The organism is Salegentibacter echinorum, assembly GCF_900129445.1.
Lineage (GTDB): Bacteria > Bacteroidota > Bacteroidia > Flavobacteriales > Flavobacteriaceae > Salegentibacter > Salegentibacter echinorum.
Map to the genome: position 1 here is coordinate 57672 of NZ_FQVT01000005.1, position 115343 is coordinate 173014.

General features: G+C 37.5%; 92 protein-coding genes, 1 tRNA gene and 1 pseudogene (2 of these 94 cut by a window edge). 38 read left to right on the plus strand and 56 right to left on the minus strand.

The genetic code is table 11. From position 1 onward, the window contains the following. From sov to BUA71_RS09915, 16 genes are all read right to left on the minus strand, one after another. A protein-coding gene (gene sov, locus BUA71_RS09840) for a T9SS outer membrane translocon Sov/SprA (protein WP_139277085.1) crosses the window boundary here: on the minus strand, positions 1 to 5080 show its 5' portion. Its footprint begins 2027 nt before the window's first position; 5080 of the gene's 7107 nt are visible here — the first part of the coding sequence; the start codon lies at positions 5078 to 5080; its stop codon lies off the left edge, out of view. A gap of 64 nt (positions 5081 to 5144) precedes the next feature. After that, entirely contained in the window at positions 5145 to 5726 is a 582-nt protein-coding gene (ruvA, locus tag BUA71_RS09845; protein ID WP_072879240.1) for a Holliday junction branch migration protein RuvA, read from the minus strand. Between the two features lie 321 nt (positions 5727 to 6047). Further along, positions 6048 to 8330: an NADP-dependent malic enzyme gene (locus BUA71_RS09850; protein WP_072879252.1), complete on the minus strand. Its 2283-nt coding sequence runs from the start codon at positions 8328 to 8330 to the stop codon at positions 6048 to 6050. A gap of 108 nt (positions 8331 to 8438) precedes the next feature. Next, entirely contained in the window at positions 8439 to 9059 is a 621-nt protein-coding gene (locus tag BUA71_RS09855) for a hypothetical protein (protein ID WP_072879254.1), read from the minus strand. Then, entirely contained in the window at positions 9043 to 9537 is a 495-nt protein-coding gene (locus BUA71_RS09860; protein ID WP_072879256.1) for an RNA polymerase sigma factor, read from the minus strand. Before BUA71_RS09860 ends, BUA71_RS09855 begins: the two co-directional genes overlap by 17 nt. Before the next feature lie 45 nt (positions 9538 to 9582). Next, entirely contained in the window at positions 9583 to 10509 is a 927-nt protein-coding gene (gene queG / locus BUA71_RS09865; protein ID WP_139277084.1) for a tRNA epoxyqueuosine(34) reductase QueG, read from the minus strand. 2 nt (positions 10510 to 10511) lie between these two features. Beyond that, a complete protein-coding gene (locus BUA71_RS09870; RefSeq protein WP_072879260.1) occupies positions 10512 to 11828 on the minus strand; it encodes a cytochrome P450 in 1317 nt (438 codons plus the stop codon). Positions 11829 to 11877: 49 nt separating this feature from the next. After that, positions 11878 to 12900 (minus strand): Holliday junction branch migration DNA helicase RuvB, encoded by a 1023-nt coding sequence (ruvB, locus tag BUA71_RS09875; protein WP_072879262.1) that lies wholly within the window; start codon positions 12898 to 12900, stop codon positions 11878 to 11880. A 151-nt stretch (positions 12901 to 13051) separates the two neighbouring features. After that, positions 13052 to 14878 (minus strand): cytochrome c oxidase subunit I, encoded by a 1827-nt coding sequence (locus BUA71_RS09880; RefSeq protein WP_072879264.1) that lies wholly within the window; start codon positions 14876 to 14878, stop codon positions 13052 to 13054. A 32-nt stretch (positions 14879 to 14910) separates the two neighbouring features. After that, on the minus strand, positions 14911 to 15972 hold the full coding sequence (locus BUA71_RS09885; RefSeq protein ID WP_072879266.1) for a cytochrome c oxidase subunit II: 1062 nt from the start codon (positions 15970 to 15972) through the stop codon (positions 14911 to 14913). A gap of 34 nt (positions 15973 to 16006) precedes the next feature. Continuing rightward, positions 16007 to 17368, minus strand: coding sequence for a quinol:cytochrome C oxidoreductase (locus BUA71_RS09890; RefSeq protein WP_072879268.1), 1362 nt, complete (start codon positions 17366 to 17368; stop codon positions 16007 to 16009). Positions 17369 to 17402: 34 nt separating this feature from the next. Next, on the minus strand, positions 17403 to 18095 hold the full coding sequence (locus BUA71_RS09895; protein ID WP_072879582.1) for a c-type cytochrome: 693 nt from the start codon (positions 18093 to 18095) through the stop codon (positions 17403 to 17405). Between the two features lie 8 nt (positions 18096 to 18103). Next, positions 18104 to 18628 (minus strand): DUF3341 domain-containing protein, encoded by a 525-nt coding sequence (locus BUA71_RS09900; RefSeq protein WP_072879270.1) that lies wholly within the window; start codon positions 18626 to 18628, stop codon positions 18104 to 18106. Between the two features lies 1 nt (position 18629). Next, complete coding sequence (nrfD, locus tag BUA71_RS09905; RefSeq protein WP_072879272.1) at positions 18630 to 20429, minus strand: NrfD/PsrC family molybdoenzyme membrane anchor subunit; 1800 nt, start codon at positions 20427 to 20429, stop codon at positions 18630 to 18632. 36 nt (positions 20430 to 20465) lie between these two features. After that, positions 20466 to 23531: a TAT-variant-translocated molybdopterin oxidoreductase gene (locus BUA71_RS09910; RefSeq protein WP_072879274.1), complete on the minus strand. Its 3066-nt coding sequence runs from the start codon at positions 23529 to 23531 to the stop codon at positions 20466 to 20468. A 53-nt stretch (positions 23532 to 23584) separates the two neighbouring features. Next, the gene (locus tag BUA71_RS09915) at positions 23585 to 24952 is read right to left on the minus strand and encodes a c-type cytochrome (RefSeq protein WP_072879276.1); all 1368 of its coding nucleotides are present in this window, start codon (positions 24950 to 24952) and stop codon (positions 23585 to 23587) included. Positions 24953 to 25171: 219 nt separating this feature from the next. Here BUA71_RS09915 and BUA71_RS09920 point away from each other — a divergent pair, with 219 nt between their 5' ends. Continuing rightward, a complete protein-coding gene (locus tag BUA71_RS09920) occupies positions 25172 to 25561 on the plus strand; it encodes an SPOR domain-containing protein (protein ID WP_072879278.1) in 390 nt (129 codons plus the stop codon). 555 nt (positions 25562 to 26116) lie between these two features. Here the strand turns inward: BUA71_RS09920 and infB are convergent. Genes infB through rimP form a run of 3 tightly spaced genes read right to left on the minus strand, consistent with a single transcriptional unit; the run spans position 26117 to position 30673 of the window. Continuing rightward, positions 26117 to 28912 (minus strand): translation initiation factor IF-2, encoded by a 2796-nt coding sequence (gene infB / locus BUA71_RS09925; protein WP_072879280.1) that lies wholly within the window; start codon positions 28910 to 28912, stop codon positions 26117 to 26119. A 54-nt stretch (positions 28913 to 28966) separates the two neighbouring features. Continuing rightward, positions 28967 to 30199, minus strand: a complete 1233-nt coding sequence (gene nusA, locus BUA71_RS09930; RefSeq protein ID WP_072879282.1) for a transcription termination factor NusA — start codon at positions 30197 to 30199, stop codon at positions 28967 to 28969. A gap of 12 nt (positions 30200 to 30211) precedes the next feature. After that, a complete protein-coding gene (gene rimP, locus BUA71_RS09935; RefSeq protein ID WP_072879285.1) occupies positions 30212 to 30673 on the minus strand; it encodes a ribosome assembly cofactor RimP in 462 nt (153 codons plus the stop codon). A gap of 160 nt (positions 30674 to 30833) precedes the next feature. Between rimP and BUA71_RS09940 the strand changes: the two genes are divergently transcribed. Further along, positions 30834 to 31664 carry a universal stress protein gene (locus BUA71_RS09940; RefSeq protein ID WP_072879287.1) on the plus strand — a complete coding sequence of 277 codons (831 nt, stop codon included), beginning with the start codon at positions 30834 to 30836 and terminating at the stop codon, positions 31662 to 31664. On the opposite strand, the gene BUA71_RS09945 is transcribed toward BUA71_RS09940, so the two are convergent. Further along, positions 31661 to 33178 carry a hypothetical protein gene (locus BUA71_RS09945; protein WP_072879288.1) on the minus strand — a complete coding sequence of 506 codons (1518 nt, stop codon included), beginning with the start codon at positions 33176 to 33178 and terminating at the stop codon, positions 31661 to 31663. The genes BUA71_RS09940 and BUA71_RS09945 overlap by 4 nt on opposite strands. Before the next feature lie 183 nt (positions 33179 to 33361). On the opposite strand from BUA71_RS09945, the gene BUA71_RS09950 reads away from it, so the two are divergent. The 9 genes from BUA71_RS09950 (at position 33362) to BUA71_RS09990 (ending at position 39091) form a co-directional block, all read left to right on the plus strand. Beyond that, positions 33362 to 33574, plus strand: a complete 213-nt coding sequence (locus tag BUA71_RS09950) for a hypothetical protein (protein WP_072879290.1) — start codon at positions 33362 to 33364, stop codon at positions 33572 to 33574. A gap of 124 nt (positions 33575 to 33698) precedes the next feature. Continuing rightward, positions 33699 to 34337, plus strand: a complete 639-nt coding sequence (locus BUA71_RS09955) for a metallophosphatase domain-containing protein (RefSeq protein WP_072879292.1) — start codon at positions 33699 to 33701, stop codon at positions 34335 to 34337. A 171-nt stretch (positions 34338 to 34508) separates the two neighbouring features. Then, positions 34509 to 34850 carry a hypothetical protein gene (locus BUA71_RS09960; RefSeq protein WP_072879294.1) on the plus strand — a complete coding sequence of 114 codons (342 nt, stop codon included), beginning with the start codon at positions 34509 to 34511 and terminating at the stop codon, positions 34848 to 34850. 190 nt (positions 34851 to 35040) lie between these two features. Continuing rightward, positions 35041 to 35292 (plus strand): DUF3098 domain-containing protein, encoded by a 252-nt coding sequence (locus BUA71_RS09965; RefSeq protein ID WP_072879296.1) that lies wholly within the window; start codon positions 35041 to 35043, stop codon positions 35290 to 35292. Between the two features lie 6 nt (positions 35293 to 35298). Next, on the plus strand, positions 35299 to 36093 hold the full coding sequence (locus BUA71_RS09970) for an undecaprenyl-diphosphate phosphatase (RefSeq protein WP_072879298.1): 795 nt from the start codon (positions 35299 to 35301) through the stop codon (positions 36091 to 36093). Positions 36094 to 36103: 10 nt separating this feature from the next. Continuing rightward, entirely contained in the window at positions 36104 to 36811 is a 708-nt protein-coding gene (gene truB, locus BUA71_RS09975; protein ID WP_072879300.1) for a tRNA pseudouridine(55) synthase TruB, read from the plus strand. A gap of 70 nt (positions 36812 to 36881) precedes the next feature. Then, the gene (locus BUA71_RS09980; RefSeq protein ID WP_245812566.1) at positions 36882 to 37622 is read left to right on the plus strand and encodes an energy transducer TonB family protein; all 741 of its coding nucleotides are present in this window, start codon (positions 36882 to 36884) and stop codon (positions 37620 to 37622) included. A gap of 3 nt (positions 37623 to 37625) precedes the next feature. Beyond that, on the plus strand, positions 37626 to 38207 hold the full coding sequence (locus BUA71_RS09985) for a DNA-3-methyladenine glycosylase I (RefSeq protein ID WP_072879303.1): 582 nt from the start codon (positions 37626 to 37628) through the stop codon (positions 38205 to 38207). Positions 38208 to 38395: 188 nt separating this feature from the next. Then, entirely contained in the window at positions 38396 to 39091 is a 696-nt protein-coding gene (locus tag BUA71_RS09990; protein WP_072879305.1) for a DUF2490 domain-containing protein, read from the plus strand. A gap of 16 nt (positions 39092 to 39107) precedes the next feature. Here BUA71_RS09990 and aat read toward each other — a convergent pair whose 3' ends face one another. The 3 genes from aat to BUA71_RS10005 form a co-directional block, all read right to left on the minus strand. Beyond that, positions 39108 to 39749, minus strand: coding sequence for a leucyl/phenylalanyl-tRNA--protein transferase (gene aat, locus BUA71_RS09995; RefSeq protein WP_072879306.1), 642 nt, complete (start codon positions 39747 to 39749; stop codon positions 39108 to 39110). A gap of 280 nt (positions 39750 to 40029) precedes the next feature. Continuing rightward, on the minus strand, positions 40030 to 40401 hold the full coding sequence (locus BUA71_RS10000; RefSeq protein ID WP_072879308.1) for a DUF3127 domain-containing protein: 372 nt from the start codon (positions 40399 to 40401) through the stop codon (positions 40030 to 40032). A gap of 10 nt (positions 40402 to 40411) precedes the next feature. Further along, the gene (locus BUA71_RS10005) at positions 40412 to 41281 is read right to left on the minus strand and encodes a flavin reductase family protein (protein WP_072879310.1); all 870 of its coding nucleotides are present in this window, start codon (positions 41279 to 41281) and stop codon (positions 40412 to 40414) included. A 168-nt stretch (positions 41282 to 41449) separates the two neighbouring features. On the opposite strand from BUA71_RS10005, the gene BUA71_RS10010 reads away from it, so the two are divergent. After that, positions 41450 to 42598 carry a sensor histidine kinase gene (locus tag BUA71_RS10010; protein ID WP_072879312.1) on the plus strand — a complete coding sequence of 383 codons (1149 nt, stop codon included), beginning with the start codon at positions 41450 to 41452 and terminating at the stop codon, positions 42596 to 42598. Here the strand turns inward: BUA71_RS10010 and BUA71_RS10015 are convergent. The 3 genes from BUA71_RS10015 to greA all read right to left on the minus strand — a co-directional run bounded on the left by BUA71_RS10015 (position 42595) and on the right by greA (position 43969). Then, positions 42595 to 42999 (minus strand): acyl-CoA thioesterase, encoded by a 405-nt coding sequence (locus BUA71_RS10015; RefSeq protein WP_072879314.1) that lies wholly within the window; start codon positions 42997 to 42999, stop codon positions 42595 to 42597. The genes BUA71_RS10010 and BUA71_RS10015 overlap by 4 nt on opposite strands. Position 43000: 1 nt before the next feature. Next, positions 43001 to 43390 (minus strand): HIT family protein, encoded by a 390-nt coding sequence (locus BUA71_RS10020; protein ID WP_072879316.1) that lies wholly within the window; start codon positions 43388 to 43390, stop codon positions 43001 to 43003. Positions 43391 to 43492: 102 nt separating this feature from the next. Further along, on the minus strand, positions 43493 to 43969 hold the full coding sequence (gene greA, locus BUA71_RS10025; RefSeq protein WP_072879318.1) for a transcription elongation factor GreA: 477 nt from the start codon (positions 43967 to 43969) through the stop codon (positions 43493 to 43495). 119 nt (positions 43970 to 44088) lie between these two features. Between greA and BUA71_RS10030 the strand changes: the two genes are divergently transcribed. Beyond that, entirely contained in the window at positions 44089 to 44520 is a 432-nt protein-coding gene (locus tag BUA71_RS10030; RefSeq protein WP_072879320.1) for a Rieske (2Fe-2S) protein, read from the plus strand. 75 nt (positions 44521 to 44595) lie between these two features. Then, positions 44596 to 44847 carry a hypothetical protein gene (locus tag BUA71_RS10035; RefSeq protein WP_072879322.1) on the plus strand — a complete coding sequence of 84 codons (252 nt, stop codon included), beginning with the start codon at positions 44596 to 44598 and terminating at the stop codon, positions 44845 to 44847. 518 nt (positions 44848 to 45365) lie between these two features. On the opposite strand, the gene BUA71_RS10045 is transcribed toward BUA71_RS10035, so the two are convergent. Further along, positions 45366 to 47747, minus strand: a complete 2382-nt coding sequence (locus tag BUA71_RS10045) for a TonB-dependent receptor (RefSeq protein WP_072879326.1) — start codon at positions 47745 to 47747, stop codon at positions 45366 to 45368. A gap of 589 nt (positions 47748 to 48336) precedes the next feature. On the opposite strand from BUA71_RS10045, the gene BUA71_RS10050 reads away from it, so the two are divergent. Further along, a complete protein-coding gene (locus BUA71_RS10050; RefSeq protein WP_072879328.1) occupies positions 48337 to 50763 on the plus strand; it encodes a hybrid sensor histidine kinase/response regulator in 2427 nt (808 codons plus the stop codon). A 360-nt stretch (positions 50764 to 51123) separates the two neighbouring features. On the opposite strand, the gene BUA71_RS10055 is transcribed toward BUA71_RS10050, so the two are convergent. The 9 genes from BUA71_RS10055 to BUA71_RS10095 form a co-directional block, all read right to left on the minus strand. Then, entirely contained in the window at positions 51124 to 52491 is a 1368-nt protein-coding gene (locus BUA71_RS10055; protein WP_072879330.1) for a sigma-54-dependent transcriptional regulator, read from the minus strand. Between the two features lie 640 nt (positions 52492 to 53131). Next, positions 53132 to 53458: a hypothetical protein gene (locus BUA71_RS10060; protein WP_072879332.1), complete on the minus strand. Its 327-nt coding sequence runs from the start codon at positions 53456 to 53458 to the stop codon at positions 53132 to 53134. Positions 53459 to 53896: 438 nt separating this feature from the next. After that, positions 53897 to 54298 carry an alternative ribosome rescue aminoacyl-tRNA hydrolase ArfB gene (arfB, locus tag BUA71_RS10065; RefSeq protein ID WP_072879334.1) on the minus strand — a complete coding sequence of 134 codons (402 nt, stop codon included), beginning with the start codon at positions 54296 to 54298 and terminating at the stop codon, positions 53897 to 53899. 334 nt (positions 54299 to 54632) lie between these two features. Continuing rightward, positions 54633 to 56189, minus strand: a complete 1557-nt coding sequence (locus BUA71_RS10070) for a DUF4301 family protein (RefSeq protein WP_072879337.1) — start codon at positions 56187 to 56189, stop codon at positions 54633 to 54635. Between the two features lie 2 nt (positions 56190 to 56191). Continuing rightward, positions 56192 to 56758, minus strand: a complete 567-nt coding sequence (locus BUA71_RS10075; protein ID WP_072879339.1) for an AAA family ATPase — start codon at positions 56756 to 56758, stop codon at positions 56192 to 56194. After that, on the minus strand, positions 56713 to 57351 hold the full coding sequence (gene pnuC, locus BUA71_RS10080) for a nicotinamide riboside transporter PnuC (RefSeq protein WP_072879341.1): 639 nt from the start codon (positions 57349 to 57351) through the stop codon (positions 56713 to 56715). Before pnuC ends, BUA71_RS10075 begins: the two co-directional genes overlap by 46 nt. Further along, positions 57335 to 57595 (minus strand): YkoF family thiamine/hydroxymethylpyrimidine-binding protein, encoded by a 261-nt coding sequence (locus BUA71_RS10085; RefSeq protein WP_072879584.1) that lies wholly within the window; start codon positions 57593 to 57595, stop codon positions 57335 to 57337. Before BUA71_RS10085 ends, pnuC begins: the two co-directional genes overlap by 17 nt. Positions 57596 to 57859: 264 nt before the next feature. Then, on the minus strand, positions 57860 to 58555 hold the full coding sequence (locus tag BUA71_RS10090; RefSeq protein WP_072879343.1) for a phosphoglycerol geranylgeranyltransferase: 696 nt from the start codon (positions 58553 to 58555) through the stop codon (positions 57860 to 57862). After that, positions 58555 to 59202 carry a 4'-phosphopantetheinyl transferase family protein gene (locus tag BUA71_RS10095; protein ID WP_072879345.1) on the minus strand — a complete coding sequence of 216 codons (648 nt, stop codon included), beginning with the start codon at positions 59200 to 59202 and terminating at the stop codon, positions 58555 to 58557. Before BUA71_RS10095 ends, BUA71_RS10090 begins: the two co-directional genes overlap by 1 nt. A 65-nt stretch (positions 59203 to 59267) precedes the next feature. On the opposite strand from BUA71_RS10095, the gene ahcY reads away from it, so the two are divergent. Further along, positions 59268 to 60584 carry an adenosylhomocysteinase gene (ahcY, locus tag BUA71_RS10100; RefSeq protein WP_072879347.1) on the plus strand — a complete coding sequence of 439 codons (1317 nt, stop codon included), beginning with the start codon at positions 59268 to 59270 and terminating at the stop codon, positions 60582 to 60584. 637 nt (positions 60585 to 61221) lie between these two features. Here ahcY and serS read toward each other — a convergent pair. The 6 genes from serS to BUA71_RS10130 form a co-directional block, all read right to left on the minus strand. Beyond that, complete coding sequence (gene serS / locus BUA71_RS10105) at positions 61222 to 62493, minus strand: serine--tRNA ligase (protein ID WP_072879349.1); 1272 nt, start codon at positions 62491 to 62493, stop codon at positions 61222 to 61224. Positions 62494 to 62572: 79 nt separating this feature from the next. Next, on the minus strand, positions 62573 to 63892 hold the full coding sequence (locus BUA71_RS10110; RefSeq protein ID WP_072879586.1) for an HTTM domain-containing protein: 1320 nt from the start codon (positions 63890 to 63892) through the stop codon (positions 62573 to 62575). Further along, the gene (locus BUA71_RS10115; RefSeq protein ID WP_072879351.1) at positions 63882 to 64820 is read right to left on the minus strand and encodes a bifunctional riboflavin kinase/FAD synthetase; all 939 of its coding nucleotides are present in this window, start codon (positions 64818 to 64820) and stop codon (positions 63882 to 63884) included. The genes BUA71_RS10110 and BUA71_RS10115 overlap by 11 nt, the downstream gene beginning before the upstream one ends. Positions 64821 to 64826: 6 nt before the next feature. Then, complete coding sequence (gene pth, locus BUA71_RS10120) at positions 64827 to 65456, minus strand: aminoacyl-tRNA hydrolase (protein ID WP_072879353.1); 630 nt, start codon at positions 65454 to 65456, stop codon at positions 64827 to 64829. Between the two features lie 531 nt (positions 65457 to 65987). Further along, a complete protein-coding gene (locus BUA71_RS10125; protein WP_072879354.1) occupies positions 65988 to 66638 on the minus strand; it encodes a 50S ribosomal protein L25/general stress protein Ctc in 651 nt (216 codons plus the stop codon). Positions 66639 to 66748: 110 nt separating this feature from the next. Beyond that, a complete protein-coding gene (locus tag BUA71_RS10130; RefSeq protein WP_072879355.1) occupies positions 66749 to 67690 on the minus strand; it encodes a ribose-phosphate pyrophosphokinase in 942 nt (313 codons plus the stop codon). Between the two features lie 470 nt (positions 67691 to 68160). Here BUA71_RS10130 and BUA71_RS10135 point away from each other — a divergent pair. Both BUA71_RS10135 and BUA71_RS10140 read left to right on the plus strand, forming a co-directional pair. Further along, positions 68161 to 68242: transfer RNA gene (locus BUA71_RS10135), tRNA-Leu, on the plus strand. Positions 68243 to 68480: 238 nt separating this feature from the next. Further along, complete coding sequence (locus BUA71_RS10140; RefSeq protein ID WP_072879356.1) at positions 68481 to 69701, plus strand: site-specific integrase; 1221 nt, start codon at positions 68481 to 68483, stop codon at positions 69699 to 69701. A gap of 535 nt (positions 69702 to 70236) precedes the next feature. Here BUA71_RS10140 and BUA71_RS17915 read toward each other — a convergent pair. From BUA71_RS17915 to BUA71_RS17925, 3 genes are all read right to left on the minus strand, one after another. Continuing rightward, entirely contained in the window at positions 70237 to 70638 is a 402-nt protein-coding gene (locus BUA71_RS17915) for a transposase (RefSeq protein ID WP_262506755.1), read from the minus strand. Position 70639: 1 nt separating this feature from the next. Beyond that, positions 70640 to 70933 (minus strand): transposase, encoded by a 294-nt coding sequence (locus BUA71_RS17920; RefSeq protein ID WP_262506761.1) that lies wholly within the window; start codon positions 70931 to 70933, stop codon positions 70640 to 70642. Between the two features lie 176 nt (positions 70934 to 71109). Beyond that, positions 71110 to 71259 carry a DUF4372 domain-containing protein gene (locus BUA71_RS17925; protein WP_394333532.1) on the minus strand — a complete coding sequence of 50 codons (150 nt, stop codon included), beginning with the start codon at positions 71257 to 71259 and terminating at the stop codon, positions 71110 to 71112. A gap of 306 nt (positions 71260 to 71565) precedes the next feature. On the opposite strand from BUA71_RS17925, the gene BUA71_RS10150 reads away from it, so the two are divergent. From BUA71_RS10150 to BUA71_RS10180, 7 genes and pseudogenes are all read left to right on the plus strand, one after another. Continuing rightward, the gene (locus BUA71_RS10150; protein ID WP_072879357.1) at positions 71566 to 71748 is read left to right on the plus strand and encodes a helix-turn-helix domain-containing protein; all 183 of its coding nucleotides are present in this window, start codon (positions 71566 to 71568) and stop codon (positions 71746 to 71748) included. Positions 71749 to 71779: 31 nt separating this feature from the next. Further along, positions 71780 to 72452 (plus strand): annotated as a pseudogene (locus BUA71_RS17820) (IS1595 family transposase); the annotation flags it as partial. Between the two features lie 329 nt (positions 72453 to 72781). Next, entirely contained in the window at positions 72782 to 75916 is a 3135-nt protein-coding gene (locus BUA71_RS10160; RefSeq protein ID WP_072879360.1) for a SusC/RagA family TonB-linked outer membrane protein, read from the plus strand. Between the two features lie 10 nt (positions 75917 to 75926). Then, positions 75927 to 77447, plus strand: a complete 1521-nt coding sequence (locus tag BUA71_RS10165; protein ID WP_175545950.1) for a RagB/SusD family nutrient uptake outer membrane protein — start codon at positions 75927 to 75929, stop codon at positions 77445 to 77447. Then, positions 77447 to 79846: a polysaccharide lyase 6 family protein gene (locus tag BUA71_RS10170; protein ID WP_083572075.1), complete on the plus strand. Its 2400-nt coding sequence runs from the start codon at positions 77447 to 77449 to the stop codon at positions 79844 to 79846. The genes BUA71_RS10165 and BUA71_RS10170 overlap by 1 nt, the downstream gene beginning before the upstream one ends. Before the next feature lie 16 nt (positions 79847 to 79862). Next, positions 79863 to 81329: an IPT/TIG domain-containing protein gene (locus BUA71_RS10175; RefSeq protein WP_072879362.1), complete on the plus strand. Its 1467-nt coding sequence runs from the start codon at positions 79863 to 79865 to the stop codon at positions 81327 to 81329. Between the two features lie 336 nt (positions 81330 to 81665). Then, complete coding sequence (locus BUA71_RS10180) at positions 81666 to 82475, plus strand: heparin lyase I family protein (protein ID WP_072879364.1); 810 nt, start codon at positions 81666 to 81668, stop codon at positions 82473 to 82475. Between the two features lie 625 nt (positions 82476 to 83100). Here BUA71_RS10180 and BUA71_RS10190 read toward each other — a convergent pair. From BUA71_RS10190 to BUA71_RS10220, 7 genes are all read right to left on the minus strand, one after another. Then, positions 83101 to 84288: an alginate lyase family protein gene (locus BUA71_RS10190; protein ID WP_072879368.1), complete on the minus strand. Its 1188-nt coding sequence runs from the start codon at positions 84286 to 84288 to the stop codon at positions 83101 to 83103. A 180-nt stretch (positions 84289 to 84468) separates the two neighbouring features. Next, positions 84469 to 86904: a glycoside hydrolase family 2 protein gene (locus tag BUA71_RS10195; RefSeq protein WP_072879370.1), complete on the minus strand. Its 2436-nt coding sequence runs from the start codon at positions 86902 to 86904 to the stop codon at positions 84469 to 84471. A 14-nt stretch (positions 86905 to 86918) separates the two neighbouring features. Further along, entirely contained in the window at positions 86919 to 88112 is a 1194-nt protein-coding gene (locus tag BUA71_RS10200; protein ID WP_072879372.1) for an AGE family epimerase/isomerase, read from the minus strand. Positions 88113 to 88328: 216 nt separating this feature from the next. Continuing rightward, on the minus strand, positions 88329 to 89855 hold the full coding sequence (locus BUA71_RS10205) for a RagB/SusD family nutrient uptake outer membrane protein (RefSeq protein ID WP_245812568.1): 1527 nt from the start codon (positions 89853 to 89855) through the stop codon (positions 88329 to 88331). A 14-nt stretch (positions 89856 to 89869) separates the two neighbouring features. Then, positions 89870 to 92872, minus strand: coding sequence for a SusC/RagA family TonB-linked outer membrane protein (locus tag BUA71_RS10210; RefSeq protein ID WP_072879376.1), 3003 nt, complete (start codon positions 92870 to 92872; stop codon positions 89870 to 89872). Positions 92873 to 93233: 361 nt separating this feature from the next. After that, positions 93234 to 97328, minus strand: coding sequence for a hybrid sensor histidine kinase/response regulator transcription factor (locus BUA71_RS10215; protein WP_072879378.1), 4095 nt, complete (start codon positions 97326 to 97328; stop codon positions 93234 to 93236). 65 nt (positions 97329 to 97393) lie between these two features. Next, positions 97394 to 99061, minus strand: coding sequence for a hypothetical protein (locus BUA71_RS10220; RefSeq protein ID WP_245812569.1), 1668 nt, complete (start codon positions 99059 to 99061; stop codon positions 97394 to 97396). A gap of 525 nt (positions 99062 to 99586) precedes the next feature. Between BUA71_RS10220 and BUA71_RS10225 the strand changes: the two genes are divergently transcribed. The 8 genes from BUA71_RS10225 to BUA71_RS10260 all read left to right on the plus strand — a co-directional run bounded on the left by BUA71_RS10225 (position 99587) and on the right by BUA71_RS10260 (position 107432). Then, positions 99587 to 100414 (plus strand): SDR family oxidoreductase, encoded by an 828-nt coding sequence (locus BUA71_RS10225; protein ID WP_072879380.1) that lies wholly within the window; start codon positions 99587 to 99589, stop codon positions 100412 to 100414. An 11-nt stretch (positions 100415 to 100425) separates the two neighbouring features. Next, a complete protein-coding gene (gene uxuA, locus BUA71_RS10230) occupies positions 100426 to 101619 on the plus strand; it encodes a mannonate dehydratase (RefSeq protein ID WP_072879382.1) in 1194 nt (397 codons plus the stop codon). A 24-nt stretch (positions 101620 to 101643) separates the two neighbouring features. Continuing rightward, entirely contained in the window at positions 101644 to 102483 is an 840-nt protein-coding gene (gene kduI / locus BUA71_RS10235) for a 5-dehydro-4-deoxy-D-glucuronate isomerase (protein ID WP_072879384.1), read from the plus strand. Between the two features lie 6 nt (positions 102484 to 102489). Next, entirely contained in the window at positions 102490 to 103284 is a 795-nt protein-coding gene (locus tag BUA71_RS10240) for a gluconate 5-dehydrogenase (protein WP_072879386.1), read from the plus strand. Positions 103285 to 103446: 162 nt separating this feature from the next. Beyond that, the gene (locus tag BUA71_RS10245; RefSeq protein ID WP_072879388.1) at positions 103447 to 104682 is read left to right on the plus strand and encodes a DUF4861 domain-containing protein; all 1236 of its coding nucleotides are present in this window, start codon (positions 103447 to 103449) and stop codon (positions 104680 to 104682) included. Then, positions 104679 to 105659: a TRAP transporter substrate-binding protein gene (locus BUA71_RS10250; protein ID WP_072879390.1), complete on the plus strand. Its 981-nt coding sequence runs from the start codon at positions 104679 to 104681 to the stop codon at positions 105657 to 105659. The genes BUA71_RS10245 and BUA71_RS10250 overlap by 4 nt, the downstream gene beginning before the upstream one ends. Beyond that, complete coding sequence (locus BUA71_RS10255; protein WP_072879393.1) at positions 105656 to 106144, plus strand: TRAP transporter small permease; 489 nt, start codon at positions 105656 to 105658, stop codon at positions 106142 to 106144. The genes BUA71_RS10250 and BUA71_RS10255 overlap by 4 nt, the downstream gene beginning before the upstream one ends. Continuing rightward, positions 106137 to 107432: a TRAP transporter large permease gene (locus BUA71_RS10260; protein ID WP_072879395.1), complete on the plus strand. Its 1296-nt coding sequence runs from the start codon at positions 106137 to 106139 to the stop codon at positions 107430 to 107432. The genes BUA71_RS10255 and BUA71_RS10260 overlap by 8 nt, the downstream gene beginning before the upstream one ends. Before the next feature lie 82 nt (positions 107433 to 107514). Here the strand turns inward: BUA71_RS10260 and BUA71_RS10265 are convergent, their stop codons facing one another. The 4 genes from BUA71_RS10265 to BUA71_RS10280 all read right to left on the minus strand — a co-directional run bounded on the left by BUA71_RS10265 (position 107515) and on the right by BUA71_RS10280 (position 111761). Further along, positions 107515 to 108504, minus strand: coding sequence for a Gfo/Idh/MocA family protein (locus BUA71_RS10265; protein ID WP_072879397.1), 990 nt, complete (start codon positions 108502 to 108504; stop codon positions 107515 to 107517). A 6-nt stretch (positions 108505 to 108510) separates the two neighbouring features. Further along, a complete protein-coding gene (gene uxaC / locus BUA71_RS10270; RefSeq protein ID WP_072879399.1) occupies positions 108511 to 109911 on the minus strand; it encodes a glucuronate isomerase in 1401 nt (466 codons plus the stop codon). Positions 109912 to 109950: 39 nt separating this feature from the next. Beyond that, entirely contained in the window at positions 109951 to 110619 is a 669-nt protein-coding gene (locus BUA71_RS10275; protein WP_072879401.1) for a bifunctional 4-hydroxy-2-oxoglutarate aldolase/2-dehydro-3-deoxy-phosphogluconate aldolase, read from the minus strand. A gap of 119 nt (positions 110620 to 110738) precedes the next feature. Continuing rightward, positions 110739 to 111761: a sugar kinase gene (locus BUA71_RS10280; RefSeq protein ID WP_072879403.1), complete on the minus strand. Its 1023-nt coding sequence runs from the start codon at positions 111759 to 111761 to the stop codon at positions 110739 to 110741. A gap of 307 nt (positions 111762 to 112068) precedes the next feature. Between BUA71_RS10280 and BUA71_RS10285 the strand changes: the two genes are divergently transcribed. From BUA71_RS10285 to BUA71_RS10300, 5 genes are all read left to right on the plus strand, one after another. Next, positions 112069 to 113001 carry a polysaccharide lyase gene (locus tag BUA71_RS10285; protein ID WP_072879405.1) on the plus strand — a complete coding sequence of 311 codons (933 nt, stop codon included), beginning with the start codon at positions 112069 to 112071 and terminating at the stop codon, positions 112999 to 113001. Positions 113002 to 113157: 156 nt separating this feature from the next. Then, positions 113158 to 113451, plus strand: a complete 294-nt coding sequence (locus tag BUA71_RS17715; protein WP_217653613.1) for a hypothetical protein — start codon at positions 113158 to 113160, stop codon at positions 113449 to 113451. A 15-nt stretch (positions 113452 to 113466) separates the two neighbouring features. Then, complete coding sequence (locus tag BUA71_RS17930; RefSeq protein ID WP_262506756.1) at positions 113467 to 113601, plus strand: hypothetical protein; 135 nt, start codon at positions 113467 to 113469, stop codon at positions 113599 to 113601. Positions 113602 to 114682: 1081 nt separating this feature from the next. After that, positions 114683 to 115015 (plus strand): single-stranded DNA-binding protein, encoded by a 333-nt coding sequence (locus BUA71_RS10295; RefSeq protein WP_072879407.1) that lies wholly within the window; start codon positions 114683 to 114685, stop codon positions 115013 to 115015. Positions 115016 to 115093: 78 nt separating this feature from the next. Continuing rightward, positions 115094 to 115343, plus strand: the 5' portion of a protein-coding gene (locus tag BUA71_RS10300) for a JAB domain-containing protein (RefSeq protein WP_072879409.1). 200 nt of this gene lie beyond the right edge of the window; the window shows 250 of its 450 coding nt (coding positions 1–250); the start codon lies at positions 115094 to 115096; the stop codon falls past the right edge of the window.

Here is a 115343-nt window from a genome sequence, read left to right on the forward strand (position 1 = left end):
AATCACTACTATCTAAAGCCGAAATATTCTTAAATGGCTCTACTTTTTTAGGCTCAAAATTAAATTCATAGGTAGCGCCCACCCGCACATTCTGGTCTAAAGCCTCTTCAATTTCAAAATCCCGATGATCTACCTGGTTATAGGAGGTGGTGAACACAAAATTCTCAATATCATAAGGCATGGGCTTTGCCTTACCGGTACGCTCTTTTCTAAGACCAATTAAGTTAAAGCTCTGCCGCTTGGTATAAGATTGGGATTGCCTTTTCACCCGCTCCTTTTCTGCAGGATCTACAATGTCTGCCAGCCTGGTATCCAATTCTAAATCTAAATATTCCTGGTCGTATTTTGGCGTAATTAGCTCCTCTCCCCTACTGTAATTAAATGGAATTTTTACACCCCATTTCTTCGGAAGTAATTGCCCGGCGTTAATATTGGTAACGACATCATACTGTTGGGAATTCTCCCTGCTTCTTTGATTTGGCCCCTGTTCTATGGTACCAAAACCAACCGTACTTTTTCTTCCGGTGGCTGCAACGGTAGCGAAATCGGCTAAATTGGTATCCATATTAATAATTGTAGCCCAACCACCTTCATTATCGAGGTCTGAAAGCCTTAACTCGTTAAACCAAACCTCTCCACAAATATCCTGAACCCCGTTAGTAGGCGTTCCATTTTTCACTCCTAACATTAGCATGCGCACGTTCCCGAAGCTTGGATTCCCTTTTATTCCAAGCCGCAATTGTCCCATTTCATAAGACTCCTCTTCATCTATGACCTCTAAATTCTCGGTAAAGAAGTTAAGATTTCCGGCATTAAGGGAAGGATCACCCAGCACGCTGGTTTTAACCCTTTGTAATAGTTCTAAAGGCAATTCCATTTTATTGACTTCCGGCCATATTTCTTCAGCCGTTTGCGCTCCAAAACTGGTTGGCGTCAACGGAATTTCCACCTGATAATAATTATCTGAAAAATCTGTTCCTATTCTTAGAAAAGCAACTAACTGCTCATCTTTTAGCGGCGATTTCCCCTGAAGTCCTTCAGCGTGAAGAAACATTTCCAAATTTTTGTATTGCCTCATATCAATTTGGAAATTCTTATAAACGGCCCTGGCATCTTGCGGCACTAAATCACAAACGCGCAATGACAGAGATTGTTCGTTCTGTCTTACATTGGTGTTATTTTCATAAAGCTCTTCTCTAAACACACCGGGAGGCAAAACATAAGGAATTGGCTCCCTGTTTTCATTTTCCTCAATATTTACGGCAGAAACTTCAAATAAAGTATTTTGGTTTTCAGGAATATTACCTTTATCCCGAAGGTTACGGGTATAACGACGATAATCGCCACGCACCAACTCCATAGTACCAAATCGCAGCAACGTCTCATCTTTAAAATCTGATAGAAACATTCGCATAAATCTAATAGACCTATAATCTGCAATACCGCCTTTAGCATCTGTAGGCTCGTAGATTGGCACTTTAAATTGCACCCATCGCACCGGGATCTCCTGCCCGTTTCGCATAGTTACCTGCGACTTTTTCTCATCGGTAATATATTGGTTATTGTTCACATCCATCCCGGGATAGAAAGGAATTTCATATTCAAAATAACTATCTATTGTGTTCATGGTATTGTCCCGGTTCACATCTTCAGCCGTAGGCAGGGTGGTGTTTCCTCTATTAGTATCTCCAACTTCGGTGGGAGAGTTGCCATCAATACCATTATAATTCCTATAACGACTAACAATGTCTCCTTCAGCGTCTAAAAAATATTGATAATTATCTGCGGCAGGATCAGGAAGACCAGCGAAATTTGGGAATTTCACAGCTTCTTCAGCATCAGAAAGTCCATCGTAACCAACATCTTGATTTATACGTTGCTGCCCTTCAGAATCAAAAGCATACACCAGGGATTGATCTGCCGGCACCTTTGCTAATTCGGTAGCAATAGTATTTTGAGCACCACCATCTTTAGGCAGGCCGTTTTCATATTGCTTGCGGCCGTCTTTTACCACATCTTCAGAAATATTCCCTAAATTAAAATTGATACTTCCTCCAGATTTTCCCGCATTTTCCTCATAAATATAAGGATCCATCACCCAAAACTCTATAAACTCCACATTACTTTGTTCGAAATTTGTAGTGTTTACTCCCCGCATCATTCCGCCAAAACTTTCCCCGGGATTAGGTAAAGAATTATTGCTCGCGGCAGGATTAAAATTATAAGGCCCACGTTCTTCGGGATAATAAGAAACATCCATCGTATAAATCACCTGAGCCTGACCTTGAGCAACGTCGGTATTTGGAAAAATTTCATTTAAGGAAACCCTCCTGGTGGCATAACTGGAAATATCATTTTCTGAAATTCCCGAAGGTCTATTTCTACTGTAAAAAATAGGATCTATAGTGTACCAGGACATTTTCGCCCGCTTATTTCCTACATTGATATTACCATTGGCCAACTCCCCACCGTAACCAAGTGGCACACTACTCAACTCCCAGCTAAGCGGAGAATTGATATCTATGGAAGTTTGCGCAGCTTCAAAATCGTCTATATACGTGGTTGCTTTTCCTTCAAAATCATTTACTGCCGGAGAACCGGGCTGCAAATAGGCAAATTCCCCGGTAACCGAGAAATTTGAAGGAACATCGGTATCTATATTGGGGAGTTTATTGACCAATCTTGTAAAAAACGGGACCTCGGTAGAATAATTAAGGTTAAAACCAAAGATGGAATTGTTAATGGGCTCGTAGCTATAATTGGCTTTTTGGGTGAGTGGTTTTTCCCTAAGATTTAAATAAGTAGCGCCTACTAAAAAGTTTTCATTAAATTGATGTTCTACATTTAAGCCTGTAAAACGCTTGGTTTGCTGCCCAAATAAAGCATTGTTTTCTGTATTTACCTGGATAGGAATATCAGATGCCAGCAAAGCTTCGTCTATAATTTGCACCCGCCCCAATTCATAGTTTACTACATAATCCACACCTTCCTGCAGGACTCTCCCCCCCGCCGTCACGGTAACCGAACCCGGCGGCAGGTTAAAACCAATGCGGATACCATCTACTTCCCCAGAAGTATATCTTCCTTTTAGCTGAAACTTATTTTTATCGGCATCTTCCTGTTCCGCTTGTGTTTTTGTAGTACGGTAAAGTGACCTAAACACATATTTTTCCTGATTGGCATTCCATGTTTCAGGATTATCATAATCTTCTACCCCGGCATTGGGATTATTATCCAACTCGTCGAACAAATGTTTTCCAAAAGGTTCTACGGAAGTAAAAATTATATTCCCATTTTCGGGATCAATGGTCAAACCGGGTACAAAATCGAAAAAACCGTCCCCACCGTTTATAGGATCGTTATTGGTATTTAAATTATCCAGGTTAAAAACACGAAGCAACGGAGTTTCGGCTACGTCTTCCGGAAGCGGCACAGCACCATCGTTAGTCGGTTTAATGTAATTTAAGGGCTGCGGATCTGTATATAGAATATTCATTCTAAAATCTTCCCGCTCTAATTGATAAGCGCCAAGATTATAGATGTTTTTCATCATAAGGTCCCACACCGGTTCCTCTACATTGGTGATGGTACTTTTTAGCATTTTCACCACCAGGTTTTTGTTTACCCTTAGATTGGTGTTGGGATCCTGTCCTGGATTGGGAGTTGGATTAGCATCCCCGGTGGCATTTACACCGTCATTCGCAAACTCTCCTACCTGGTAAACTTTTCCGTTTACGGTATATTGAAAGGCAACCGCCAAAATCTCGTCATTACTTAATCGCTGGTTTAATGAAATATAACCCAATTCTGAATTTAGGTTATATTCGTTGGGTTGCAGTTGCCGCGCATTTTCCAACTTCACATAATCCAGCCCTTCAGAAACCTGCACTCCGCCAAAACCATTTTCTACGGTGGCTACATCCCTAATCGCCGGGGTTAGTACAGATTGCGCACTACCGGTAATTCCAAAAGGGTTAAAATCGTTATTCGCATTATCTGGAAAAGCACCGGCAGGTTCATTAAAAAATCCGGCAGGAACATTTTTTAGCCCTATATTTCCTTCGGCATTTGCTTCCCCCAAATCCTGAATCCCCACAATATTCCTGGTATCGGTAAGGTTTTGCACATTATTCGTGCGATTAGTTACCCATACCTGCACCCGTTTTATTTGAATATTGGAGTTTATAAAAGGATAATCTTTTAGCGCTTCATCATAATGATCCCTAAAATAATGTGCCAGAAAGAAGTGACGGTCCTGATCGTAATCTAAAGCAAAACGTTCAAAATCTTCAACCGTAGAACCACCTTCCACATTCACCGTTCTTCGTTCTGATTTTTGTTCAGAAAAAACTCCGGTGATGCGGGTTTTCCCAAATTGCAATTCGGTTTTAAAACCAAACAAACTTTGAGCCCCCTGCATTAAGGCATTATTTAGCGGCATATTTACGTTCCCTACTTCAATTTTTCTAATTATATCATCTTCGGTGGGCGTGTATTCCAGTTTTAATTGATTCTGAAAATCGAAAGTAGATTCGGTATCATAGTTTGCGGTAATCTGAAGTCGTTTTCCAACCCTTCCCAGCAAACTCAAACTGATACGCTGATCGAAATCGAAAGTAAGGTTACTCCTGTTTTTTGGAGAATAAGCGGGATTATCCTGTTTGGTATAAAGTAAACCAAGGTCCATTTCTACAGATCCCTGCGGAACAATATTAATTTCTGTCCCTCCAAAAATGCTTTGAAAGAAGTCATTATTTACATAAAAATCTGGTAATAAATCCCGTTGAATTTCATCTGCGCCTTCTTTTCTACCTTCCAGCGCATCGGTTTTTAACTTAAAATAATCCCGCATAGATTCTTCCATGACGAGATCTTCATATTGTTTTGGCGTTAAAATTAGTGGAATAGTTAGATCTAAATCCCCAAGTTTCTCGCGATATATATAGCGGTTTAGAACAGGGTCGTATTCGTACTTAGAGGAAATTAATTGTGAATCTGGCAAAGAAATTTCTCCCAACTCATAGCCGGTTTGTGTAGTATCTTGCGGAGTCTCCTGTGCTGTAGAACTCAATGAAAGCATCAAAGAAAACAACAAGGTGAGCCTAACCGAAGTTGACAATTTCAGGTAATTTTGCCTCAAAGTCTTACAAGTTTTTAAGCGCCTGTTTTATAATAGATTCTACGGAAGGATTTACCGAATCTTTAACAATCTTATCTACCACCCGGGTCGCTTGCTTGCTGGCAAAACCCAAAGTCTCTAATGCAGATAACGCTTCTTCTTTAATTGTATTGTCTTGAGGAACAAAAATCTCATCTTCCCCATATACTTTTAAAATCTTATCCTTTAGATCTAAAATTACCCGCTGGGCTGTTTTGGCACCAATTCCTTTTACACTTTTTATCGTAGCAACATCTTCGTGTGCAATAGCTTCCTTTACCTGGTTGGGTTCTAAGGAAGAAAGCATGGTTCTCGCAGTGCTGGTTCCCACCCCTGAAACAGAAATTAATAATCTGAAAATTTCCCTCTCAGATTTCTGGAAAAAACCATACAAGGTATGCGCATCCTCCTTAATCTGTAAATGGGTATAAAGCGTAATATCCTCTGCATCTGGAAGTAATGAAAAAGTGTGAAGGGAAATATTTACCATATACCCAACTCCACCGCAAGAAATGACTACATAGGTAGGGTTTTTCTCAACTAATTGACCCTTTAGATGATGAATCATAAAATTGTAACTTAAGACTTCAAATGTAATGAAATATACTAAGCTAAGTCGTTAATATATCGGTTTGTAGCGTTCTCGTATATTTTTTTATAGAATTGAGGCAATTTAAGCGAATGTTTAAGCCCAAAATTAGTTTTGGGCTTAATACCAATTTAACGCTATAATGACGCATTAAAGCTCGTTCATTTTCTGCTCTATTTCCTTGCTCATAATTTCCATAGCTATGGCTATGCAAACCAATCGCAGCGTCATAGAACAAAAAAGCAACTTCGCTTTATTTGCGACTTTACAAAGTTAAATTGGTATAAACAAGCTCAAATCTTATTTAGCCCGCTTCTGCTTTTCCTGAGCATCTACTACCGTTACCGCGGTCATATTTACAATTTCTTCAACGCTCGCACCAAGTTGAAGAATATGTGCCGGTTTACGCATACCCATTAGAATAGGCCCGATAGAATCTACATCATTCAACTCTTTTATAAGCTTATACGTACTGTTTGCTGAATCCAGGTTTGGATAGATTAATGTATTTACTTTTCTCCCGGCTAGCTTAGAGAAAGGAAATTTACTTTGCAACATTTCTTTATTTAATGCAAAGTCACTTTGCAATTCTCCATCAACATTTAAATCTGGGCACATACGATGTAAATAAGAAACGGCATCTTTTACTTTGGTCGCGCGTGGATCGTCTGAAGAACCAAAATTGGCATAAGAAATCATTGCCACTACTGGTTCTATTCCAAATAATTTAACCGTTTTGGCTGTCATTTGAGCAATTTTAGCAAGATCTTTTGCAGGTGGATCTATATTTATTGAAGTATCGCTAATAAATAGCGGTCCCCGCGAAGTGTTCATAATATTAGTAGCTGCAACCCTATTAATTCCCCTTGCCATTCCAATAAGTTCTAACATAGGTTTTATTACAGTAGGATATGCACGGGAATAACCGGAAAGCAATCCGTCGGCATCCCCTTCATTTACCATCATGGCGGCAAAATAGTTGCGCTCCCGCATTAATTTTTCGGCATCATAAAGCGTTACTCCACTACGATTCCTGGTTTTCCAATATACCTGGGCATAAGCTTTTCTATGCTTTTCTTCTTCATCAGATTTGGGATCTATAATTTTCACATCTTCAGTGAAATCTATTTCGGCCATCAATTCTTTAATTACCTCGCGACGACCAAGTAAGATAGGGACAGCAATCCCCTCATCTGATGCTATTTGCGCCGCTTTGAGTACATCTAAATGATCTGCTTCGGCAAACACGATTCGCTTGGGATTAAGTTTTGCCCGGTTTAACAACAAACGGGTAATCTTATTATCACTACCCATACGCTCTAAGAGTTCATCCTCATATTTCTCCCAATCTGTGATTGGTTGTCTCGCTACGCCACTATCCATAGCAGCCTGCGCTACAGCCGGTGGCACTTTCGCAATTAACCGGGGATCAAAAGGCTTTGGAATTATATAATCTGCACCAAAATTAAGCCTGGTTTCCCCATAGGCAACATTTACCTGCTCTGGTACTGCTTCTTTTGCCAATGCAGCAAGCGCTTTTACCGCTGCCATTTTCATCTCTTCGTTAATTTTGGTAGCCCTAACATCTAAAGCACCACGAAAAATAAATGGGAACCCCAGTACATTATTCACCTGGTTAGGGTAATCACTTCTCCCGGTGGCCATAATAATATCTTTGCGGGTATCCATGGCGAGTTGATAATCGATCTCTGGGTTAGGATTGGCCATGGCAAATACTATTGGTCGTTTTGCCATACTCTTTAGCATTTTTGGCGAAACAATATCGGCAATAGAAAGCCCCACAAAAACATCGGCGTTTTTCATGGCTTCTTCAAGGGTGTCTATTTTTCGGGAAGTTGCAAATTCACTTTTCTGTTCAGAAAGATTAGGACGGTCTTTTCTAATCACACCCTTGCTATCTAGCATCACAATATTCTCTTCTTTTGCTCCAAAAGCTTTATACAGTTTTGTACAGGAAACTGCAGCTGCACCTGCCCCGCTTATCACAATTTTTGCTTTTTCAATCTTCTTTTTGGCAATTTCCAAAGCATTTAATAAAGCTGCTGCAGAAATTATGGCTGTGCCGTGTTGATCGTCATGCATCACCGGAATATCCAACTCTTCTTTAAGGCGTTGTTCAATTTCAAAAGCTTCCGGAGCTTTAATATCCTCAAGATTAATGCCTCCAAAAGTTGGAGCAATATTTTTTACCGTGTCTATAAACTTCTCGACATCTTTAGTATCTACTTCAATATCAAAAACATCTATATCGGCGAAAATTTTAAAGAGTAAACCTTTTCCTTCCATTACCGGTTTGGAAGCTTCTGGACCAATATCGCCCAGTCCCAGCACAGCAGTTCCGTTAGAAATTACCGCCACAAGGTTTCCCTTAGTGGTATATTTATAAGCATTTTCTTTATCCTTTTCAATCTCCAGGCAGGGATCTGCAACACCTGGGGAATAAGCCAGGGAAAGATCCCTTTGGGTGGCATATTTTTTTGTTGGTTTCACCTCAATTTTTCCCGGTTTTGGCTTTGCGTGGTAAACCAAGGCTTCTCTTCTCTTTCTCGGATTATTGCTCATATTCTATTTTTTTCGGCTTCTTTACAAAGGTAGGAAGCTTTACTTTTTTCCTGTATATAATTTCAAATTACTTTATAACCAATATACACAGCAAAAATTCAATTCCAATTATTTTCCAAAGCTATTTTTCATCAATTCTTCCATATCTTCAATAGTACTTTCCAATCTTTCAAGGAGTCTCGCATACATCATACGTGTACTAAGACGATAACTTAGAACACCAAGCAGCAACAAAACCAGGGTCATTCCCACAACAATAAGGATTTCTATCCCCAAAGCAAGTTCTTTAAAATTGGTCATGACTTTAGTTCCATCAAAAAATATCCAGTAAGCAGGAATGATAGCTATGGGCAGACCTATTCCCAAAAGCCAGGTAGTTTTGGTAGTGATATTTTTAATTTGATTCCGGTAGGTTATCAAATACTCGTAAGTATTGGTCTTAATATCGATAGCTTCCAGGTTTTTTAGTGTTTTTTTATTCAGAAAAAATAAAGCGGAAATTAGAACCACCACATATAACCCTAACAAAGCCTTTCCTATAAAAGCAAGAACTCCAAACATAATGAGCGCAACAGGAATCAAACTAAGATTATCCTTTTTTGACCTGTTTTTGATTTGCTGAATTACCAATTTAGATTTTCTTTTATACAGATTGGATATTACCGGCGCTGACAACTTTTCTTCAGCTTGAAATCCCTCTTTCCAAATATTTTCAATAGATCTTTCCATCAAGTAGTTCTTTTAGTTTTTTCTTAATTCGCGTAATTTTCACTCCAATATTATTTGCTGAAAGTCCCATTATTTCAGCAATTTCCCGATAAGAATTTTCTTCCAGATAAAGCAGGATTATTGCTCTATCCAGATCGGGTAATTGCTTTATGGCTTGATACAGCAATTGTAAAGATTCATTGGTAAAAGGATTTGCATCTGGCTGCAAGCTTCCTTCAACCTCGGGCAGTTCTACACTATTTTTTGAAACTTTTTTATCCGTTCTAAGCAGCGAAAGGCATACGTTTAGCGAAACACGGTAAACCCAGGTGGACCATTTGGAATTGCCTTTAAAATTATCCCTACCTTTCCATAATTGAAGGCAAATCTCCTGATAATAATCTTGAAAATCTTCTTCGGTGTCGGTATAGGCGCGGCAAATTTTAATGATGATGCCTGCATAGGGTAAAATAAACTGCGTATAGAAATCTTTACTCAAAGCTCCTTTTATCTGTTTAGTGACAGAAAAGTAAATTTATTACAGCTAATCTTTTAAAAAGTCGATATTTCGCCTTAAGCCCTGGAATTTAGTACGCTTTACGGCTGATTTTCTAAAGATTTCATTAAAAGTTTCGCGGGTAAGTTCCTCCCATCCCTTTCGGTCTTTCTCCAGTAATTCGGGATGTGGGTTAAATAAAGGTTCGTTATGTGGTTTGGAGAAGCGGTTCCAAGGACATACATCCTGGCAAATATCACAACCAAACATCCAGTCTTCAAACTGATTTTTATAAGAATTAGGCAATTCGTCTTTTAATTCTATGGTAAAGTAAGAAATACACCTGCTACCATCTACTTTATAAGGCTCTACAATGGCATCTGTAGGACAGGCATCGATGCAGGCGGTACAGCTTCCGCAGTGATCGGTCACCGGGGTGTCATATTCCAAATCTAGATCTACAATGAGTTCGGCAATAAAATAAAAGGAACCGGTTTGTTTAGAAAGCAGGTTAGAATGCTTCCCTATCCAGCCGAGCCCGCTTCTTGCTGCCCAGGCTTTATCCAAAACCGGAGCCGAATCTACAAAAGCGCGACCTTCTATATCCCCAATTTCATCTCGCATGGTATTAAGCAAGTCTTTCAGCTTGTCTTTTATCACAAAATGGTAGTCGCGACCGTAAGCATATTTACTTACTTGATAAGTATCTTCCCGTTGTTTTTCTTGCGGATAATAATTGAGCAACAATGATATTACACTCTTAGAACCGGGCACCAATTTGGTGGGATCTAAACGCTTATCGAAGTAATTCTCGAGATAATGCATTTCGCCCTGCCAGTTTTTATTTAAATAAGCTTCCAGCCTGGGTGCTTCCTCTTCCAAAAATTCTGCTTTAGAAATTCCACAAGACAAAAACCCGAGACGTTTCGCTTCGGTTTTAATAAGGTTGGTGTATTTGGCCTTGTTTTCGTACAAAATTAACGTGGTATAAACTTTAAAAAAGCGTTTTTAGGCTTCAGGGTAATGAGTGGTTTTAACTGAATAGCATCAGATTTTATTTCAATTTGAAACCTGCTAATCACTTCTGCAATAGTGAGGATCATTTCAAACATAGCAAAATTATTTCCTATACATTTCCTGGGACCGGCACCAAAAGGAAAATAATTGGACGAGTGATTTTCTTTTCCGGAGAACCTATTTGGATCAAATTTTTCTGGATCTTTCCAATAATCTTTATGACGATGAATTTCAAAGCAGGACATCAAGATACTCGAATTCTTCGGAAAACTAATGCCTTTAAATTCATCGGGTTCAACATTTACCCGGTCTATAAAATAGGCCGGCGGGTACAACCTCATAGATTCCTCAATCACTTGTTGGGAGAAGCTACAGGACATCACAAACTCCATAGGCTCCAAATCTTGTTTTTTGGCAGCATTAACTTCTTCCAAAATTCTTATTTGATATTCGGGATGTTGCGCCAATAACTGGCAGGTAAAAGTAAGTGCATTAGAAGTAGTTTCGTGGCCGGCAGTAAAGAGAATAAGAATTTCATCTATAAGCTGCTTTTGTTCCATAGGCTTGCCATCTTCATAGCGCGCTTCCAGGAGCATATCGAGCAAATCGTCGTGCTTTTTTCCGGTTTGTTTTCGCTCTGCTACCATATTTGCTAAAATATCCCTGGCCTCGCGGGTAAGTTTGAGATGCGTTTTTATGCTTCCGCCTAAATAAAACCACCAACGCTTAAAAGGCTGGCGCAATTCTTTAACCAACATCTTTTGTGCGGCTTCGGTTATATATTGCAGTCGGTTTATTTCCTTCTTGTTTGCCGCACTGCTAAACAAGGATTTAACCACCGTTTGAAATGCCAAGTCGTTAAATATTGGAAAAACATCTATTTTCTGGTTTGGCTGAATTCGATCTATCTCAATGTCTATGGCTTTTTGAATGGTATCCATTAAACCGGAAAGGTATGATTTATGAAAAGCCGGCTGAATAAGTTTTCGCTGTTTAGCCCAATGTGCCCCTTGCGCAGTTAACAGCCCGTGACCTACATATTTAGCCAAATGCCGGGTTTGAATTTCGGATTTCTGATAATTTTTTTGATTTTTCTGAAGTACATATTCGGCAAGTTCTGCATCCCGGGTAAAGATGATCTTTTTGCCAAAGCCAAGGTGCACTTGAAAAATATCACCGTATTTCATAAAATTCTCGTGATGAAACGGCAACGGATTTTTAAGGATCCTATTGGCATTTTTAAGAAAACCGAAGGTGGAAACTGTGGGGATGCTCATAATTCAAAATATTTTATTCCTTCCCATACTGGAGGTTAAGAGGAGCTTTTTAAAATAATCCCCCCTGGGTATTTCCTTTTACCCGCCCCAAATGCTTATAAGCCGCTTCCGTAACTTCACGACCACGCGGAGTTCTGTAAATAAAACCCTGCTGAATTAAAAAAGGCTCATACACTTCTTCAATAGTTTCAGCACTTTCACTTACCGCGGTAGATAGCGTGGTAATTCCTACGGGACCACCTTTAAATTTATCAATTATGGTTTCTAAAATTTTATTATCCATTTCATCTAAGCCGTGCGCATCTACATTGAGGGCTTTTAAACCATATTTAGCAATTTCGAGGTCTATTTTTCCATTTCCTTTTATTTGGGCAAAATCCCGAACCCGCCGTAATAACGCATTGGCAATCCTTGGCGTACCACGACTTCTACCCGCAATTTCTATGGCGGCATCTAAACCAATTGGCACCCTAAGAATATCTGAACTTCGCTGTACAATGTCTGAAAGTAATTCGGTAGTGTAATATTGCAACCTACTGGAAATACCAAAACGCGCTCGCATAGGAGCAGTTAGCAAACCTGAACGGGTTGTAGCACCGATAAGAGTAAATGGATTTAGATTAATTTGAACCGTTCTTGCATTAGGACCACTTTCTATCATAATGTCGATACGATAATCTTCCATAGCCGAATAAAGGTATTCTTCTACCACCGGGCTAAGCCTGTGAATTTCGTCTATAAACAAAATATCCCTTTCTTCCAGGTTGGTAAGTAAACCGGCAAGATCGCCGGGTTTATCTAACACCGGCCCGGAGGTTATCTTTATCCCAACCCCAAGTTCATTAGCTAGAATATGCGCCAGGGTAGTTTTCCCAAGCCCGGGAGGGCCGTGAAAAAGGGTATGGTCTAAGGCTTCTTCCCGTTGGTTGGCAGCTTGTACAAAAACCTTTAGATTTTCCAACACTTGATCCTGTCCCGCAAAATCATCAAAACTTAAGGGGCGTAATGCCCTTTCGATATCTACTTCTTCTGGCGTAAAATTCTCGCCGGTGGGATCGAGGTTTTCATTCATAAGTTTTGTTTTTTATATAACTAAAACACCTGTAAAGATAGGCAAAAGAAGGAAAATTAATGATGGATCATTAATAACGATAAAATATACACAAAATTACAAACAAAAAACCTCTTCGTGTTGGAAGAGGTTTTAGTTGTTCACTAGTATTTTAGTGATTCAATTCTTCTTCGTGTTCCTGGAGCGGTACGTTTTGCGGTACAAAATCCTGCCCTGGGACTACGTAATCGGTTCCTTTTTCATTCATCTTACTGTAATCGTAAGACCAACGATAAACAACCGGTACCGGACCAGGCCAGTTGCCGTGTATATGTGCTACCGGGGTAGTCCACTCTAAAGTCGTAGCCTTCCAGGGGTTTTGTGTTGCTTTTTTTCCGTAGAAAATAGACACAAAGAAATTATATAAAAATACAACCTGGATAGCCGCTGTAATTATTGCTGAAACTGTAATAATTACGTTAACGTCAGCTAAATCGTCAAAATAGGGAAATGCCGTGTTGGTGTAATAACGTCTTGGCAGACCGGCCAGTCCAACAAAGTGCATAGGGAAGAAAACCCCATAAGCACCTACCGCTGTTACCCAGAAGTGTATGTAACCCATATTTTTATTCATCATTCTACCAAACATCTTCGGGAACCAGTGGTAAACTCCCGCTATAGCCCCATAAAGCGCCGAAATTCCCATCACCAGGTGGAAGTGGGCGATAACGAAATAGGTATCGTGAACGTTAATATCTAAAGTGGAATCCCCAAGGATAATACCTGTTAAACCTCCAGTAATAAAAGTAGATACAAAACCTATGGAAAACAGCATCGCAGGGTTCATTTGCAGGTTTCCTTTCCATAAAGTTGTAATCCAGTTAAAAGCTTTTACCGCAGATGGAATCGCAATCAATAAAGTGGTAAAGGTAAATACGGAACCAAGGAAAGGATTCATCCCAGAAACGAACATATGGTGACCCCAAACAATGGTTGAAAGAAAAGCAATTGCTAAAAGAGAAGCAACCATCGCTCTATAACCAAAAATTGGCTTACGAGAGTTGGTAGCCATTATTTCTGAAACCAAGCCCATCGCAGGTAAAATCACAATATAAACTTCGGGGTGTCCCAGGAACCAGAACAGGTGTTCAAAAAGTACCGGTGAACCACCCTGATGATTTAATACTTCGCCCTGAAGATAAATATCACTTAAAAAGAAAGAAGTTCCAAAACTCCTATCCATAATTAGCAGTAGAGCTGCAGATAATAATACTGGGAAAGAAACCAAACCTACAATAGCAGTAACAAACAGCGCCCATACGGTGAGTGGTAATCTCATCATGGACATTCCTTTTGTTCTTAAGTTAATTACGGTAACGATATAATTTATTCCAGCTAATAACTGCGAAGCAATAAAGATTGCCATAGAAATCAACCAAAGCGTCATTCCCATGCCAGAGCCTCCAATTGCTTGTGGCAAGGCACTAAGCGGCGGGTAAATTGTCCATCCGGCATTGGCAGGCCCAGATTCTATAAAAAGAGAACTAAGCATTATTATTGTAGAAATAAAGAACAGCCAATAAGAAAGCATGTTCATAAAGCCCGAAGCCATATCCCTGGCCCCAATTTGCAACGGTATAAGCAGGTTACTAAAGGTACCACTTAAACCTGCGGTAAGTACAAAGAATACCATTATAGTACCGTGAATGGTTACTAAAGAGAGGTACATCGCAGGAGTCATAACTCCATCTGGTGCCCATTTATCTCCTAAGAGCAAATTAAAAATCGCGAAAGACTCTTCTGGCCAGGCGATTTGCATTCTAAATAAAACCGACATCATAATACCCACAATACCCATTAATATACCGGTAATGAGGTACTGCTTTGAGATCATTTTATGATCTGTACTAAAAATATATTTAGTAATAAACGTTTGCTTATGATGATGTCCATGATCTTCGTGATGATCTTGAGCTGCTGCTGTTGCTAATGCTGACATATCTTAAAAGTATATTCTTTATTGTTGTTAAATTATTTCTCCATAGTTTCAGCAAACGTCTCCTGTTCGCTTAACCATGCATTATACTCCTCTTCGGTCTCTACTACAATCTTCATTTGCATATTATAGTGAGCTTCTCCACAAATCTTATTACAAAGTAGGAAATAATCGAATTCATACGAATCTAATGGCGCTTCGCCCTTTGCCATAAGTGCTTCACTGTTCTCTTTACGTATATCGTTAATGGTACTAACCTTATCAACCATATAATCGCTATTTCGCATTTCTTCGGTAGTAATATCTGGGGTAAAGGCAAACTGAGTTACCATTCCCGGTACTACGTTCATCTGTGCCCTAAAGTGTGGAAAGTAAGCCGAGTGCAATACATCCTGTGATCTAAATTTAAACAAAACTTTTTGACCTACAGGCAAATGTAGTTCTGATGTAATTTTATCATCAGATGCATAAGGATCATTTTCGTTTACACCCACGGTATTAATACCCTCTATAAACCGAACATTCGCTTCCCCTAGTGTATTATCTCCTCCAGCATATCTCGCCTCCCAGCTAAATTGTTTGGCATACACTTCAATAATAATAGGATCATCTTCTTCACTAATGTTCATTATATCGCTCCAGGTAAACAGACCATAGATAATTAAACCCGCTAAAGTAATTACCGGAATAATTGTCCAGATAAACTCCAGTTTATCATTATCTGCAAAAAACAAAGCTTTTTTACCTTTTCTCCCTTGATATTTATAAACGAACCAGTGCAATAAGGCCTGGGTAATTACCTGAACCGTCATTATAATTCCAATGGAAATAAACATTAAAGTATCTATCTCGTTCCCGTGCTCTGAAGCCGCTTCTGGAAGATACAGTTTACTCCAGTGCCAAAAACTATAAGCCATCCCCAGGTAAAGGAAAACCATAAAAGCTAAGGTTATTTGAGCTTGTTGTCTATTGTCCTTATCATTCGCAATAGGCGAAGAATCTGCACCCGGACCCCTGGAAAGGTCAAAAATCTTAGACATTTGCCATCCAGTAACGGCAAGAAGGGCTAATATTATTATTACTAAAAATACAGTCATTTTATACTTTCTTCTTTAATAATCTAAATTAAAATTAATAATGATAGTTCTCACTTTCTTTAAGAAATGGATTTCCTTTTGGATAAAGCGACTCTTTACCAAGGCCGGCACCCACAACAAAAATAAATAATCCCAGGAAGAATAATAAACTTCCAATTTCTGGAATGCCAAAAAACCAATTTGGTCCTATCGTTGAAGGCATAACCAATAGATAGACATCGATATAATGACCTATTAGGATTATTATTCCTACGCCTACTACAAAATGTGGGATTCTCTTAAAGTCACTATTCATTAAAAGTAAAATAGGGAATACAAAATTAAGAACTAACATCCCAAAGAACAACAAATTGTATTCTTCAATTCTCATAATAAAATAAGTCACCTCTTCTGGAATATTGGCATACCAAATTAACATAAATTGGCTAAACCAAAGATAGGCCCAAAATATACTAAAAGCGAACATATATTTCGCAAGATCGTGTATATGACTATCGTTAATAAAAGTAACATATCCTGCCCTCTTCAAAAATACAGTAACTATAGCGATAACGGTAATTGCTGAAACAAACATAGTAGAGAAAACATACCATGGGAAAAGCGTACTATACCAATGAGGGTTCATACTCATAAACCAGTCCCAGGCCATCGTCATTTCAGTAAGAATAAAGAATATCAAAAAGAATACTGCTGCTTTAAAGCTTTTCTTGTAAGGTCTATAATCATTAACTGCTGCATTAGATTGTTCTACAGAATATTTTCTCGCAAAATATCTGTAAACATTCCAACCTATTAAATAAATAATTGCGCGAATTATAAAAAATGGTAAGTTTAAATATCCCGCTTTTAACTGCAAAATCTTATCTTTAGCTACCAATTCTTCATTTTGCCAGGGGAAAAAGTGAGTTCCGGCAAAAACCACAATTAATACCACGATTATAGAACCCGGTAATAAATATGCGGTTATACCTTCCATAACCCTAAACAACACCGGGGACCACCCCGCCTGGGCTGCAATTTGAATTGCGTAGAAGACTAAGGTACCCAACGCAATCATAAAAAAGAAAAACGCAGAAACATAAATCGCAGACCAGGGTTTGCTTTGCAATTGATGCAATAAATGCTCATAATGCGAATCTCCATGATCACCTTCTCCTGCTCCCGTGGCTTCAGCATTAGCCGTATTATGTGAAGCATCTTCGGTTGCCTGCATTTGCGCAGTTGATTCGTTAGAAACTGCTGCATGGGAACCATCGTGATGCTCTTCAGCAGCCATCATTTCTTTTACTTCCTCCACATTGTCTGGTGCAGCTAAAAAACCATACACAAGGCCAATAAGACCTACAACCATAAGAATGATTGCAGTTAATTTTATTTTACTAGATAACATATACATATTAACGCTTAGTTATTAATGCTTATTCTTCAACTTAATTATTAGTAGTACTCGTTTCGGGTTGAGTAGCCTGGTTTGATTCCATGTGCTGCTGTGCTCTCATCACTCCTGCCGAAGTTTTATTTGGCATCGCATCTTCATCAACTTCTTCAAAAGCCATTTCTTCTCCACCTTCCAGCTCGTTTTTCAATTTCATTACATAATGAGCTATTTGCCAACGTTCCTTCTCATCGGTTTGCACTGCATAAGATCCCATAGTGTTTAAACCATAGTACATAGCGTGGTAAACACTGCCCTGGGTTATAGCACGGCCAGCATCATCATAGGAAGGCACCCCCAATATCTTTTCACGTTCTACTAAAATTCCTTTACCTTCTCCATTATCACCGTGACAAACCGCACAATAAATAGTATAAAGCGCTTTACCTTCAATCAAGTTCTCTTCGGTGCGTGGTAAAGGGTTTTCTAAATTTGCTTTAGCATCTGCCCTTCCCTCTGGTGTATCTGGATAATCATAAGGCATCCATCCTCGTGGCACTGTACCTTCTACGGGAAGCTTGGCCTCCTGTTGGTTTACAAATATGTCATATTCCCCATAGGTTTCATACCCCACTGGCTTGTACATATCTGGAAAGTACTGATAGTTAGGTTTATCTTTACCCGCACAGGATACTAAAAAGCCTGCCAGAAGAATAACAACTAGTGATTTATAAAATAAACTTCTCATTAGGTCCATTAATTTTCAATTAATTTAATTTCGGTAGCACCGGTATCATATAGAAACTTTGTAAGATCTTCTACATTATGATTTGTAGCATCCAATTCTACTAAAAAACGATCGTCGGTAGTCCTTAAATCGGGATTTTCTGCTTTTCTAAAAGGCCATAATTTACTTCTCATATAAAAAGTAATTACCATTAAGTGAGCCGCAAAAAATACGGTTAATTCAAACATAATTGGTATAAATGCCGGCATATTTTGAATAAAACTGAAACTTGGTTTACCTCCAATATCCTGGGGCCAGTCTTCAATCATCATAAAGTTCATCATCCACGTTGCTACGGCAAGCCCTGCTAATCCATATAAGAAAGAACAAATTGCCAACCTTGTAGGCTCCAGTCCCATTAATTTGTCCAGGCCGTGTACTGGAAAAGGTGTATAGACCTCTCCAATATGGTAACGCTTATCACGAATTTGCTTTACTGCTTGCATTAGCAAATCGTCATCTGAGTAAATAGCATGTATAAATTTTGAAGCCATCTTAATTACTTTTTTTAAGTTTTGTTGCCTGCGATACCCAATCTTCCCTCTTATCGGCATCCGGGAAACGCTCTATCACTTCACTCAATAACTCGAAGTCGGTTTTAGTAAGTTTACTTACCTGGTTAAATCTATAAATCCCTACCTGGTGTAAACGTTGCTGTAATAATGGACCTACGCTCGTTAGTTTTGTAAGCTCATCTGCGGTCTCCGTCTCCGGATTATAAGTTCCTACTCTTTGCAGCATATCATCTAACCTATCTTTTTGAATTTCGGTTAAATTTAATGCATCGGCATTTACAGTATCTTCGTGTTCATTTTCTTCATCAAATTGTTCTGTAGTACTTTCATTGATGTTTGAAGCAGGCTCGGCTCCAGATACTTCTGGGTCTACGTGACTTACATCATCCCCGTGCTTAGCTCTTAATTTTTTATATTTCTCACCCGAGGATTTCAAAATTGTTTTCACCTCTGCCTGTGCAATTACCGGGAAGGTACGTGCATAAAGCAAGAACAATACAAAGAAAAATCCTATAGTTCCAATAAAAACACCAATGTCAACATAGGTTGGAGAGAACATAGCCCATCCAGATGGTGTTCTACCTTTACTAAGATCTACCACAATAATATTAAAACGCTCAAACCACATCCCAACATTAATAATTGCCGCTACCACAAAGGTCCACATAATATTTCTTCTAAGGGATTTCACCCAAAGAGTGAGCGGCACCACAAAGTTACAAATGATTAACGCCCAGAATGCCCACCAATAAGGTCCGGTTGCAGCTCCAAACGATAAATAAACATAATTCTCATAAGAGGTACCTGAATACCAGGCTATGAAATACTCTGTAATATATGCCACTGTTACAATTCCCCCTGTAAGCAGAATCACCTTATTCATATATTCAATATGAAGTACGGTAATATAATTTTCCAGGTGAACAACTTTTCTCATAATAATAAGAAGCGTTTGCACCATAGCAAAACCAGAGAAAATAGCACCTGCCACGAAGTAAGGAGGAAAAATGGTACTGTGCCATCCCGGCACTACCGATGTCGCAAAGTCAAAAGATACAATAGTGTGTACAGAAAGTACCAAAGGAGTTGCTAAACCAGCAAGCACCAAAGACACTTCTTCGAAACGCTGCCAGTCCTTTACTCTACCACTCCATCCAAAACTTAAAATTCCGTATATTTTCTTCTGAAAAGGGGTCTTCGCCCTATCTCTAATCATTGCGAAATCTGGCAACAATCCTGTCCACCAGAAAACAAGAGAAACAGAAAGGTAAGTAGAAATTGCGAAAACGTCCCAAAGCAAAGGCGAGTTAAAGTTCACCCATAAGGAGCCAAACTGGTTTGGAATAGGCAGTACCCAGTAAGCTAACCAGGGACGTCCCATGTGAATAATAGGGAATAATCCTGCTTGAAAAACTGCAAAAATCGTCATGGCTTCTGCCGAACGGTTAATAGCCATTCTCCATTTTTGACGGAACAATAACAATACAGCAGAAATAAGTGTACCGGCGTGACCAATACCTACCCACCAAACAAAGTTGGTAATGTCCCAGGCCCAGCCAATGGTTTTATTTAATCCCCAAACCCCAATTCCGGTAGAAACCGTGTATATAATACAACCTAAACCCCATAAAAATGCTACCAGGGCGATAGAAAAAACGATCCACCAGGATTTGTTGGCCCTTCCTTCTACTGGAGCAGCAACGTCATTGCTTACATCGTGATACGATTTATCCCCGATAACAAGAGGCTCTCTAATAGGCGCTTCGTAATGTGACGACATATTATTTATTTACTAATTAATTTTTAATTCTAATTTTTATGCTTCTGAAGTATTCTTTATCAAAACCTGATACACCACGTTAGGCTGCGTACCCAAGCTTTCCAGGAGATGGTAACTCCTATCATCTTCCTTCAGTTTTACTATTTCAGCATCTTTATTATTGATATCCCCAAATTTGATAGCTCCTTTATCACAAGCTGCAGAACAAGCTGTTTGGAATTCACCATCTTCCACTTCCCTGCCTTCACGTTTAGCATCGAGAATAGTTTTTTGAGTCATTTGAATACACATAGAACATTTCTCCATTACCCCTCTGGAACGCACAGTAACATCTGGGTTAATCACCATTCTACCAAGATCGTTGTTCATATTGTAATCGAACTCCTCGTTTTCAGCATAGTTAAACCAGTTGAAACGACGTACTTTATAAGGACAGTTGTTTGCACAATATCTTGTACCTACACAACGGTTATAAATCATTTGATTTTGTCCCTGGCGTCCGTGAGAAGTAGCAGCAACAGGACACACCGTCTCACAAGGTGCGTGATTACAGTGCTGGCACATTACCGGTTGGAAAGCTACCTCTGGATTTTCATCCTGCGGGTTCTCTATCACATCATAAGTATCGAAAGCAGGTAGTTCTTCCAGGGTTTTGGGATCTTCTTTAAAAGTATCACCAGACGAATAATATCTATCAATACGCAACCAGTGCATATCTCTAAACTTCCTTACTTCATCTTTCCCAACTACGGGTACATTATTTTCAGAATGACAGGCTATAACACAAGCACCACAAGCGGTACAAGCATTTAAGTCTATAGAAAGATTAAAGTGATGTCCAATATCCCTATCAAAAGCATTCCAAATATCTGCTTTATCGCTACTCACAGGAACTTCCTCATGGTTATATTCAACCTCTGGCATATGGTTCCAGTGCTCTTTAGGCTCATTGCGATATTCTTCTAAAGTAGTTTCTTTAATAATATCGTCACGTGCAGCCATTGTGCTTTGTAATTGCACACAAGCAAACTCGTGAGAACCTGAAGCTTTTTCAATACTTACATTTTGAAAGGTCTTAAAATCCTTGTACAGAGGGAAGGCGTTTACACCAACTCTCATTTCTTCCTGCACAGCCTCTTTCTTACCGTAACCAAGAGCCAATCCTATAGAACCGGCAGCCTGACCCGGCTGAATAATCACAGGTACATTATTAACGCTAACATCCCCAAGTTTTATATTCACATAACCTCCGTTAAGCGCTCCATTTGAGACCGTGTAGTTCTCAATATCTAATTTTTCAGCATCCACCCTACTCATGGTCACATAGTTGTCCCAGGTAGTACGGGTGATAGGGTCTGGCATTTCCTGCAACCACGGGTTATTGAACTGCTGCCCGTCACCCATGGAAACTTTAGTATATAAAGACAATTCTATATTTCCGCCTTCTGTCTCTTTAGAAAGATTCCTTCTGGCAGAACCTGAATCTAAAGAAACGGCACTTGCACCAGTAGTTTCTTCTGAAACAGGGCTGGTAGATTCAAACACACCATCGTGTAAAGCCTTAGACCAACCTTTCCCTAGTTGCCCAGACCAGGTTTCTTTTAAATAATCTTTATAAGAAGTATTATTTCCAGACCATCTCAACAAACAGTCCTGTAATTGCCTGGTATCAAATAATGGACGAATAGTTGGTTGGGTTAAACTGAATTTACTAGGTGTAAATTGAACATCGCCCCAACTCTCTAAATAATGCGGAATTGCTGCTACATACTTACAAAGCTTGGCAGTTTCATCATGCTTTAAGGCAAATGACAAACTTAAGTCCACATTCTTTAAACCTTCTACAAACTCTGAAGCATTTGGCAAGCTGTATGCGGGATTCACCCCTGCGATTAAAACAGCACCAACACTACCGGAGTTCATATCTTTAACCAACTGCTGTACCTCCCTGGCATTTCCTTTTCTAATCAACCTGGGATTATCGCTGTTAAGAATTTTACTCCCAATAGCCTCATTAATCTCTAAAGCCAACAATTGCGCATCGGCTTCCGGGATTCCTGTTACGAAAATACCATTGCTACCCGCTTTTCTCAACTGGCTTGCGGCTTTTACAACAGCGTCATCAATTTTCCCAGACAGATCACTTGTAGAATTACGACCAACAAGATAGCCGTGTAACGCGACTAATATTTTCTTTTGGTCTGAAGGCTTAGCAAGCACTCGCTTGTCTGCCTTTGCACCGGTAATTGTTAGGTTCGATTCAAATTGAACGTGTCTTGATATCTTCCCGTCTTTTGGAATCCTGCTCTCTGCATAACCGATATCGTGACCACCTCCCTGCCAATCGGCAAGAAAATCTGCACCAACACTCACTATAGTTTCAGCCTTAGCGAAATCATAATCGGGCAAAGCACGCTTTCCATACTTAGACTCAAAAGCATCTAAAGCAGGATCTTCAGAAATAGTATCATAAACTACGTGGCGAACATTACCTAATTTTCCTGAAAATTCATTGATTAATTTGGAAGTTGAGGGACTAGCAAATGTTTGTGTTAGCAAAACCACATCGCCGTTTACGTTTTCCAGCTCACTTCCCACTTCTTTATCAAACTCTTCCCAGGCAACATTCCTACCATCAATCATTGGGCGTTTCACCCTATTCACATCATACATAGACAGCACCGAAGCATGAACTCTCGCTCCTCCGGCAGCTCTCACATCGCCTAGTTTATTATTTTCGATTTTAATTGGCCTACCTTCCCGGGTTTTCACCAATACACTGGCAAAATCAAAACCATCGGCAATGGTAGAAGCATAATAATTAGCTACCCCAGGCACAATACGCTCCGGTTGCACCACATAAGGAATAGAATTGATTACGGGACCCTCACAGGCCGCCAAAGAAGCTGCTGCTGTACTAAACCCAACATACTTCAAGAAATCCCTACGTGAGGTTTTTGAACTTTTTAAGGAACTTTTATCTCCTAAAAACTCATTCACCGGAATTTCTTCTGTAAATTCTTTCTGCTTGAGCGTCTCAACAACAGAGCTTTCTTCATTTAGCTCTTCAACACTTTTCCAGTATTTTTTGTTTGATGACATATATATCTAAATATTAACTTCTTAATTAACCCCGATCATCCGGGAACAAAATTTTAATAATGACATTTAGCACATTCAAGGCCTCCCATTTGAGCTACTGTAAGCTCTTCTACGCCATACTTCTTAGATAATTCTTCGTGTATTTTCTCGTAGTATTCATTACCCTGCATTTTAACATTGGTTTCACGGTGACAGTTAATACACCACCCCATAGTTAAAGGAGCATCCTGGTAAACAACTTCCATTTCCTGGATAGGACCATGACAATGTTGACACGACACTCCTGCAACAGATACGTGCTGCGAGTGGTTGAAATAAGCAAAATCTGGAAGGTTATGGATACGAACCCATTTCACCGGTTTTTCTTCCCCGGAATAAGTTCTTTCTGAAGGCTCCCAACCCACAGCATCATATAGTTTGGCAATCTCACCGTCGTAAAATTCTTTTGAATATTCTTCTGTAGCAGTTTCCGGAGAAACCTCAGATATAGTTTCGTGACAGTTCATACACACATTAAGGGATGGAATTCCAGAATGTTTTGAAGTCCTGGCAGAAGAGTGACAGTATTTACAGTCTATCTCATTATCACCAGCGTGAATTCTATGTGAATAATGTATAGGCTGGATTGGCTGATAACCTTGATCTACCCCAACTTGCATTAGGAAGCCGTAAGCAAAATAACCAACACCCAACAAGATAACTACAGAAGTTACCAGCAATAAGAATTGATTTTCCACAAAAGCTTTCCAAATAGGTTTCCCTTTTGTTTTCTCTGGAACAGTCACCCCGCTGGCTTCTGCGAAATTTCTTAAGGTTTTGTTCACCAGGAACAACACAGCAAGCAACATCACCAAAACAAAAACCAGGATTCCCAGAATTACATTTACAGAGACTCCACCACCAGATCCAGAAGCACCTGCTTCTCCACCACCGGCAGTTTCAACAGTCTTAGGCTCTGGTTTTGGTTGCTCCACATAAGCCAGGATGTCATTGATATCTGAATCTGACAAACCTGGAAATGGAGGCATAGCCGTTTTATTGTACTCCTCATAAATCGCAACCGCATCGGGATCTCCTTCTGCAATTAATGCTGAACTATTTTTTATCCAGGCATGGATCCACTCCATATTATGCCTAACGGTCACCCCGTTAAGTGCCGGCCCAATTCCATCAGAATAAGGCTTATGGCAAGCGGCACACTGGGAGTTAAATATCGATTTACCATTATCGGGATCACCAAGATCTGATGCTCCCGCATCATCACTGGGTTCGCCAGAATCTTCAGCCTGTTCCTGTTGATCACCACTAGCATCTGCCGAAGCTTCATCCTGAGCAAAAATCGACAGGCTAAAAGAAATAAAAAATGCCACACTTAAGAGCATAAATCGAGAAGTTAAATGGCGGTATTTCACCTTTTTCATATTACAAGTTGAATTAACGTCTTTAATTTGATGTGAAGCCTTTAATTGTAGGTGTCAAATTTAACATTTCACATCTTTAAATTCGGCAACAAAAGTAACACTTAAAGTCGATTTTCGGAATGTTACAGAAGTGTTAATCGGTAATTTATATCGGTTCTAAATAATAATATACCCAATTTGAAAGTTATTAAATTATACTTTTGCTTAAAATAAAAACCCATGCAAAAAATGAAAATTTCTAAGTTGCACATCGCCTGCTTTTTGGCAGGATTTTCCTTTGTAAATTTATTCGCACAAGATGCTTCTGTAAGTATTAGCGAAAACGACAAAATTTCAAAACTTCTTTCGGTTAATGATGAAATGACCAAAAATAACGAGATCCACAATAGGTTTAAAATCCAGTTGTTCTACGGGAATAACGGGGAAGCGAATAAAGTAATCCAGGAATATCGCGATCTTTTTGACTACGCTTCAGAGATCGTTTATGAGTCTCCAAATTATAAAGTTTGGGTAGGTAATTTTAGAAATAGACTGGAAGCTGATAGAGCTTTATTAAAGATTAAAGAAAGTTTTCCATCTGCATTTATACCAAAACCGGAACGTAAATAATTTTAAAAAATAACATTAACAAGTCGAATTTGGTCAGTTTTCAAATTTAGAGCATAGCTTATAAATAGCAGTTTATCTAAATAAAAAAATGATTTTCATCAGATTTAATAAAATTTCACTTTCCAGGAGTCGCGCTTCAATTCCGTAGAAATCTAACTTATTTTACGGAACGAATTCCCCCTAGATTAACAAACAAACTTTAACAAAATTCCTACAATTTTCAGTTTAAAATTCGCGTGAATTTAAAAGAGGTTTTATAAAAATAATCACTGTTGTCCGGTAAAGAAACAAGAGCGCTTCGCTGCAAGAAAAAAGAGAAAAGACTAAACTCTAACTAACTGAGAATCCAGCTTTTTTCATAAGTGATATTCTTCAATTAACTCTTTTTCGTAAAGATTTCAAATAGCAAGGAGGATAATTATGAAATCGTTTTGAGGCATTGCTATAAAAGAGAATAAGCTAATTAGTTATATTTTTACCGGACATCAATGTTTTTAAACAAAAAATGCGACCCATATTGAGTCGCATTTTCTATTTATGATTATATTTATCTAATTATTTAAGCTTCTTCTTCACCTCTACTTCGTGGAAAGATTCAATTACATCGCCTTCTTTAATATCGTTGTAATTTTTAACCTGCATACCACAATCGTAGCCTTTAGCAACCTCCTTAACGTCGTCTTTAAAGCGTTTAAGCGATGCTAATTCCCCGGTGAATATAACAACCCCATCACGAATTAAACGTATGCCAGAGCTTCTATATATCTTACCAGAAGTAACCATACAACCGGCAATGGTTCCAACCTTAGAAATCTTAAAGGTTTCTCTAATTTCAGCAGTACCATTAATTTCTTCTTTAAGTTCTGGTGAAAGCATCCCTTCCATCGCGTCCTTAAGATCGTTAATAGCATCGTAAATAATAGAGTAAGTCCTAATATCAATTTCTTCCTTATCGGCAAGTTGTCTTGCATTACCGGCAGGACGAACATTAAAGCCTATAATTACCGCATCTGAAGCCGATGCAAGCAACACATCACTTTCTGTTATCGCTCCTACTCCTTTGTGAATAATATTCACCTGGATTTCTTCGGTAGATAATTTAAGGAAACTATCGGTAAGCGCTTCCACAGAACCATCTACATCACCTTTTAGAATAATATTAAGCTCTTTAAAGTCACCTAAAGCGATTCTACGGCCAATTTCATCTAAGGTAATATGACGTTGTGTTCTAACAGTTTGCTCACGTTGCAACTGGGTTCGCTTAGCTGCAATTTCTTTTGCCTCACGCTCATCTGTCATTACTTTAAACTTATCCCCTGCTTGTGGAGCACCATCAAGACCTAAAATAGAAACCGGCGTTGAAGGTCCTGCTTCTTTAATTTCCTGTCCGCGCTCATCGTGCATAGCCTTTATTTTACCACTATGACGACCGGCAAGCACATAATCCCCAACTTTAAGGGTACCAGCCTGAACAAGGATTGTAGCTACATAACCACGCCCTTTATCCAGGTAAGCTTCTACGATAGTACCACTAGCTAATTTATCTGGATTAGCTTTTAATTCCAGAATTTCAGATTCCAGTAATACTTTCTCCAGGAGTTCATCTACACCAGCTCCTGTTTTTGCAGAAATATCGTGAGATTGAACTTTACCACCCCAATCTTCTACCAATAAATTCATGGCAGCAAGCTTCTCTTTAATTTTTTCTGGGTTGGCCGTAGGTAAATCAGATTTGTTGATAGCAAACACAATTGGTACTCCCGCCGCCTGAGCGTGAGAGATAGCCTCTTTGGTTTGCGGCATCACATCATCATCTGCAGCGATCACAATAATCGCGATATCTGTTACCTGGGCACCACGTGCACGCATCGCGGTAAAGGCCTCGTGCCCCGGAGTATCCAGGAAGGATATTTTTTGTCCGTTTTTAAGTTTTACCGCATAAGCACCAATATGCTGAGTAATTCCACCGCTTTCCCCAGCAATTACATTTTCCTGCCTAATATGGTCAAGCAAAGAAGTTTTACCGTGATCTACGTGACCCATTACAGTTACGATAGGCGCTCTCTCTTCTAGATCATCTGGGTTTTCTTCTACTTCTTCTACAGTTTCTTCAAGATCTGCAGTTACAAATTCAACATCATAACCAAATTCCTCAGCAACAATAGTTAAGGTTTCAGCATCGAGCCGCTGATTCATCGTCACCATCATTCCAAGCGACATACACGCAGAGATAACTTTCGTTACAGGTACATCCATCATCGTAGCAACCTCACTCACTGTTACAAATTCTGTAACCTTAAGTGTTTTACTGTCTGTTTCCTGTTGTGCTAAATCATCTTCTGAACGTTGACGGTGTTGATCTCTTTTATCTCTTCTATATTTAGCTCCTTTTCTTCCTTTACCAGATTTACCCTGAAGTTTTTCCAGAGTTTCCCGCACCTGCTTTTGCACCTCTTCTTCCGTAGGCTCTTCTTTAGCAATTGGTTTAGCTCTTTTCCTGGTCTTCTTACTTCCTCCACGGTTAGGAGTCCCTCCGCCTTTTACATCTTTATTAATTCGACGGCGACGTTTTTTACGCTTGTCCTTTTTATCGTCTTTTTTGTCCTCTTTTTTCTTCTCAGGTTTTTTGAACTGAGAAAGGTCAATTTTCTTTCCGGTAAAATTAGGACCATCTAATTTGGTGTAATTGGTCTTGTGGGTACTGGACTCTTCCTTGCTTTCTTCAACGTTCTTGGAATCCGCATCTTTAGAATCAGCGTTCCTGGAATTTACTTCTTTAGAAGAAGGTTTTTCCTCTTTCTTAGAAGTATCTTGCTTTGGCTTCTCTTCCTTTTTAGAGGCTACTTTTTCTTCTTCAGGTTTTTTAGCAGGACTTTCTTTCTCGGCTTTAGGCTTTTCAGTCTCCTGGGGCTGTTCAGGTTTGGCTGTTGCTCTCTCTTCCTTCTTCGTTTCTGTAGATTTTTTTCCAGGTTTTTCACCAAGATCTATTTTACCAACTTTCTTGGGACCGGCCAATTTAGTTTTAGAAGAAGTCACCTCATTTTCCTTACGGCGCTCTGTTTCTTTCTTCTCCTCGGCTTTGCGTTTTTCTTCCTGCTCGCGCTCTCTTTCCAAACGCAGCTTTTCCTTCTCCTTTCTCTTTTCTTCACCAACCTCTTTAGACTCGACTTTTTTAGACTTGTCGGTCTCAAACTCATCATATAATACCTGATAAGTCTCAGATGAGATTTTGGTCGTAGGACGCGCTTCTATTTCGTGACCCTTAGAATTTAAAAATTCTACAGCCCGGTCTAACGAAATATTAAACTCGCGTAATACTTTGTTTAGTCGCATTGTTTTTGCTTCAGCCATAAATTGCCCTCTAAATTAACCTCTTTTATTAAATATTTATTCAATCGAGTACTTCTACTCTTCAAATTCTTCTCTTAACACCTGCACTACCTCTCGAATGGTTACTTCTTCCAAATCTGTAAGTCTTAGCAAATCTTCAAGGTCTTGTTCTAACACACTTTTTGCAGTATCTAGACCTACCCTGGCAAATTCTTCTATAACCCAATCCTCTATCTCATCAGAGAATTCTTTGAGCTCTACATCTTCTTCCACACCTTCTCTAAACACATCTATTTCAAACCCTGTTAATTGTCCGGCCAATCTAATGTTATGGCCTCCACGTCCAATAGCTTTAGAAACTTCTTCTGGCTTCAGCATTACTTCTGCCGTATTGTTTTCTTCATCTATTTTGATAGACGTTATTTTTGCAGGACTTAATGCCCGTGTTATATATAATTGATCGTTTGCGGTGAAATTGATCACATCTATATTCTCATTCCCCAATTCTCTTACGATACTGTGAATACGTGACCCCTTCATCCCTACGCAAGCTCCTACCGGATCAATTCTATCATCATAAGTATCTACTGCCACCTTTGCTTTTTCACCGGGAACACGCACCACATTTTTAATGGTTATTAAACCGTCAAATACTTCTGGGATTTCCTGTTCAAAAAGTTTTTCAAGAAATACAGGAGCAGTTCGGGATAGGATAATAGTGGGTTTATTTCCTTTAAGCTCTACGCTTTCAATAATACCTCTTACATTATCTCCTTTTCTAAAAAAGTCTGAAGGGATTTGCCTGTCTTTTGGCAATACGATTTCGTTTCCTTCGTCATCTAATAGAATAATTGCTCTATGTCTAATATGATGAACCTCAGCCGTATAAATTTCGCCTTCCAATTCTTTAAAATGCTTAAAGATATTGGTGTTATCGTGCTCGTGTATTTTAGAGATAAGGTTTTGTCTTAATGCTAAAATAGCACGGCGTCCCAAATCTACCAATTTCACTTCTTCCGAAACATCTTCACCAACCTCAAAATCTGGCTCAATTTTTCGTGCTTCGCTAAGCGAGATTTCCTGGTTTGGATCTTCAACCTCCCCATCTGCCACAACAATCCTATTTCTCCAAATCTCAAGGTCCCCTTTATCGGGGTTTACAATAATATCAAAATTATCGTCTTCCCCATATTTTTTCTTTAAAGCATTCCTAAAAACTTCCTCCAGGATTGCCATTAGGGTTACACGATCTATGAGCTTGTCATCCTTAAATTCTGAAAATGATTCTATTAAGGCGATATTTTCCATATCTATTTGAGGTTAAAATGTTATCATAACTTTAGCATCCACAATTTCATCGTAGGTTAAAACAGCTTCTTTCTTTACCGTTCTTTTCCCTTTCCCAACCGGCTTAGGCTCTCTGGCTTTCCAATTAAGCGTTATCCCGTTTTGATTTGCTTCTGTTAAAGTCGCTTCAATTTTTTCGTTATTGGTAGTCACCTGTAGCTTTCTACCCAGGTTCTTCCTGTATTGTCGTTCTAATTGCAATGGTTGTGAAACTCCTGCAGAACTCACCTCCAGGGAAAAATCCTCTTCATCCCTGTCTAAATTGTGCTCTATCTTGCGACTTACCGCAATACAATCTTCAACAGAAACACCTTTATCACCATCTATTACTACCAAAATCTTATTGTCTTTAGTAATATCTAGGTCTATTAAAAATAATGAATTATTTTCCTGGAAAGCTTCCTTCAGCAAATTTTCTACTTTATCCTGCAACATAGCTTATAAAAAGAGGGGACTTTTTGTCCCCTCGCTGTACCTTTTTAAGTTTCAACGCTGCAAATATAATAATAATTTCAGAGAAAGAAAACCAGAGTTCAAATGAAATTTTATACTTAACTTTAACAATCATATCATTACTAAACCCTTACAGGCTATTATGAAAAAAATACTGGTCCCCACAGATTTCTCCAGCACCGCCGAACATGCCCTTAAAGTAGCCGCTAAATTGGCTAAGAAATACGATAGTGAAATTTATCTTTTACACATGCTGGAGCTACCTTTACAACTAATAGATCCCGTAAGTGGTAATAGAAATCAAAACCTGCCAGAATCTATCTTTTTTATGAAACTTGCCCACCAGCGCTTTGGAGCTCTTATGAAAAAGTCTTTTTTAAAGGGTATAAAGATTCATGAGACCGTTCTATTTCATCAGGCTTTTGAAGGCATTATGGAAGTAAGCCAGCAGTATGATTGCGATATAATTATAATGGGATCACACGGGGCCAGCGGGTTTAAAAAAATGTTCATTGGCAGTAATACCGAAAAAGTAGTAAGATCTTCAAATGTGCCTGTTTTGGTGATAAAAGAAGAACAGGAAGATTTCGATATTGATAATTTTATTTTTGCTACAGACGGAGAAGAAGTATATAAGAACACCTTGGAGGCGGCTTATAATTTTTCTGAAATGATTTCGGCTAAATTCCACCTCCTCTTTATAAACACTCCTAATAAATTTCTAACCAGTGACGAAGTAAAAGTGCGAATGGGAAATTTTATTGCAAACACAAAAGTAGAGAACTATGAACTCCATATTTTTAATGACACCAATGTTGAACGCGGAATTTTAAATTTTGCCAGCAAGAAAGAGAAAAGTTTAATTGGTATGAGTACGCACGGCCGTAAAGGTTTAGCACATTTCTTTAACGGAAGCATTAGCGAAGACCTGGTTCATCACGCTCAAATGCCCCTGGTAACTTTTAAAATTTAGAGAAAAGATTTTAGTGCACCATTTCTCACCATTTTCCAAAGATAATTCCAAAAGGATTTGTTGATTGTTCTGGTAGCAGTTATATTTTTCTGGGTCTTTTCTTCAGAAGTAGCCTCATTTCTAATAATAAGGTTTGCGAGAGCAGAGAGAAAACCGCTTTTACTTTCTCCATCATTTTTAAGCACTTCAACTTTAAAATCTTTATAAATTAATTTCATTTCGCCAGAAGCTTTGTTCTTGTTGCCGCTGTAATCAAACTGCATATCCCTAATACCACCCTGGGCTGCAACATTTAAAGCCGGTTTTAGAAATTGATTGATTCCCTGGCTCGAAATATTATTTAGATGACCAGAAATTCTAAATTCATCCATTTTATTAGAAATATCAAAACTCCAGTTTACTTTTAGATCTGCCTCTCCCATAAAATAAGTGGAAACCTCAATGCTGGTAGTGGGAAAATTGGTTTTTCGCATTCCCATATTTGTTAAATTATAGATACTGGCATTAAGCTCTGTAAACTTTACCAGGCCCGGTCTTCTATCGGTTTTTACTTTTTCCTGATATTGAAGTTTGGCATTTTTAACTTTTAAGGTATCCAGATTCAATTTTATAGGCAACTCCCTAATCATTTTACTATACATCTTCTTATGGCGAGGATCATCATTTACTCGTTTATCTCTGTACAGTGCTAAATCCATTTGATTTAGTTGCGCTAACGGACTTTCAATTTTTAAGGAGTCATTTTCAAGACCCCACTTCCAGGAATTGAGTTTTAATTCAGGTATTACCAGTTCCACTCGATCTTTTTCATAGGGAATATGTTTTTGAAACTCCTGCTTATCATATAAGGGCACCATGCTAATATCGTTTACCTGTAAAAATGAACTGTTTATAGCAAGTTTTTTAGCCATCATATCATGCTCGTCATTAATATTAAAAAAGATGGAATCTGCTTCTACTTGAAAATCCCCATATTTAAATGGCAGGTTAGAGGCTAAGCTGTTCTCATTTGCTGTGATTTCATTTAATTCTACTGTAGGTAGGCGTAGAAAAAGTGTGTTTTTCACAGTATCATTTTTAGCTAACTTTAAAGTAGCATGGGAAATTTCAAAAGATGATATTGCAAGGTCAAAATCATTTTTTTCTTTCTTTTTCCCTTTGGTTTTCTCTTTATCTTCTTCAGAATAAATAACCACGTTTGGTGCAGTAAGTTGCACAGCAGAAATAGCTATCTTATCCTGAAATAGATATTTAAAAACACTTACTCCTTTTACAGCAAGTTTTTCTGCCGAAACTTTTTTATCTCCCGTATGAAAACTGAAGGCGGTGATTGAAGCGTCTCCGCCCAATAAATTAACATCTATATCTTTATAAACGAATTCTTGAATAGCTTCACTTTCTTCCAGGGCCGTTTTTAACTTATGTGCCACCCATTTATTGAGACCAATAAAGACTCCAACCAGTAACAGTAGCACCACTCCTACACCGAGGGAAATTTTAGATTTTTTAGTCAATTTGCTTTTTTTGAAAAATAAATTTACAATTCTAAAACATGAGATATCTTTATTTAAGAGTTTTTAACGTAAAAATTGAAAAAGAATAGAATTAGCACGTTAAAGTTTAGTCAAACTCTATAAGTCTCGCGTTTTCAATGCATTTAGAACGTATATTTGTCACAACTAACCAATCACTAATAAATGTTTTTAAAGTTAAGTATAATAGTATTTTTTATAGCGATAGAGCTATCGCTTGCAGTTTATAGTTTTATACTTGGAGACAGCTTGTTAGTGAAGTTTCTTTTCTTTGTCACCACGGCAATAATTATTGCTTTTGGCATTACCAAACTCATTAACAAGGTTCTGCCAATAGACAAAGATTATATCTCTTCGGAAGAAAACATCGAAGAATAAATCACCTCAAGGCAAACCCACGAGATAGTTTTAATTTCAAGACAAGGCATAAAGCAATTAAATTCTTATAATTGATTAATTTTTAATCTTTCACTCCATATTCCTCAATTAGGTAAAATTATAAATGAAAATTATCTGCATCTCAGATACCCACAATAAACATCGTCAATTAAACATACCGAAAGGTGATGTATTAATTCACGCTGGAGATATTTCTGAGGGAGGGACTAAACGCGAAATAATTGACTTTTTAGACTGGTTTTCTATCCAACCGCACGAACATAAAATCTTTATAGCCGGTAATCACGATTTTTATCTGGAAAAATTAGATAAAGATGAACTAAAAAAACTTATACCTAAGAACCTGCATTATTTAGAAAATTCTGGAGTTACCATTCAGGGAATCAATTTCTGGGGCATCCCTCATACACATAATAATGGGCAATGGGCTTTTAACCTGGATAACCGATTAAAAACTTCCAACCCCTGGAACCAAATTCCGGGTAATACCAATGTGCTAATTACTCACTCTCCACCCTATAAAATTAACGATCTACTCACAAATGGCGAGCATATAGGAAATGCTTCACTTTACACAGCTCTAAATAAAAAAAACATCAATTTTCACATATTTGGCCACGTGCACGATGCTTATGGGACAACCCAATTTAACAATACTCAATTTATTAATGCCTCCAGTATAGATAATAAGCACCTACATTTTAATGAGCCGCTAAGTATCAATATTAAAACATTAAAATAAAATAACAACTTGTGGCTTTTTTCTTAATACTAAGGTTTAAAACACCTCAAAAACTCGACAAACAGGCCGTTTATCGTTAAATATTTACTAATCAAAGACTTATTGCGATTTTTTTAACAATAAAAAGAAAAAGTAAGTGTATTTTAGCCATCACTAACACCTAACTCTAATATGATGAACCACACAAACTCTTGCCCCCCATCATTAATAAACGAGATTAAGAACTTAATCTCTTATAGTATTACCCATCTTGACAGCGATCAAAAATCTGATTTCCTCATTTTTCACCGTGCAATTATTAAAAAATATTTCGAAGCTAAAAATGTACAAATTGACTATAGAAAGCAAGTGGTAGAATTGAGCATTCCGGTAGGGAAAAGAAAATATACCGGACTTACTTTCGAGTGTCAGGATTTAGAACGATTTTTAAAATCTTGCTTAAAAAAAGACAATAAAAGTGTAGAGTTTTATCACAATGTACTGTCACATTATAATATCACGCACGCTGCTTAAGCGAATTATCTTACCTATATAAGATACAGATATCATTATTATTAGAAAATGCCATACGACCTTTCGTGTGGTATTTTTATTTTCCGCATTTTACAATGTCAAATTATGTTTTAAGCTTAAATTGGTTAATTTTGGGATTTTAATTCCAATTTGAAGCAATGCCAATTGTTTCTTCGCGTTAAGTACAGGTATGAGTAATAAAAAACAAAAGACACAGAATAAGACTTATTTCATATTTGAAAAAAAGAATTATAAATTTATGTTTATAGGTCTGGCAGTAATCGCCCTGGGATTCATTCTTATGGCAGGCGGGGGCAGTGATGACCCCAATACTTTTAATCCTGCAATCTACAATTTTCAGCGTATTCGCCTGGCTCCAACCCTGGTTCTACTGGGATTTGCCATAGAAGTTTACGCTATTTTATTAAACCCCAAAAAATAGACTATCTTGAACGAATTTGATGCCGCAGTTCTTGGAATTATCCAGGGATTAACCGAGTTTTTACCTGTTTCTTCCAGTGGTCATCTTGAGCTTGGTAAAGCAATTCTTGGTGACAGTAGTTTACCCAAAGAATCCTTACTTTTTACCGTTATTCTTCATTTCGCAACTGCCTTAAGCACTTTAGTAGTCTTTAGAAAAGAGGTAGCTGAAATTTTTAAAGGTCTGTTTCAATTTAAATGGAACGATGAGTTTATATTTTCCATTAAGATTGTAATTTCTATGATTCCAGCCGCATTTATTGGGGTGTTTTTTGAAGAACAACTGGAAAGCCTCTTTGGGGGCAATATTATTTTTGTTGGCTTTATGCTCATAATTACCGCCTTATTACTGTGGCTGGCAGATAAAGCAAAGAATACAGAAAAGCCGGTAACCTACAGGAATGCTTTTGTAATTGGTATCGCCCAGGCCATCGCTATTTTACCAGGGATTTCCCGTAGTGGTGCCACTATTTCTACTTCTGTCTTATTGGGGAATGATAAGGAAAAGGCGGCGCGATTCTCCTTTCTTATGGTAGTCCCTCTTATTTTTGGAAAAATAGCCAAAGATCTTTTAGATGGAAATTTAATGGAAAGTACCAGCTCTTTCCCTGTACTACTCATAGGTTTTGTTACCGCTTTTGTGGCAGGATTGGCTGCCTGTACCTGGATGATCTCATTAGTGAAACAAAGTAAATTATCCTATTTTGCTATTTATTGTTTACTGGCAGGACTACTCTCAATTGGAATATCCTATTTCAATTAACCTTTAGAATATGGCAACAAAAATTTTTAATGCTGAAGAATTTAAAGCCGGACAAATCCTGGTTTTTGATAAACCGTTGGATTGGACTTCCTTTCAGGTAGTAAACAAAGTACGTTGGTTAATAAGGAAGAGTTGTAATATAAAGAAGATTAAGGTAGGGCACGCCGGTACCTTAGACCCACTTGCTACCGGGGTTTTGGTTCTTTGCACGGGGAAATTCACAAAAAAAATTCCGCAGTTACAGGGTACCGAAAAGGAATATACGGGGACCTTTACCCTTGGCGCCACCACGCCATCTTATGATATGGAAACCGAAGTAAATCAAACCTTTGAAACCAATCATATTTCAGAAGAAAACCTGGAAGAAGCAGCAGAACAACTTACGGGGGAAATAACACAAACCCCACCGGTTTTTTCTGCCTTAAAAAAAGATGGTAAACGCCTTTATGAATACGCCCGAAAAGGAGAAGAAGTTAAGGTTCAAAGTAGGAAGGTTACTATTGAAGCCTTTGAAATCACCGCGGTTAGGTTTCCCGAAGTAGATTTTAAAATAATTTGTAGCAAAGGCACCTACATTAGAAGTATCGCTAATGATTTTGGCATTGCCCTTGACTCTGGAGCTTATCTTTCTTCACTTAAAAGAACCCGCGTGGGAGATTTTTCTATCGAAGAAGCGCTAAGCATTTCATCTTTTGAAAAATCCTTACCTTCATCCTAAAATTTGCTTTTCAGAATTCGTGGGTTTCCTTTACCCGGTTTCCTCATAAATTTCTGAAAGAAAAAATAATTTGCCTGGTCAACAAGCATTGCCTATGGATTTCTTCGAGAAACATAAAGCACTTATTATTAGTCTCCTATTTTGTTCGGTGGTGATTTTAGCCCTGTACAATTTTAAGCTTTCTCAAAAACGCGAACAACAGGAAATGCTGGTAGATCTAGATAGTTTTAAAAAAGAAAAAATGGCAGAAAAGCCTGAACAGGATAAAACCGAAGAAGAACAAAAAGAGTCTAAAAGCAGCCGGCAAACCCACCGCGCATTCAATGAAAACCAGGAAGCACGGGAAGAGAATTTTAACAAGCAATTAGATAAAGTACTGGAACGCAAAAGCGCTAAACAGGAAACAGCGACAGCAAACGAAACTGATGATTTAAAAACCGGGAATTATGCCTTAAATAAACAAAGTGAACAATCCCGGGAAGAATCCCAGGGCGACAATACTGGAAACACACTAACCAACCAGTCTGGCAGTTTACAAAACAGCTCCATTTCTTTCTCCTTAAGAGGCCGAAAGGCCCTCACAATCCCAAACCCCATTTACACCTGCGATACACCCGGAAAAATTGTAGTGAACATTACGGTAAATTCGCAGGGAAGGGTTAAAAGTACCGCGATCAACAAAGCGAGTTCTACCTCAAATAATGAATGTCTTACTCAAAAAGCCCTGGAATATGCTGCCAATGCGGTTTTCTCGTCTTTAGCAGGCAGAAATAATCAATTGGGAACTATAACTTATCATTTTAAACCTTAAATTATGGATAAAAAAGAACGTTGTGACTGGTGCAAAGGTGATGCCCTTTATGAAGCTTATCACGACCAGGAATGGGGTGTGCCTGTTTACGATGATACTACTATTTTTGAATTTCTTATTCTAGAAACCTTTCAGGCGGGTTTAAGCTGGATCACCATTTTGAGAAAACGGGAAAACTTCCGGAAGGCATTTGATGATTTTGACTTTAAAAAGATCGCTAATTATTCCGAAGAAAAGATTCAGGAATTATTGGAAGATCCGGGGATAATTCGAAATAAATTAAAAGTAAGGGCTACAATATCCAATGCTAAGGCATTTATGGAAGTTCAGAAGGAGTTTGGAAGTTTTAGCGATTACATTTGGGGTTTCGTAGATCACAAACCTATTCAACACGAGGTAAGAGATTACACGAAGCAACCTGCAACTACCAAAATTAGCGAGCAGCTTAGCAAGGACCTTAAAAAACGAGGATTCAAATTCGTAGGTCCCACCGTAGTCTATGCGCATATGCAAGCTACGGGAATGGTGAACGATCACGAGATCTCTTGTTTTCGCCATAAAGAAGTTAAAGGAATGGCAAGATAGCCGGTTAAAAGCTCATAGAATTTAGATAAATCGGGATAATTTTTATTTCAATTATTTTAGGCTTCCTAAATCTTTTCAGTTTTTTGTTGCATATTTGAATTCTTGCTGAAAACAAACCGGAAAAGCAGTAGTTATTCCTTATCATAAATTTTTTCAGTAATAAAAAACTGCATTTTTATTTTATAATTATGAAGCATCTATTTTCAAAAAACCATCTCTTAATTTTTCTAATAGCCATCCTTTTTTTTAATCAGGACTTAAAAGCACAAGACAATGTGGAGCTTTTAATTGAACCCGAGTTCTCTATAGATCTGGATACCAAAACACAATGGACGCATAGCTTTGGCATTGCTAGCAGGGATATTATTTTTGAAGAAAAGCAGTTCCATTTTAATGCCCAGCATATTGAGCTTTCCCATTTTACCGGTTATAAGTTAGACGATGCTAATAAGGTGAGTTTGGGGGTAAGATATAGGTTTAAAGAGATATTTCATGATGCTAAAACCGACGAACTAAGAATTGTAGAACAATTTAGCCATGGAATAAAAAAGGAAAATCTAAAAATTGGGCACCGTTTAAGAATTGAACAACGCATTACCGATATTACAAGAAATAGGACCAGGTATCGGTTTTCTTTAGAATTCCCATTAAATAATGCAATAGAACCACGAAAAGTTTTCTCGCTAAAAACTTCGGCTGAAGCGCTCTGGATGATAGGAAAAAAAATTCCTACCACTTATGAGCAAAGACTTTCAATTTCTGTGGGAAAAGAAATAGGTGTCAAGACAGATTTAGATTTTGGCATTCAATATAGGCTTTCAGACTACACCCACCATCCTGAGCATAGATTCTTTCTTACCACTGGCCTCAATGTAACGATATAATTTTATCGCGTAAAGATCAGGAAACTAGATATTCTAAAAATTTATTCCGAGAAATCTCTTCTGCCCCAAGGCTTTCCAGGTGTTTAGTATAAACCTGACAGTCAATAAGTTTCACCCCCTGTGCTCTCAACTTTTCCACCAGCTTTATAAAACCAACTTTGGAAGCATTGCTCACCCGGGCAAACATACTTTCGCCACAAAAAACCTGTTTGTCTTTCAGGTAAATTCCATAAAGTCCACCTACCAATTCTTTATTTTGCCATACCTCTACAGAATGTGCATAGTCTAAATCATGTAGCTTCGTGTATTGTTTAATCATCCCGGGAGTGATCCAGGTATCGTCCTGCCCTTCCCTCTTTATTTGAGCACAAGCTTCAATAACTGCCGGGAAATCTTTATTAAAAGTAACTTCAAACTCATCCTTTCTCAACACCTGTTTCATGCTTTTTGAAACCTTAAGATTCTCGGGAAAAAGCACCATTCGGGGATCGGGAGACCACCAAAGTACCGGTTGGGAAGCATCATACCAGGGAAAAATTCCGTGCTTATATGCATAGATCAATCTTTCCACACTTAAATCCCCACCAATGGCGAGAAGTCCGTCTTCATTGGCAACGGTGATTGCCGGGAACTTTTCGTTGTTTTTTAAAAGATGCAATACTCTTATTTTTGTTTTTAATAGGCAAAATACAATTGGGAACGTTTCCCATCACTTTACCTTTATATAATTTACGAAAAGAAAAAGCTTAGCGTTCTTAATAGATTGCTAAGCTTTTTACAATTTTTCCTGAAAATGAAATTTCAGAAATAATATTTTTAAACCAGAAAAATTTAGGAATCAACAACCTCGACCCAAAGGTATGAGGTATGCTTCCAAAAAAACCCTTTATTTCAAGTTAAGTCCCGGGGAAACTAAACCCCTGGCCACCGTCCCGTGATTAAAAAGGAAGATCGTCATGATCTTCTTCATTAAAATCGCTGGCCGGTTCAAAATTATCTGGCGGTGGCACATCTTGTCCGCTAGGTTGTGCCGCTTGTAAATTCTCAATGCGCCAACCCTGTATGGAGTTAAAATACTTTGTTTCTCCCTGTGGGCTTACCCACTCCCTACCTCTTAGGTTGATACCGATTTTTACCGGTTGTCCAACCTGGTAATTATTCAATAAATCGGTTTTATCCTGAACAAATTCCACCAATAAATGTTGCGGATATTGCTCTTCAGTGGTCACAACCACTTCTCTTTTTCTAAATCCGTTATTACCATAGGTTTTCGTTTCTCCTATGAGTTTAATTTTACCTTGTACTTCCATTTTTTCGTATTTATGCTAATAATAATTTCCAGGCCGCATCAATCTTATTTTCTTCCAAAAATAGCTGTGCCCGGTGATGAATTTCATTTCTATTGTTTGACTTGAGCAGTGTTGCCAAATCAGTATTTTCTGCTATAAATGCTGAAATTTCAGCTTCTTTTGGCAATTTCTCAACATTCCCAAGTTTCCCCAGGTCGTTACCGGTTAATATTGTACTTTCTTTTATTTCTGAAGGGATTGCATCTATGCCTATTCCGAGGTTTGAAAGTGGTTTCTCTACCTCAAACATCCCTAAATTTGCCCGCGTATACCAGTTACCTCCCATCCTGGCCACCTGGTCTATTTTATGCTGATCTATTTTCCCCGCATCATCCAAAATATTTTCCTGAATGTGTACTTTAAGCACTTCACAAATAACCAGGTTTCCGGCTCCACCTTCCTGGCCCGTTTCTACTACTTCTTTTACTTTGCATTCAAATTGCACCGGGGATTCAGCTACGCGAAAAGGTTTAATAAGTGCCGACTTTAGCATGGTAAAACCTGCTTTCTCAAACTCATTTACCCCTTCGGCATATTCGGTACTGGCCAGCGACATTTGCTGTACCATAGCATAATTTACAATATTAATTACTACCTCGGCTACCGCTTTCACATTCTTATAAGTATGTTTTACCGTGTTATCCCTTCCCCTTCTCGCAGGCGAAAAAATTAAAGTTGGCGGATTGGCCCCAAAAACATTAAAAAAACTAAATGGGGATAAATTTGGCCTACCTTCATCATCTATTGTACTGGCAAAAGCTATAGGTCTTGGTCCTATGGCACCCAGTAAATACTGGTGAAGTTGGCCGGTTCCCACCTCTTTGGGGTCTATTGTTAACATAGGTTATTTTTCGCAAAGATAACGAAACATGCAGGGAATGAAAAGCCCTGCCATGCAATAAAATTCGTTTAAAAACGCTTATCTTTAAATCTTAGAATATCAATTTAATTTTTAAGTGTCGTGTTATAAATTTGAAGGTTTAATTGGTATAAAGCTCTTTTCGTCTCTATGAACTTCACAGACAAACGTAATTTTATTCGCTGGTTTATCATTTTTTCATGCCTGCTGGTAGTTGGCCTGGTGCTTTGGAATACCAGTATTTTCTTTCAACGCTTAAAACAAAACGAAAGAAACAAGATGAATATTTGGGCAAAAGCGCAGGAAGCTTTAGACCGGGCACCAGATGATGCCGATTTAGACCTCATCCTGGAAATTTTAAATAACAATACAACTATTCCTATAATCCACACCAATGCCCACGGTGAGATAGATTATACTACAAATATTGACCCCGATATTCTTGACAATCCAAAAAAAGCCCAAAACCTCCTTACCGATTTAAAAACGGAAAATGCCCCTATTATTATTAACCTGGGAAATGGCCATAAACAATATATTTACTACGGAAACTCCCCTGTACTAAACAGCCTTAAATATTATCCGCTAGGTTTGGTTTTTATAGGCTTTCTATTTATTGGCGTGATTTATTTCTTCTATACAACTACAAAAAACAGTGAGCAAAACAAACTTTGGGCCGGGATGGCGAAAGAAACCGCTCACCAAATAGGCACTCCCCTATCATCTTTAATAGGTTGGACCGAAATACTAAAGCAGGAAAATGTAAATAGATCTTATGTCTTAGAAATTGAAAAAGATATAGACCGTCTGCAAACCATCACAGAACGATTTTCTAAAATTGGCTCTGCACCTATTTTAATTAAAACCGATATTGTAGAAGCCACACAACAAAGTTTTGATTATTTAAAATCCAGAAGTTCTAAGTTAATTCAATTTTCCCTGGAAGTTCCAGATAAAGTGATTCCGGTTTCCCTAAACAAACAACTTTATAGCTGGACTATTGAAAATTTAGTAAAAAATGCTATAGACGCCATGCGCGGAAAGGGAGAACTTCACATTCGCCTGGAAGAAGATGAAAAGTGGGCCTATATTTTACTTAAAGACAGTGGCAAAGGAATAGACAAAAGCAAATTCAAGCTAATTTTTGAACCCGGTCATACCACGAAAAAAAGAGGCTGGGGCCTTGGTTTGTCTTTAGCCAAAAGAATTATTGAACAATACCATCACGGTCGTATCAAAGTAGCGCAAAGTGAACTTAACAAAGGCACCACATTTCAAATCGCACTGCGCAAAGTTTAAAATTCTGAAAGTTTGGCCCTTAAATCATCAGGGATATGAAAAGTTTTATTTTTCTCAAAATCAAAACATACTACCACATCTTTTCCTTCGGCACAAACTTCATTTTCTTCGTTAAGAATAAGATGTTTTAAGCCAAAACTGGAGTTTTTCATAAAATCCAGTTTAGTTTTAACTATTGCAGTCCCTGGATAATATAGGGATTTTTTAAAATCGCAGTTAGTAGAAACTAACATTGTGCCTTTATTTGTATTTTCATACAGGTTATAAATCCCGGTAGCTTCCCAAAAATTCACTCGCCCCGATTGTAAGAATCGCATAAAAGCGATATTGTTTACATGTTTATACATATCGAGATCGCTCCAATCTATTCTAAGCTGGAGACTTAATTTATATGATTTCATCTTAAAGATTCACATTTATCGATTCTGCAATTTCTTTAAATTCCTCCTCATTTAGATCAATACTCTTTGAAAAATCCATATCACTCATTTCATTCAACGGGATAAGGTGTACATGCACGTGTGGAACTTCCAGTCCTACCACCGCCATACCCACTCTTTTACAGGGTATAGCTTTTTCCATAGCGATAGCGACTTTTCGGGAAAACCGCATAAGCTCCTGATACCATTCTTCTTCTAAATCAAAGATTTTATCTACTTCTTTTTTGGGAATGCATAACGTATGCCCTTTAGCATTAGGACTTATATCTAAAAAAGCTAAAAACATACTATCTTCTGCAACTTTATAAGCGGGTACTTCCCCTCTTATAATTTTGGTGAATAAACTGGCCATAATATTTTGAATTGGTTAGTGCCTATAAATGTAAAATCCTTTTCACATAAACTTAGTTAAAGCAATGGGAAAAGGATTTTTAAATTTGTTAAAACCTGGTACTTAGTCGCGCCAAATTTCTTTAACTTCAAACTTCATAATTCCGCTGGGCACATTAATTTCGGCAATATCGCCTACTTTTTTTCCAAGAAGGCCCTGGCCAATAGGAGAATCTACAGAGATTTTCCCCGCTTTAAGATCAGCTTCACTTTGTGCAACCAGTTTATATTTCATCTCGGCACCATTGGTTTGGTTTTTTATCCTAACATTAGAATGTACCAGAATCTTATCGGTATCTAATTGAGATTCGTCTATAACACGGGCGTTGGCGACTAATTCCTCCATTTTAGAGATTTTAAGCTCCAACAAGCCCTGTGCTTCTTTCGCAGCATCATATTCGGCGTTTTCACTTAAATCGCCTTTATCCCGTGCTTCTCCTATCGCTTCAGAAGCTCGCGGTCTTTCTACATCCCTAAGTTGATTTAATTCAGCTTTCAACTTTTTTAACCCATCTGCAGTATAATAAGATACTTTACTCATAACTTCTTCGTTTATATAAATACAAAAAATCCCATAGCGCGACGGGATTTGTTTAACAAATGTAATAAATTTAAACCTTGAAAACAATAATATTATTTAGCCCTAAATTTATCAATCTCATGAAAAAAACCGCAGTATCCTTCTTATTATTATTGATTTTTAGCGCTTGCTCCTCCAATGATGATAATTACATTAATAACCCTAATCTTGTTAATTTAAATTTTCAGCTACAGCTAAATTTAAATTTTCCAGAGTATAACGATTTGCAATATCCCGGGAACAATTATGTAACATATAACGAAGGAATAAAGGGAGTTGTTGTTTACAATGTAAATAACTCACATTACACTGCTTTTGAACTTAGCGACCCCAACCACCCGCCAAAGGATTGCTCGGCAATGACTGTGAAAGGCATCATCGCTACCTGCAACTGTGAAGATGGTAATTCTTATAATATTATCTCGGGGGAATTAGTAGAAGGAGAAGGAGAATATACGATGAAAGAATATCGGGTAGAAAAGCGCGGAAATACGATTGAAGTGTATAATTAAAACTTCAAAAGCCCCCTAACCCTCAAAAGGGGGCTTAAAAAAATTCACTATATTTACTTTGTAAAATTATTAATTATGAGCACTTTAGAACTTAAAAATCAGGTAATAGATAAATTGGAAAATGCCGATGAGAATTTATTAAAAAAAGTTCAGGCTACTATTAATGATCATGAAGAAAATAAAATTGTAGCTCATACTGTTTCAGGAAAACCGCTGACTATTAAGGAATATAGAGCAGAGGTCTTTAAGGCTGAAAGAGATATTGAGCAGGGACGATACTATACGACCAGCGAATTGAAAACGGAAATGGAAAAATGGAAAAGGTAGTATGGTCTGAGCAGGCCAAACTTGACTTATTTCATATTTGGGAATTTTACTCGATAATCGAGATTTAAATGCTCCGAAGCTTGCCTCGAATTCAAATTATTACTCCTTTATAATACCTCCTGGGCTTGCCCTAAGGTATTTTATTTCTTTGAAAAATTTAAAAGCAGCCGATTCAATTTTTTATGAAATAATTAAAACGGCTGAAACGATTAGTTTTCCATCGCAATATCAAAAAGAAGATTTTTTAGAAAGTCGTCACAGACGTGCTATTTATAAACATTTCAAAATTATTTATTCAATAATTAACAAGGAATTACACGTTTTAAAAGTTTTTGACACCCGCCAGGATCCTTCCAAAATCAAAACCTCGAACCAAGGGTGCGAGATATGCTTCCGAAAAAAACTCTTTTCTTTCGAGGCAAGCCCGGGGAGTTAAACCCCTGGCTATCGCCCCGCGATTAAAAGTTTAAACCTCCCACTTCTTGGTTAGAAAAAGAAGTGGGAGAATAACAAACAGTTTAAAATTTAAGGGTGATTCCCGTTAAAAAGTTTGTAGTGGCTTGCGGATAATAACCGGCACCATCTAAAGTCTCCACTCCGTTTGGAGCATCCGGGTTCTCTACGTTAAAAGTGTAATAGAACCCATTGGAAACATACTTCTCTCCAAAAATATTGTTTACCAATCCTGTAAAAACAATCTCTTTAAATAAAGGTGCATTTTTCCAGGTGTATTGCACATTAAAATCGTTTACAAAATAAGCGTCTAGCTTAGAACTTTCTACTTCAATATTGCTCATATATTGCTCGCCTACATATTTTGAAAGCAAGCCTAACTCCAGTCCTTCTATTGGTAAATAGCTAATTTTATTACCGCCCACTATAGAAGGAGAAAACGAAATATCTGTATCGCCAAAATCTACTAACTCGCCGTCCCAGGTCGATACAAAATCCACGTTTTTATTTCGGCTTAGCGCAATATTAGGGCTTAGAAATACTTTTTCTGAAAGCCTTATCACCGCATCAATTTCCAATCCGAGACGATAGCTGTTTCCGCTGTTTTCCCGAATAAAAGCACCAACATCATCAATCCCTCCAGTAAGTACCAATTGATTTTGATAATCCATAAAGTATAAATTGGTATTTAATTGTACCGAAGGTGAATTGTAACGCCAACCAAGTTCAAAATCGTTGAGTTCTTCATGCTCTGGTTCGCCATTTTCATAGTCACTTCTCTTTGGTTCCCGGTTTGCGCGGGCATAGGAAAAATAAACCTGGTTTGATTTATTGATCTCGTAAGTGAGTCCAGCTTTGGGATTAAAGAAAGTAAAGTTTTTATCTACCAGGAATTCGTCACCTTCAGACAAAATTCCTTCTGTTTCATAATCTATCGTTCTTATTTGCAAATCTAAATATCCGGCCAATTTATCTGAAATCGCATAAGTAGCCTTTCCGAAGAGATTAAAATCTATTTTTGTCCCCGTATTTTCGTAATATGGCTCATAAGGATTATTATTACGAGCAAAACGTGTGTAAAGCACTTCACCAAAGTGGTCGCCTTTATAATGATTCCACCCCCCACCAAGGTTTACGTCCCAATTAGCATCCTGATAATTTAGGCCAAAAGTAGCACCATAAAAATGATTGTCCAGCCATTTCGTACCCACAAGATCTGAAGTACTTATTTCCTCGCCGTTAGAATTAAAATTTTCCAGGCCAAATTCGGTTAAAACAGCATCCTCTTCATATTCTTCGTAATAACCACGCCCATACGTATAGTGAAATGCCAGGTTTGAGGACCAATTTTTATCATATTCCTGATTCCATAAAAGTTGGTAATGATCTTGCTTATAATTATCGGTTTGATTGTCGTAAAATTTGGTATTTCCATCTTCATCTGTGTATTCCCCGGCAGGATTATAAGTCCTATCGTTTGCCAGCCTATCGGCATCTATACCATTCCAGGCCTGGTAAGTCACTTCACTTCCTCCAAAAGTAAGCGCTTTTATTAGTGTGTTTTCATCTACAAAAGTACCCTGCAAAAAGTAAGATTTAAGCTCGCTACTGGCGCGGTCTATATAGCCATCACTTTTAATTTGAGAAGCGCGACCGGCAAATTCCCAATGATCATCTATTAATCCCGTACTAAACTTTACGGTATGTTTATGGGTGTTGTAAGATCCAAAACTATTGGCTATTTCGGCATTAGCTTCTTCGCTATATCCATCTGTAAGGATATTTAGGCTGGCACCAAAAGCACCTGCACCGTTGGTTGAGCTTCCCACCCCACGTTGCAGTTGCAAATTTTCTACGGAAGAGGCAAAATCCCCCAGGTTTACCCAAAAACTTCCCAGGCTTTCGCCATCGTTATAAGGGATACCGTTTATGGTAACATTAGTACTGGAAGCGCCACTACCTCTCACCCTAATACCCGTATAACCTACGCCGGCACCGGCATCACTGGTGGTTACCACGTTTGGCAAATAGTTCATTAAAACCGGAATATCCTGTCCCAGGTTGCGATTTTCTATCTCCTCGTTACTAAGATTGCTATAAGTAATTGGGGATTGCGCGTTAACCCTTACTGAAGATAGAAAAACCTCATCCAAAACTTCTTCGGCATCACTTAGATCTACATCTAAAGTTTTATCCTGAAATAAATCTACCCGAAGACTTTTTTGATTGCCGTAAGAAAAAACAAGTCGGTATTGTCCTTCTTCCAGCTTCAAGGTATAATTACCGTCGCTATTGGTAGTAGTACCATCGCCGGTTTCTACAGCATAAATAGAAACACCTTCTACCGGGTTTTCTCCCTGAGTTACTGTTCCGCTTAATACGTGTGTTTGTGAAAAGGCCTGTAAGGAAACTAAGCAAAGGCCTGTAAAAAATAATAAAGATTTCATTCGTAATTAATTATTTACGAATAAAAGGGGTATTATTCTCTGGTTTAAAATTAGACAAAAAAAATCCTGAAAGTGCCCACCGGTGTTTTGACATTTTCAGGGTTACATACATTAAACGCATTTTGCGTTTGTCCCTTGGCAGCATTACCTGCCCAGGTTCTTTGGGTATGATCTCAGCCCTTTACAATGGGCACCCCTTTGAGATTCGCGGCAAAGATATAAGGCTTTATTGGATTTGCATAACTTTTTTCGGCTATAATTTAACTTGAAGGAATTGAAGGTATTTGTTCTTTGTTATAATTGAAAAATATTGTTTCTGAAAAAAGATTTTCAGTTGGCTACAGTTTAGTCTTTTCTTTTTTTTGCAGCAAAGCGGTCTTGAATCTTTTATTAGATATTATTGACTCTAAAGTCCAAAGCCGTGGCATTATAATGTCTCATTTATTTTAATTGGTGTAATTTTGGCAACAAATAAACTACCTCGGGGCAAGCCCACGAAGTATTATAGAAGAGAATTAATTTGATTTCGAGGCAAGCCTCGGAGCTCCCGATAGGTGTTTCGGGATAAACCTCGAGTATCGAGTAAACTATGCAAAACACAAAGCGATCTATAACTTTTAAAGTGATTGCCGGCTATCTTTTGGTAGCCGCATTGGCTGCTGTTGCCGTTTGGTTTGTATGGAACCAGGTAGTGGCTTTTACACAACTTACCGAGAATAACAGCAATAACAACAAGCAGTTGTTTATGGTAAGTAATATTACTACCAGCCTTTACGAAACAGAAAATCTAAGTAGGCAGCTCGTACAGAGCGGAAATAAAGAAAAATTAGCTTTATATCAAAATCAGATAGATAGCATAAAAGCAAATATTGAAAGCCTTAAAGAATCTTATGCTGAAGGTGCTATGAAAAACGGACTGGATAGTATTTCTGAATTGCTTTCTGAAAAAACATCTAATCTAAAAGAGCTTTTTCAACTCAGGGAAAAAGAACGCAACCAAAATTACTATTCCAATGTGTTGCAGGAGTTAAAAAGGGTTGATCCTTCTTTTGAAGAAAGCTATAACTACGAAAAACGATTCTCAAATTTAGAGCCGCACCAAAGGAAACTTTTAATACAATGGCTGGAATACTCTAAAGAAGATAATGCTAAGAGATTAACCAATAAAACCGCCGATTCTATTATTGGAGCGGTACGAAGCGTACTTACTGAGCTGGAAGTCGCCAATGCCAGATTTCAAAATACTGTAAATGAAAAAGAACGCGAATTACTGGCGAACGATATGACTATGAACCAGCAGCTTAGGGAGCTACTGGCCGAAATAGAGCAGGAAGAAAGAGAGGCTTCCATCCAACGGGCAGAGACTTCTCAAGAAATGATTGAGAACAGCTCTCTTATTATCTTAATTGCGGGAGCTGTTAGCTTTTTAATCATTCTATTCTCCCTGTTTCTAATTATTAAAGATATTACCCGCAGCCAGAAGTACCGGATGCAATTAGAGGAAGCCAAAAATTTTGCCGAGCGTCTTTTAAAACGCCGGGAACAGTTTATGGCGGCCATTACGCATGATTTACGTTCTCCTTTAAATACAGTGATTGGTTATGCAGATCTTATTCAAAAAACAACTTTAGACAGCAAACAAACCCGTTATGTAGAACAGGTTAAAAAATCTTCTAATTTTATTCTGCACCTGGTTAATGACCTTTTAGATCTTTCTAAACTGGAAGCCGGCAAGATGACTATTGAAAAATTACCGTTTAATCCTGCTAAGTTGATTAGTGACACAGTGTATAACTCGTTACCTCCCAGTAAAAACAAAGATGTAAATGTAGTTGTTGAAACCGCTCCTAATACCGATGTACAGGTATTAAGCGACCCCTTTAGGATTAAACAAATTATTGCAAACCTTATCACCAATGCTTCCAAATTCACTCACGAGGGCGAAATTAAAGTTAAGGTGAATTTGGTGAAAGAAATTGAAGATAGCCATAGCCTTATTATCTCAGTTAAAGATAGTGGAATTGGTATTTCGAAAGAAAAACAGGAAGAGATTTTTAAAGAATTTTCCCAGGAAAACAGTAAAATAGAAAAGACTTATGGTGGCACAGGTCTGGGACTTACTATTACTAAAAGCCTTACCAAGCTCTTAAAAGGAGAGCTTAGCCTACAAAGCGAGCCCGGAGAAGGCAGTGAGTTTACCATAATTTTACCGGTAGTAAAATTGGGAAAAGAAGCTATAAAAGAAAAGAAAGAGGAGGTTGTCGAGAAACTACCCGATTTAACGGGAAAAACTGCGCTTATTGTAGATGACGAGCCATCACAATTGTCTCTTAGTAAAGAGCTTTTAAAATCTTTGGGGCTAGGGTGTGACACAGCTTTAAACGGTACCGATGCCCTAAACAAACTAAAACAAAAAAAATATTCTTTAGTCCTTACCGATATCCAAATGCCAGAAATGGATGGTTTTGACCTAATTAAAAACATCAGGAAATTATACAATCCAACAGCACTGCCTGTCATTGCTTTATCTGGACGAACAGATGTAGATGCAGAAACCTATAAATTGGCCGGCTTCAATAAAAGTTTACCAAAACCTTATAAACCGGCAAAATTACAGGAAACTATTGCTGAAATATTTAAACTTGAATTAAAGAAAAAGGAGAAGAAAAATAATAATTCCAGGCCTAATAATACCAAATATTATGATCTTCAGGATATTTATGATTTTTCGGCAGGGGATGAAGAAGCTGTGCAAACTATTCTAGAAGCGTTTATAGAAAGTGCCAGGTCGCAAATGAAATTGGTAGCCGTTGCCCGTTCTAACAAAGATTATAGAGAGGTTGCACGTTTAGCCCATAAAATGGTGCCTATGCTCAAACAATTAAATGCCAGCGCAATCGCCACCCAGATGGAACGCTTAGAAAAGAACGAAAAGTTCTCTAACGAGGATTTTAATGCTTTACAAAACTCCCTTTCGCAATTGTTACACGAACTTGAGAGTGAAATTAAAGTTTGAAAATATTAATGGTTAAAGAACCAAGATCGCTCTCGCTACAAGAAAAAAGAGATAAGACTCAACTATAACTAACTGAAAACCTTTATTTTTCAGAAATAATATTTCTCAACTAACTCTTTTTTTAAGATTTCAAATAACACGGGTATAATTATGAAATCGCTTTCCAACCCTGCGATAAAAGAAAGTTGTTTTTGCCGGACACCACTAATTTGAAAAAGGAAATATAACGTAGATTAGAGCAGATTATCACTGATGAAAATTTATGGAATTATGCTGACTGGCTTGGGTCGGCCGACTTAACACACGTCTTTTTTCTTTTCTCTATTTTCTATTTTCTATTTTCTTACCCCATCTTACCATCTACAATTTTATCCCGTATTGCTTCAGTTTATTATAAAGTGTTTTTCTATCTATAGAAAGTAACCTGGCAGCTTTACTTTTGTTTCCGCCGGCCTTTTCTAAGGCATCTATAATAAGTTGTTCTTCATTTTTGTTTTTGAAGAGGCCGTACTCGGTTTCAGGATTTGAAGTTATATCTACCGAAGCTATTTCGTGCGGCAGTACTTTAACCGGAATAAGATTCTCCTGGGTTAACAATACCGCTCGCTTTACCATGTTTTTAAGCTCTCTAAGGTTTCCGGGCCAGTTATAGTTTTTAAATGCGGTGATAGCTTCTTCAGAAAAACCAATCACATTTTTTTCTAATTCAGCATTAGCTTCTTCCAGAAAATATTCAGCAAAAAGCAATAGATCCTCTTTTCGCTCTTTTAAAGACGGCACCTGTACCGAAAATTCATTTAACCTGTGATAAAGATCCTCCCTAAATTCCCCGTCCCTAACAGCCTGGGCAAGATCTTCGTTAGTCGCAGTGATCACGCGAATATCTACCTGAATTTCGGTATTGCTTCCCACCGGCTTGATTTTTCGTTCTTGCAAAGCCCTAAGTAATTGCACTTGCAGCTCGTAGCTAAGATTCCCAATTTCGTCAAGAAAAAGGGTACCTCCATTTGCGGCTTCAAAATGACCGGTTTTATCATTAATGGCACCGGTAAAAGAACCTTTTAAATGTCCAAAGAACTCACTGGAAGCCAATTCTTTGGGAATAGCGCCACAATCTACCGCCACAAAGGGCGCAGCTGCACGTTTACTTTTCTCATGAATACTTTTTGCCACCTGTTCCTTTCCCGTACCGCTTTCGCCCATAATAAGCACAGACATATTGGTAGGGGCCACCAAATCTATATAATCACTTAGTTTGATGGCTGCTTCGCTAACTCCTTTCACATAACCGGCACTTTCATTACTGGATTTTATTTCTTTTTTGGGTTTAGGAGCTGCAGTTTCAGGAGTTTTGGCAGGCTTTATTTCGTTATGGGTAAGCGCATTCTCTATGGTTTGTAAAATTGCTTCCGGTCTAAAGGGCTTGGAAACATAATCGAAAGCGCCAATCTTCATCGCCTGCACGGCCATACTAATTTCGGCATAACCGGTCATGATGATTACCTGGGTTTCGGCATTATCAGTTTTCACCTCTTTTAGGATGTCTAAACCACTGGTATCTGGAAGTCTTACATCGGTAAGAATGAGATTAAAAGTATGCTGCTTAAGCTTCTTAAAAGCCTCCTCTCCCGAGAAAACCAGTTGAGCCTCATAGTCTCGTTTATTCAAAAATGTCTTCAGCATTGTCCCAAAAGGAACATCATCTTCAACTATAAGGATATTTATCATAAAGCTTTAATTTAATCCAGGTTATTGATCGGTCTAATGCAACAAAACTCAACTATCACTTTTATTTTTCTCAAAAATGATCCCGAGAAACCGGGATAAGAGATTAACCCACAGAAAAAACACTTCTCGTTAGTTATGTGGCTTAATTTGCTTTACAAATTTAACAATCTAATCTGGATTATTCATTAAAATTACTGAATGCTCTAAACCAATTAACGCACGCTAAAAAACAATTAATCTCATCGACGCCAAGTTTACGACTAAACCGCATGTGCTTTAAAAATTTAAATAAAAAAAGAGACCTCGTTAAAGGTCTCTTACAATGACATTATCTAAAAAATCTATTATGATGTCATTGGGTGGTATCCATTTTCAAATGAGTTTATAGGTGAGGTTCCTCACAAAATCTATCTACACAAAAAAGAATAGTTCTTCGTAGTGTTAGTTGAATAAAAGCCTGAGCTTTAAACTATTCTTTTCTAAATATACAATATTAAATTGTAAAACACCTATTTTCACTTGTTGCCGAAGGAGTTGGTTTCTCTTAAATTCCGACTAAATAGAAAAATTTCCGCCAGGTTTTTTTGATAGGGCAAAGAAAGGATGGCGGAAATTTATTGGTTAGTTAGCGGTAAACAAATTATTTTTCTTCTTCAATCCAATTGCCTTCTTCATCGATAAAGGCTTCTTTCTTCTCACCTTCTACAACGAGGCTTAGCTTATAGGTTGTGGTTCCTTCTTCTTCTTTCACCCAGGCTTTCTCGGTAGTAGCACCAGTCATATCGGTCATTACTGCGTCTTTAACTGCTTGCGGCAGGGCCAACACATCTACTTCTTTATATTCCTGCTCCTGGCTGATTTCTTCAGTTGATTCCATTTCCTCAATTTCCTCAACCTGCGCCTGTACATTTTGACTAAACAAAAACATTCCGGCTGCAGCTACTAAAGTTATTCCTAATCGTTTCATAATATATAATTTAAGTTAGTATTACTTGGTTTCTCTTGTATATGGAATAATTGTACCAAAGCAAAAATTAAAACCTAACCCCTTCTTTATTAGCAGATTAATAATTTCAATATTTCTTTTTATGAAATAATTATGTAGAAATAGGTTTTTTTTAAGAAACGCTTATGTGGAATTAAGCTGCATATTTAAATTTAAGAACAAAAAAAGAGGCCCTAAAGCCTCTTTCTCTCCGAAAATCTAAATTATACAACAGAACCTTGAGCTGCTGTCTTAAACCTAATTTAGTTACTACTGCCAAAGAGAAAATTATACCATATAATATTTAATTTTACAAAAATCTGAAAATAAGAGCACTACTAATTTCAAGTTAAATATTTAAGCTTATAAATCTTCAGGATTAGAGGCGTATTTCCACAGAAGTGTAGAAATATGCCCCGCTTATTTTAAAGGATTATTTCTCCTCGCCTTTTTTTCGGCTTGTTGTTTTTTAGCTTTTAACCTTTTTAATTTTGCAGCTTTAGAAGGTTTGGTTTTTTTACGTCGCTTTGGTTTTCGCAAATTATCTTTAAGAAGCTGAAAAAATTTAGCAACTACCAGCTCTTTATTTTTATGCTGACTCCTACTTTCTTCAGTTTGTAGAATCAATTCCTGTTCTTTGGTTAAGCGACTCTTTAGTTTTTCCTGAAGCCGATTTTTCTCTTCTTCTGAAAGTCCTTCGGAAGCATCTATTTTAAAATGCAGTTCTACTTTTGAAGCCGTTTTATTCACGTGCTGCCCACCGGCACCCGAACTACGAACGGCCTTAAAACTCAATTCCCGTCTTATCTGTGCTTCATTCAAATGTCATGCTGTTTTTAAGTTCGGGCACAAAGAAAATGCAAACCTGCAAACCGTCAAATTTTTAAATTAGTAAGCAGGCGGGGAACCGCAAAGCATTAAACCTCACATTTTTAGCTCTTTGCTTTCTTCGCAAGTGGCTTAGCGATCACTGCGTAGATTTTTTTTAAATCTCGTTATCGGTCAATTATAGACAAAATTTAATTTCGCATTCAAACTTATTAGTGGCTAAAATTCAGGTAGTAGTCAGTCAAAATAGCATTGTTCATCATTTGATTCCTATCCAACCGTGTTTCATTTTACTTCTTTCCTAATTACTTCCCAAAAAACATATTCCCTATTTATCCACCTGGTGGGATGGTTTTAAAAGATCGGCTACTGTTTTTACGGGATTAAAGGTCTCTACCGGCACTTCTATAAATACTGTATTCCAGTAAGCCATTCCTCCATTCCATAACCCGGGTCGCTCCAAAGCTTTTAAAGCTTTACCATCTTTAGTTTTATTGGCTATAAAGCTCATTTTTTCGTTTACAAAATCATCTAATTGAAAGTGATCTCCTTTATAGTCTTTGGTACCACAAACGATATCTACCGGGTTAAAATGTGTAGAATTATTTAACAGCTGCAATTGCTTCTCGTTTTCTTTATCTATTTGAGCGCCTTCAATAATTTGCAGTGATATTTCTCCCTTATCATCTTTTACTAAAAATGGCCCGCCACCAGCTTCACCTTCGTTTTTCACCATCCCACACACTCTTAAAGGACGGTTTAATTTTTCATGCAGCAGCTTAATTTTATCGGTTTTATTAAAATTAGTAAATTCAGAAAGTCCGCTTACAAAAAGTTCTTCTTCCAGATATTTAGCTATCTCGTCTAATTCAGGTTCAGAAACAGTATTGGAGTCCAGTTTTTCTAAATAATTAAAAATTTGCGACTGAAGCGCTAACAGCTTCCCTCCCAACATCTTTTTCATCTCTACCATTTTGGACCTTACATCTGATACTACAACATTATCGATGTTTTTAACAAAAATAAGATCGGCCTTTTGTTGGTTCAGATTCTCGATAAGTGCGCCGTGACCACCGGGCCTAAAAAACAATTTGTTTTCTTCATCCCTAAAAGCGTTATTTTCTTTGGTAGCAGCAATGGTATCTGTCTTTGGGTCCTGAAAAGAATAGGTAATCTCAAAACGGGTCTCGGTATCTTTCTCTACTCTTTTTTTTATAGCTTGAAATTCTGCTTCAAACTTTTCTTTATCTTTTTCTGCAACCGTAAAATGCAGTTTAGCAAGTCCTTTTATAGCAATAAACTTCGCGGCACTATGCAAATGCTCTTCAAAAGCTGTAGCTGTATAATTTGGGTAAGCGTGAAATGGTACCAGGCCTTTTGGCAGGTTACTTAAGTTTAAACCATCTTCATAGAGCATAGTTTTTACCAGCTGAAGTTTTTGCTCATTTGTTGATTTATTAGAAAAATCTGCGTCGTTTATTTCGACTTGCTGTTTTGCTTTTTTATAGAAAGGAAGATTCTCCATTTTTTCAAAAAAAAGCTGTAAACTCTTATCGTTTACCTTATCTAAATAATCCCGAAGGCTTTCTTTCTCCGGATTAAAATCTGTAGCAAAATTATGTAAAGCTTTAAACATCCTGGTTGCCGCCCCGGAAGCCGGTACAAATTTAAGCACTTCCAACTTATCTTTTTCAGCCTCAAACTTTTCAATAAAAGCATGTTTTGTTTTCTCATCATAAGCAAATATTCCATTGCCTACGGTGGCTGCTTCCTGAATATCTACTTTTATATTTCCCCTTTTAAAAATTTGCAGTTGTCTTTCCACCTCTTTTGTGGTTAAACCTTTTTCTTCAATTTGTAAGATATCTACTTCACTAAATTCCACGTCTATTTTCTTTTTAAAAGTTCATCAATTTTCTTTACCGCTGTTCTAAAACGCTCTTCCAACCCTCCTTTTAATATTACATAAGGTTTTTGGTGGATTTCTAAAGCGGCTTCAAACTTTTGGAACATCCCAATGCGGTCATTGGGTTTATCCCTAAGATCATCTGGCGTCCAGGGCACGTCAATATACGTTAAAAAGTACAAATCATACCGGTTGTTTAACGCATGTTTAAGAAGCCGGGGGTCACAATAATTGTCGTAATAAGCTTCTGAATAAACTTTTAACTCTAAAAGATCGGTATCGTTAATGAGCAGACGGTTGGCAGATTGCGAGAGCCGGTTTTCCCTTTCCATTTGCCCCAGGGCGATGGGGATTATATCTTTTGGCTCACATATTTTCTGTTCATTATCCCATTTCTCCTGCAGGTAGTCCCGCATATATTCCGGCACCCAGTGGGTATCATAATGCTTAGCCAGCATCTTTGCCAGGCTCGTTTTTCCGGTAGATTCGGGACCAAAAAGTACTACTTTAAGGAGGGACGAAGGTCGTTGCGTAAGTTTCTTTGCCATGCTCGGTAGCCGTAAATAGCGATTATAGTAAATGCAAAATATTGAATGGAAGTTAAGGTTAGGCCTTTATAAAAATAGAGTGGCACTGAAATAACATCACCCACAATCCAGAAAATCCAGTTTTCTACCTTTTTAAGTGCCATTTGCCACATTCCCACAAAGAATACCGCAGTGGTGACAGCATCCACATAAGCCGTCCAGTTGTCCCATTTTTCAAAATATTCGTACACCAAATAAACAAAAACCAGGGTCGCAATAAAAATAAACAAACTCTGCCAGTTCTCTTTTTTTGTGGTGTTGGTAATTGGGGTATAATGGTCTTCATCTACTTTTCGAGTCCACACATACCAACCGTAAATACTCATGGAGAAATAATAAGCATTTATCATCATATCTCCCAACAGCTCCCACTGCCAAAGCAAATAGACAAAGATAGCAGTGCTTATAATCCCGGTGGGATACACCAGGATATTATTTTGCTTAGAGTAAATTACAGAGAGAAAACCAAAAACAACCGCGATAATCTCCAGTATAATAAATAATGTAGGATACCCGTAATATTGATCGAAGAAAAAATCAAAAATCGGCTGCATAATTACTTCGGTCAGATTTTACAATTTTTAAATGGATGAGTCCGGTATCTATCGCTTCAAAGGCATCCTTAATTTCGGTATTTAGCACCTCCATAACTTTATCATACTCGCCGTAAACCTGTGTACTTAAAGCGTTTTCCTTCACCGTCAATCCAGAAGACCTCAATTTTTTAATAAAATCTATGATTTTTGGCTCATAATCATCCTGCAACGGACTCAAAGTTAGTTCTACTGAAATTCTCATATCATTATTGGTTAATTGCGTTTTTTTATAAATCATCTTCTGCCCGGGTTTTAATTTCTGAAGAAAAGAACCAGCAATTGCCAAATTTAAAGATTTGCGCTTATTAAATAGAAAATATGGCAGCAATTATTCGGGGCTAAAAATTTAGAATTGAACGAAGATCACGTTAATCAACTTTACAGCAGTTAGCGTTAAGTCTTTTCTCTTGATTCTTTGTTCTTTATTCTTTGTTCAAAATTCGTGGCGAGAACTTAAAAAAACTGCTTATAAATCTTCAAAAACATTCCCCATCACTACAAGGTCAGCACCGGCATTATAAGCCTTTTTTTGTTGCTCTAAACCTCGAATTCCTCCTCCCACGATTAACGGAATATCAATTGCTTTTTTTACTTCGGAAATAATCTCTTTAGAAACCGGAAATTCGGCTCCACTTCCCGCTTCCAGATAAATAAGTTTTTTCCCTGAAAACTGACCAGCAAGCGCGGTATTTACAATGGTATTAATTGCTGTTTGCGAAATAGGCTTTGTGCCACTTACCCGCTGTACCGCACATTCTTTTCCGCCGTCAATTAAAATATAAGCAGTAGGAATTATCTCCAGGTTGCTGTTTTTTAACTTCTCCACTGCTTTCACTTGCTGTCCGATTAAATATTCCGGATTTCTTCCTGAGATTAAGCTTAAGAACAAAAGCGCATCGGCTGTTTCGGTGATTTGCGAATAATCTCCCGGAAACAAGATAATTGGCAAATCGGTTTCGGCTTTTATCGCTTTTACCGTTTTTTCGGTTTTAGATTTTTCAACAGTGCTGCCACCTACAAAAATATGCGTGGTTTCTTCGGGTAATTTTTGAATATAAACTGCTGCTTCAGCTTCAATAAATTTATCGGGGTCTATTAAAATGGCAAGCAGTTTTTCTTCATTTTCGGCTGCCAGCAGCATTTCAGGATAAAACTTCCGCATTAATTCTTAGATTTTTCAGCATCTGCGCAGGCATACACGCAGGTAAAATCTTCAAATTCCAAAAACCTGATTTTATAAAAAGAATCTTTATTCTTAAAATTGACTTTTGCCGTGGTTTTGGCATCTTCAAAATTAAAATCGGTCACATTTATATGCTGCAAAAAACCCAGCCCGGGTTCGGCATACATTTTATAAATAGACTCTTTGGCGCCCCAAACAATAGTGAGTTTTCTAATAATCGCATCTTCATTGGCCAGGGTATGATATTCCCTCAACGGGGTGAATTTATTGGCGATCCTTAAGATTTTATCACGGCGTTTTTCTATGTCTATCCCCACTTTTTCATCGCTCACTATAATAGCGGTAAACTGATAAGAATGGGTGATCGAGATTTTTTTCCCATCTTTTAAATGTGGTTTTCCCAACTCGTCATAGTAAAGATCTTCATCTACGTATCCCGCTTCGGCCATTAAGTGCCGAATACTCATAAAACCGCGGCGATGAATTTCAGATTTCATTCCGCTAACCCGTTTTTCACAATGATCGCTTAACTTAATTCCTTCACTTAAATCTTCAAAGGACTCTTCTACCTTCCAAATGAAGACTTTAGTATTGGGTTTTACTGTTATTGTTTTGTAAAGTGGCATAAAGATTTGTTATAGATTCCTTATTTTTGCTGGACAAAAAATTGCTAATATTCAAATATAATAATATGTCAACTAAAACAGTGCCGTATACCGCTTATAAAGTTAAGGATATTTCCCTGGCTGACTGGGGAAGAAAGGAAATTGATCTTGCCGAGCCCGAAATGCCGGGGCTAATGGCACTTCGCGAAGAATATAAAAACGAACAACCTTTAAAAGGCGCCAGGATTGCCGGTTGCCTGCATATGACCGTGCAAACTGCTGTACTTATTGAAACTTTAGTAGCCCTGGGGGCCGAGGTTACCTGGAGCTCCTGTAATATTTTCTCTACTCAAGATCACGCTGCCGCTGCAATTGCCGCTGCCGGAATTCCCGTTTACGCCTGGAAAGGAATGACCGAAGAGGAATTTAACTGGTGTATTGAACAAACCTTGTTTTTTGGAGAAGAACGCAAGCCGCTGAATATGATTCTAGATGATGGTGGCGATCTTACCAATATGGTGTTTGATGAATTTCCCGAGTTGGCAGAAGGAATCCGCGGACTTTCAGAAGAGACCACGACCGGGGTTCACAGGCTTTACGAAAGGATGAAGAACGGCACTTTGGTAATGCCGGCGATTAATGTAAACGACTCGGTGACCAAGTCTAAATTCGATAATAAATACGGCTGTCGCGAAAGTGCGGTAGATGCCATTCGCCGCGCCACCGATGTGATGCTGGCCGGAAAACGCGTTGTTGTTTGTGGTTATGGTGATGTTGGTAAAGGGACCGCACAATCTTTTAAAGGAACAGGAGCGATTGTAACTGTAACTGAAATTGACCCAATTTGTGCGCTGCAAGCTGCAATGGACGGGTTTGAAGTAAAGAAACTGGAAACAGTTCTTCCAAAAGCCGATATTGTGATCACCACCACCGGAAACAAAGACATTGTTCGAGGTGAGCATTTTGAGGCGATGAAAGACAAAACTATTGTGTGTAATATTGGTCATTTCGATAATGAAATTGATGTAGCCTGGCTGAACGAAAATCATGGCGACACAAAAGACGAGATCAAACCTCAGGTAGATAAATATACCATAAACGGAAAAGATATTATCCTTTTAGCTGAAGGGCGCCTGGTAAACCTTGGTTGCGCCACCGGCCACCCAAGCTTTGTGATGAGTAACTCATTTACCAACCAAACTTTGGCACAAATTGAACTTTGGAAAAATACAGACCAATACAAGAATGAAGTTTATATGCTACCAAAACACTTAGATGAGAAAGTGGCAAAACTACATTTAGAAAGAATTGGTGTAGAGTTAACCGAACTTAAGGATTATCAAGCCAAATATATTGGCGTGGAAGTAGAAGGACCTTACAAACCGGAATATTATAGGTATTAATATTAAGACTTCTATATAAACAGAAATCCCTTTTATATAGCAGACCTCACAGGTTTCCAAATCTGTGAGGTCTTTTTATTTATAATACGTCATACTCTCCCAAAAGTTTTAACAAACTGATTTTTGTAGCTGTGATTTATTTTTGAATATTTGAACTAATCGATTTTAATAAATTAAATCAACTCAATTTTGTTAAAAAAAATAAAATCTTTAAATGCTTTAGAAATCATAGGTCTTGTTTTCTCAATATATGTTATTGGAAAAGCTATATATCATACTATAATGATGGCTTATCAAGGCTGGACGCACCCAATGTAAATTCAGCTTACTTACCAATTAATCTATTACTGTAAAATCAATCGTATAGAGGGATTCTATTAATCTTTTTAAAAGCTTCGACTAAAATTAAAATACGCCACAAAGACTCCAGGACACAAAGAAACACGAAAAATAGTCTGGTGTATCTTTGTGATTTCGTGTCTTAGTGGCCAATGATAGACCGGGCGCTTGAATAAGGGATATTTAAAATAAAAAACCGCAAACTCAATACACATAAAGAATATTCGTGCATTTGTGGCATCCATTATTTAGACTTCCAAGCTAATTTCTGTCACGTAACATTCCCATTTTTCAGAAACTAATCTATATAATCAAATCCTGTATAAGGCACCAATACATCGGGGATTTTTATGCCTTTTTCGGTTTGATAGTTTTCTAAAATTCCTGCTAAAACCCTTGGTAAAGCCAGGGCACTTCCGTTTAAGGTATGCACCAATTCTTTCTTACCTTCTTTATTTTTATAACGAAGTTTAAGCCTATTGGCCTGGAAAGTTTCAAAATTGGAAACCGAACTTATTTCCAACCAGCGATCCTGCGCGGTAGAGAAAACCTCAAAATCGAAAGTTAAGGCAGCGGTAAAACCAAGATCTCCGCCACAAAGCCTTAAAATCCTATAAGGTAATTTTAGATCTGAAAGAATATCCTTTATATGAGCAACCATCCCGTCTAGCGCATCATAAGAGTTTTCGGGTTTTTCAATACGCACCAACTCCACTTTATCAAATTGGTGCAAACGGTTTAACCCACGTACGTGTGCGCCATAAGAGCCCGCTTCCCTTCTAAAACAAGGTGTATAACCGGTACAGGCGATAGGAAAATTCTTATCGGTGAGAAGTCGGTCGCGATACATATTGGTCATTGGCACCTCGGCCGTTGGGATCATATAAAGATCGTCTGCAGTGATGTGGTACATTTGTCCTTCCTTATCTGGCAACTGTCCCGTACCCAACCCGGAAGCCTCATTAACCATTAGCGGTAATTGATATTCGGTATAACCGGCCTCAACCGCTTTATCTAAAAAATAGGTAATTAAAGCGCGTTGCAACCTTGCCCCTTTTCCTTTGTAAACCGGAAAACCGGCACCGGTTACTTTATTTCCAAGTTCAAAATCTATAATATCATATTTTTTAGCCAGTTCCCAGTGCGGCAAAGCACCTTCTACCAGGCTTGGCACATCCCCGGCCTTAAATATTTCTTCATTATCATCTTCGGAAGCTCCGGCAGGCACCGATGGGTGTGGTACATTGGGGATAGTATAAAGCAATTCCTCAAGTTTGGCCACGATACCACCAAGTTTCTCTGAAAGTTCTTTAGAGTCTTCTTTCAAAGTTCCCGTTTTCTCTTTGATCAAATTAGCTTTTTGATGTTCCCCATTTTTAAACATCATCCCAATTTGTTTGGAAAGCCTGTTCGATTCAGCTAAAACCTCATCTAATTTCACTTGGGTAGCACGGCGATCATCATCTAATTGCAATACCTCATCCAGTATATCTTTAGCCTCAAAATTCCGCTTTTTTAATTGGTCAATGTAGGCTTCTTTATTTTCTCTTATGTGGTTTACCTGTAACATAGCTTTCTTTTACTCGATAATCGAGGGTTATTCCGATAATTATTTTAACCGGCAAAGGTACTAAAACTAAAGAAATTTACTACTCCAATTTAGAAGGCAAAATCCAGTCGTGGTGTTTAAAATGATTCCATTTTTCGGCTGCGAGATCAACTTTAGGATCAATAAAAGGTTGATAAGGTTGCCCATTGATGCTTATTTTAGAATCTACAAATACCTGCACCTCTTTTCCTTCTTTTGCATATTCTTTCTTTAGAATTTGGGCAAATTGCCACATCATATCGGGTTTAGCGCCAACAGATCTAATTTGTTTTTTACTCAGGTATCTGTTTTTATCAACATTTATGGTGTCGGTTGTTCCTTTTTCCACCACCTTAAAAGTAGTGCTTCCAGAACGGGAACGCAGCATCATACGCCAGCTTAGGCGATGGCCTTCTTCCGTCCACAACACGTTATCTTTAAAAAACCAATGTCTAAGCGGCAAAGCGATTTGAATTACAAACCAAACTGAAAGTATTGCAATTAAGGCTTTACTATAAGAAGGCACCATCACCTCTGCCCCATTGTAATGCGGTTTTTTCTTCCGAAGAAAAAGATGGTTTATTTTTTCTGAAGAAAAAAAGAACAGACAAAAAGCCAGGGACAAATAAGGAAAAATCCCTATTTGAAAAACTATACTATTAAAAATATGGAAGAAAATAGCGATTAAAAAAGCGGGTAATCTTGTTCTTTTCCAAAGCAAAGCAGGAATAATAAACAAATCAAAAAGGATGCCCGTGTAGGTGATTGCATATCTTATCCAATCTTTCTGAAGAAATTCTCCAATAAGCCAATAGTCTGCTTTGCCGCGCATAAGCATTGCCGGCAGCGTACCATCTAACCAACCGGGATAAAGTTTGGCTACTGCAGCATAAGTGTAAACAATCCACATTTGTCCTACAATCAAGATCCAGACCCAGCGCGGCATAGCAATTCTTTGAAAATCTGGTTTCTTATAACTATCTAAAGATAAGTAACGATGCGCCGGCAGAAAGAACATAATGCCACATAGCAACATCAATAAATAGTAATGATTGTTATAGGAAGATTTTTGCATCAGGTAAACCGATGCCCACATAATCGTGTAGCAAAATATGCTGAAGCGATATTTAAAACCCAGCATTACAAAGATTCCAAACAAGCCCATTATTCCGTAGTAATAGAGCATCCCATTACCCGGCAAGGGTTGTAAAAAATCTAAACCAATAAAATGAAAATTAAATTGCGGCTCGATAAACACCCTTCGTATCCAACCGGTAAAAATCGCTCCTACTGCTTCCAGAAAAATAAGCAGCCCAAAAATAATACGAAAAACGATTAAGGCCGAGTTATCTACCTGTTTAAAAAGCCATTTATTGAGCATAATTATCTTTAATGTATTGCCTGGAGAAGGCTTCATCCTGGCGCATGGCAGTTTTTAAAGCTTCTATGGAATCAAATTTCTTTTCGTTCCTTATGCGTATCAACATTTCTATTCTAAGGTCTTTGCCGTAAAGATCTTTATCGAGATTAAAGAAATACGTTTCTATAGTTTGTGATTCCCCGCCCACCGTGGGATTTGTACCTATACTCATCATCCCAAAATAATTTTCTCCCTTAATTTGAGATCGCACCACATAAACCCCATTTTTTGGAACGAGTTTATAATCCTCATCTATACTTAAATTGGCGGTAGGATAGTTAAACTCTTTCCCAAGTCCGCGACCTTTTACCACTTTGCCTTTAAGGCTAAACGGCGTTTTAAGATAAGCGTTGGCTTTTTCTACCTCTCCGGCTAATAAAGCGTTCCTTATTTTTGTAGAACTTACAGCCACCTCATCTATTTCTTCTTTGGTAATTTCTTCTACCTCAAAACCATATTCTTCGCCAAACTCTTTTAAAGTATCGATATTGGCAGTGCGGTTTCGGCCAAAGCGATGGTCATAACCTATAATTACTTTTTTTGCTTTAAGTTGTTGCACCAAAATATCACGCACAAACTCCCGTGCGGTCAATCTTGAAAACTGGCGGGTAAAAGGATGCACAACCAGATGGTCTATCCCCGTTTGTTCCAGGATCGCGGTGCGTTCTTCTATGGTGTTTATCAATCTTAAGCCACTTTCCTTTTGTAGTACCATCCTGGGATGCGGAAAAAACGTAAAAAGCACTGAATCGAGTTTTTCTACCCTGGCTGCATCTACCAAACGCTGTAAAATTTTTTGATGCCCGGCGTGGACCCCATCGAAAGTACCAATGGTAACCGCGGTTTGTTTTTCTACGTTAAAAGCATTTGCTCCTTTATGTATCTTCAAAGCCAGTTATTTTCCGTTAAATGAATTCATTGTATTGGAGACCCCGGCAGTTCCAAAAGATTTTATCAATTCTGCCGATTTCCCTAAACGCTCTGTCATTTCCTTTTTCTCTTCTTCCCCCCATTCTCCCAGCACATAATCTATTTGTTGGCCTTTGGAAAATTCATTACTAATCCCAAACCTAAACCGATTGTATTTAGAAGTATTTAACGTATGCTGAATATCTTTCAAACCATTATGCCCTCCATCGCTGCCCTTGGTTTTAAGACGAATGGTGCCAAAAGCCAAATTTAGATCATCGGTTACGATCAATAAATTTTCTAAGGCTATTTTTTCTTTCTGAAGCCAATAATTTACCGCTTTTCCACTTAAATTCATATATGTGGAAGGTTTTAGCAGGATAAAGGTCCTGCCCTTAAATTTAAATTGAGCAACATCTCCTAATTTTTGAGTTGTAAAACTTACCTCCTCTTTTTGGGCCAGATAATCGAGAATTCTAAAACCAATATTATGGCGGGTATTTTCATATTTAGGCCCAGGATTTCCCAGCCCTACAATTAAAAATTTCTTCATAGGATCTTGTTCTTCTTTCTGAGGCTTTTTCTTACTTAGTATTCTTCCGAAGAAAGATAGCATAGCATTTGTTTTGGTAAAGATAAAATTATTAAAATATCCATCAATTTTGTCCGACAAAAGAATTATTCCTGTTCCTTTAGCAATATAGTTACACCATTAAGGAAAAATACCATACGCAGCTTATTGAAAATAGATGTTTTTGAAATCTAATTTCTAACTATAAAAGCTCAAATTTAGTTCTAAGCTGATAAAACCTTGGTTCCTCATTTAAAAACCTTTATACTTTAGCCTTTTCTTAGCGACGTCGAAAGGCTCAAGATAGTTGTAGCTTACAGAAAAGAGATTCCTCCTACGTCGGGATGACAGCTTATTACAACTATCGTAACCTTATTGTATTTCGGCCAAAATAAACAACAGCAAAATTAGCCTATACCACTCAATTCCCTTCTATTCAGAAAAAGCTTTTTACAGCCGTATTTTTAAAATCTTTCGGTTATGCTAAAATAAATTACAAATTCAATTAGATTCCGCTCTAAATAAAAAAGCACCCCAAAAATGAGATGCTTTTTATATTATAAAAAGTGAAAATATCTAGTTATCCTCTCCTTCTTTTACTGCTGCTACATCATCTGTTTCAGTAGATGGTACTTCATCTGCCGGTACTTCGTCTTCATCTTCTTCAAGTTCAACAATATTACGTGAAGTAATCACCTGGCAAATTACTGTATTCTCTGGATGTTGAATTTCGTAACTATCATCTGCTACGGCAGTCACATAAAGTTTCTGGCCAATTTTAAGGTTAGTTACTTCAGCAGTGATATAATCTGGCAATTCCTTAGGCAATCCTCTTACGCGCAGACGTCGCAAGTTATAACGTAAAACCCCACCATTTTTAACTCCTTTAGGAACTCCTTCGGTATGAATTGGAATTTCCATAGTGATTGGTTTCTTATCGCCAATTTCATAGAAATCTACGTGCAAAATAGCATCGGTCACCGGGTGAAATTGAATGTCCTGAAGAATAGCGCTAAATTTATCGCCGTCTTCAAATTCAAGATTTACGGTGTGCACATCTGGGGTGTAAACCAGGTTATTAAACGAAATTTCGTCTGTTGCAAAGTGCATTGGCTTGGCATCTCCCCCGTATAATACGCAAGGAACCTGTCCAGCATTACGCAGGGCCTTTGTGGCTTTCTTTCCTACGCTTTCTCTTTTAGATCCGTTGATCGTAAGTGATTTCATTGTTTAAAAATTTTAGGCTGCAAAAGTAGTGCTTTTTTCCTTGCTATAAAACACTCATTCAAAATAATTTACAAGACCAGTTAAGTTTTCGGTTAGAAAAACCTCCACCATTACATAATAAATTTAGAACTAATAGATTTATTATTATGAACCCTGGTCATAACATCGGCAAAAAGCTCGGCGCATCCTACAACTTTTATTTTTCGGCTCTCTTGTTTTAAAGGAATGGAATCTGTAACAATTAACTCCTGAAGTTTAGATTTTTCAACCCGCTCATAAGCTTCTCCAGATAGTACAGGGTGAGTACAAATAGCACGTACGCTTTTTGCGCCCCGCTCCATCATAAGGTCTGCTGCTTTGGTTAAAGTTCCAGCGGTATCTACCATATCATCTACCAGCACCACGTTTTTACCTTCTACATTTCCTATCAATGCCATATGGGAAATTACGTTGGCTTTAGCACGTTGTTTATAGCAAATCACCACATCACTTTCCAGGGCTTTAGAGTAGGCATAAGCTCTTTTAGAGCCACCCATATCTGGTGAAGCTATAGTAAGGTTATCCAAGCCTAATTTTCTTAGATGCGGAAGAAAAATTGTAGAAGCGAAAAGGTGATCCACCGGTTTTTCAAAGAATCCCTGAATTTGATCGGCGTGCAGATCCATGGTAATTATTCGGGTTGCCCCGGCAGTTTCCAGGATACTGGCTACCATTTTTGCAGCGATTGGTACCCGGGGTTTATCTTTTCTATCCTGTCTTGCCCATCCAAAATAAGGCAATACCGCTGTAATATGTCTCGCTGAAGCTCTTTTGGCTGCATCTAGCATAAGTAGCATTTCCATTAAGTGGTCTGAACCGGGATGCGTAGAACCAATGATAAAAACGCGGGAACCACGAACCGATTCTTCAAAAGAAGGCTGAAACTCGCCATCACTGTAAGTTGAAGTAATTACTTTTCCTAGTTTTGTGCCGTAAGCGGCGGCAATCTTTTCTGCTAATTGAGTACTCTGGGTACAGGAAAAAATCTTGGCCTCGGGCATTACGTTGGGCATGTTGTGCTGTTTTAGTGAATGATGTTGTTTGTTGTGCTGCAAATTTAAAAATTAATTTATTTATAGTGTTATGTTAAGCCTACTTTAGCCACCCCAAACCTTGTTCTTTTTTTCAGTTTTGCGTTAAAAAATGATTCCGTAGCTAAGGCAATTCAATAACTTATAGCCTTAACCTGAAAAAAAATAACGGCAGCTTAAGCGTCATAATAGACCTAACATAACACTAGCCTGCTTATCTAAGGTTCGTTTCTAAGCCAACCGCTTATTTTATTTCGCTGAAAAATAAACTTAACAAACATAAAAATTGATAAGATCACATATAATACCCACTTCGCACCAATTCTTAAGCTGTTTCGACTTTTAAAGGTTTTACCATAAGACTCCTTAGACAAACAACACTTTCTTAATTTTTAAAAAACACGAAAAAACATTTGGAGGTGCATTTTTTTTTATACTTTTGCCATCCACTTGCTCGAGTGGCGGAATTGGTAGACGCGCTGGATTCAAAATCCAGTGACTTAGGTCGTGTGGGTTCGATTCCCACCTCGAGTACTTTTAACATACCAAATTATAGCAAAACCCCGTAAACTTCACTGTTTACGGGGTTTTTCATTTCTTACCATATCATATAATATCAAATAATCTGGGATAAAAAGTGTCTAATTCGGTGACACTTGAGAAATTAAAAAAGGTGCACCCGAATCCACGTAAATCACTGTTAAATAAGTTTTTACAAATATTTTCTTTCAACTTTTTGTGCTATATTTAATTAAATTTAAAAGCTAAAAGGATGCAGAATCTACTATCAATTTTATTTTATGTAAGAAAAAGTAAGAATAAAAACCTTACTCACGCCACGGTTTATCTAAGAATAACCTATAAAGGAAAACGTGCAGAGGCTAGTACAATGAGAAAAGTGCCACTCTCGAAATGGAATGCTAAGGCTAACAAAATGAATGGTGCTTCAGCGGAAGCCAGACAATTAAATAGACAACTTGAAATTATAAAAAATCGTTTATACGAGATCTATCAAAAACTTCAGAATTCTGGAGAAGCGATTTCAGCTTCTCTATTAAAAGATATTTTTATAGGTAATGACGATTCTAAAAAAGGGATTCTGGAAATGTTTGAAGAGCATAACCTAAGGATGAAAAAACTGGTAGGCAAAGATTATTCTTTTAGAACACTTCAACGTTATAAAACTTCCAAGAAACACTTAACCAATTTTATTTTAAAAAATTATAAAACTGAGGACTACCACGTTAAAGACATTGACACCAGGCTTATCAATAGTTTTATATATTACCTCAAAACCGAAGTAAATCTCTCCCACAATTCAGCCTTAAAATATCTAGCTTATCTTAAAAAAATTGTTCGGGTAGCTGTTGCTAATGGTTGGTTGGAAAAAGACCCCTTTTATAATTTCAAGCTTAAACGTCAGGTAATTGATCGTGAGTTTCTGACTAAAGAAGAAATTATTAAAATTATGGAAAAGCAATTCTCAATCTCCAGGGTGGAACAGGTAAGAGATATTTTTCTTTTCTCCTGCTACACCGGTTTGTCTTATTCAGATGTTTCCAAGCTCACTTCCAATGATATCACAATTGGTATTGATGGCCGACAATGGATAAAGGTTAAGAGAACCAAAACAAAAACGCTTAGCAGCATTCCGCTTTTAAAAATTCCGGAAGAGATCATCCAGAAGTATAAAGATTTTGAAAATCCAAAAGGCACCTTGCTGCCTATAGTTTCAAATCAAAGAACCAATAGTTACTTAAAGGAAATCGCCGATGTTTGTAAGATTAAAAAGAATCTAACCTTTCATATGGCACGACATACCTTTGCCACCACTGTTACCCTTTCCAACGGAGTACCCATTGAAAGCGTTAGTAAGATGCTAGGACACCGATCATTAAGAACAACCCAACACTATGCAAAAATATTAGACGATAAGTTGAGTGAAGATATGAATACTTTAAGAACTAGGATGGCAGCCAATGAGAAAGAATAAAGTTTAGAGAATTGATATCCTTTCACATTCTTTAATTGGTAGCTATAAATAATAAACTGTAAAGACTTAGGTTTATCATATTCAAATTCTTTGAATTGCAATCCACTATTGTCCGGTAAAGAAACAAGATCGCTTCGCTGCAAGAAAAAAGAGAAAAGACTAAACTCTAACTAACTGAGAATCCAGCTTTTTTCATAAGTGATATTCTTCAATTAACTCTTTTTCGTAAAGATTTCTAATAGCAAGGTGGATAATTATGAAATCGCTTTTGGGCTTTGCAATAAAAGAGAACATGCTAATTAGTTATATTTTTATCGGACATCAATGATTGCAATAGTAACATCACCTAATCTTTCATCTACGAATCACATTTTTATTTAAGAAAAGAAAGCTGCATTAGAGAGTTTAAATAAGTCCAGTTGTTCTTTGTCATTTTGATTTTTTTGATATTCGGTTAAAATCTCAATTATAGGCGTTTTATCGAATACTGAGATCCCTAATATTTGTATGATTTCATAAATTGAGAGGTTGCTCTTCATTTCATTTTGACATGCGCCACAATAAGATACGTACATATAGCAACCCAGATGTGGATATTGACTGCATTTTCAGACTGTCCCAATAATTTTTTTATGGTTAAATTCTGTTTTATCCATTTGAATAAAGTCTCTATTTGCCATCTGTTACGGTAAAGTTTGGCTATCTCTAAAGCTGATACTTCATGATAGTTGGACACAAAAGTAAGCAGGATATCGTTTTGATCATCGTAATATTCAACCAGCCGTAGTGGGTCTGGATAGAGTTTACTTGATTTATAGCCGGCTAAAAAAATCGTTTTATCGCTTTTCAAGCCAAATCTAAGATCGATGTTGTAATTATGTTCAATAACGGTATAATCCATCGTAGTCTTGGCCCTGGAAACGAAAAAGGCACCCATTTCATGTATATAATGCTGCAAAATCTATATAAGCTTTATCCATAAGATATATTGCTCCCGTTACAGGAACTAATACATCCAATATATTGCTATTGTGATATTTACCATCGGTAATCATTACAAAAGAGGGAATACTGCCTCTTAGATCCAATAAAGTGTGCATTTTTATAGCACCTCGAGAATATTTTCCTGGAGCCCAGCTAAAAAGTTTTACGCTCAAGGATATTGTTGTTGAATCTAATGCAAACACCTCATTTTTAAGGTCGAAATCGGGAATTGGAAAATCAGCGTACATTGGCCGGACTTGCTCTATTAAATATTGACCGAAGTTTGCAAATATTTTCCAATCCCTGCGCTTATTGGCTCGTGATATACTTGATTGATTCACTCGCTTTCTGATTCCGAGATGGTGCAGTTTGTTTTGATGGGCTTTCAGGCAAGTGCAGATATCACGTAAAGAGTTTCGGGCTGTTAACTGACCAAAGAATAATTGAATAAATTGGTTCCAACAATTAAACTCCCTGTTCCATGGTCTCCATTGTATTTGATAACGCACTTTTCAAACTCATAGCCGTTGATAAACTGCAAAAGTTGAGCGAAAATATATTTACCTGTATTCATAGCTTGCTTTTAAAAAAGGCAGAGCTACGTATCAATTCAAATCAAAAAAATCAAAGAACGAGATAAGTATTTAAATATCAGTTATTTATATGTATTTTAAGAAAATCAACGCATCACTAGTAATTGAAAATTATAAATTAGATTGTTACTCATCGAAGGAGAAATTAGGCTATTAAAAGATTCTAAAAAAATCACAATACAATGTGCTTTTTAGTGTAATTTTTATCGTGAACTATTAAAATTCAGAGATTTCCACATCAAAGTGTGGATTGAAAGAATTATTAATAAGTCTATAGGAGCAGTCAGTTGATTCAGCAACGCCGGGATAAGATACGCAGTACTCAGCAACAATTAGCCGATATGGCTGATATCGGAATCAACACGCCATATAAGATTGAGACCGCACAAGCGAACCCTACCTTGGAGTCCTTACAAAAAATCACGGTTGTCCTTGGCATGGAAATCACCCTACAAATAAGAAAACTATAATTAATAAATGAGACAGACAACTATATGCTAGATACGAAAAGCCTTTTGTATCGTTTTTGAGATGAGTACAACTAGCAAAAGCCTCTCAAGTATCCAAATGGGCGAACGTTATGGTATCCGCCAGGGCACAGCCTGGTATTTTATGCACAAAGTGCGCTCGGCAATGGAAAGCAGCAAAAAATATCCTTTGATTTGAAAGGTTTAGTTCATGTCGATGAGTTTATCATAGGCGGGCAAGAAGAAAATGCCCCTGGTAGAAGCTACAATACCCCTAAAACCAAGGTAATAATAACAGTAGAGCTTAATGAAGAACGCAAGGTCAAACGTGTCTACGCCAAGGTAATTAACGATTATTCCGCCAAGTCATTTACTCCATTGTTCGAACAGCATATATCTGAGGAAGCAAAAGTAATTACCGACAAATGGCGGGGGTTACAGCCCATTAAAGAAAAGGTATAATATTGAGCAGGTCCTAGTAATAAAGAAAAAAATTCAAGGAACTTCATATTATCATTCACAAGATAAAATCTTGGTTGAGGACAGTTCATGCGCCTATTTCAAAACAACATGTCAAAAGGTACCTGGATGAATATTCATTCAGGTTGAATCGATCACAGTCAAAACAAACCATTTTTCACAATAATATAAAGAGAATGATACAAGGGAAACCACGGCTACATTCCCAAATTATTAATGGTAGCTAAATGTATAGCTCAATAAAGTTAATTACATATTATAGGTCAAAATTTCAATTAGATAATGTAAAAATATGTTGAAAAATTAGCCTTAATCTTAGCATAATTCCAAAAACACTCACCTTTAAATATTGAAAAATTCTAAAATATTAACGCACAATAACCTGTTATACAAGATGTTGTACGATTAAGCACCCAATTACGAATTTGTTTTCATAAAGTTTTGATTACGTTTACCATAAATTAACAAAAACTTAAGTTAAAGGTGTTTTTCGAAATCGTTATAGCCTAATTATAAAATCGGAATGCACTACTAAAGTTGATCAAATAACCTTACTATGTACTTAAAAAAAGTATTCTTTTTTATTCTAATTCTTTTCATTCAGCTCCCCTGTTTTGCTCAAAATGAATACACGCTTAGAGGAAGTGTTATTTCTGAAGAAGATAATATGCCACTACCTAGTGTAAACATTTCTAAAGTTGGAGAAGGAATTGGCGCAGTTACCGATTTTGACGGCAATTTTGAAATTATGGTTAAAAAAGGTGACACTTTATCTTTTTCTTATATAGGAAAAAAGACGGTCAATATAGGTATTGATGCGCAAAAGACCCTGGAAGTATCAATGGAAGATTCCAATATCATGGATGAAGTTGTCGTGATTGGTTATGGTACCCAAAAGAAATCGAGCTTAACCGGTTCGGTCTCAAAATTGGAGAATGAGAACCTGGAAGAACTGCCTTACTCCAACGTAAGTAATGCCATAAAAGGTAAAATTGCTGGGGTAAGAATTCAAAATACATCTGGAGATGTTGGAGAATCACCCGATATTACTATTCGTGGATCTGGTTCCATAAGCTTAAGCTCTTCACCTTTAGTAGTTGTAGATGGATTTCCATTTGACGATGGTTTACAATTTATAAACCCAAGCACTATAGAATCCATAGAGGTTCTTAAGGATGCTAGCTCCACGGCAATTTACGGCTCCAGGGGTGCAAATGGTGTTATTTTAATTACTACCAAAAATGGAAAACCCGGTGAGACCAAATATGAGTTTAAAACATACTCTGGTTTTAAGCAAGCTTATAAACAGGCAGATATACTGGACGTTTATGAATATTCAGACTTAGATAGGGAGAGAGACCAACTTGTAGAAAATTTTAACGCTCAGCAGGAAAGACGTGATCCTGAAATTGTGGATTATGGCTATAAAGACATAGGTAAAAGAACTATTGCAGACAATACCGGTGGAGCCACTAATTGGCAGGATGAAGCCTTAAGAAATCCAGCGCTTATAAAAAGCTATCAACTTAATATTTCGGGAGGTAATTCAAAAACTACTTATTATACCTCCGGTCAGTATATTCACGATGAAGGGCTCTTAAAAGACAATTATCTTGAAAGAATAAATTTACAAACCAAGCTTAAGGTTAAGCTTAACAAAGACGTGGATCTTAGTCTCAATTTAAGACCTTCTTACGAAAGAAAAAGAAGACCGGCCATTAATTTTCAGGACACCTATCGTTATGAAACCTGGATTCCTGTATATCATAATGCCTACACTTCAGAACTCACGGGAGAGCCAATTGGCTCTTATTCCCACAATCCTCAATATAGAAACCTCAATTTTGATTTTGTAGATTCGGAAGGAAATCCCCAAAACACAGGAAATATGAGTAATTTGTGGGGTTCTTCCAATTATAATCCTATTTCCTCTCAACTTGAGACCAAACGATTTGAATATAATTACAGGTTCTTTGCCAATGGTTATTTAGACTGGGATATTAGTGATCATCTTAGTTTTAGGACTTCTTCAGGGATATATTTTCATTATAGGACCCGGGAAGAGTTTGAAGGGAAACTGGGGGATAAAAAGAATCAAAATACTGGTGTAGAAGACAACCGGGTAAGGTTAAAGTATATTTTTGAAAACACCTTAAATTACGAAAATGAGTTTAATGGGCACGGTATAAACGCCCTGGCGGGGATCACTTATGAAAATCAGCAATATAAATACACCAATATTGAAGGTTTTGGCTATCCCGTAGAAAATGTAACGACGCTTAATGGTGCTTCAATAATTAATTTGGAAGAAACTTATACCAGGAAGTATGAAAATTCTTTGGCATCTTTCCTTGGTCGTGTAAATTACGATTATAAAGGAAAATACCTTTTATCGCTTGTAGGACGTATGGATGGTTATTCAAAATTTGGCCCAGACAATAAATATGGTTTTTTTCCATCGGCATCTGCCGGTTGGAATGTTTCCAGGGAAAATTTTTGGAAAAACAACGTAGGTTTTATCAACCGGTTTAAGATAAGAACAAGTGTAGGAAAATCGGGTAGCAATAATATAAGATTAGAGAATTATCCCGCCAGAAACCTATTGTTTGAAGCTAATTACTCTTTAGGGAACAGCTTGCAAACAGGCTTGGGTGATACCGGTTCTTTTTTAGGCAATCGCGGCATAGGTTGGGAAACAACCATAGAATATGACACGGGTATAGAATTAGGCTTTTTTGACAACAAACTTAGTTTGGTAGCCGATTACTATTATAAAATTTCGGAAGACCTAATTCTAAGACAACCCGTTTCATATACTACCGGTTTCGATGAATACTTTAACAATATTGGAAAAGTTTTAAATGAAGGTTTGGAATTTACACTTTCCACCAATATCGAAAATCAAGATTTTTCCTGGCAGGGAAATGCGAATATTTCCTTCAACAGCAACAAATTAATTTCTTTTGGAGGTTCTGAACGTGTAATTTCAAACGGAGAAAGAAGCGACCAGTACATTACCAGAGTGGGAGATCCCTACATTCAGTTTTACGGATATAAGACCAATGGAGTATGGCAAAATCAGGAAGAAATAGACAATAACCCCAGTGGGTCTGTAGATAGGCCTGGTGGTTTAAGACGGGTGGATATTAATGATGATGGTATTATTAATGCGAATGATCGAACTGTAATTGGTGACCCTTTTCCAGATTATACCTGGGGCTTCACCAATTTCTTTAAATATAAAAACTTCGATTTAAATCTTACATTCCAGGGCTCTCAAGGAGCAGATGTAGTGTATGGACTTGCTTATTACCTGGAAATTGCGAGAAACCAAAGAGAGTTTGTAGAAGGACAATGGTTTAACCCTAATTTCCCCGCTTCTAAACCAAAAGAAAGGACCGGTGTTCCATTTTTAGAAACCGATTATACCGTGCAGGATGCTTCCTATATTTCCCTTAGAGAAGTTAGCCTGGGCTATAATTTCCCAAAATCCCTGGTTGAAAATCTTGGGATAGATAATTTAAGAATTTACGCCCTGGGACAAAACCTAATCTATCTTACTTCAGATGATTATACAGGACTTAACCCAGAGGCTTTACGTGATCTTAATAATCCGCTAATTACAGGATACCAAAGGGGAGTTACTCCTATCCAGGAACAATTTACCCTGGGAGTTAATCTAAATTTTTAATATGATCGCTATGATGAAAATAGTTAAAAAATATAGAAAAATGACAATGAAAATTGATATAAGCAGAACAAAATTGGCGTTTTTGTTACCTTTAGTGCTGTTGTTTACAATGAATTCCTGTGATGACAAATTAGACATAAACCCTGAATCCTTTATTTCTTCAGATGCTTTTTATAAGAATGAAGAAGAAGTGAACCTGGCCGTTATCGCTATTTATAATAGTTTGTATGAGATGATGGATTTAGAATGGAATGTCACCGAAATACGATCAGACAATACATTTTTTAGACCAGACGGCACACCAGATTCTGATACAGATAGGTTTACCTTAGACCGATTTACATTAACGCCTACCAACAGGTTATCTAGCGACTATTACCGGGCCTGCTATTCTACCATAGCCCTTGCAAATAGGGTTTTAGAAAACCTCGACGTTGTTGAAAATACCGACACCCGAGATCAATATGAAGGAGAGGCCCGCTTTTTAAGGGCTCACGCCTATTTTAATTTAGTTAGACTTTATGGACCGTTGGTTATCGTAGATGAATCAATTAGTGGCGAAGAAGCTTTAACACTGGATAGATCACCAGAAATGGAAGTTTATGATTTTATACTTGAAGACCTAAAAATCGCTAAAGAAAACCTCCCTGAATCTTTTGAAAATCAACAAACCGGGAGGGCTACAAAATGGGCAGCACAGGGAATCCTGGCAAAAGTTTATCTCACTTTAGAAGATTATAATTCCTCTAAAACAGAGCTCGCAGGAATAATTAATGAAGGTCCGTTTGAACTTCTAGAGAATTATGATGACGTTTTTGACGTGGATAATGAGTACAATTCTGAAATAATCTTTGCTGTACGCTATCAAAGTGGAAGTGTAGGCTTAGGCGCACCTTTCGCCAATTATTTTGCACCCTTACAAACGGGGGATCTAATTGTAAAAGGCGATGGCCGTTCCTATAATGTTCCTACTGAAAGTATTTCCCAGGCTTACCCGGTAAATGGAGAGCGAAAAGAACCCTCTATGGCCGATTTTTGGTTAAACTCAAATGATGAGCCAGAATATGATAAACATGTTGTAAAATACAACTCAGATTTTAGTGTGTATAATGATTCTGGAGTTGACTGGCCTGTTTTAAGATATGCCGATGTATTATTAATGATGAGCAAAACAACCCTGGAGACCGAAGGTATAGCTCCTTCTCTGGAATTATTAAATAAGGTAAGGGAAAGAGCCGGAGCTACTCCTTACGATGTAGCTGACATTAACTCTTCTTTCGCTATGAAATTAGCTATTGAAGAAGAACGCAGGTTGGAATTTGCATTTGAAAACCAGCGCTGGTTTGATTTGGTTCGTACCGATAGGGCGGTTACTGTAATTAATCAGCATTTTAATAGAGAACCAGTTTACAATGATCCAAACAGTCCTGAGAAAGGCGCTGAGCCTATTCAGGAATGGCAATTATTGCTACCTATTCCGCAATATGAACTTGACCTGAATCCTAACATTGCTCAAAACATTGGTTATTAATGACTAAGTTTTACAGACATATCATTTTAGCCGTTTTCCTGGCATTATTTCAACTTTGTGCTTTAGCCCAAACCAAAATCATGGTGAAAGATATAGCTGAATATAATGAAGCTGTAAATAATGCCAATCCTGGAGATAGCATTGTACTAAAAAATGGAGCATGGAGCAATGTGGAACTTTTGGCCGTAGGCGAAGGAACTAAAGAAAAACCCATAAGTATCTCTGCGGAAACTCCTGGGAAAGTAATTATAAACGGTAAATCTAATTTAAGAATTGCCGGCAATTATATTACTGTTAGCGGCTTGTGGTTTAAAAATGGTTATACTGAAGAGTCTGCAGTTATTTCTTTCAAAAAGAACAATAATGAAATCGCAAATAATTGCAGACTTACAGATTGCACGGTCTCCAACTATAATCCTAAAGAAAACACTAAATATTATTATTTAGAACTATGGGGTAAAAACAACCGGGTAGATCACAGTAATTTTACCGGCAAAACCAATGCCGGTACAACCCTGGTAGTTTGGTTAAAAAGCGAAGAACATCTTGAAAACAAGCATCGCATAGACCATAATTATTTTGGGGAGCGACCACCTTTAGGGCGAAACGGCGGCGAAACTATAAGGATAGGAACAAGTACTTATTCTGAAAGTTCTTCTAAAACCCTGGTAGAAAATAATTTCTTCCAAAAATGTAATGGAGAGATTGAAATTATCTCCAACAAATCTGGAGATAACATTTTTAGGAACAACCTGTTTTTTGAATGTGAGGGTACATTAACGCTAAGACATGGAGATAGGGCTTTAGTTGAAAAAAATGTATTTCTGGGAAACAATAAGCCCGAAACCGGTGGGATAAGAGTTATTAATGCCGGACATACCGTGATCAACAATCTCTTAGTAGGACTAAGCGGTGATGGTTATAGAGCGCCAATATCGGTAATGAGCGGCATCCATAATTCCCCCCTTAATCGCTATAAACCGGTAAAAGATGTAAATATCCAAAATAATACGATTATTAACTGCCGTGCTGTAGCACTTGGTGTAGGGAAAGATGAAGAAAAAACCGTCGCTCCCACCAATGTAACTTTTGCCAATAATTTAATTACCAACAGCAATGCTTCAAAAGTAATGGAATCTTATGGTAGCCTAAACGGATTTAATTTCTACGGAAATATCGTAAGTTCTCAAGCCGAAGTTGATGCAGCATACTTTCAGAAAGCAAATATCAATTGGAAAACCATAAGCTCCCTACCCGTTCCCACAGCAGATAACCCGGCATTAGAAAAGGTAAAAAAATTAAAAAATAGCCCGGAAGATGATATCACCGGGGGTATTCGTGAAAATTATGTAGCCGGTGCTTTTAATTTGGGAGCAAAAGATTTACCGGAAGCAATTAAAATGAACGTGGGGCCTTCTTACAAACCAGAAATTAAAGAAGTTAAGCCCAGGGAAGATTCATTGATTGTAAAACCGGGTTTAGGAACACTTAAAAAAGCACTTTCCAAAACCTCAACGCAAACGAAGCTTTATCTAAATCCGGGGACTTATTTTATAGATGATGAAATGCGGGTTGAAGGAAATATAAAAATAATTGGCAGCGAAAAAGGAAAAGTAATATTAAAAATAGCTGAAGATGTAGAAAAGCGTCCGCTATATTTCTTCAGGATTAAGGAAAGAAGCAAGTTGTTTTTAGAGAACCTCATTTTAGATGCCTCAGGGGAACACGTTCCCAAGTATGCGGTAGTTTCCCCTGGAAAAGGCAAGGATGGTAAGTACTCCTTATTTATTGACAATTGTGATTTTTTAAATTTCACAAACACTAATGGAGGTAGTATTTATAAGGCTTATCTTAATACCTACGCCGATACAGTTAGCTTTAAAAATTCCAGGTTAGAAAATAGTTATCGCGGGCTCAACCTTTCATTTCAAAAAGATGGACAGGGCAAAGTGAATGCGCAAAATATAATTATTGAAAACACAGCTTTTAAAGACATAAAAGAGTTTGCAATAAATTTTTACTGCAAAGGTGCAGGCTGCAGCTCGAATAATTCCAAATTAATTATTAATCAAAGTGTCTTTAACAACGTTTCTAAAGAAGATGACGGGGTTATTGTGAAGACAAACGGTATTGAAAGTGTACAAATTAGCAATACAGTTTTTGCAAACAGCTATAATATAAAATATCCGGTAAGGTTAGTTGGAGAAAAAAGTTTCATAAGCAACAGTGTATTGTATGATGCCAGAGAAGTGAAATTCTCGAAGGGGGCTAAACAGAAGGATTTAATGTTCAAAAAACCAAAGTGGGAAGATGAAAGTCAATTTATCCCCTCTAAAAAATCTTATCTCTTAAAAGAAAATAACGGTATAGGTAGAATAGGCCTATTGCCAAATAATTAATATAAACCATTAAATTATGAAAACTGAATATAAACGAAGATACCAGGGTTTAACTTTTGGCAGCTTATTATTGGGACTTCTCATCTTCTTCTCTTGCGAAGCAGATCTGGAGATAGATAGGTCACTTGAAGAAATTAGGGGAAAACAACCAGAGATCACTTCATTTTCACCAGAAAGCACACCACTTTTAGGTAATGTAACCGTAAAAGGTAGCGCCTTAAACTTTGTGGAGAAAGCTTTTATTAATGGAGTTGAAACCCCCATTCATCAACGAGTGAATGCCAACCAAATTGTTATAGAAGCGGGAGTTGATGTAACCTCCGGACCTATAAAATTAGTAACCGGAGCCGGGAAAGAAGTAGTTTCTGAAGGTGATTTGAACATCACTTATCCTACTCCCAGTATTTCTTCTGAAATACCAACGTCTTCTAAAGTGAACGAAAACATCACCATAGAGGGTGAAAATATGGATGCTGTTACCAAAGTAAAGTTTGGGGAAAAAGAAGGTTTTATTGAATTTAAAGAAAAAAATGCTTTAGTTATAAAAACACCTTTAAATAATGAAAGCCCAATTGCTTTAACCTTATTTTATAATACTGAAGCCGGCGAACAAACCACGGTTTTAGAAGAAGAATATGAGATTATTATTCCGAAACCTACGGTAAACAATCCACCTCGATTAATGACAAAAGGTAATCCCGTAACTGTAATTGGAGAAAATATGAACCTTGTTACTTCTGTTAGTGTTGGTGGCAAGGAAACAGCGATTGATGAAGTTACTCCTACTTCCTTAAGCTTCGCAGTGCCGGAAGGATTGGAGACAGGTTATTATCCTATTAAATTTGTTTATTCTGAAGATCAGGAGACTATTCTTAGTAATATTCCATATATAAATGGAGAATTTATGAAACTTCTGGATTTTGATGATTACCCTATCGATTTACCAAGTATTCAATTTAAACCATCTCCCATTACTGCAACGCAGCAGTATATTTCAGATCCTGAAATGCAACCTGCTTTCCCTCCAAACAGCGATGTTTTTTATAACGTTGTGCATATGGGATATACAGGAAGTTCTGTATCAGATATTAGGATTAATGATATCGCAGACAATGAAGAGAAACTTGAAACGGTATTAGATGAGGGAGCGTTTAATAACACGCCATACCTACACTTCTGGTATAAATCTGACGGAGTTTCTTCCGTAAAAATTTATGTGGGCGACAAACGTAGGGAATTAGATAGTGAGTATAGAAGCACCAATGGAGAATGGGTCCTTGTAGCCGTAAATATGAAAGGTTTTACCAGTACTGCAGCAGATATTTCTAAACGATTGGATGTTACTTTACAGCCAACATCAGACAAAAGCGCCAAAGAAGTAAAAGAACAAAGTATAGATTGGTTTATTATAACCGATAAAGTTCTTACTGAATTTGGAGCCGAAGACTGGTCTGGAGACGAGTACTTTAAAGCGGAAGGATAAGCCTTCACAATTATTAATAAAAACTGCCTCAATAAGCTGGGGCAGTTTTTTGTTTTTAAACTCATTCAAAATTTTCACTTTAAAGGGAAAATTATCGATTTTTGTTTTTAAAGGCTTTTTTGACTTATATAGACCCGGAACTTTGGGGCTATGGAAGGATAAAAAGACAAAAAATGAGCTTACAAGGGGAGTTTTTAGCCAATGAAGATAGTGCGCTTGTGATAAATTGTCATTCCAAGGTAGGAGGAATCTAAAAGCTTCGGAATGACAAACCAGGATATTCTCAATCCATTGCTAAACCAAAGTCAAATAAATTATATGATAGATGCCTGAAATATGAGATATATAACTTCATTTCTAATTTTGTATTTATTTAGCCTAACCAACTTTGCGCAAACCACCATTTTAAAAGCAAATGCTAAAGGAAATACTTATCAACTAATTAACCGTGCTTTAGCTCCAAAAGGCGATGTAGTTGAAACACCAGATTGCGCCCATCCTGATTTTGGAGAACATATTACAGAAGAATGGGACGAAACATTACAAAGCTATGTCTTTAATTTTCACATCCATACAAATGAAGACAACGATAGGTGTAAAAATTTTGACAGACAACGCACCGAAATAAAAACTTATGGAAATTCTCCTAAAGAACTATTGGGTTACCAGGGGGAGACGGTAATATATAAATGGAAATTTAAATTAGATGCTAGTTTTCAAGCCTCTTATAAATTCACGCACCTACACCAAATTAAAGCTGTTGGTGGTTCTGAAAGCGGGATGCCACTTATTACACTCACCGCCAGACAATCTTCTCCCGATAAGTTGCAGTTATTATATGCTGATCATAAAAACCAAAAAGAGTTAACCTATATTAAATTATCCCTGCTGAAAGGAAAATGGATCGAAGCTAAAGAAAAAATCGTCTATGGTGAAAAAGCTACAGCAAGTTATCAGCTCACACTAACCCAAATAGACAATGACAAACAAATTTTAGATTATTCAAATGAAAATCTGAGCATGTGGAAGACAGATGCAAAATTTCTACGCCCCAAATGGGGGATTTACAGAAGTATCCTGGATACATCAAACCTACGGAATGAAATTGTAAAGTTTGCCGATTTTTCTATTGAAAAGATGAATTAAAAAGAATAAAGACCGCTATGCTCTTAGAATCAATTTATAATCCATTGGGTATAATGAATAAAAATGTCCCGCTGAGCATTCGAAGCGTTCCAAATAATAGTTTCTTTAACACGTCTGTGCGAAGTTTGTCAAATTGCTCAGAACCTGAATTCGACTTAAGAAAAGCACGCAACCACCCCTTCTTCAGCGAAGCTGAATTCATCCCCTCCTTGCCAAGGATGGGAGCTGGCTTATCGGGTTACTTCGTTGAATTGAAAGCGCTCCTTCCCTTCAAAGGGAAGGTGGCTTCTTCTGCGATAGCGGAAGAAGTCGGAAGGGTTGATATGTGATAGAATTTAGGTGGATTTAATCAGCTAAAATCAGTGAAATTCTATATATTCGAGTATTCGTGGCAACTTTTTTCCGCTTTAAATTTGAACCTATTACGTCAATAATGTGTTTTAATGGTAAATCAAAAATTTATTCCTGTTAAGCCACAAGCATTCCAAAGCACTAAAAAAACACGAAATAATCATTATGATGTGACGCTGAGGTGAAAACAGACAATTATATTACAAATTGAGAAGTGGCACAAAAACAATAGCTAATACGTAGCTTGTTTTGGCTAAGCAAAATGTCAAATATCTCAATTTAACCACAAAAGTGGATATTTTATCGGCATATTCCGGATTACTTCCGGGTTGGAGTAATCGCTATCTAAAGAATTCCATAGTTGCAAATATTCTTCATTTTTAAATGCGAGTCCGCCAAACAATAAAGCTGACTGTTGAACCGGCCAGTCTTCCCAATGTAATACATCTTTCTTATAAGGCCATTTAGACTTATCTTTTAAATAAGGATATAAAAACTTTAAACCCAAAGAAATGCTTTTTCCATTTTTAGTATGATAATTAAATAAATCGTCCTGAGGCGTAGAGAGTATCTGGCATAAACTGGACATAGCATCTAAATTAAAAATTGAATAGCCATAAGGTTTTGTGCGGGCGAGTTCTTTAGGAAATGCGCCCTTTTCATCCATCTGCTCCGGCAATATTTTTTTTTCATAAAAGGTCCTGCAAAAATTCAGTTGCTCTTTATCCTTTAATAAATCTGCAAATGCGGCAACCTGCAAGGCCCAGGTAACGCTATGGTTGTTTCCGTTGTCCCGTTCAGCTTTACCAAAATCGCTCGTTGAAATCCAGGTTAAATAATCCCGAAACCAGGATTTCATAATGGCAATATCCTTTTTTGAAGCAACTCCAGATCTCTCAGTGATTTCTATGGCTTTGGCTACTTCTATTAAATGTACAGTATCGATAATCCCAATCCCTCTTCCACTAACAACACCGCTAATAGCCTGGCCAAAGCGCAGGTTGGGATTCATTTTTGTGGCCTCATTTACAAACCAGGCCTGTAAATGAGGAAGCAATTTCTTAATATATTCCTTGTTTCCTGTTACTAAATAAGCAGAAGCCAGAGCACCCGAAATTTGATTTAACCTAATTAGAGCTTTCCGGTCTGCATTAAAATTATCGGGATTGGTTAACCCGTCTTTTCTTATATAAGCCCCGCCAGGATTTTCTGGATCGGGCCACCAATAATCACCTTCAGAATAAAAATCGTGCTTACCACCCTGGCTCCTTTCTGAAACAGAATCGGTTACGGTAACCGGCACCTTATTTTTATACTCATCTGCCCTGGTCAAAACCCTTTCCTTCTCCGCCTTAAGATATTTAGACTTAAATGTTCCCTCCTTCTGTGTTTTATCTTTACAACCGGTGATTGTAAAAACACTTAGCAGAACAACAGATAGATAAAAGTTTTTCAGAAACATATATTGTCATTTTTTATATGTAGGATTTTGGCCCAAGGCACATTTATTATTTTAACCGCCATTATTCATGAATCAGATCAAATACAGAATCTCGGCAGTTAACCCCGACTTAGTTGAACTTCATTTTTGAGTATAAGAAATGTTAGCGAAACTTTGTCGCTACAAAGATTTATCCCTAATTTAATTATTATTCCGGGTTAACGGAATCTTTAAAAACGTTCCTTTAAAGCTTTGATTGAGCACGGTCATTTCTATAAAGTCTGCACCTTTTTCGGGAATTACTTCGATAGAAGCTTTTCCATTGGCCATTTCTATAATTTCACTTCCCGTAGGCGTACCCTGGTTTTTAATAGTTTTCCCACCAGCAAGCGCCTGGAAGTAAACCCGTTCTTCATAGTCTAACGCACGAAGCCCTTCATCATCTACTGCAAGTGCCGTTACCAGATAATTCCCGTTATCTAATTGCTTAGCAGATAATTCTAATGCCTCTACACCACTATTTTTCTTGAAGCGATAGTTAACCGTTAAAGTATCTGTAAAGGTTTTTCCATCTCGGATTTTGCCTTTTGCTACCAGTTTATTATCGCCTTCCTTAAACTGAACATCCCACGTTAGCCCGGAAGCCGGAAATTTATTAATATCTTTTTGTTTTTTGCCCAGGCTTTTACCATCGTGAAAAAACTCCACCTCTTCGATATTACTAAAAACGCTAATAGTACGCTCTAAATCTTTAGGTCCCTGGCGCTCTTTCCAGGTATGGGATTCGATATACACAAAAGGATCATCGCTCCAGTAACTCTTAAAAACATAATAAGCATCCTTTGGTTTTCCATCTCTATCTACCAAACCTTTTTGATTCATATAGGGAATCGCATTCTCTGGTCTTAAAGGAGTGCCAAAGTCTTTAAAAGCCCATTGCGCATTCCCAACAAAAGTAGGGTCGGTTTCTGATATTCTAAGATGCCAATCGAAAAGATCAACTATATAGTTTTCACTCCAATCGCCAATTTGTGCAATATTTTTCACTTCTGTCTGTACAATTTCTTCTTCCCAGCCATCAGATTTAACTATGCCTTCCCCGGTAATAGGATTTTCTGTATGCCTTCCTAAGTGACTTGAACCACCGTATTCTGCGTGCAGAAAATGATTGTATTCCTTTTTATATTTATCTACGGCTTTTCCATAACTTTTATAACTTCCGGAATACCATCCAGACCAAATTGAAGGAGAAAAGACATCTACAATATGCGAGCCTTCATAATATTTGCGAATAGCAGTTTTACGCGAAGGATCAAGTTTATGTGCTAAACCATTTAATTCTTGTAAAAAAGAGTTGATTTTTTTAGTATTATCCCCATCTTCAAAATCGGGTAACCAGTAGATTTCATTTCCTAAAGACCAGATAATAATACTGGGATGGTTAAAATTCTGATTTATCATTCCCTCTAATAACTCTTTCGTATTCTCTTCCCACTTTTCATTTCCAAGTCCGCCACGGCTCCAGGGAAGTTCGTCCCAAACCAGAAGTCCTAATTCATCGCAGGCTTTATAAATTTCGGGATCTTGTGAATAATGCCCTAACCTCACAAAATTGGCACCCATTTTTTTAATAGCTTCCATGTCTTTACGATGTTGCTCATTGGAGACGGCGGCACCTACCCCGGCGTGTTCCTCGTGTCTATGAGTGCCTCTTATTAAAAGACGTTCTCCATTTAAATAAAATGGTCCGTTCTTTTTAAACTCAAACCATCTAAAGCCCATACGTTCTTCTAGACGATCTATTGTTTTACCATCTCTTTTTAAAGAAACAATTACTTTGTACAGGTTAGGGTTTTTGGTATCCCATAACTGTGGTTTTTTTATTTCGTTGAAAACCAAACTTCCATCTTCTCCATTAAGGTCAGTAGTTTTTTCGGCTACTGTTTTTCCTTCAGGGTCAATTAATTGGGCTGTTACCGAAAGCTTAGTTTTAGCTGTGTTTTTTAAATCAACATCAACCTCCAAAGATGCTTTTTCTGCGGAAACCTGAGGGGTTTTAACTTTCAAATTTTTGAGGTGAGTATTGGGTATTTCCAGTAACCACACATCTCGCGTAATACCACCGTAAATAAAGAAATCGTTCTTTTGGGAAGGAATTACTTCAGGATTAAAACCGTTATCTACCCGAACCAAAATTTCATTTTCTCCCTTTTTAATGAAGTTGGTAATATCAATTTTAAATCCGAGGTACCCGCCTACATGCTCACCCGCTTTTTCTCCGTTTACGTAAACGTCTGTGGTAATATTAGCTCCTTCAAAATATAGCTGATATACTTTATCTTTTGATATTTCTGAAAGTTCCAAACTCTTTTTATACCAGCTTGCATCTCTTCTGTAGCCGGGCTCAGAATCCATCACATCCTCATCATTCCAAGTATGTGGTAAGGAAATGGACTCCCAGGAAGTTGCCTGTTGCACTTCCTGTAGCTTAGTGCTGTTATTTTCTAAATATGACCAGTTTTCGTTAAGATTAGACTTACTACGTAGGTCATCTGTCATATTTTTAGCATTACCTGCCAGGCTTATATTATAAGCACCTAAAAACAGCAGTAAAGTGAAGATTTTAAACGTTTTCATTGTAAATTATTTGATTATTGAAGGGCTTTCTTTCTTAGTAGTGTTTCCAAAAAATAATAATCGGCATAAACTATAGGGCCGTCAATTTCGTCATCTTTTGGATAATTTCCTGTACTGTGTTTCAGGATAAATGGCGCAGAAACTTCTGCAGACAAAATGTATTCTTGACTCTTAAGGGTATTCATCACTTTATCTACATACTTTATATACTTTTCTTTTTCGGTAACTTTATAAAGTTCCAACAATGCTGAAGTAATTACTGTTGCGGCCGAGACATCGCGGGGTGCATCTGGAATATCGGGATCATCGAAATCCCAATATGGAATACCGTCTTCCGGTAAATTTGAATGCTCTAAAACAAATTTTGTCGTTGCCTCTGCTTGCTTTAAAAAACGCTCGTTATTTGTATAACGGTAAGCCATAGTAAAGCCATAGATTGCCCAGGCCTGTCCTCTCGCCCAGGAGGAATCATCATTTATTCCCTGGTGTGTAATCTTTTCCTTAACATCACCGGAAATCGTATCATAAACCACCACGTGCCAGGTACTGTTATCTTTCCTAAAATGGTTTTTTAGCGTGGTATTGGCGTGAGTTTCCGCCATTTTATGATAACTACTGTCGCCACTCATTTTGGTAGCTTCAAAAAGCAGCTCTAAATTCAACATATTATCAATAATAACAGGAAATTCCCATTTGTCGCGATTAAAATCCCAGGATCGCAAAGAGCCTACCTTTTTATTAAATCTGGTAGCCAGGGTTTTGGCACTTTTAAGGATTATTTGATTGTATGTTGAATCTTCTATCGATTCCAGGCCTTTCCCAAAACTTCCATATACCTTAAAGCCCATATCGTGTGTGCCGTCATTAAACTTCTCTTTTTCAATGAAAGCATTCCATTTTTGAGCTTTCTCCTTAAACTCATCTTTTCCGGTCAACTGGTATAGTTGCCATAAATTACCGGCATAGAAACCGCTGGTCCAATCTTTTGAAGACACCTGTTTGATTTCCTTTGTAGCCTGATTATAGCTTCTTGGGAAAGCCGTAGAATCAATAGGGTATTCTAAAAATTTTTGATACCTCTTTTCCAATAGCGAGGAAATATCATCTTCTTTCGTCTCTTTTTTAGATTCATCCCTGGATTTACAGCTTAGGCTAAGCATAGTAAATCCAAGGATAAAGGCTAAACAGCTAACTCTAATCTTTGTCATATAGCTCAATAATTTTTTAATTCTATTTTTTTAATTAGACCTCACAGGTTTTCAAAACCTGTGAGGTCTCTTATATTTAGGACTTATTGGAATGAATTGACGATAGAATATAATTTTATAAACGATATTACTCTATACGATTATTCTGTTTTAATCTTGCTAAATATCAGGTTTCCCTTCAATATTTTTATAAACATTCTACCGAGAATTTATTAATTAATACCCCGGATTATTGGGTTGTAAATTTGGATTACGAGATAGCTCATCACCGGGTAGTGGAAAGAGGTAATCCCTGTTGGGATCAAAATTGGAGTGAGGTTCCAAACCATTTGGCCCAAAAGCCTCTTGTCCTAATTTTAATCTTTTAATATCATACCATCTTTTAAATTCGAAAGCCAGCTCTAAACGTCTTTCCCTAATAATTAAATCTTTTAGATCATCTTGTGAAATTCCGGCAGCAACATCTTCAGGGAAATTCGCCATTTCTCCCCCTCTATTTCTGGCTCTCGCTCTAAGTTCATTAATGTATCCTATTGCTTCTGTCGCTCCTCCATTTATTTCATTTAAAGCTTCCGCAGCAATAAGCAGTACTTCAGCATATCTCATGGTAATAAAATTATGGCTGGACTCCCTACCGTTGCTCCCACTTGTTCCAGGAAACCTATAATATTTGGCAATATGAGGACGATTTACCCCACGATCTGAGAAATTGGCAAATTCGGTAAAGTCGTGTTCCTCTCCATTAAATATAGCAACGGTATCCAGACTAACCTTTTTACGGTAATCCCTGCCACTCCAATCTTCATAAACGTTTAATGTAGGTACAGCTACTGTCCAACCGCCATTTTCTGCACGGCCGGTTTCATCTGCTCTAATTCCTGTTAAAGGGGCGAGATAATCCTGGCCTAAATCGCCATCCCTGGATTGCCCTATAAAATCTATGGTAAAAAGTGGTTCTTGTAAAGCTGCTGCATTATCTGGTACAAAAAGATTTTGAAAATCCTGTTCCAGTTTAAGATTGAACTTAGCTTTATTATCTATCACGAATTTAGCTTCATCATAGGCTTTTTGGTAATCTCCCAGCGTTAAGTAAACCGAAGCCAAATATGCCGTGGCTGTAGCTTTTGTTGGTTGTGATCTTGTAGGCTGGGTATCTGGCAGCCATTCTTTGGCAAATTGAAGGTCTGTAATTATATTTTCATAAACTTCTGCTGCCGGGGTTTTTGAAATATCCTCTACGGTAGAAGCATCTGAAACCGCAAAATCTATATAGGGAATATCTCCAAACAGCCGCACTAAATGATAATAAGCAAAAGCCCTGCTAAAATAAGCCTGTGCAACCACTGCATTCTTTTTTTCAGCATTAACATCTATTCGGTCTGCACCATCTATAGCCTGATTTGCTGCACCAATAATGGCGTAGCTTTGCGGCCAAAGCTCGGTTATCATTCCGTTATCATCTGCCATTTCAAAATTATTGACATCCTGTCTTCGAGCCGAAGTTCCCAAATCTCCAATATCTGCCATATCACCCCGCAGTAGAAGACTTAATGTCAATTTTCTTCCCCAGTATTTCTCTGAAGCCATATAAGCATAACTTCCATTAACAGCAGCTTGCAGATCATCTAAATTCTTAAAAAAAGATTCTGGCGCCAGGATTCCTACGGGCTCCTCTTCTAAATCTGAACACCCTACACTTAGCAAGGTAGCGAGTAATAAAATTTTTATATTTTTTATCATCATTCTATCTTTTTAGGTTAAAATTTGAGATTAACTCCAACGGTGTACGACTTCACATTGGGGTAACTTCCATAGTCTAATCCCAGGTTAGTGTTACTGCGCTCATTATTATTGTTTCGATAATTCACTTCTGGATCTACCCCGGGATAATCTGTAAAAGTTAAAAGATTTTGCCCACTTACCGAGACTTTGATTTTTTGAAAACCAATTTTCTCGGTAAAATCCTTAGGTAACGAATATCCCAGGGACAGGTTCTTTAATCTTACATAACTACCATCATAAACATATCTGGAAGTTATTCTTTTTTCACGTACTGCAGCAGCAGGTATATTAGTATCTGTATTTGTGGGTGTCCACGCGTTTAATACATCTGTAGTGGCATTAGCATCTCCAGAAGCTAACTCCAAAAGGGTGTAATTGAGAATATCACCCCCAACCGAAGCCTGAAAGAACACATTTAAATCGAAATTTTTGTATTTAAAATTGTTATTTAGTCCAGCTGTAAAATCGGGATTGGGATCACCAATAATAGTTTTGTCATCTGAATTTATTATTCCATCATCATTTAAATCGGCAAAGCGCTCCCCGCCAGGTTCATTCTCAAAACCTTCGGGAATATCATCGCCCTCTTGAATTACTCCTTCGTAAACATAACCATAGAAAGACCCCACTGGTTCACCTTCCCTTAAAATTTGTGACTCATCTTGCAGGAAGTGCCCTGGACTGGAATCTATTATAATATCATCGCCCTCTGGCAGGGTAACTACCTCATTCTTATTGGTTGCAAAGTTAAAATTGGTACTCCATTTAAAATCTTCACCTACCAGGTTTCTGGAGAAAAAGGAGATTTCAAACCCTTCATTTTTCAATTCTCCAATATTCTGAATTTGAAATGGTTCGGCCAGGCCTACATATTCTGGCAATGGTCTTGCGAACAATAAATCTTTAGTATCTATTTTATAATAATCGGCAGTTATACTTAACCGGTTATTAAAGAGTCCAACATCTATCCCAATATCTGTTTGATATGAAGATTCCCATTTTAAATTGTCATTTGGCAAAACGGTAATAGCAACAGCATTGGATATTTGATCTCCAACTACCGAATAAATTTCTGAAAACCTGGCCAGCGTTCCATAAGCCGGAATTGAAGGATTACCGGTTACCCCATAACTAACTCTCCATTTCCAATCTGAAATAACATTACTGTTTTCCATAAAAGCTTCATTACCCATATTCCAGGCTACAGCACCCGAAGGGAAAAAAGCATATTTATTATTCTTACTAAAAGCTGAAGAACCATCCCTTCTAGCTGTAAACGTTAACAGGTATCTATCGTCCCATTCAAAATTTAATCGACCAAAAACTGAAATTAATTCCCTTTCTGTTAATGAAGATTCTGGTTTTAGGTAAGTTGAGCCTCCACCCAAATTCCTATAAGAAACTGAATTTGTAACAAAACCTCTTGCACCCGCAAAAGAGTCCTCGTTTTTATCTTTTTGATAAGAATACCCTGCTAATAAAGTAAGCTCTCCTTTATCAATCTCGGTATTATAGGTGAGATAATTTTCGGTAATAATATTGGTCTCTCTTTCGTTTTCAATTGTTGCTTCTCCTCCAACTCCTGCTCCACTTAATAACGTACTGGGAGTAAAGTTACCCAAAATCACATTATATGAACTATACCCTAAGGTAGTTTTAAAGCTTAGTCCATCCAATAATTGGTATTCAGCAAAAAAATTGGCCCGGTATAAATCTGCAACTCTCTCGTTAACCTTCTCGGTTGCTGCAGCGAAGGGATTATCAATATCATCTCCCAGGGAATTTATAGTAAATTCATCATTTTCATCATAAACCCCTAAATCAGGAGCAAATCTATAGGCCGATGAAACTACTCCGGCGCTTCCGGTTCCACCACTAGCCGATTGGGTAGAGATCCCACGATTGGAATTTCTTCTTCCAAATGTATTAAGTCCAACTTTTAATTTATCGGTAACGTCAAGATCAATATTGGCTAAGAAAGAGAATCTCTCTAAATCTGAATTTATAACTGCTCCCTCCTGGTCGAAAAAAGTTCCTGAAACATAGTATCTGGCAAATTCACTACCACCCGAAAATGATACCTGATGGTTTGCAATACTTCCTGTACGATAAATTACATCCTGCCAATCTGTATTAGCTGTTCCAGGACTATAGTTCTCACTATATGTAGATCTATAATCGGCAAATTGCTCGGCATTTAGAAGATCTAATGTATTACTCACTTCCTGAATGGAATAAGACGAGTTTAACTCAACGGTTACTTTTCCAATTTCCCCTCTTTTAGTAGTTACCAAAATAACTCCATTTGCCGCTCTTGATCCATATATTGCGGTTGCAGAAGCATCTTTAAGAATCTCCATAGATGAGATATCTTCTGGAGGGGGCATAGATGCCCCTACAAATCCATCTACAACAACCAAGGCATCACTACTTGCATTAATAGAAGTACCACCGCGAATTCTAATTTTAATTGGCGCTCCCGGTTCCCCTCCATTATTTGATTGCACAGCAACTCCTGCAGCTCTTCCCTGTAAGGCCTGTTCTCCACTCAAAACAGGATATTCAGATAGTTCCTCACCTTTAACAGAAGAAACCGAGCCGGTAATATCACTCTTTTTTTGAGTTCCATAGCCAACTACTACGATTTCGTTAAGTTTGCTAACATCTTCTTCTAAAGCTACATTAATCTCAAGATTACCACCCACTCTCATACGAACAGGTAGATAACCAATATAACTAAATACCAGTACAGCATTATCTTTTGAAACCTCGATGGAATAATTACCATCAAAATCTGTAACCACACCTTTATCCGTGCCAGCAACTAAAACATTTGCCCCAGGAATTGGCATATTATCATCTGCCGTTACTACTTTACCGGTAATCGTTTGCTCTTGTGCCAACAGAATTGGAGAATTAACAAATACAAAGCCTATTAAAAGAAAATTCAACCAGCATATAATGTGTTTTTTATTCATAAGACATTTTTTAATTGGTTTTATATTAAATAAAGTAAATGATCAATAAACCCAGTGCGATTACAATCGCTGCAAGAAATATCTCTAAGGTTTTTATTTTAGATTTATTGAATTTCATAAAACCAAATCTAAGTATTGAAAAGTTTGTAATAATTCAAATGAGGGGATACAAAAATTCAGAAGACTGGAAACCAGTGCATTAACAAACTATTAAGATTCTTTTTTACATTCTTTTAATTGGAATCTTTGAATCTTATCTATATTCAGGAGCTTACCAATCAACCCCAGATCCGCACCTTTTTGAACAACTGTGAAGGAAACTAGGGATGGATTTTTGAAAAATTTTGATTAAACGAGTTCATTAAGAAGTAGTAGAAATATCATCATAAAACTTTTCTACATATTGACTGGGGGTGAGATCGTATTTTTTCTGGAAACATTTAGCAAAATACTTCGGGCTTCTAAATCCTACCTTATAACTAATTTGAGAAACGTTAATTTTACCCTGCTCCAACAATTGAGCTGCCCTTTTCATTCTAATTTCATTTATAAATTCGTTTGGGGTATAATTGGTCCAGGCTTTTATTTTAGTAAAAAGCATAGTCCGACTTACTCCCAGCTCTGCGCTAAAGGTTGGGATATTAAACTGTTCGTTATCTATATTATCTTCTACAATCTTTAAAGCCTTTTCCAATAGCTCCTCGTCCATAGAAGAAACCGTTAGCTCTGCAGGAGCTAATTTGTTTTCGTGAACAAATTTATTTTTTAAACGCTTTGTAGAATCTAAATGGTTCTTAACCCTAAGAACAAACTCTTTGATATCAAATGGCTTGCTTATATAATCATCGGCCCCACTCTCTAAACCTTCTACTTTATAAATTAAAGAGCTTCTGGAGGTAAGCAGGATAACAGGGATATGACTTGTTTTAATATTGTTTTTAATTTGGGCACAAAGTTCCGTTCCCACCATTTCTGGCATAATCACATCACTAATAATAAGATGTGGCATATGCTTTAAGGTCATTTTTAAGGCTACCCTTCCATTTTCTGCTTCCAGAATATTATAATCATCTTTCAACAAGTTCTTGATGAATGTTCTAAGCGGGGCATTATCTTCAACCACAAGAATAGTTTCCCGCTCTTTATCTAAGACAAGGTCCTCGATATCCCTTTTCAGTAAGATATCCGGGTTTTTAACCTGATTGGCATAGAGCGAAAGATCGTCACTAAACTTAAAATCTTTTATAATTTCTTCTTCGGAAAGATGTTCCTTTCCTAATTTAAGTTTCACCTGAAAAACAGCGCCTTTATTTATGCCTTCACTGTTAACCAAAATTTCTCCTTTATGAAGTTTTACAATATTCTTTGCTATGGAAAGGCCAATACCAGTCCCCTGATTATAAGGTTGATTTGCTTTTGGTTTTTCAATTTCAAAAAACCTATCAAAAACCTTGTCTAAATTTTCGTTTTCAATCCCAATTCCAGAGTCTTCTAAGGCTATATTTATTTGAGTATCCTCTTTTTCAATTCTTAAATGAATCTTACCGCCATTTGGCGTATATCTAAAAGCATTGGAAATGAGGTTATAAAACACACGTTCTAATTTGCCCCGGTCATAGTACACAAATATTTCCTCATCGGAAGTTTCAAAAGTATAGTCGTAGTTACCATCCTGGGCAAATTCATCAAAAGATAAATAGATTTCTTTAAGGAATTTTACGATATTTCCTTCTGCAGCTTCAAGTTTAAATTGATTGTTCTCCAATTTTCTAAAATCCATCAACCTATTTATAAGCTGTAGCAAATGATTTGCATTACTCTCTACTACCAACAATTTTTTATACATCTTATTACTCCCTTTGTAACTGGAAAGAAGTTGCTGCAGTGGGCCCAGAATAAGAGTAAGCGGAGTGCGAAATTCGTGGGAGATATTCGTAAAAAACTGAACTTTTGCATTCGTGACGGCCTGGTTCCTCTCTTTTTCCACTTGTTCCAATTCCAATTCGTGTTTCAACTTAGTCTTAGATTTCATTATCCAAATCAATCCATACAAAGCCAGGCCGATTAATAAAGCATATAATATAAAAGCCCAGGCACTTTTCCAGGGAGCAGGTTTTACTTCAATCTTTAAAGTAGTAGGGGTATCATTCCAAACTCCGTCATTATTTGCACCTTTCACTTCAAAAGTATAGGTGCCGGCATTTTGAATAGTATAATTAACTTCATTTTTTGTGGTATTGGTCCACTCCTCTTCTAGGCCTACTAATCTATAGGCATATTTATTACTCGAAGAATTTATAAAATTTGGAGTTGCAAAACCTATGGAAAAATTGGCCTTGTCATAACTTAAATTTATCGATTCTGTATAAGCGATACTTTTATTTAAAATATCGTTTTCTCCTGTGTTTATCGATTCATTTTTAATCTTAAAATTTGTCAATATAACCTGGGGAGAATAGTTATTGAGAACAATTTTGTTGGGATTAAAAGATGAAACCCCGGCCGGTCCACCAAAGAAGAAAAGCTCTTCGTTAAATTTAAGGGAGGCATTATTATTAAATTCATTACTAATTAAGCCTTCACTTTCATTATAGTGTGAAACCTCTTTTGTAGCAGGATTATATTTCAATATACCTTCATTGGTACTAAGCCACAAATTGTCGTTTTTATCTTCCAGAATAGCGTGGATAGGCGCAATAATTTCTTGAGAATTTCGCAGTAAATCCACAGGATTAAAAATACCATCTTTATAGAAAAACAAGCCTTTAGATTTTGTGCCTACCCAAATTTTGTCTTTAGAATCTTCAAATACACTTAGCACATCGTCACCTGCATTGTCGTTCTTATCATAGAAAAAATGTTCTATAGAGACATCTTTTGATGATTTAGCAGGGATAATTTTATTAAGACCTTTTTGGGTAGCCGCCCATATATTTTCTTCGCTATCTATTAAAATTGTTCTTATTCTGTTATTCGATAGGCTTACAGAATTATCTAGACTATGTTCATATAGCTTAAAAGTTTCTTTGATTCTATTAAAATTAATAAGTCCTTTTCCAAAAGTTCCAATCCAGACATTTTTTTCATCCTCTCGTATAGAATAGACCCCGGTATGCTTCAATAACTCCTGAAGTGAGTCTGGAATTATGTCATTAACAAATCTCTTTCTCTGTACATCGAAAACCCCTAATCCTTCATTATAAGTTCCTATCCATAAATTTTGATTATCGACAGAGAATCTCAAAGCTTTTATATTTTCACTTGGCAGCTCTTTAAAAGTAGCGGTATTAATATAACTTGAATTCTTGGTATTATAATCTAAAACACTAATTCCTCCTCCTTCGGTACCAAAATAAATATTGTTTTCGTCATCTTTTTCAATCGAACTAACCACATCATAACTCAATTGGTTCTCGCTACCATCCTTGTTATAATTTATAAAATTTGAATTTGACTCATCCCAAATATTTACACCACCATAATACGCCCCAATCCAAACTGAACCTTTCTTATCGGTATAAATCGATTTTATGGTATTTTTACTTAAGCTTGTATTTTTAAATGGCTTATTGACTACCTTATGCAATTCGCCATTAGCATTAATAATGGCTAAACCGTTGTAAGTGCCAATCCATAACCTACTTTTCTTATCAATAGTGAGAGCCCTTATGTCTTTATCTATTTCTTCTTCGCCTCCGTGCGTATATTTTTCCAGTTTATCGGTCTTTACATTTAGCTTGTACAAACCTTTATTCTTAGTACCTACCCATAAATTTCCTGCGTTATCTTCTATTATATCCTGAATAAAAATCTTCCTATTGTATCTGGTAAAAGAGTAAGTACCCTTCTCCTTTTCCCATTTGGCTAGACCTTGTGAAGTCCCCACATAGACTTCCCCGTGTTTATTCTGAAAAATTTTAAGCACATAATTTCCGGGTATAGAGGAAGAATCATCCCCAGAATAAAATAAGGTTTTGAAATTGTTATTTTCCCTATTATAAATAGAAAGACCATTGGAGGTTCCCACCCAAATTTGACCATCGTTAAGCTCTTCAACACTCCAAATGGTGTTATTACTTAAGCTTGTAGGTTCATCATCGTGAAAATATCTTTCAAACCTATTTTTTAATGGATTGAATTTATTTAAACCATTATAAGTCCCAATCCATAGAAACCCCCGTTCATCTTCTTCGATGCTCAGAATATCTGAATTACTAATTGATAGGGAATCTTTCGGGTTATTTTTATAAACCGTAAAAGCGTTTCCGTCATATTTGTTAAGTCCATCCCTGGTACCTAACCACATTTGACCTAATTTATCCTGATGAATACTAATCACCGAGCCCTGGGACAAACCATCTGAAGAAGATAAATGTTTAAAAATAAAATCTCCATTTTGAGCATAGGAATGGCTAACAAAACACAGTAGAATTATTAAACAAGTATTTCGGATCATAATTTGTCTCTAAGTAATAATATTCTGAAACCGAAAATAAATAAACTTCCCAACATTATAGGATTTTACTCCAGTCTTTTATCCAACTGATAATTGTACAAAGAGGAAGGTGAGATATCTCGGTTGCTCATCTCAATATAAGCGTCGGGGCCATATTCAATCTCAATAGGGTTATTTCCCTTAACTCCAATCACTCTTGCTAAAGGTCCATCTTCCATACCATTGAGTAAAATTGTCTCATTGTTGTTCAAACCATTTAGAAAATGAACATTAATATTCCAGAAAGTATTATAAGCACCGTGTGAAGGTTTCCAATACCCCGCACCTCCTCCTTTGAAGAGGGGATAGTTGTTATTTTTAGGTTTTACGTGAACTATTATATTATCAAATAGATTTTGATGGTTTGCCCCAGAATGTTGATCTAAAATAGGATCAATTAACACTTCACAATTTTGATACACACTCTTAGTAGAAAAAGTATTGAAGCTAAGAGGGTGAATTACTTTGTTTTGAACCTTAAGGTTTTTTACCAGAACATTAAAAACACCAGACATAGCTACGGAATAATGAGCTTTATTATCACCATTGGTCACCACATTTTCAATAGTGGTATTAGCTGTTCCTTCAGTTAAAATCCCGCTGTCTGCATTTATAATTACCACATCATCTACCCAGGAGTTATGAAGTCTGGTTAAATAAATTCCATTATAACCTTCTTCTACGTGATGGGCAATTCTAGGGGCATCTGGGAACGAAATGCGCAAGTGTTCTATCCCAACTTCCTTTAAATGTTTCCATTCTACAAGACGCGCTTTATAAGCTTCATCTATTGAAATAGTAAGGGGAGATTTAATTTTAACTGTATTTCCAGATTTTGAAACTACTTTTACTTGTTGGCGTACAATAGGTAGCTCAGGGAAATTCCAGTGATGGGAACCTACTTTTACCCCGGTTTCTTTATACATATCTTTAATAATTTCTCCCTTTTCACCATCTTTATTAAATAGCTCTAGCTGGACTACATCGCCAACTTTCAAATTACTACTCTCTGAAACTTTTAAAGTATGTTCGCCACGCTCCCCGCCAGTCACATTGGCCAGCACGTTTTTAGATCTGTCATATTTTGCCGTATAAGACTTAATACGCTCTCCTGGCACCTGTGTCCAAATAACACCGCCAGACCAGGCATATTGTGAGAATGGAAGATCAATATTATTTTCAGGTTCCCGTTGTCGTTTATCAAACTCAATAAGGTATTCCCTTAATTCCTTTAACGATTCGGGATCTTTCATAAGGCGCATTGGCCGTGGGCAATAGATTTCGGTTCCTTCCTTTCCCACGCCGGCACCACGCAACACGAAATTACTGCGCTCTATAAATAAGATTTCACTCAAGATTATCTTTCCCGGGGGTAACTGTAAAGTTATATCTCCTTCCATATCCCGGGTATCTTCCAAAGCTTTTAACAAAGCACCAGAGTCATCAAGTCCATCATTTGCAATCACCCCATAGTCTGTGGCAAAGATAATTTTCCCTTTGCCCTTTGGAATCTGTTTTTCGCCCCAGTGATATCCCGCAAAACTAAAATCGGGTAAATAATTTGTTTTGGAAACTTTTTTATTCTTTAAGATATCGGGAACATTTTGCGCAATTAAAGTATGGGAATTTAAAACTCCCAGTGTAACAACTATAAAAAATTGTTTGAACATAAGTTTAATAATTCTTGTATTCATAGTACAGTTTAAATTTCGGAATAATAAAAGTTTAGAAGGAATTTCAAATCTCACCTTTCTCTTTAAATACTAAGTTGCGTAAATTTAAAAAAGACACAATAAAATATAATTCACAACAAGGGGTAAAATTGTACAAAGCTTGTGAATAAGGACGCCGTGAAAGAAATTAACCGTCACGATTAATGAATCGATACAAATATATTCTCTCGCCGTTTATCTCATTCTAATAATTTATCAAGGTACTTAAACTTCCTTTTTTAGTTCCGAGTTTAAAAGTTTAATAGAACTCTATCGCTAAAAAAGTTTAACTCCCATTTCATAAAATATCAGGTTTGCCTTCTCTTAATTTTATTTCTTTTAACATGTCAAATCGATAATAATGGCTTAGAAATCGCATATAGAAATTTGACTATCAACGACTTGAATTGTTTTATGCCATTTATGTACTATTGTTTTTTATTGCTTTAGGTTTTAGTTAAGAATTAACTGATATTTGAGAATACCAAGGAATTTAAAACAATAATTATGGATAAAATAATTGTACTCACGGGCGCAGGCGGTGTGCTTTGTAGCACATTAGCAAAAGCTTTGGCGAAGGAGGGAAATAAGGTCGCCATTCTCGATCTCAATTTGGAGGCCGCGGATGAAGTGGCAAAACAGATAACAGAAAAGGGTGGAAAAGCAATAGGCGTAGAGGCCAATGTTCTTAAAAAGGACTCCCTCGAAAAAGCAAGGGAAAAGGTAAATAAAGAATTAGGTAGCTGCGACATTTTAATTAATGGCGCTGGTGGAAATCATCCAAAAGGAACTACTTCCAAGACACATTTCATGGAAGAAGACCTTAAAAACAAAGAAAGTGATTTCAAAAGCTTTTTCGACCTTGATCCCGAAGGCATAAAATTCGTTTTCGATCTTAATTTTATTGGTACTTTATTACCTACACAAATTTTTGCTAAAGATATGGTTGGCAAAAAAGGATGTAGCATTCTAAATATTTCTTCCATGAATGCTTTTACCCCATTAACCAAAATACCGGCATATAGCGGTGCAAAAGCCGCAGTTTCTAATTTCACACAATGGCTGGCAGTTCACTTTGCAAAAACTGGGATTCGAGTAAATGCTTTAGCCCCGGGGTTTTTCTTAACAGATCAAAATCGTGAACTCTTAACTAACAAAGATGGAAGTCTAACCGAAAGGGGAAATACGATTATTGCCCAAACCCCTATGGGGAAATTTGGAGAGCCGGAAGATTTAATAGGGACTACTTTGTGGTTATGTGGGGAAGCATCGGCTTTTGTAACTGGGGTCGTAATCCCAATTGATGGTGGTTTTAATGCTTTTAGTGGGGTTTAAATAGACAAATTATGAAATCAAATTTAGAAAATACATGGCGATGGTATGGACCTGGAGATCCGGTTTCATTGAATGATATTAAACAAGCCGGTGCCACGGGAGTGGTATCAGCCTTACATCATATTTCAAATGGGGAAGTATGGTCGGAGCAGGAAATCCTTAAAAGAAAGAAGGAAATAGAAGCTGCAGGACTCAGTTGGTCTGTAGTAGAAAGTGTCCCGGTACACGAAGCGATAAAAACGCAGGCCGGTGATTTTATGACTTATATCGAAAACTATAAACAAACCATACTTAACCTGGGAAACTGTGGTATAGATATTTTATGCTACAACTTTATGCCTGTCTTAGACTGGACCCGTACAGATTTGGAATATGAAATGGAAGATGGCTCAACAGGTTTGCGTTTTGACGCTACAGCTTTTGCCGCCTTTGAATTGTTTCTACTGAAACGCCCCGGGGCGAAGCAAAATTATTCCGAAGAAGAAATTGCGGAAGCCAAAAAATACGTAGATGATTTATCTGAAAAAAATAAAAAATTGCTCATCAATAATATTATAGCGGGATTACCGGGCGCTGAAGAAGGCTATTCTTTAGAAGAATTCAATAATATCCTGGATACTTACAGTCAAATTGGTGCTAAAGAATTAAAAGAAAACCTTTTCTATTTTCTGAAACAGGTTATTCCTTCCGCAGAAAAAGCAGGAATCCTTATGTGTATCCATCCCGATGATCCACCATATCCCATCTTGGGATTGCCCCGTGTTGTAAGTACAGAAAGCGACATCAAAGAACTTTATAAGGCTGTAGATAGTCCCAATAACGGGCTTACCTTCTGTACAGGCTCTTTTGGGGTTCGTAAGGACAATGACCTACCGGGAATGGTTGAGCGTCTTGGGGAGCGGATTCATTTTATACACCTCCGCAGCACCAAAAGTGATCAAAAAGGCAATTTTCATGAAGCCAATCATCTGGAAGGTGATGTGGATATGTATTCGGTTATGAAAGCCCTTGTTAAAGAACAGGAAAAACGAAAAAATAATGGCAGAAAGGATTACCGAATGCCTTTTAGACCAGATCATGGACATAAAATGTTAGATGATCTTCAGAAAAAAACCAATCCCGGATATTCGGGAATCGGAAGGCTTAGAGGTCTTGCCGAACTAAGAGGTTTGGAAATGGGGATACGTAAGTCTATGAATAACTAAATATTAATTTAAAAAAATCAAACTATGTCAACTTTTTATGAAACGCGATATGCCAGCGGGCCTAAAGCAATAAAGAATCACGATACTACACAACTACGGGAAGAATTCCTTATTAGCAATTTAATGGAAGAAGGAAAGATAAATTTCACATACACCCATTTTGATCGCTACATGGCTGGATCGGCAGTTCCAATAGAGCCTCTGGAATTAGAACCTATCGACCCATTAAAAGCCGATTATTTTTTGGAAAGAAGGGAAATGGGAATCATCAATGTTGGGGATAGTGGCGAAATAGAAATTGATGGTAATGCCTATAAACTTGCTCATAAGGAAGCGCTTTATATAGGGCAGGGAAATAAAAAAGTCATCTTTAAAAGTGACGATAAGAAAAAACCTGCTAAATTTTATATAAATTCTGCCCCGGCGCATACCCAACATCCAATCAAAAAGGTTAGCCTGGAAGATGCCAACAAGCTAGATTTAGGCTCTCTGGAAACCTCCAATGATCGAATAGTCAATCAAATGATTATTGGTGGCATCGTGACTACCTGCCAATTGCAAATGGGCTTAACCGAATTAAAAACCGGAAGCATTTGGAACACTATGCCACCCCATACCCACGATAGACGAATGGAAATCTATTTCTACCTTGATTTACCAGAAGATCAATCCATTTGTCACTTTATGGGAGAACCGCAGGAAACAAGGCACGTCTGGATGCAGAATCACGAAGCTATAATCTCGCCACCCTGGTCTATCCATGCTGGTGCCGGGACTTCTAATTACAGTTTTATTTGGGGAATGGCAGGGGAAAACCTGGACTACACCGATATGGATAAAGCAAAAGTAACCGACTTAAAATAATTTATCATGTCACTAAACTTATTTGATTTAAAAGGTAAAATCGCACTGATTACTGGAGCCACACACGGGCTGGGAATGGCAATGGCCAAAGGGCTTGGAAAAGCCGGGGCTACCATAGTTATAAATGGAAATTCTTCCCGGGAAAAAATTGATGAAGCGGTAAAAGAATATGAAGCAGAAGGCATAAAAGCCTATGGTTACAAGTTTGATGTAAGTATAGAACAGGAGGTAATCGAGGGCGTAAAAAAAATTGAAACTGAAGTAGGTCCTATTGATATTCTTTTCAATAACGCCGGAATAATTAAGCGCATCCCTTTATTGGAAATGGAGGTAGATGCTTTTAAGGAGGTTTTGGATATAGATTTAGTGGGTCCTTTTATTATGGCAAAGCACGTAGTACCGGGTATGGTTAAAAGAAAACACGGGAAAATTATAAATATTTGCTCTATGATGACAGAGCTGGGCCGGGATACCGTGGGAGCTTATGCGGCGGCCAAAGGCGGACTTAAAATGCTTACAAAAAATATGGCAACGGAATGGGCAAAACATAATATTCAGGTTAACGGGATAGGCCCGGGTTATTTTGCTACAAGTCAAACAGCTCCAATTAGGAAAGAAGGACATCCCTTTAATGATTTTATCATTCAGCGTACGCCCGCAGCAAGATGGGGAAATCCCGAGGATCTGGCAGGTGCCGCTATTTTTCTTTCTTCTCAAGCCGGGAACTTTGTAAACGGCCAGGTGGTTTATGTAGATGGTGGGATCCTGGCTACTATAGGAAAACCGGCAAACGAAGCTTAATAAGGAGAAAAACCAGAAAAGGGTTAGAGATTAAAGTCTATTCAAATCCCTTCAAAACTGAATCAACCTTCCCGAAAACGATTTCTGGAGTAAACTATTCTACCATTCCCGATAGGTGTCGGGATAAACTTCGATTATCAAGTAAACCCTAAAAATTTAATAATGCATAGATTTTTGCCATTTTTAATTAGTGTCCTGCTGCTATCCTCTTGTCAGGATAAAAAAGAACAGGAACCAACACTGCAGCTTAAAAATTCTTTGGATATAGCAAGAAAGGATGAACTGGTTAAAATTCCAAGATCTCTATTTAAAACTCTTAATTCTGAAGAAAACAATAAAAAGTTTCCAGTATTGTATTCCGAAGAAAATAAAGAAATACCAATTCAATTTTCAGACTTGGATGGAGACGGAAATTGGGATGAATTGTTAGGTGTCTTGAACTTTCAACCTAATGAGGAAAAGAAAATCAGCTTAAAATTTGAAGATAGCAGCCAGATTCCTGAATTTAAGCAGAAAACTAACGTTTATTTTGGGGTAGGCTCTTCAAAAAAGGATGTAAAAGAAGTTAATAAATTCAGCCGTACCGGGGACCCGCGAGAAATTCGGGATAGCCTTTTTTACCAAATGGAAGGACCTGCCTGGGAGAACGATAAAGTCGCTTTTCGCATTTATTTTGATCCCCGTAACGGAATAGACATTTTTGGAAAAACAACCGATACCCTTTCCATGTCCCAGGTTGGTTTAGAAGGAAATTACCATACGCAAGAAAGCTGGGGCATGGATATCCTTAAAGTAGGAAATTCACTGGGTGCCGGCTCTATAGCACTTTTAGTAGCCGATAGCCTGGTGCGTATTACCGGTGAAAATTCGGCTGATTTTAAAATTTTAGAAAAAGGTCCTATCAAATCATCTTTTGAAATTCAATATCCTAATGAAAATATTGATGGAGAAAAACTATCTGTAACCCACAAGATAAGCATTTACAAAGGACAATATTTTTACGAGAGCGAAGTCTTATTTGATGGTTTAACAAATGATATGAACCTTGCTACGGGCATTGTGGACTTAAAGCCCAATACTTCAAATTCTTTTGAACAAGGAGATTATTTTATTCTGAACAGTTATGGAAAACAATCTGAAAACGATGATAATTTAGGGATGGCTATAATTACCAAAAAGGAAGACCTTCTTAAACAAGGGGAAGCGCCAAAAGAAGGAGAAGGTATTAACAAAACACATTATGTAGGTATTAAATCTAGTAACGATATGCCTGTTAAATTTTATTTTTATTCAGGTTGGTCTGAATCTGATAGCGCTTTTTCTAACGAAGAAGGCTTTCAGCAAAAGCTTGAAACCACAGCAAAACGTCTAAGCAATCCAATTCAGGTTAAATTATGAAACTTAAATTAATCTTTTTTCTTATCCCTGCACTACTCTTATTTATTTCCTGTGATAGACAGGAAGAAGTAAAAACCTTAAGATTAGCGCATGGCCTGGATACCCGGCATCCTGTACATAAAACCATGGAAATACTCGGGGAGCGTTTAGAAGAAAAATCGGAAGGAAGTTTAAAATTGCAGGTGTATCCTAGTGGCCAATTAGGCGGGGAAAGGGAAGCCTTGGAACTACTTCAAATTGGAAGTTTAGATATCACAAAGGTTTCAGCCGCAGTTTTAGAAAATTTCATTCCCGAATATAAAGTATTTAGCATGCCCTATCTCTTCAAAAACAAACAACATCTTTTTAATGTTTTAGATGGACAGGTAGGAGAAGACCTATTGATGCGGGGAGATAAGTTCCACCTACGTGGACTTACTTTTTACGATGCAGGAACCCGAAATTTTTATACTACCGAAACGGCTATTCGTAAACCCCAAGATCTCGAAGATTTAAAAATTAGGGTTATGAAAAGTAATATGGCGGTACGCATGATCAACGAATTAGATGGCGCGCCCACCCCAATTTCCTGGGGTGAACTTTATACGGCCCTGCAACAGGGAGTGGTAGATGGGGCCGAAAATAACCTGCCCAGCTTTTATACTTCAAAACACTATGAAATTTCCAAATATCTAAGTATGGACGAACATACTGCCATACCCGATGTTTTGCTAATTAGTTTAGAAACCTGGAATTTACTTGGTAAACAGGAAAGAAAGTGGCTAATAGAAGCCGCCGAGGAATCTAAAGTAGAGCAGAGAAAGTTATGGGCAGCTTCAGAGAAAGAATCACTTAAAGCGGTTAAAGCAGCCGGAGTAGAAGTTATCTATCCAGATAAAACAGCCTTTTCAACCGAAACAGAAGACATGATAGAAATGTTTGAAGGTCAACCTGAATTGATAAATATTATTGAACGAATAAAAAAGGTGCCAGAATGAAACGACAACTTGATAAAATACTCGAAACAGTTTTAATTGGAGTTTTGGCAATTATGCTCATTAGCGTTTCCTGGCAGGTCTTCTCCAGGTTTGTATTGCAGGCTCCCAGTACGGTTACCGATGAGCTCTCTAGCTTTCTGTTAATTTGGTTAGGTGTACTGGGCGCGGCTTATGCTACCGGCCAAAAACTACATCTCGCTATAGATTTACTACCTAAACAAAGCGTGGAACGTCATAAAGTTTTCTTTGAAGGCTTTGTATATTTTTTTATCGCCCTTTTTGCTTTTGCTGTAATGGTTATCGGTGGGATTCGTTTGTGCTGGCTTACTTTCCAGTTTGAGCAAACATCGGCAACCCTGGAAATTCCCCTGGGATATGTTTATATGATCCTTCCAATCTCCGGGTTAATAATTTGCTATTACTGTATTTTTCTTTTTATAGAAGTCAAAAATACCATAAACTCTCAAAGTCAACGAAATGGATAATATTGAAATTTTAATCCTAGTACTTAGTTTTTTGATATTTCTCTCTATGAGAGTTCCTATTGCTTATGCTATAGGTCTTGCCGGATTTCTAACCTTAATCGTAACTATGCGCAGTATTCCATCTGTTACTACCCTGGCTCAACGCATGGCTACTTCCCTGGACAGTTTTACTTTATTGGCCATTCCTTTTTTTATACTGGCAGGACAAATAATGAACCGTGGGGGCATCGCTGTAAGGCTTATCAACTTTGCCAAGGCTATTGTAGGACCGCTACCCGGCGGATTGGCCTTTGTAAATATTATTTCCTGTATGCTATTTGGTGCCGTATCTGGATCTGCCGTGGCTGCGGCTTCTGCTATTGGCGGTTTTATGAATCCGCGAATGGAGAAGGAAGGCTATGATAAATCCTTTAGTGCAGCTGTGAATATAACCAGTGCAACTACAGGTTTAATTATTCCCCCCAGTAATGTTTTAATTATCTATTCTCTCGCAAGTGGCGGGGTCTCGATTGCTGCGCTTTTTATAGCCGGCTATATCCCGGGGCTTTTAATTGGTTTTGCTTTAATGACCGTTGCAGCTGTTTATTCCATCATTAAAAAATATCCTACCGACAAGGCTGTTAAATTTAAGGAATTTGTAATGCGGCTTCTAAGTGCATTACCCAGTTTGTTTATGCTTATTTTAGTAATAGGTGGCATTGTAGCCGGTTACTTTACAGCCACAGAAGCATCAGCAGTTGCAGTAATTTATTCATTCGCCCTAGCCGCTATTTACAAGGAAATTAGCTGGAAAGACGTCTCTCCAATTTTATTGGAAACAGTTAAAACCTCATCTATCGTCTTACTGCTTATCGCAACTTCTATAGCAATGTCCTGGGTTATGTCTTACGAAAACATTCCGCAGGAAATCAGTAATACTTTATTGGGTATAAGCGACAATCCTATTATAATATTGATACTCATTAACCTTATTTTATTATTTGTAGGCGTGTTTATGGATATTACCCCGGCAGTACTAATTTTTACTCCTATTTTTCTACCAATAGTTACCAGTATGGGAATGAACCCTATTCAATTTGGTATTATAATGATCTTAAATCTTTGCATAGGTCTTTGCACACCACCAGTAGGCTCGGTACTATTTGTGGGATGTAGCGTGGCAAATTTGAGTATTCAAAAGGTTATTAGGCCACTATTACCGTTGTTTATAGCCATGATAGTTGTATTGATGCTTATTACCTATATTCCAGAACTAAGCCTTTGGTTGCCTACTTTATTCGATTTATAGAAAGTAAGCATCTCTGAACAAAAAACAAGTTGCTCCAAACGCTACCAGGCAAAGAGTAGTTTTGCATCTTTTTTTAGATGACTTAATCAATATCACTAGCGCTAAAAATATCCATGATTTTGGCTACTTCTAAACCTTCTTCCGCTGTACAGGGGTTTGATTCTTTTCCAAGAAAGTAAGCTATAGTTGCCTCGATCATGGGTTGTTGAATATGCTCAGGTTTTTTAAAATTGAAGGTTTTTGTTTCGTCATTCGTTATCAGGTGAATTTTATCTCCCGAAAATGAAAACTCCAATTTACCCTGGCTACCGTAAATTGTACAGCATTGCTTAGCATTGCTTTCCGCAGTATTAAAACACCATATTCCGCGCCCCTGTATGCCGTTCTCAAAAGAAAGAAGGCCATTCACAATATCATCAGTTTTATAAGCTGGATCCTGATTTAGCGAAACACCAAAAGCTGTTTTAATTGAACCAAAAAAATATCTTAGTAAATCGATATGATGCGGTGCAAGGTCATGAAAATAACCACCCCCGGAAATAGTAGGATTTATACGCCAATTAGTTTCTGAATTAGCAATTAATTTTAAATTTTTAGATTGTAAAACCTGGATATCAACTAAGCGTATTAAGCCAATTGCTCCGCTATCTACAAGTGCTTTCACCTTAATAAAAGCCGGTAATTGCCGCCTATAATGGGCAATTGTTAGTTTTCCTTTATACTTTCTTTCGGCTGCAACAATTTCTTTGGCTTCCTTATAAGAAAGTGCCATTGGCTTTTCTAAATAAACATTTTTACCTGCTTCCAGGGCTTGTAGGGCATATTTTAAATGGGTGGAAGGCGGCGTAGCAATATAAACTGAATTAATATTTTTATCCTGAAGCAGTCTTGAGGCATCATCATACCAGGTCGGCACCTTATGTCTAATAGCAAAATCTTCTGCCTTCGTAGCGTTCCTGCGCATTACTGCCCGTAATTCTGAATTCGCAGACTTTTGAAAGGCAGGACCACTTTTAACTTCGGCTACATCTCCACAGCCAATTATGCCCCATACAATTTTTGTTTCAGTCATTCGCTCCTAAAATTCAAAATATTCTTTCGCGTTATTATAACAAATGTCACTAACAATTTTCCCCAGCCAGGCTTCATCTGCCGGTAATTCCCCATTCGCTACATCTGTTCCTATTAGGTTACAAAGAATCCTCCTGAAGTATTCGTGTCGTGGAAAAGACAGAAAACTTCGGGAATCGGTTAGCATTCCTACAAAGCAACTTAAAACCCCTAAATTAGAGAGCGTGTTTAACTGATCTTCCATCCCGTCTTTTTGGTCCATATACCACCAGGCAGAACCATATTGCACCTTTCCTTTTACAACCCCATCATTAAAATTACCCGCCATAGTCGCAAAAACCGCATTATCTGCTGGGTTAACATTGTAAATAATGGTCTTGGGAAGTTGGTTCGAACTATCCAGTTCATTTAAAAATCCGCTTAGACCTCGTGCCTGTGAAAAATCTCCAATAGAATCGAAGCCCGTATCTGGTCCCAATTTGTTCAACAAGCGTTTATTATTATTTCTTATAGGACCAAGATGTAACTGCTGTACCCAGCCTTTCTTTTCATAAAGTTTGCCAAGAAAAAGCATGGTTTTATACTTAAAGTACCGGGCTTCTTCTAAAGTTAAGGGTTGTTTGTCCTTTAATTTCTGAAAAAGTTTTTTAGGATCATATTTATTTGAATTGAAATAATGAAGCTGTTCGAAGCCGTGATCTGAAAGCTTGCATCCGTGCTCTGCAAAGTAATCTACCCTATTTCCCAAGGCAGTTAAGAGATCATCATAATTATTAATAAGCATATTGGAAGCTGTTTCCAGCTGTTCTAAATACCTTAGGTAAGCTGAAACATCTTCAACGGCAAAAGCCTTATCTGGTCTAAAAGTAGGGAGCACCTTAACTCCTTTGGGGTTTTGCTTTATTTGCTTATGATATTCCAGGGAATCTATGGGATCATCTGTAGTGCATAATGATTCCACATTCCTATTCTCGAGTAAACCTGTAGTACTATGCGAATCCTGTTGCAGGAGTTCATTTGTTTTCTCATATATTTTTTCTGCATTTTTCCCAGATAATAATTCCTGAATATTAAAATAGCGCAGTAACTCTAAATGGGTCCAGTGATACAAAGGATTGCGCATGGTATAAGGCACCGCTTCTGCCCATTTTAGAAACTTTTTTTTATCTGAAGCCTTGCCGGTAATATACTTTTCATCTACACCCAAAGCCCTCATCGCACGCCACTTATAATGATCACCGGCTAACCAAACTTCAGTAATGTTGTTAAACTGCCTATTTTCAGCAATATCCTTTGGAGGTAAGTGATTGTGATAATCTATAATGGGTAAGTCTTTAGCATAATTATGATAAATTTTTTTCGCGAATTCATTTTTTAATAAAAAATCTTTCTGAATAAATGTTTCCATAAATAAAATATTTTCTGCGGAATGACCTTTTAATTATTGTTATTCCTGTATTTGCTTTATAAGCTTTATTGTTTGTTCCACCTTTTTCTTTAAACCCGGATAATCTTTTTTCTCCAAAATCTCCCTGGAAATTAACTTTGAACCAATACCAACACAGGTTACTCCTGCATCAAACCAGGACCTTAAATTATCTTCAGCGAGGGTCACCCCGCCTGTGGGCATTATCCTCGTCCAGGGTTGTGGACCTTTTGCTGCCTTAACGAATTCTGGACCGTAGATAGCTCCCGGGAATAATTTAACTATTTCGCAACCCAATTCTTCAGCTACGTTGATTTCGGTTAAAGAACCACAACCAGGAGACCAAAGCACCTTACGACGATTACAAACTTTCGCTATATCTTCCCTAAACGTCGGGGTAACAATAAAGTTTGCCCCCATTTGCATATATAATGAAGCTGCTGCGGCATCTGTAATAGAACCTACCCCAAGTGCCATTCCGGGAAGCTTGTTTTGAGCGTATTTATTTAACTCTGAAAAAACCTCGTGAGCAAAATCACCTCTTGCCGTAAACTCCAATAATCTCGCTCCTCCGTCATAACAAGCCTTTAGAACTTCTTTTCCCACTTCCACATTAGCGTGGTAAAAAAGTGGGACAAGTCCCGTCTCTTGCATCAGTTGAAATACTTCGTTTCTTGTAAATTGTGCCATTTTTTAATTGGTTTATTAAATAAGAAAAGCTCGTTTTAAAAATTAATTTTCAAGCTTTAAGTTCAAAGAATATTTTTATTTATCTGGAGAAGCAGGATTAAAGTTATGATTTTGAACCACTAACGATTAACTTTTCCTAAAGCATCACCCGATGCCATTTTTTCCAACTCTTCTAAAGTAATCAAATTTACATCTCCCGTTATTGTATGTTTTAAACAACAAGCAGCGACTGCTAAATTTAAAATACGCTGCTTATCCCCTGGCGTATCTATTAAACCATACATCAACCCGCCCATAAAAGCATCTCCCGTGCCTACACGATCAACTACTGGAGAAACATCCCTAATAGCTGTTTTATAGATATTTTCCCTATCATAGAGTATTCCTCCAATCCTTTGATGGGAGGCACTTATGGAATATCTCAATGTAGTCGCCATTTGTTCGAGATTGGGACATAATTCGAAGAATTTATCATAAACCTCAGGTAAAGATTCAGGCTTTTGGTAATCTGGATTCATTGCGGGCCTACCAAACAAGAAGAAAGCGGTGTCCAAATCCCCTAAAATCAGGTTACTATATTTTAATAGCTCCGGCATCACCTCCTTTGGCTCCTTACCATATTTCCAAAGCTTAGATCTGTAATTAAGATCTGTGGAGATTTTGAGCCCCATTTCACTGGCTGTCTTTACCGCTTCTAAACAGGTTTCTGCCGCAGTTTTTGAAACTGCAGGGGTTAAGCCGCTCCAATGAAAGTGGGAAGCATCTTTAAAAGCAGCTTTCCAATTTACCATTCCGGGTTTAATTTCAGAAAAAGCACTATGAGCACGATCATAAATTACACTACCTCCCCGGCAGCCAATACCATTTTCTAAAAAGTAAAGTCCCAGGCGCTTGCCACCGGAAAGAACATATTCTGTTCCTACCTTATTTTTTCGCATTTCCGCTAAACAAATTTCCCCGAATTCATTTTCTGGTAAACGCGTTACAAATTCCGTTTTAACTCCATAATTCGACAATGCAACGGCGACATTATATTCCCCTCCACCATAATTTGTTTTTAAATGATTTGCTTGAGAAAAACGTAAATTTTCATTGGTAGAAAGCCGCAACATAATCTCACCAAAAGTGATTACTTTGTCCATAAATGTGTTCAATAAACGATTAATGATGATCTCTTCAGAAAAAAAATGGAGATCCACTTTTAATTATACTCAAATATAAAGATTAGTTTTACCGCAATAGTACACTTATGGTACATTTTGATTCAATCCGCTAACAGACAGAAAACTATAACAGTAAAACTCACCACTACAGCTTCAATATTGCAAAAATCATTACTAAAAAATTAATTCTCTTATGGCTTCTTTCCCGGACTATTGACTACCTATGATTGGATTATTTTATTCCTTAGAGTTATTAGTTTTAAAAAATTAATTAAAAGTATTAATTATGAGAAACTTCAATAAACTTAGTGATCTTACTAAAAGAAACTTTTTCCCTGTGCTTATTAGCCTCATCTCTTTCACTTCTATCGGCTGTCAGTCTGAAGATTTAAGCCTAGATGATAATATGGAAGACACCTTATACAATGAACCCGATCCTGAAAACGATACAACAACTAAATCTAGCATCAACGATTCCAGATGGGTTGGTTTTAACACGGGCAATACTTCAATCAATTCAGAAACTTCGGCAGAAAATATTTTCGATAATAAAATTAGTGGTTGGGATACTGGAGTTGCCAAAATTGAAAGTAATAAATTAAAAATCACTCTTCCCGAAAGAGCAGGAACTTCAAACGGCATGGAATGTAGGCTGGACGTAACTGATAATCCCAAATATCAATTATACTTTGATGTTAAGTTTCAGGATAACTTCGATTTTTCCAGGGGAGGAAAATTGGGTTTTGGTTTTGCAATTGGCGATGGCGTTACCGGCGGGCGCTGGGAGGAAGCAGTAAATGAAAATAAAGGAGGTAGCTTCAGGGTTATGTGGCGTGGCGATAGTGCTGAGCCTTATCTTTTCCCTTATGTATATTATAAAGACATGCAAGGCTTCAATGGTAACGATTTTAAACATAAAAAATTCAATATAACCGACAATAGGACCTACAGAGTACGTCTAACCATTAAAACCAATACCAGCGCATCTAAAGCCAATGGTTATGCTAAAATGGAAGTTAAGCAAAGTGGAGAAAGCAATTATACAAAAGTTTGGGAAACCTCATCCATTCGTTGGTCGGGGAATAGTTCGGCCAGCAAACGAAATATAAAAACGTTCTATTTTAGCACATTTAGAGGTGGTAAAACGAACGAATGGGATGGAAATAACGGCTCTCAAAGCATCTATTTCGATAATTTAAAATGGTATCAAATAGATTAAAAAACGATTTGATCTTAGAATACTAGTATTTCTAATTCTCTCTGAATTTCTCTGATAATTCAGGTTAGATTTTTTCATCCTAAACTTAACATTATTTCGAAAATATTGGGAAAGAGAATTTTGCTATTGTAGGCTGCGGAAAATTAGCAGGAATTATTGCAAATACTTTTAACCACAGGCTTATTCCAGGAGCAGAGCAAGTACGCAAAATATTGTAATAATTTAGAAGAAATGCTTACTGTCCAACCAGACATTATAATTGAAGCAGCGAACCCGGAAGCTTTTAAAGAGGTGGCCCTTCCTGCTTTAAAAAAAGGGATATCCATTGCTACATTATCCATTGGAGCTTTTGCCGATGAAAACTTTTTAGGACATGTAAAGGCTGCCTGCGAAGAAACCGGAGCAAAGGTTTATATAGCTTCCGGTGTCATAGGCGGTTTTGACTTATAGAAACCAGCGTGTTTAATGGAACATTCCAAGGTTTCAATACATACTAGAAAAGGCCTCAATTCTTTAAACACTTCCGTCTATGAGGAAGATTTGCAACAGGAAAAACGTAAAGTTTTTAAAGGAAATGCAAAAGAAGTCATTGCTCTATAGCCTACAAAGGTTAAAGTGGCCATTGCAGCTCCCTTTGCCTCGGTATAGCAAGTCCTCAGAAATTGCCGCCTGGAGTGTATTACACAGTTTAAGGAATATTACTTCACCAATTTTTTTCATTAAAATCCATCTCAAAATAATCATGTGAAAAGCCAATCAGCTATTCCTCTGCGTTCTAAGAAAAGCCTGTCCTGAGTCTAAGCACTATATTTTGGGGAAAACGCTTCATTACAAAGATCTTAAACACAATTCCTGAGCTTCAGATTTCTACTTCACTTGTCCCTCTAACTCCAATAAAAACTAGAGGGATAACCAAATTTCTATTCAATTAAACCTTATAAAAAAATGGAATTTTCAGCTTTTAAGTTAAGTCTGCTTTAAATCCTACTGCAAAAAAGTAATTTGTACCCATAAACCGGTCAGCACTTTATCCCTATTATGTATAGAGATAAATACTGTCTGAATTTTATAACTATTTCTGTATTGCTTCACAGTAAAATACAATTAAGGGCAAAGAGCTTCCCTCCCAATGTCTTGAACACAATCCCCAATTTTAGTTGTCCATTGCATTACACCTTCCGCCCCCGGCGGTAGCCTTCATTCCACTCCCAACTTAAAATTGGGAATAGCGTTCGCTTTAATAGGATGTCATTTTTTCATGTAGTCTCGCTTCCTGTGTTTTTATAATTCATCATAGTTATTTAGACCTACCACCCGAGCCACCGCTGTCCCTACCCTTTTTTTGTAAGCAAAATACCAATACCTGGAAGTTAAACGGAGTGCATAACCGGTCGTGCCCTTCGGCTCCGCTCAGGACAAGCCTCCCTTTTATAACTCCTTATTAATTCCAGGTCTTGAAAATGTATCAGCAACAAAAAAAAGGTACTGTGAAGGCTCTACGGGAAGTAAATCTAAATTATGAAAAATGAAATCATTCAAAATCCACAAAAAGGAAGCGAAATTAAAAAATCAAAAAAGGAAAACGCTCCAGATACAATAAGTAAATCAGTCTAAAAAAATATAAACCAAAACTATCTGAATGGTTCAGATCGTATTTTAATTAATTTTTAAATATTTTATTATGGGCACTTTAAAAAATCAAGTACAGTTAATCGGAAACGTGGGCGAAGCCCCACAAATTACTAACCTGGATAGCGGTAAAAAAGTAGTCCGCTTTTCACTGGCCACCAATGAGGTTTATAAAAACGCCAAGGGAGAAAAAGTTCAAAAAACAGAATGGCACACCATTGTAGCCTGGAACAAGACTGCCGAAATTATTGAGAAATATGCCGGTAAGGGGAAGGAAATTGGAATTAGCGGAAAACTAAAATCCCACAGTTACGAGAAGGACGGGGTTACACGCTATATCACAGAGGTAGAAGCAAACGAAATCCTGCTTTTGGGCACTAAATAAGCCTTTTATTTTTTAAAAATGAGGGCGTTTCGGTCGAATGTCACGCCCTCTATTATTAACCCTTTAATCAAGCTAACAATGAAAACCAAAGTTAATGAAATAGCCATAAGTTACAACGGAAGTATTCATGTGAATTTGCTTCCTAAAATAACCTGTTCCCAAAGTGCCGCAGATCTAGCTTTTGGGCAGTGGAACAAAAACAGTATTGAATTGCACGAAACTTTTAAAATTATGCTGCTTAACAATGCCAACCGGGTAAAAGGTATTTATGAATTATCAACCGGCGGAATCACCGGTACTTTAGTCGATGTTCGTATCTTATTTGCCG

Coding starts and splice junctions, on each gene's coding strand:
- BUA71_RS09960 (WP_072879294.1), top strand. CDS start 34,509: ATGATGAACCACACAAACTCTTGCCCCCCATCATTAATAAACGAGATT.
- BUA71_RS10250 (WP_072879390.1), top strand. CDS start 104,679: ATGAAACTTAAATTAATCTTTTTTCTTATCCCTGCACTACTCTTATTT.
- pnuC (WP_072879341.1), bottom strand. CDS start 57,351: ATGCAGCCGATTTTTGATTTTTTCTTCGATCAATATTACGGGTATCCT.
- nrfD (WP_072879272.1), bottom strand. CDS start 20,429: ATGTCGTCACATTACGAAGCGCCTATTAGAGAGCCTCTTGTTATCGGG.
- BUA71_RS10015 (WP_072879314.1), bottom strand. CDS start 42,999: ATGAAATCATATAAATTAAGTCTCCAGCTTAGAATAGATTGGAGCGAT.
- BUA71_RS10165 (WP_175545950.1), top strand. CDS start 75,927: ATGATGAAAATAGTTAAAAAATATAGAAAAATGACAATGAAAATTGAT.
- BUA71_RS10075 (WP_072879339.1), bottom strand. CDS start 56,758: ATGGCAAAGAAACTTACGCAACGACCTTCGTCCCTCCTTAAAGTAGTA.
- BUA71_RS10180 (WP_072879364.1), top strand. CDS start 81,666: ATGAGATATATAACTTCATTTCTAATTTTGTATTTATTTAGCCTAACC.
- ahcY (WP_072879347.1), top strand. CDS start 59,268: ATGTCAACTAAAACAGTGCCGTATACCGCTTATAAAGTTAAGGATATT.
- BUA71_RS10055 (WP_072879330.1), bottom strand. CDS start 52,491: ATGATAAATATCCTTATAGTTGAAGATGATGTTCCTTTTGGGACAATG.
- BUA71_RS09915 (WP_072879276.1), bottom strand. CDS start 24,952: ATGAAAAAGGTGAAATACCGCCATTTAACTTCTCGATTTATGCTCTTA.
- kduI (WP_072879384.1), top strand. CDS start 101,644: ATGTCAACTTTTTATGAAACGCGATATGCCAGCGGGCCTAAAGCAATA.
- uxuA (WP_072879382.1), top strand. CDS start 100,426: ATGAAATCAAATTTAGAAAATACATGGCGATGGTATGGACCTGGAGAT.
- BUA71_RS10200 (WP_072879372.1), bottom strand. CDS start 88,112: ATGACAAAGATTAGAGTTAGCTGTTTAGCCTTTATCCTTGGATTTACT.
- BUA71_RS10060 (WP_072879332.1), bottom strand. CDS start 53,458: ATGAAACGATTAGGAATAACTTTAGTAGCTGCAGCCGGAATGTTTTTG.
- BUA71_RS10035 (WP_072879322.1), top strand. CDS start 44,596: ATGAGCACTTTAGAACTTAAAAATCAGGTAATAGATAAATTGGAAAAT.
- BUA71_RS09855 (WP_072879254.1), bottom strand. CDS start 9,059: ATGGAAAGATCTATTGAAAATATTTGGAAAGAGGGATTTCAAGCTGAA.
- BUA71_RS10045 (WP_072879326.1), bottom strand. CDS start 47,747: ATGAAATCTTTATTATTTTTTACAGGCCTTTGCTTAGTTTCCTTACAG.
- BUA71_RS09885 (WP_072879266.1), bottom strand. CDS start 15,972: ATGACTGTATTTTTAGTAATAATAATATTAGCCCTTCTTGCCGTTACT.
- BUA71_RS10050 (WP_072879328.1), top strand. CDS start 48,337: ATGCAAAACACAAAGCGATCTATAACTTTTAAAGTGATTGCCGGCTAT.
- ruvB (WP_072879262.1), bottom strand. CDS start 12,900: ATGAATGAAAACCTCGATCCCACCGGCGAGAATTTTACGCCAGAAGAA.
- BUA71_RS17925 (WP_394333532.1), bottom strand. CDS start 71,259: ATGAATACAGGTAAATATATTTTCGCTCAACTTTTGCAGTTTATCAAC.
- BUA71_RS10010 (WP_072879312.1), top strand. CDS start 41,450: ATGAACTTCACAGACAAACGTAATTTTATTCGCTGGTTTATCATTTTT.
- BUA71_RS09950 (WP_072879290.1), top strand. CDS start 33,362: ATGTTTTTAAAGTTAAGTATAATAGTATTTTTTATAGCGATAGAGCTA.
- BUA71_RS09955 (WP_072879292.1), top strand. CDS start 33,699: ATGAAAATTATCTGCATCTCAGATACCCACAATAAACATCGTCAATTA.
- BUA71_RS10130 (WP_072879355.1), bottom strand. CDS start 67,690: ATGCCCAACGTAATGCCCGAGGCCAAGATTTTTTCCTGTACCCAGAGT.
- BUA71_RS10175 (WP_072879362.1), top strand. CDS start 79,863: ATGAAAACTGAATATAAACGAAGATACCAGGGTTTAACTTTTGGCAGC.
- BUA71_RS10225 (WP_072879380.1), top strand. CDS start 99,587: ATGGATAAAATAATTGTACTCACGGGCGCAGGCGGTGTGCTTTGTAGC.
- serS (WP_072879349.1), bottom strand. CDS start 62,493: ATGTTACAGGTAAACCACATAAGAGAAAATAAAGAAGCCTACATTGAC.
- BUA71_RS10095 (WP_072879345.1), bottom strand. CDS start 59,202: ATGCCACTTTACAAAACAATAACAGTAAAACCCAATACTAAAGTCTTC.
- BUA71_RS17915 (WP_262506755.1), bottom strand. CDS start 70,638: ATGGGTGCCTTTTTCGTTTCCAGGGCCAAGACTACGATGGATTATACC.
- BUA71_RS10090 (WP_072879343.1), bottom strand. CDS start 58,555: ATGCGGAAGTTTTATCCTGAAATGCTGCTGGCAGCCGAAAATGAAGAA.
- BUA71_RS09965 (WP_072879296.1), top strand. CDS start 35,041: ATGAGTAATAAAAAACAAAAGACACAGAATAAGACTTATTTCATATTT.
- BUA71_RS09910 (WP_072879274.1), bottom strand. CDS start 23,531: ATGTCATCAAACAAAAAATACTGGAAAAGTGTTGAAGAGCTAAATGAA.
- BUA71_RS10285 (WP_072879405.1), top strand. CDS start 112,069: ATGAGAAACTTCAATAAACTTAGTGATCTTACTAAAAGAAACTTTTTC.
- BUA71_RS10220 (WP_245812569.1), bottom strand. CDS start 99,061: ATGAATACAAGAATTATTAAACTTATGTTCAAACAATTTTTTATAGTT.
- BUA71_RS10205 (WP_245812568.1), bottom strand. CDS start 89,855: ATGATGATAAAAAATATAAAAATTTTATTACTCGCTACCTTGCTAAGT.
- BUA71_RS10005 (WP_072879310.1), bottom strand. CDS start 41,281: ATGTTAACAATAGACCCCAAAGAGGTGGGAACCGGCCAACTTCACCAG.
- ruvA (WP_072879240.1), bottom strand. CDS start 5,726: ATGATTCATCATCTAAAGGGTCAATTAGTTGAGAAAAACCCTACCTAT.
- BUA71_RS10210 (WP_072879376.1), bottom strand. CDS start 92,872: ATGAATAAAAAACACATTATATGCTGGTTGAATTTTCTTTTAATAGGC.
- BUA71_RS09850 (WP_072879252.1), bottom strand. CDS start 8,330: ATGAGCAATAATCCGAGAAAGAGAAGAGAAGCCTTGGTTTACCACGCA.
- BUA71_RS17930 (WP_262506756.1), top strand. CDS start 113,467: ATGGAACATTCCAAGGTTTCAATACATACTAGAAAAGGCCTCAATTCT.
- BUA71_RS10170 (WP_083572075.1), top strand. CDS start 77,447: ATGACTAAGTTTTACAGACATATCATTTTAGCCGTTTTCCTGGCATTA.
- BUA71_RS10140 (WP_072879356.1), top strand. CDS start 68,481: ATGCAGAATCTACTATCAATTTTATTTTATGTAAGAAAAAGTAAGAAT.
- BUA71_RS10030 (WP_072879320.1), top strand. CDS start 44,089: ATGAAAAAAACCGCAGTATCCTTCTTATTATTATTGATTTTTAGCGCT.
- BUA71_RS10110 (WP_072879586.1), bottom strand. CDS start 63,892: ATGCTCAATAAATGGCTTTTTAAACAGGTAGATAACTCGGCCTTAATC.
- BUA71_RS10295 (WP_072879407.1), top strand. CDS start 114,683: ATGGGCACTTTAAAAAATCAAGTACAGTTAATCGGAAACGTGGGCGAA.
- BUA71_RS09895 (WP_072879582.1), bottom strand. CDS start 18,095: ATGAGAAGTTTATTTTATAAATCACTAGTTGTTATTCTTCTGGCAGGC.
- BUA71_RS10265 (WP_072879397.1), bottom strand. CDS start 108,504: ATGACTGAAACAAAAATTGTATGGGGCATAATTGGCTGTGGAGATGTA.
- BUA71_RS09870 (WP_072879260.1), bottom strand. CDS start 11,828: ATGAGCATCCCCACAGTTTCCACCTTCGGTTTTCTTAAAAATGCCAAT.
- infB (WP_072879280.1), bottom strand. CDS start 28,912: ATGGCTGAAGCAAAAACAATGCGACTAAACAAAGTATTACGCGAGTTT.
- BUA71_RS09890 (WP_072879268.1), bottom strand. CDS start 17,368: ATGTATATGTTATCTAGTAAAATAAAATTAACTGCAATCATTCTTATG.
- BUA71_RS10215 (WP_072879378.1), bottom strand. CDS start 97,328: ATGATCCGAAATACTTGTTTAATAATTCTACTGTGTTTTGTTAGCCAT.
- BUA71_RS10085 (WP_072879584.1), bottom strand. CDS start 57,595: ATGAGAATTTCAGTAGAACTAACTTTGAGTCCGTTGCAGGATGATTAT.
- pth (WP_072879353.1), bottom strand. CDS start 65,456: ATGCTATCTTTCTTCGGAAGAATACTAAGTAAGAAAAAGCCTCAGAAA.
- BUA71_RS10125 (WP_072879354.1), bottom strand. CDS start 66,638: ATGAAATCACTTACGATCAACGGATCTAAAAGAGAAAGCGTAGGAAAG.
- BUA71_RS17920 (WP_262506761.1), bottom strand. CDS start 70,933: ATGTACGCTGATTTTCCAATTCCCGATTTCGACCTTAAAAATGAGGTG.
- BUA71_RS09900 (WP_072879270.1), bottom strand. CDS start 18,628: ATGGCTTCAAAATTTATACATGCTATTTACTCAGATGACGATTTGCTA.
- BUA71_RS09880 (WP_072879264.1), bottom strand. CDS start 14,878: ATGTCAGCATTAGCAACAGCAGCAGCTCAAGATCATCACGAAGATCAT.
- nusA (WP_072879282.1), bottom strand. CDS start 30,199: ATGGAAAATATCGCCTTAATAGAATCATTTTCAGAATTTAAGGATGAC.
- BUA71_RS10020 (WP_072879316.1), bottom strand. CDS start 43,390: ATGGCCAGTTTATTCACCAAAATTATAAGAGGGGAAGTACCCGCTTAT.
- BUA71_RS10190 (WP_072879368.1), bottom strand. CDS start 84,288: ATGTTTCTGAAAAACTTTTATCTATCTGTTGTTCTGCTAAGTGTTTTT.
- greA (WP_072879318.1), bottom strand. CDS start 43,969: ATGAGTAAAGTATCTTATTATACTGCAGATGGGTTAAAAAAGTTGAAA.
- BUA71_RS10260 (WP_072879395.1), top strand. CDS start 106,137: ATGGATAATATTGAAATTTTAATCCTAGTACTTAGTTTTTTGATATTT.
- rimP (WP_072879285.1), bottom strand. CDS start 30,673: ATGTTGCAGGATAAAGTAGAAAATTTGCTGAAGGAAGCTTTCCAGGAA.
- BUA71_RS09990 (WP_072879305.1), top strand. CDS start 38,396: ATGAAGCATCTATTTTCAAAAAACCATCTCTTAATTTTTCTAATAGCC.
- BUA71_RS10255 (WP_072879393.1), top strand. CDS start 105,656: ATGAAACGACAACTTGATAAAATACTCGAAACAGTTTTAATTGGAGTT.
- BUA71_RS09985 (WP_072879303.1), top strand. CDS start 37,626: ATGGATAAAAAAGAACGTTGTGACTGGTGCAAAGGTGATGCCCTTTAT.
- BUA71_RS10195 (WP_072879370.1), bottom strand. CDS start 86,904: ATGAAAACGTTTAAAATCTTCACTTTACTGCTGTTTTTAGGTGCTTAT.
- BUA71_RS10245 (WP_072879388.1), top strand. CDS start 103,447: ATGCATAGATTTTTGCCATTTTTAATTAGTGTCCTGCTGCTATCCTCT.
- BUA71_RS10000 (WP_072879308.1), bottom strand. CDS start 40,401: ATGGAAGTACAAGGTAAAATTAAACTCATAGGAGAAACGAAAACCTAT.
- truB (WP_072879300.1), top strand. CDS start 36,104: ATGGCAACAAAAATTTTTAATGCTGAAGAATTTAAAGCCGGACAAATC.
- BUA71_RS10160 (WP_072879360.1), top strand. CDS start 72,782: ATGTACTTAAAAAAAGTATTCTTTTTTATTCTAATTCTTTTCATTCAG.
- BUA71_RS10240 (WP_072879386.1), top strand. CDS start 102,490: ATGTCACTAAACTTATTTGATTTAAAAGGTAAAATCGCACTGATTACT.
- uxaC (WP_072879399.1), bottom strand. CDS start 109,911: ATGGAAACATTTATTCAGAAAGATTTTTTATTAAAAAATGAATTCGCG.
- BUA71_RS09940 (WP_072879287.1), top strand. CDS start 30,834: ATGAAAAAAATACTGGTCCCCACAGATTTCTCCAGCACCGCCGAACAT.
- BUA71_RS10280 (WP_072879403.1), bottom strand. CDS start 111,761: ATGGACAAAGTAATCACTTTTGGTGAGATTATGTTGCGGCTTTCTACC.
- BUA71_RS09920 (WP_072879278.1), top strand. CDS start 25,172: ATGCAAAAAATGAAAATTTCTAAGTTGCACATCGCCTGCTTTTTGGCA.
- BUA71_RS10275 (WP_072879401.1), bottom strand. CDS start 110,619: ATGGCACAATTTACAAGAAACGAAGTATTTCAACTGATGCAAGAGACG.